At 28.9% G+C, this 115,343-nt stretch carries 103 protein-coding genes and 1 tRNA gene (2 of these 104 cut by a window edge); 47 read left to right on the top strand and 57 right to left on the bottom strand.

All coding sequences use genetic code 11. The features are described 5' to 3' along the window. Positions 1–106 carry the 5' end (the start) of a peptide-methionine (R)-S-oxide reductase MsrB gene (gene msrB / locus BTO18_RS10465; RefSeq protein ID WP_105016166.1) on the bottom strand. The gene continues 341 nt to the left of window position 1, outside the view, so the window shows 106 of its 447 coding nt (coding positions 1–106); the start codon lies at positions 104–106; its stop codon lies beyond the left edge, outside the window. A 114-nt stretch (positions 107–220) separates the two neighbouring features. On the opposite strand from msrB, the gene BTO18_RS10460 reads away from it, so the two are divergent. Then, positions 221–1,423 (top strand): Pycsar system effector family protein, encoded by a 1,203-nt coding sequence (locus BTO18_RS10460; RefSeq protein ID WP_105016165.1) that lies wholly within the window; start codon positions 221–223, stop codon positions 1,421–1,423. Between the two features lie 9 nt (positions 1,424–1,432). Here the strand turns inward: BTO18_RS10460 and BTO18_RS10455 are convergent, their stop codons facing one another. Both BTO18_RS10455 and der read right to left on the bottom strand, forming a co-directional pair. Next, on the bottom strand, positions 1,433–3,820 hold the full coding sequence (locus BTO18_RS10455; RefSeq protein ID WP_105016164.1) for a GAF domain-containing protein: 2,388 nt from the start codon (positions 3,818–3,820) through the stop codon (positions 1,433–1,435). A gap of 78 nt (positions 3,821–3,898) precedes the next feature. Continuing rightward, positions 3,899–5,221, bottom strand: a complete 1,323-nt coding sequence (gene der / locus BTO18_RS10450) for a ribosome biogenesis GTPase Der (protein WP_105016163.1) — start codon at positions 5,219–5,221, stop codon at positions 3,899–3,901. A gap of 228 nt (positions 5,222–5,449) precedes the next feature. Here der and BTO18_RS10445 point away from each other — a divergent pair, with 228 nt between their 5' ends. From BTO18_RS10445 to BTO18_RS10425, 5 genes are all read left to right on the top strand, one after another. Next, positions 5,450–5,920 carry a T9SS type A sorting domain-containing protein gene (locus BTO18_RS10445; protein WP_105016162.1) on the top strand — a complete coding sequence of 157 codons (471 nt, stop codon included), beginning with the start codon at positions 5,450–5,452 and terminating at the stop codon, positions 5,918–5,920. 1 nt (position 5,921) lies between these two features. Continuing rightward, positions 5,922–6,890: an Lcl domain-containing protein gene (locus tag BTO18_RS10440; RefSeq protein ID WP_105016161.1), complete on the top strand. Its 969-nt coding sequence runs from the start codon at positions 5,922–5,924 to the stop codon at positions 6,888–6,890. Between the two features lie 351 nt (positions 6,891–7,241). Beyond that, the gene (locus BTO18_RS10435; RefSeq protein WP_105016160.1) at positions 7,242–9,305 is read left to right on the top strand and encodes a sensor histidine kinase; all 2,064 of its coding nucleotides are present in this window, start codon (positions 7,242–7,244) and stop codon (positions 9,303–9,305) included. A gap of 6 nt (positions 9,306–9,311) precedes the next feature. Beyond that, entirely contained in the window at positions 9,312–9,872 is a 561-nt protein-coding gene (locus BTO18_RS10430) for a response regulator transcription factor (RefSeq protein WP_105016159.1), read from the top strand. 199 nt (positions 9,873–10,071) lie between these two features. Continuing rightward, a complete protein-coding gene (locus tag BTO18_RS10425) occupies positions 10,072–14,523 on the top strand; it encodes an Ig-like domain-containing protein (protein ID WP_105016158.1) in 4,452 nt (1,483 codons plus the stop codon). Positions 14,524–14,571: 48 nt separating this feature from the next. On the opposite strand, the gene era is transcribed toward BTO18_RS10425, so the two are convergent. Next, a complete protein-coding gene (gene era / locus BTO18_RS10420; protein WP_105016157.1) occupies positions 14,572–15,453 on the bottom strand; it encodes a GTPase Era in 882 nt (293 codons plus the stop codon). Positions 15,454–15,564: 111 nt separating this feature from the next. Between era and BTO18_RS10415 the strand changes: the two genes are divergently transcribed. Beyond that, a tRNA-Met gene (locus tag BTO18_RS10415) sits at positions 15,565–15,637 on the top strand. A gap of 94 nt (positions 15,638–15,731) precedes the next feature. Here the strand turns inward: BTO18_RS10415 and BTO18_RS10410 are convergent. From BTO18_RS10410 to BTO18_RS10390, 6 genes are all read right to left on the bottom strand, one after another. After that, positions 15,732–16,748: an AlbA family DNA-binding domain-containing protein gene (locus BTO18_RS10410; RefSeq protein WP_226789118.1), complete on the bottom strand. Its 1,017-nt coding sequence runs from the start codon at positions 16,746–16,748 to the stop codon at positions 15,732–15,734. Between the two features lie 61 nt (positions 16,749–16,809). After that, positions 16,810–17,430, bottom strand: coding sequence for a hypothetical protein (locus BTO18_RS17860; RefSeq protein ID WP_211295596.1), 621 nt, complete (start codon positions 17,428–17,430; stop codon positions 16,810–16,812). A gap of 308 nt (positions 17,431–17,738) precedes the next feature. After that, positions 17,739–19,337, bottom strand: a complete 1,599-nt coding sequence (locus BTO18_RS17855; protein ID WP_211295595.1) for a sacsin N-terminal ATP-binding-like domain-containing protein — start codon at positions 19,335–19,337, stop codon at positions 17,739–17,741. 11 nt (positions 19,338–19,348) lie between these two features. Further along, positions 19,349–20,659 carry a protein NO VEIN domain-containing protein gene (locus tag BTO18_RS10400; protein ID WP_105016156.1) on the bottom strand — a complete coding sequence of 437 codons (1,311 nt, stop codon included), beginning with the start codon at positions 20,657–20,659 and terminating at the stop codon, positions 19,349–19,351. Positions 20,660–20,670: 11 nt separating this feature from the next. Then, positions 20,671–23,931, bottom strand: coding sequence for a hypothetical protein (locus BTO18_RS10395; RefSeq protein WP_105016155.1), 3,261 nt, complete (start codon positions 23,929–23,931; stop codon positions 20,671–20,673). After that, entirely contained in the window at positions 23,931–25,886 is a 1,956-nt protein-coding gene (locus tag BTO18_RS10390; RefSeq protein ID WP_105016154.1) for a DUF4365 domain-containing protein, read from the bottom strand. Before BTO18_RS10390 ends, BTO18_RS10395 begins: the two co-directional genes overlap by 1 nt. 372 nt (positions 25,887–26,258) lie before the next feature. Here BTO18_RS10390 and BTO18_RS10385 point away from each other — a divergent pair, with 372 nt between their 5' ends. Together BTO18_RS10385 and BTO18_RS10380 are read left to right on the top strand one after the other, a co-directional pair. Beyond that, on the top strand, positions 26,259–27,044 hold the full coding sequence (locus BTO18_RS10385; RefSeq protein ID WP_105016153.1) for a hypothetical protein: 786 nt from the start codon (positions 26,259–26,261) through the stop codon (positions 27,042–27,044). Further along, the gene (locus BTO18_RS10380; RefSeq protein ID WP_105016152.1) at positions 27,016–27,474 is read left to right on the top strand and encodes a hypothetical protein; all 459 of its coding nucleotides are present in this window, start codon (positions 27,016–27,018) and stop codon (positions 27,472–27,474) included. The genes BTO18_RS10385 and BTO18_RS10380 overlap by 29 nt, the downstream gene beginning before the upstream one ends. A 419-nt stretch (positions 27,475–27,893) precedes the next feature. On the opposite strand, the gene BTO18_RS10375 is transcribed toward BTO18_RS10380, so the two are convergent. From BTO18_RS10375 to BTO18_RS10360, 4 genes are all read right to left on the bottom strand, one after another. Beyond that, complete coding sequence (locus BTO18_RS10375) at positions 27,894–28,250, bottom strand: hypothetical protein (RefSeq protein ID WP_105016151.1); 357 nt, start codon at positions 28,248–28,250, stop codon at positions 27,894–27,896. Positions 28,251–28,407: 157 nt separating this feature from the next. Continuing rightward, entirely contained in the window at positions 28,408–28,836 is a 429-nt protein-coding gene (locus BTO18_RS10370) for a hypothetical protein (protein ID WP_146106913.1), read from the bottom strand. Then, the gene (locus BTO18_RS10365) at positions 28,817–29,182 is read right to left on the bottom strand and encodes a helix-turn-helix transcriptional regulator (protein WP_105016149.1); all 366 of its coding nucleotides are present in this window, start codon (positions 29,180–29,182) and stop codon (positions 28,817–28,819) included. The genes BTO18_RS10370 and BTO18_RS10365 overlap by 20 nt, the downstream gene beginning before the upstream one ends. A 124-nt stretch (positions 29,183–29,306) precedes the next feature. After that, positions 29,307–30,608: a tyrosine-type recombinase/integrase gene (locus tag BTO18_RS10360; protein ID WP_146106912.1), complete on the bottom strand. Its 1,302-nt coding sequence runs from the start codon at positions 30,606–30,608 to the stop codon at positions 29,307–29,309. Positions 30,609–30,954: 346 nt separating this feature from the next. Here BTO18_RS10360 and BTO18_RS10355 point away from each other — a divergent pair, with 346 nt between their 5' ends. Beyond that, on the top strand, positions 30,955–31,938 hold the full coding sequence (locus BTO18_RS10355; RefSeq protein WP_105016147.1) for a PorP/SprF family type IX secretion system membrane protein: 984 nt from the start codon (positions 30,955–30,957) through the stop codon (positions 31,936–31,938). Here the strand turns inward: BTO18_RS10355 and murI are convergent. The 8 genes from murI to BTO18_RS10315 form a co-directional block, all read right to left on the bottom strand. Then, the gene (murI, locus tag BTO18_RS10350; RefSeq protein WP_105016146.1) at positions 31,935–32,732 is read right to left on the bottom strand and encodes a glutamate racemase; all 798 of its coding nucleotides are present in this window, start codon (positions 32,730–32,732) and stop codon (positions 31,935–31,937) included. The two genes, BTO18_RS10355 and murI, sit on opposite strands and share 4 nt — an antisense overlap. 67 nt (positions 32,733–32,799) lie before the next feature. Further along, entirely contained in the window at positions 32,800–33,306 is a 507-nt protein-coding gene (locus tag BTO18_RS10345; RefSeq protein WP_105016145.1) for an OmpH/Skp family outer membrane protein, read from the bottom strand. Positions 33,307–33,342: 36 nt separating this feature from the next. Next, positions 33,343–34,167 carry an OmpH/Skp family outer membrane protein gene (locus BTO18_RS10340; RefSeq protein ID WP_105016144.1) on the bottom strand — a complete coding sequence of 275 codons (825 nt, stop codon included), beginning with the start codon at positions 34,165–34,167 and terminating at the stop codon, positions 33,343–33,345. 64 nt (positions 34,168–34,231) lie between these two features. Further along, positions 34,232–36,736: an outer membrane protein assembly factor BamA gene (gene bamA, locus BTO18_RS10335; protein WP_105016143.1), complete on the bottom strand. Its 2,505-nt coding sequence runs from the start codon at positions 36,734–36,736 to the stop codon at positions 34,232–34,234. A 7-nt stretch (positions 36,737–36,743) separates the two neighbouring features. After that, positions 36,744–37,487, bottom strand: a complete 744-nt coding sequence (uppS, locus tag BTO18_RS10330) for an undecaprenyl pyrophosphate synthase (protein ID WP_105016142.1) — start codon at positions 37,485–37,487, stop codon at positions 36,744–36,746. Positions 37,488–37,490: 3 nt separating this feature from the next. After that, positions 37,491–38,168: a type IX secretion system protein PorG gene (porG, locus tag BTO18_RS10325; protein WP_105016141.1), complete on the bottom strand. Its 678-nt coding sequence runs from the start codon at positions 38,166–38,168 to the stop codon at positions 37,491–37,493. A gap of 106 nt (positions 38,169–38,274) precedes the next feature. Beyond that, positions 38,275–39,174, bottom strand: a complete 900-nt coding sequence (locus BTO18_RS10320; RefSeq protein WP_105016140.1) for an NAD kinase — start codon at positions 39,172–39,174, stop codon at positions 38,275–38,277. Between the two features lie 22 nt (positions 39,175–39,196). Further along, positions 39,197–39,856, bottom strand: a complete 660-nt coding sequence (locus BTO18_RS10315; RefSeq protein WP_105016139.1) for a CBS domain-containing protein — start codon at positions 39,854–39,856, stop codon at positions 39,197–39,199. 60 nt (positions 39,857–39,916) lie between these two features. Here BTO18_RS10315 and BTO18_RS10310 point away from each other — a divergent pair, with 60 nt between their 5' ends. The 3 genes from BTO18_RS10310 (at position 39,917) to BTO18_RS10300 (ending at position 42,048) form a co-directional block, all read left to right on the top strand. After that, entirely contained in the window at positions 39,917–40,630 is a 714-nt protein-coding gene (locus BTO18_RS10310; protein ID WP_105016138.1) for a pyridoxine 5'-phosphate synthase, read from the top strand. Between the two features lies 1 nt (position 40,631). Then, positions 40,632–41,396 (top strand): alpha/beta fold hydrolase, encoded by a 765-nt coding sequence (locus tag BTO18_RS10305; protein ID WP_105016137.1) that lies wholly within the window; start codon positions 40,632–40,634, stop codon positions 41,394–41,396. 325 nt (positions 41,397–41,721) lie between these two features. Then, complete coding sequence (locus BTO18_RS10300) at positions 41,722–42,048, top strand: nucleotide pyrophosphohydrolase (RefSeq protein WP_105016136.1); 327 nt, start codon at positions 41,722–41,724, stop codon at positions 42,046–42,048. On the opposite strand, the gene BTO18_RS10295 is transcribed toward BTO18_RS10300, so the two are convergent. Together BTO18_RS10295 and BTO18_RS10285 are read right to left on the bottom strand one after the other, a co-directional pair. Further along, positions 42,040–42,654, bottom strand: coding sequence for a type IV pili methyl-accepting chemotaxis transducer N-terminal domain-containing protein (locus BTO18_RS10295; protein ID WP_105016135.1), 615 nt, complete (start codon positions 42,652–42,654; stop codon positions 42,040–42,042). The two genes, BTO18_RS10300 and BTO18_RS10295, sit on opposite strands and share 9 nt — an antisense overlap. 380 nt (positions 42,655–43,034) lie before the next feature. Next, positions 43,035–46,142 (bottom strand): VPS10 domain-containing protein, encoded by a 3,108-nt coding sequence (locus tag BTO18_RS10285; RefSeq protein WP_105016133.1) that lies wholly within the window; start codon positions 46,140–46,142, stop codon positions 43,035–43,037. 55 nt (positions 46,143–46,197) lie between these two features. Between BTO18_RS10285 and BTO18_RS10280 the strand changes: the two genes are divergently transcribed. From BTO18_RS10280 to BTO18_RS10255, 6 genes are all read left to right on the top strand, one after another. Further along, positions 46,198–47,427: a 3-phosphoshikimate 1-carboxyvinyltransferase gene (locus BTO18_RS10280; RefSeq protein ID WP_105016132.1), complete on the top strand. Its 1,230-nt coding sequence runs from the start codon at positions 46,198–46,200 to the stop codon at positions 47,425–47,427. Positions 47,428–47,501: 74 nt separating this feature from the next. Beyond that, on the top strand, positions 47,502–48,551 hold the full coding sequence (gene queA, locus BTO18_RS10275; RefSeq protein WP_105016131.1) for a tRNA preQ1(34) S-adenosylmethionine ribosyltransferase-isomerase QueA: 1,050 nt from the start codon (positions 47,502–47,504) through the stop codon (positions 48,549–48,551). A gap of 105 nt (positions 48,552–48,656) precedes the next feature. Further along, positions 48,657–49,697, top strand: a complete 1,041-nt coding sequence (gene rlmN / locus BTO18_RS10270; RefSeq protein ID WP_105016130.1) for a dual-specificity RNA methyltransferase RlmN — start codon at positions 48,657–48,659, stop codon at positions 49,695–49,697. A gap of 2 nt (positions 49,698–49,699) precedes the next feature. After that, positions 49,700–50,188, top strand: coding sequence for a hypothetical protein (locus BTO18_RS10265; protein WP_105016129.1), 489 nt, complete (start codon positions 49,700–49,702; stop codon positions 50,186–50,188). A 2-nt stretch (positions 50,189–50,190) separates the two neighbouring features. Continuing rightward, positions 50,191–51,168: a polyprenyl synthetase family protein gene (locus BTO18_RS10260; RefSeq protein WP_105016128.1), complete on the top strand. Its 978-nt coding sequence runs from the start codon at positions 50,191–50,193 to the stop codon at positions 51,166–51,168. A gap of 70 nt (positions 51,169–51,238) precedes the next feature. Next, positions 51,239–53,116 (top strand): hypothetical protein, encoded by a 1,878-nt coding sequence (locus BTO18_RS10255; protein WP_105017552.1) that lies wholly within the window; start codon positions 51,239–51,241, stop codon positions 53,114–53,116. A gap of 1 nt (position 53,117) precedes the next feature. Here BTO18_RS10255 and BTO18_RS10250 read toward each other — a convergent pair whose 3' ends face one another. Further along, the gene (locus BTO18_RS10250) at positions 53,118–54,626 is read right to left on the bottom strand and encodes a GH3 auxin-responsive promoter family protein (RefSeq protein ID WP_105016127.1); all 1,509 of its coding nucleotides are present in this window, start codon (positions 54,624–54,626) and stop codon (positions 53,118–53,120) included. Between the two features lie 59 nt (positions 54,627–54,685). On the opposite strand from BTO18_RS10250, the gene BTO18_RS10245 reads away from it, so the two are divergent. From BTO18_RS10245 to BTO18_RS10225, 5 genes are all read left to right on the top strand, one after another. Next, entirely contained in the window at positions 54,686–55,477 is a 792-nt protein-coding gene (locus tag BTO18_RS10245; protein ID WP_105016126.1) for a DUF2797 domain-containing protein, read from the top strand. 231 nt (positions 55,478–55,708) lie between these two features. Continuing rightward, on the top strand, positions 55,709–55,945 hold the full coding sequence (locus BTO18_RS10240; RefSeq protein WP_105016125.1) for a hypothetical protein: 237 nt from the start codon (positions 55,709–55,711) through the stop codon (positions 55,943–55,945). Beyond that, positions 55,927–56,229, top strand: a complete 303-nt coding sequence (locus BTO18_RS10235) for a type II toxin-antitoxin system RelE/ParE family toxin (RefSeq protein ID WP_105016124.1) — start codon at positions 55,927–55,929, stop codon at positions 56,227–56,229. Before BTO18_RS10240 ends, BTO18_RS10235 begins: the two co-directional genes overlap by 19 nt. Continuing rightward, positions 56,226–57,176: a carbon-nitrogen hydrolase family protein gene (locus BTO18_RS10230; protein WP_105016123.1), complete on the top strand. Its 951-nt coding sequence runs from the start codon at positions 56,226–56,228 to the stop codon at positions 57,174–57,176. Before BTO18_RS10235 ends, BTO18_RS10230 begins: the two co-directional genes overlap by 4 nt. A 3-nt stretch (positions 57,177–57,179) precedes the next feature. Then, on the top strand, positions 57,180–57,602 hold the full coding sequence (locus tag BTO18_RS10225; RefSeq protein ID WP_105016122.1) for a secondary thiamine-phosphate synthase enzyme YjbQ: 423 nt from the start codon (positions 57,180–57,182) through the stop codon (positions 57,600–57,602). A 40-nt stretch (positions 57,603–57,642) separates the two neighbouring features. Here the strand turns inward: BTO18_RS10225 and BTO18_RS10220 are convergent, their stop codons facing one another. Genes BTO18_RS10220 through BTO18_RS10185 form a run of 8 tightly spaced genes read right to left on the bottom strand, consistent with a single transcriptional unit; the run spans position 57,643 to position 66,963 of the window. Further along, entirely contained in the window at positions 57,643–58,455 is an 813-nt protein-coding gene (locus tag BTO18_RS10220) for an HAD family hydrolase (RefSeq protein ID WP_105016121.1), read from the bottom strand. Continuing rightward, positions 58,456–59,469: a LacI family DNA-binding transcriptional regulator gene (locus BTO18_RS10215; RefSeq protein ID WP_105016120.1), complete on the bottom strand. Its 1,014-nt coding sequence runs from the start codon at positions 59,467–59,469 to the stop codon at positions 58,456–58,458. Positions 59,470–59,526: 57 nt separating this feature from the next. Then, complete coding sequence (locus BTO18_RS10210; RefSeq protein ID WP_105016119.1) at positions 59,527–60,894, bottom strand: MptA/MptB family glycosyltransferase; 1,368 nt, start codon at positions 60,892–60,894, stop codon at positions 59,527–59,529. Further along, complete coding sequence (locus tag BTO18_RS10205; protein ID WP_105016118.1) at positions 60,894–62,384, bottom strand: cellulose synthase family protein; 1,491 nt, start codon at positions 62,382–62,384, stop codon at positions 60,894–60,896. The genes BTO18_RS10210 and BTO18_RS10205 overlap by 1 nt, the downstream gene beginning before the upstream one ends. Then, positions 62,384–63,076 carry a glycosyltransferase family 2 protein gene (locus BTO18_RS10200; protein ID WP_105016117.1) on the bottom strand — a complete coding sequence of 231 codons (693 nt, stop codon included), beginning with the start codon at positions 63,074–63,076 and terminating at the stop codon, positions 62,384–62,386. The genes BTO18_RS10205 and BTO18_RS10200 overlap by 1 nt, the downstream gene beginning before the upstream one ends. Then, the gene (locus tag BTO18_RS10195; protein ID WP_105016116.1) at positions 63,077–63,985 is read right to left on the bottom strand and encodes a toxin-antitoxin system YwqK family antitoxin; all 909 of its coding nucleotides are present in this window, start codon (positions 63,983–63,985) and stop codon (positions 63,077–63,079) included. Between the two features lie 2 nt (positions 63,986–63,987). Then, the gene (locus BTO18_RS10190; RefSeq protein ID WP_105016115.1) at positions 63,988–65,610 is read right to left on the bottom strand and encodes a 4Fe-4S binding protein; all 1,623 of its coding nucleotides are present in this window, start codon (positions 65,608–65,610) and stop codon (positions 63,988–63,990) included. Positions 65,611–65,613: 3 nt separating this feature from the next. Further along, a complete protein-coding gene (locus BTO18_RS10185) occupies positions 65,614–66,963 on the bottom strand; it encodes an NAD(P)/FAD-dependent oxidoreductase (protein WP_105016114.1) in 1,350 nt (449 codons plus the stop codon). A 172-nt stretch (positions 66,964–67,135) separates the two neighbouring features. Here BTO18_RS10185 and BTO18_RS10180 point away from each other — a divergent pair, with 172 nt between their 5' ends. The 5 genes from BTO18_RS10180 (at position 67,136) to BTO18_RS10160 (ending at position 72,658) form a co-directional block, all read left to right on the top strand. Next, positions 67,136–68,050: a transporter gene (locus BTO18_RS10180; protein ID WP_105016113.1), complete on the top strand. Its 915-nt coding sequence runs from the start codon at positions 67,136–67,138 to the stop codon at positions 68,048–68,050. A gap of 26 nt (positions 68,051–68,076) precedes the next feature. Beyond that, the gene (locus BTO18_RS10175) at positions 68,077–69,078 is read left to right on the top strand and encodes a glycoside hydrolase family 113 (protein ID WP_146106911.1); all 1,002 of its coding nucleotides are present in this window, start codon (positions 68,077–68,079) and stop codon (positions 69,076–69,078) included. Next, positions 69,068–70,483, top strand: coding sequence for a hypothetical protein (locus BTO18_RS10170; protein ID WP_105016112.1), 1,416 nt, complete (start codon positions 69,068–69,070; stop codon positions 70,481–70,483). Before BTO18_RS10175 ends, BTO18_RS10170 begins: the two co-directional genes overlap by 11 nt. Further along, a complete protein-coding gene (locus BTO18_RS10165) occupies positions 70,483–71,760 on the top strand; it encodes a BamA/TamA family outer membrane protein (RefSeq protein WP_105016111.1) in 1,278 nt (425 codons plus the stop codon). The genes BTO18_RS10170 and BTO18_RS10165 overlap by 1 nt, the downstream gene beginning before the upstream one ends. A gap of 166 nt (positions 71,761–71,926) precedes the next feature. Next, complete coding sequence (locus BTO18_RS10160; RefSeq protein WP_105016110.1) at positions 71,927–72,658, top strand: metallophosphoesterase family protein; 732 nt, start codon at positions 71,927–71,929, stop codon at positions 72,656–72,658. 154 nt (positions 72,659–72,812) lie between these two features. Here the strand turns inward: BTO18_RS10160 and BTO18_RS10155 are convergent, their stop codons facing one another. The 13 genes from BTO18_RS10155 to BTO18_RS10095 form a co-directional block, all read right to left on the bottom strand. Further along, positions 72,813–73,694 carry a sterol desaturase family protein gene (locus BTO18_RS10155; protein ID WP_105016109.1) on the bottom strand — a complete coding sequence of 294 codons (882 nt, stop codon included), beginning with the start codon at positions 73,692–73,694 and terminating at the stop codon, positions 72,813–72,815. A gap of 236 nt (positions 73,695–73,930) precedes the next feature. Continuing rightward, entirely contained in the window at positions 73,931–74,761 is an 831-nt protein-coding gene (locus BTO18_RS10150) for a 3'(2'),5'-bisphosphate nucleotidase CysQ family protein (protein WP_105016108.1), read from the bottom strand. Beyond that, positions 74,752–75,705, bottom strand: coding sequence for an oxidoreductase family protein (locus tag BTO18_RS10145; RefSeq protein WP_105016107.1), 954 nt, complete (start codon positions 75,703–75,705; stop codon positions 74,752–74,754). The genes BTO18_RS10150 and BTO18_RS10145 overlap by 10 nt, the downstream gene beginning before the upstream one ends. Positions 75,706–75,725: 20 nt before the next feature. Beyond that, positions 75,726–77,123: a DUF4365 domain-containing protein gene (locus BTO18_RS10140; protein ID WP_105016106.1), complete on the bottom strand. Its 1,398-nt coding sequence runs from the start codon at positions 77,121–77,123 to the stop codon at positions 75,726–75,728. A gap of 10 nt (positions 77,124–77,133) precedes the next feature. Then, positions 77,134–77,952, bottom strand: coding sequence for a purine-nucleoside phosphorylase (locus tag BTO18_RS10135; protein WP_105016105.1), 819 nt, complete (start codon positions 77,950–77,952; stop codon positions 77,134–77,136). 81 nt (positions 77,953–78,033) lie between these two features. Continuing rightward, a complete protein-coding gene (locus BTO18_RS10130; RefSeq protein WP_105016104.1) occupies positions 78,034–78,735 on the bottom strand; it encodes a T9SS type A sorting domain-containing protein in 702 nt (233 codons plus the stop codon). A 6-nt stretch (positions 78,736–78,741) separates the two neighbouring features. Continuing rightward, entirely contained in the window at positions 78,742–79,353 is a 612-nt protein-coding gene (locus BTO18_RS10125; protein ID WP_105016103.1) for a TIGR04282 family arsenosugar biosynthesis glycosyltransferase, read from the bottom strand. An 83-nt stretch (positions 79,354–79,436) separates the two neighbouring features. Further along, on the bottom strand, positions 79,437–79,931 hold the full coding sequence (locus tag BTO18_RS10120; RefSeq protein ID WP_105017551.1) for a rhodanese-like domain-containing protein: 495 nt from the start codon (positions 79,929–79,931) through the stop codon (positions 79,437–79,439). A gap of 32 nt (positions 79,932–79,963) precedes the next feature. Further along, positions 79,964–80,932: an arsenosugar biosynthesis arsenite methyltransferase ArsM gene (gene arsM / locus BTO18_RS10115; protein WP_105016102.1), complete on the bottom strand. Its 969-nt coding sequence runs from the start codon at positions 80,930–80,932 to the stop codon at positions 79,964–79,966. A gap of 111 nt (positions 80,933–81,043) precedes the next feature. Continuing rightward, a complete protein-coding gene (gene arsS / locus BTO18_RS10110) occupies positions 81,044–82,099 on the bottom strand; it encodes an arsenosugar biosynthesis radical SAM (seleno)protein ArsS (protein WP_105017550.1) in 1,056 nt (351 codons plus the stop codon). Positions 82,100–82,174: 75 nt separating this feature from the next. Further along, complete coding sequence (locus tag BTO18_RS10105) at positions 82,175–82,510, bottom strand: arsenosugar biosynthesis-associated peroxidase-like protein (protein ID WP_105016101.1); 336 nt, start codon at positions 82,508–82,510, stop codon at positions 82,175–82,177. A gap of 38 nt (positions 82,511–82,548) precedes the next feature. Then, the gene (locus BTO18_RS10100) at positions 82,549–83,259 is read right to left on the bottom strand and encodes a DUF547 domain-containing protein (RefSeq protein WP_105016100.1); all 711 of its coding nucleotides are present in this window, start codon (positions 83,257–83,259) and stop codon (positions 82,549–82,551) included. Between the two features lie 52 nt (positions 83,260–83,311). Then, on the bottom strand, positions 83,312–84,013 hold the full coding sequence (locus BTO18_RS10095; RefSeq protein WP_105016099.1) for a queuosine precursor transporter: 702 nt from the start codon (positions 84,011–84,013) through the stop codon (positions 83,312–83,314). A 76-nt stretch (positions 84,014–84,089) separates the two neighbouring features. On the opposite strand from BTO18_RS10095, the gene fabD reads away from it, so the two are divergent. The 17 genes from fabD (at position 84,090) to tsaB (ending at position 98,416) form a co-directional block, all read left to right on the top strand. Next, entirely contained in the window at positions 84,090–84,974 is an 885-nt protein-coding gene (gene fabD, locus BTO18_RS10090) for an ACP S-malonyltransferase (protein WP_105016098.1), read from the top strand. 192 nt (positions 84,975–85,166) lie between these two features. Next, positions 85,167–85,586, top strand: a complete 420-nt coding sequence (locus BTO18_RS10085) for a hypothetical protein (protein WP_146106910.1) — start codon at positions 85,167–85,169, stop codon at positions 85,584–85,586. Positions 85,587–85,707: 121 nt separating this feature from the next. Then, the gene (locus BTO18_RS10080) at positions 85,708–88,746 is read left to right on the top strand and encodes a leucine--tRNA ligase (RefSeq protein ID WP_105016096.1); all 3,039 of its coding nucleotides are present in this window, start codon (positions 85,708–85,710) and stop codon (positions 88,744–88,746) included. A 7-nt stretch (positions 88,747–88,753) separates the two neighbouring features. After that, on the top strand, positions 88,754–89,008 hold the full coding sequence (locus BTO18_RS10075; protein ID WP_105016095.1) for a SemiSWEET family sugar transporter: 255 nt from the start codon (positions 88,754–88,756) through the stop codon (positions 89,006–89,008). Between the two features lie 78 nt (positions 89,009–89,086). After that, the gene (locus BTO18_RS10070) at positions 89,087–89,857 is read left to right on the top strand and encodes an enoyl-CoA hydratase/isomerase family protein (protein WP_105016094.1); all 771 of its coding nucleotides are present in this window, start codon (positions 89,087–89,089) and stop codon (positions 89,855–89,857) included. A 5-nt stretch (positions 89,858–89,862) separates the two neighbouring features. Beyond that, a complete protein-coding gene (locus tag BTO18_RS10065; RefSeq protein WP_105016093.1) occupies positions 89,863–90,420 on the top strand; it encodes an MOSC domain-containing protein in 558 nt (185 codons plus the stop codon). Further along, a complete protein-coding gene (locus BTO18_RS10060; RefSeq protein ID WP_105016092.1) occupies positions 90,420–90,974 on the top strand; it encodes a hypothetical protein in 555 nt (184 codons plus the stop codon). The genes BTO18_RS10065 and BTO18_RS10060 overlap by 1 nt, the downstream gene beginning before the upstream one ends. Positions 90,975–91,171: 197 nt before the next feature. Next, the gene (cyoE, locus tag BTO18_RS10055; protein ID WP_105016091.1) at positions 91,172–92,074 is read left to right on the top strand and encodes a heme o synthase; all 903 of its coding nucleotides are present in this window, start codon (positions 91,172–91,174) and stop codon (positions 92,072–92,074) included. Position 92,075: 1 nt separating this feature from the next. Further along, positions 92,076–92,663, top strand: a complete 588-nt coding sequence (locus BTO18_RS10050; RefSeq protein ID WP_226789091.1) for a cytochrome c oxidase subunit 3 — start codon at positions 92,076–92,078, stop codon at positions 92,661–92,663. A gap of 50 nt (positions 92,664–92,713) precedes the next feature. Next, a complete protein-coding gene (locus BTO18_RS10045; RefSeq protein ID WP_105016090.1) occupies positions 92,714–93,694 on the top strand; it encodes a cytochrome c oxidase subunit 3 in 981 nt (326 codons plus the stop codon). Positions 93,695–93,712: 18 nt separating this feature from the next. Next, positions 93,713–94,054, top strand: a complete 342-nt coding sequence (locus tag BTO18_RS10040) for a cytochrome C oxidase subunit IV family protein (RefSeq protein WP_105016089.1) — start codon at positions 93,713–93,715, stop codon at positions 94,052–94,054. A 187-nt stretch (positions 94,055–94,241) separates the two neighbouring features. After that, positions 94,242–94,802, top strand: a complete 561-nt coding sequence (locus BTO18_RS10035; protein WP_226789092.1) for a hypothetical protein — start codon at positions 94,242–94,244, stop codon at positions 94,800–94,802. Next, positions 94,799–95,443, top strand: a complete 645-nt coding sequence (locus tag BTO18_RS10030) for an SCO family protein (RefSeq protein WP_105016087.1) — start codon at positions 94,799–94,801, stop codon at positions 95,441–95,443. Before BTO18_RS10035 ends, BTO18_RS10030 begins: the two co-directional genes overlap by 4 nt. Beyond that, positions 95,436–95,975: a DUF420 domain-containing protein gene (locus BTO18_RS10025; RefSeq protein WP_105016086.1), complete on the top strand. Its 540-nt coding sequence runs from the start codon at positions 95,436–95,438 to the stop codon at positions 95,973–95,975. The genes BTO18_RS10030 and BTO18_RS10025 overlap by 8 nt, the downstream gene beginning before the upstream one ends. 25 nt (positions 95,976–96,000) lie before the next feature. After that, positions 96,001–96,189, top strand: coding sequence for a hypothetical protein (locus BTO18_RS10020; RefSeq protein WP_226789093.1), 189 nt, complete (start codon positions 96,001–96,003; stop codon positions 96,187–96,189). Between the two features lie 122 nt (positions 96,190–96,311). Further along, positions 96,312–97,655: a TolC family protein gene (locus BTO18_RS10015; RefSeq protein WP_105016084.1), complete on the top strand. Its 1,344-nt coding sequence runs from the start codon at positions 96,312–96,314 to the stop codon at positions 97,653–97,655. Between the two features lie 83 nt (positions 97,656–97,738). Further along, positions 97,739–98,416 (top strand): tRNA (adenosine(37)-N6)-threonylcarbamoyltransferase complex dimerization subunit type 1 TsaB, encoded by a 678-nt coding sequence (gene tsaB / locus BTO18_RS10010; protein ID WP_105016083.1) that lies wholly within the window; start codon positions 97,739–97,741, stop codon positions 98,414–98,416. A 17-nt stretch (positions 98,417–98,433) separates the two neighbouring features. On the opposite strand, the gene BTO18_RS10005 is transcribed toward tsaB, so the two are convergent. From BTO18_RS10005 to BTO18_RS09995, 3 genes are all read right to left on the bottom strand, one after another. Next, on the bottom strand, positions 98,434–99,240 hold the full coding sequence (locus BTO18_RS10005; protein ID WP_105016082.1) for a mechanosensitive ion channel family protein: 807 nt from the start codon (positions 99,238–99,240) through the stop codon (positions 98,434–98,436). Positions 99,241–99,296: 56 nt separating this feature from the next. Further along, positions 99,297–99,650 (bottom strand): DUF1304 domain-containing protein, encoded by a 354-nt coding sequence (locus BTO18_RS10000; RefSeq protein WP_211295594.1) that lies wholly within the window; start codon positions 99,648–99,650, stop codon positions 99,297–99,299. A gap of 69 nt (positions 99,651–99,719) precedes the next feature. Further along, complete coding sequence (locus tag BTO18_RS09995; RefSeq protein ID WP_105016081.1) at positions 99,720–99,920, bottom strand: dodecin family protein; 201 nt, start codon at positions 99,918–99,920, stop codon at positions 99,720–99,722. A gap of 152 nt (positions 99,921–100,072) precedes the next feature. Between BTO18_RS09995 and BTO18_RS09990 the strand changes: the two genes are divergently transcribed. Continuing rightward, on the top strand, positions 100,073–100,429 hold the full coding sequence (locus BTO18_RS09990; RefSeq protein WP_105016080.1) for a toxin-antitoxin system YwqK family antitoxin: 357 nt from the start codon (positions 100,073–100,075) through the stop codon (positions 100,427–100,429). Positions 100,430–100,659: 230 nt separating this feature from the next. Here the strand turns inward: BTO18_RS09990 and BTO18_RS09985 are convergent, their stop codons facing one another. From BTO18_RS09985 to BTO18_RS09950, 8 genes are all read right to left on the bottom strand, one after another. Further along, positions 100,660–101,379, bottom strand: a complete 720-nt coding sequence (locus BTO18_RS09985) for an energy transducer TonB (RefSeq protein ID WP_105016079.1) — start codon at positions 101,377–101,379, stop codon at positions 100,660–100,662. A gap of 61 nt (positions 101,380–101,440) precedes the next feature. Beyond that, positions 101,441–101,818, bottom strand: a complete 378-nt coding sequence (locus tag BTO18_RS09980) for a VanZ family protein (RefSeq protein WP_211295593.1) — start codon at positions 101,816–101,818, stop codon at positions 101,441–101,443. Continuing rightward, complete coding sequence (gene gcvH, locus BTO18_RS09975) at positions 101,784–102,164, bottom strand: glycine cleavage system protein GcvH (protein WP_105016078.1); 381 nt, start codon at positions 102,162–102,164, stop codon at positions 101,784–101,786. Before gcvH ends, BTO18_RS09980 begins: the two co-directional genes overlap by 35 nt. A gap of 28 nt (positions 102,165–102,192) precedes the next feature. Continuing rightward, a complete protein-coding gene (gene sov / locus BTO18_RS09970) occupies positions 102,193–109,323 on the bottom strand; it encodes a T9SS outer membrane translocon Sov/SprA (protein ID WP_105016077.1) in 7,131 nt (2,376 codons plus the stop codon). A gap of 4 nt (positions 109,324–109,327) precedes the next feature. Continuing rightward, the gene (gene ruvA, locus BTO18_RS09965) at positions 109,328–109,909 is read right to left on the bottom strand and encodes a Holliday junction branch migration protein RuvA (protein ID WP_105016076.1); all 582 of its coding nucleotides are present in this window, start codon (positions 109,907–109,909) and stop codon (positions 109,328–109,330) included. A 31-nt stretch (positions 109,910–109,940) separates the two neighbouring features. Beyond that, positions 109,941–112,217, bottom strand: a complete 2,277-nt coding sequence (locus BTO18_RS09960; RefSeq protein ID WP_105016075.1) for an NADP-dependent malic enzyme — start codon at positions 112,215–112,217, stop codon at positions 109,941–109,943. A gap of 64 nt (positions 112,218–112,281) precedes the next feature. Next, the gene (gene queG / locus BTO18_RS09955) at positions 112,282–113,205 is read right to left on the bottom strand and encodes a tRNA epoxyqueuosine(34) reductase QueG (protein WP_105016074.1); all 924 of its coding nucleotides are present in this window, start codon (positions 113,203–113,205) and stop codon (positions 112,282–112,284) included. A 30-nt stretch (positions 113,206–113,235) separates the two neighbouring features. Then, positions 113,236–115,343, bottom strand: partial view of a carboxypeptidase-like regulatory domain-containing protein gene (locus BTO18_RS09950; protein ID WP_105016073.1) — the 3' portion only. Its footprint extends 568 nt past the window's final position; 2,108 of the gene's 2,676 nt are visible here — the last part of the coding sequence; its start codon lies beyond the right edge, outside the window — the gene reads right to left on this strand; the stop codon is at positions 113,236–113,238.

Here is a 115,343-nt window from a genome sequence, read left to right as displayed (position 1 = left end):
CTGTAGTTAATTGAGTCTTCCATTCTATGTCGGTTTTCTCAACTCTTTTGTCTGGAGTTGGGTTACCTTTTGAAGCAAATTTGATGACTTCTTTCCAAGTTAGCATATCTATATTATTAATGTTTTGTTAGTCTAAAAAAGAAGTGTAAAATTACAACTTATTATAAAGAATTTAAAGTTGATTTTTATTCCTTATTTTTGATTTTACAAAACTAGTATTATGAGTAAATTAATTGCAGAAGCAGAAGTATATATTTTAAATTTTCTTAATGAAAATCTGAATAGAAATTATGTATATCATAATATTTCTCATACACAGAGAGTAGTTGAAAATGCAAAAGAAATTTGTGATAATATAGAAGTTTCTGAAAATGATATCGAAAATGTATTGATTGCAGCTTGGTTTCATGATTCTGGTTTTATACATGGTGCTGAAAACCATGAAAGAGAAAGTGTTAATATTGCTTCAGATTGGCTAAAGAGCAAAAAAGTTAATGAAGATAGAATAGCTATAATTTCTGATATAATATTAGCTACTAAAATGGGTACTACCCCAAACACTTTACTAGAAAGAGTTATTAGCGATGCTGATTGTGCACATTTAGCATCAAAAAGATTTTCTAACTATTCATCGTTATTAAGGAAAGAATGGGAGCTTACAGGCTTTAAAAAGTTAACAGATAGAGAATGGATTAAAGAAAATATTAATTTTTTTACAGTAACACAAAAGTTTCATACTGATTATGCATTAAAAAACTGGAGTAAAGCTAAAGCTAAAAATTTAGCGAAGTTGATAAAAAGTCAAAAAAATTTAAATCAAGATTTAAAAAAGTTCAATCAAAAACAAGAGGCTTTAGAGCTTAAAAAAGGTAAAATTGAATCTCCAGAAAGAGGTATCGAAACGATGTTTAGAGTGGCATTAAGAAACCATATTACATTAAGTGATATTGCTGATACTAAAGCTAATATTTTATTGTCTGTAAATGCAATTATCATTTCAATGTCTTTTTCTACTTTAATTCCAAAATTAGACAATCCTTCTAATGATTATTTATTGGTGCCTTCTATAATTTTTATTTTATTTACTGTTGCAAGTATGATTTTATCTATCCTAGCAACAAGACCAAATGTTACTCAAGGTAAATTTACCAAAGAAGATGTTGCCAATAAAAAAGTTAATCTTTTATTTTTTGGTAATTTTCATCAAATGAAATTAGATGATTTCGAATGGGGAATTCAAGAAATGATGCAAGACAGAGACTATCTTTATGGATCTTTAACCAAAGATTTATACTTTTTAGGCTTGGTTTTAAATAGAAAATATAGTTTATTAAGGCTTACTTACACCGTATTTATGATTGGTATAATAGTAAGTGTTATTGCTTTTTCTGTGGCCTTTGCAATGCAAGGATATACAGCTTAATTAAAAAAATTAAGCTTCTATTTCCTTTATTAAATCACTAAAAGTTATGGTGTTTTTAGCATTAAAATCTTCTTGATAAATTACTTCTACACGTAAAGCTTTTAGACCAGAAACACCTTGTAAATCTTCTAATTCGAGATGCTCAATTTTACCTAATAAATTTTTAGATTGCAGGTAGTTGATATATTTTACATACTCAATAGCATCTTTTTCTTGAGAATAGACAATAGCAATTTTACCTGGTACAGTTAAACGCTCTTCAGTACCATTTATATGAGCTTTGTCAATACGTTTTTTAATTATTTCGTAGCGAATATTATAAGCACCATCAACATCAAATTGTTTTTCATCCATTCTAAATTTAATAGCCATAGCATTGCTATGCACCAAGATTAGAGAGGCTACTCTTAAATCGTGTTGCATATTTTTTCTTTCAAAATATGCTAGGTTTTCCATTTCGCAAGTCACTTTTAGTTGCCATAATCTTAAGTTATAAAGATATAAACTATCAAAAGTTTTTTCTTTTGTGATAGATTCCCCTATATACATATTGTACTCAACACCATCAGTTTTATAACGCTCAAAATAATGAGGAAACATAGCTTGGGCTTCTTTTTGTTTTTTGTCTAAAAAACTAGCCAGCTTGTCATTAATATGCATTACACTATCTTCATAGTTTTTCCTTTTTTCATAAACAACGTTTAATTTTTTATCTAAACGATTCATATAAATGTTTACTTTTTCAGAAAGCTCATTATTAATGTCTCTAATATGTCTAAAAACTGGGTATATTTCCCTTTTTAAGAATTCTAGAATAGATACTTCATCACCAGCATTTAATCCTTCTTTTACTTCTGTTAAGTAAGAAGAAACTCTAAACATTAATTCATTGTAAATTGGTAGTTTTTCCGTTTTACAAGCATCTTCTAAAACAGTAATAGCAAGAGATAATTGAGTTACTAAATCTTCTTTAATAGCAGTACTTCTTGCTAAAGAAGAGCCTTTAATATCACTTTGACCATATAAAGGATAAACGTCTTTAAATACTATTTCATCTAGTTTTGCCTCTTCATTGGTTCTGTTTTCGATATGATATTTTTCGGCAGCTTCATAAAAACGCCATTTTACAGAATTATGAATAGAGGTATAATTTTCTTGAATGGTTGCTTCTAGTATATTTTGACGCTCTTCTGATGTTCTTTTTACAGCCGCTTCAAAAACAGGTATAATATCCTTGAGCTTATTTACATTTACAGAATTTAAATCGTAAGCTCTTGGAGATGCTATTTCTAATAAAGCTAAATCATTATTTTTAGTAGCCTTGATAGGGATAAGTATAATGCTTAATATGCCAGAATCGTATAAGTTTTTATAAAAAGGATTTTTATTTGTACGCTTACCATATTCTTCTACATCAGAAATAATAAAAGTTTCATGGTTTTTGAAGACCTTTTGCATAATACCTTCACAGAAATAACCAGTTTGACAACTTATTTCATCCTTTTTGTTTAATATGATGCTACTTGATGTTTTAATATCTGTACTACAAACTTTTGAGTTAGTATTGTCAAAAATAGAATAGCCAAGTTTTAAATCTTTTAAACTATAAAAATCTCTTAAATTATCTTGAAGTTTAAAGATTAAATTATCACCACCTTCTAATAAATTGGCTTTTATAGAGGAAACCATCTCTTCTGCTGTGACATCAAATAGGTTGATGACTCCAAAACCTTTGAAAATATAACTATTTGGAGGAAACTTTTCTCTCCATAAATCTATATTATCAAAATTATTAAGTAGTTCTTTAAAATCTTCTGGGTTTAGTACAGGAGCGTCTTTAGATACTTCAATGTCAGAAAAATCTGCATTAAAAGCAGCTCTGTAGTATTTCATTGTACCTGTTGTTTTATCAGGAATATCAAAATAAAAAGGTCTTTTTACATCAATACTAAAGTTATATACAAAGCCTAGAATAAAAGTACAAGCCATTATGTACATACTATCTTCTTCAAAATTTCTAACTTTTAGCTCATAATCATCACCAGCATTATTTAATATATTTTCAAAACGAGTAGAAAATTTAAATGATGTAAAAGAAAAAGGTACACTGGCTGCTTTAATTTCATTATTTGCCAATGCTTCTGGAAATAAAGGATCTAATAAAACATCTATTTGATCGTGGAATTTTTCTATTAAAGAGATGTCTGAAAAACCATCTACTAATTCTGGATGTTTACTTATCTGATTTACAAAAATTTTTGCAGATTCATGAAAAGGATGATGTTTATTATCTGCATGTGCATATTTTTCAAAAATATCAAAGACTTTTTTGAAAGAAATATTTAGCTGTAAAGGCAATTCTACATCAGAAAGAATACTAGATTTCCTAATTTTCATTTTTTGGTATTTATTACAAATTTACGAAAATGTACTTAAGTATTACTTTAGACGAAAATAAAAGGTTTGCATTACAATTTATTTCTGTCTAAAATAGATAGTGATTGGTACACCAGAAAAGTTATAAATTTCTCTTAGTTTATTTTCTACAAAACGCTTGTAAGGATCTTTTACATATTGGGGTAAGTTACAAAAAAACACGAACTGTGGAGTAGGAGTAGGTAGTTGCATACAATATTTAATTTTTACAAACTTACCTTTAATTGCAGGTGGTGGATTATGTTTTACAATCTCTAACATAGTATCATTAAACTTACTAGTAGATATTCTATTTTTTCTATTTTTAAAAACATCAACAGCAGTTTCTATTGCTTTAAATAATCTTTGTTTTGTTAGTGCAGAAATAAATACAATTGGTACATCTGTAAAAGGCTCAATTTCTTTTGTTACTCTAGCCTTAAAGTCGCGCATGGTATTGGTTTCTTTTTCTATTAAATCCCACTTGTTAACTAAAATAACTACACCTTTTCTGTTTTTTTCTGCAAGCCAAAAAATGTTTTGATCTTGTCCTTCAAACCCACGAGTGGCATCAACTACAAGAATAATTACATCAGAATACTCAATAGAACGTACAGCACGCATTACAGAATAAAACTCTAAATCTTCTTTTACTTTTGATTTTTTCCTAATTCCAGCTGTATCAACTAAATTAAAATCGAAACCAAATCTATTGTATTTGGTATCTATTGCGTCTCTTGTAGTACCTGCAATATTGGTTACGATATTTCTATCTTCGCCAATTAATGCGTTAATAAATGAAGATTTACCAGCATTTGGCCTACCAACCACAGCAAATCTTGGCAATTGTTCTTCTTTACTTTCTTCTGATGATTCTTCGATTTCTATATCAGGTATTTTTTTTGTGATTGCATCTAGTAAATCTCCTGTTCCACTACCATTTATTGATGAAATTGTATGATAATCTCCTAAACCTAAATTGTAAAATTCAACAGCGTTAGCTGCTCTCATAGCATTATCAACTTTATTAACAGCAATAAAAATTGGCTTTTTTACTTTTCTTAAAATTTTGGCAACTTCAGCATCCATAGGTGTAATGCCATCTTCAACATCAACCACAAAAACAATAATATCAGCTTCATCTATAGCAAGTGCTACTTGTTTTCTAATTTCTTCTTCAAAAATATCATCAGAACCTATAGTATAACCTCCTGTATCTATTATCGAAAACTCTTTTCCATTCCAATCAGATTTTCCATAGTGTCTATCTCTTGTAACACCACTAACAGCATCTACAATAGCTTCTCTTTTTTGAACTAATCTGTTAAAAAAAGTAGATTTACCTACATTAGGTCTTCCAACAATGGCAATAATACTGTTCATTATACTGTGAAATTTAGTGCAAATGTAAGAATTGCATCTAGAAAAATGCGTAAAAGTGAGTATGGTTTCTTTATTAAAGTGATTTAAAATATTTTTTCACATCTTATTTAACAGTACTAGAAGTATTATTAATGAGTGTAAACAGGTTGTATTTTTATTTTAATTTTGCCCTTTTAAAATAAATGATGATATTGAAGTTTTAAAAGCAACTAAAAGCATAATGCAAATATGAAAAAACAACTAGTTTTCATTTTCTTTCTTATTTCTGCTTTGGGTACTTTTAGCCAAAAAGCTACACTATCTTCAGGTGAAGAGGCAACAGGTAATGGGAGTGTTAGTTATTCTGTGGGGCAAGTTTTTTATACTACAAACTCAAGTTCTAATGGTTCTTCTTTAGAAGGTATTCAGCAAAGTGTGGAACTTTTTGTTTTGAGCAATTCAGATTTTAAAGATTTGGTATTGAAGGCAGTAGTTTATCCTAATCCTATACAAAATAGTATAAATTTGATTTTAGAAAATACAAGTCTAAAGCAATTGAAATATCATTTGTATGATATTAAAGGAATAGCTATTAAAAAAGGAAGCATTAATCTTAAAAAAACAACAATAGATATTTCAAAATATTCTACAGGAATCTATCTTTTAAAAGTAATTGGTAAGGATAAACCATTAAAAACATTTAAAATTTTAAAAAAATAAAATGAAAAAAATTACACTTTTGTTATTTTTAGGAATTGGGCTTGTAATGTATGGTCAAACCCCAGAAAAAATAAGTTTTCAAGCTGTTGTTAGAAATGCAGATCAAAATATAGTTGGTAATAAGGCAGTTGGGTTTAAACTTAGTATCTTAAGCACATCTGTTTCAGGTACAGTTATTTATTCAGAAACTCATACTCCAACAACAAATATTAATGGGTTGGTTTCGTTAGAAATTGGTACTGGTTCTGTTGTAATGGGTAATTTTTCTACAATAGATTGGGGAGCAAATACATATTATGTAAAAACAGAAATAGATCTTGATGGTGGTACTAACTATACCATTTCTGGTACTAGTCAATTATTGAGTGTACCTTATGCATTACATGCAAAAAAAGCAGAAAATGTTTTTAGTGGAAATTATGATGATTTAACGAATAAACCAAAATCAAATGCTATAAAAACATATAAAGTAGGTGATTTTGCACATGGTGGAGTTGTTTTTTGGGTTGATGAAACTGAACAACATGGTTTGGTTTGCTCAAAAATAAATCAAAGTAATGCTACAAAATGGTTTGCGGGTACTTTTGGTAATACACATGCAAAGGGTAATGGTTTGTTTTCTGGTAAAGCCAATAATTCGATTATAATTGCTACTCATGCATCAATTGGCGATGATGATAATTTGTATGCTGCTAGATTATGTAACGAATTAGAAATAACAGAAAATAGTATAATGTATGGTGATTGGTATTTACCCAGTAAATATGAGCTTAATTTAATATTTCAAAACTTATCTGCTATAAATGCTACTGCAATAACTAATGGTGGTGAAGCATTTACAAATGATGTGTATTGGAGTTCTACTGAAGAAACTAGTAGTAGAGTTTGGGTTTTAAACTTCGCTAATGGGCAAGAATCTACTGTATTAAAAAATATTTCTAATCGTGTTAGAGCTATTCGTTCTTTTTAAATCTTAATCTTAAAAATGATATTTAAAACAATTAAATATCAGAATGAATTAACTATACCCTTAAATCTACTGCAACTTTAAATTGTATTATCTTGTATTAAATTTAAAAGGACTCATTTATAATATTTTTATTGATAAAAAACTACATAAAACTAAAAATGAGGGTTTATAAATATTACAAATAGTAATAAATACTCTCATTAATGAGGTGTACGATTTTTATATTTTTATATAGTTTAGTTGAAGTTCTTTTCAGTAAACAATACCTTTTATTACTAAAAATTAACAAATGATATAATTTTTTTATGATAAATAGAAATGAGTATAACAATATTGTAAATCTTTAGATTTTTGGAGCTAATTAATAGAATTAAGTTTTTTCTACTAAACCCTTATATAATTTCTATAATTATAGCATTTTTTGTTATTACATTAACGCCAGATTTACTTAAGGAATATGAAATAAACTTTATATCTAAAGAAAAACTAGCGAGCAGTAAGAAAGTAATTTTTGAGGATATTGATAATGATAAAAAGAGTGAAAAAATCACTTTTTTAAGTAAACAAGCATCTAGAGCTTCTTATATTCTTCAAGATAAAAATGGTGCTATAATAGATCAATATAACCTTTCTTCAGAATTTGCTAAACACAGTAATTATTGGTTTCAAGACATTAATAAAAATGGCTTTAAAGAATTATATTTAATAACCAAATCAAACGATTCTATTTTTTTAAATATCCATGAACATTTTGTTGATAAAGGAATTTGGAAAGAGAAAATTTTTGTTGATAAAATTGGAGTGTATAAAGGTTTTTATAAATTTTCAGCTAGTCAAGGAGAGAATAAGTTAAAAAAAATACTAAAAATAAATGAGATTGTTTTTAGTATAAGTGCTGGTTTTGGTTTAAAGCCAAGAAATATTTATAAATACAATTACACAACAGGTAAAGTAGAAAAATCAAATCATCTTATTAATACAATTTATTTTAATGATGTTATAGATTTAAAAAACGGTAATTATAAACTATTATCAAAAAGCGTTGCTACCGCTAATGAACTAGATAAAATTCAAATAAAAAAATCTGATAAAACGTCATGGTTATTCATTTTAGATTCTAATTTAAAATTTACATTTAGTCCAATAGATTTAAAATCAAAAGGAAGGTTAAAGCCAATTTATCTAGAAGATAAGTCAGGAATTTATCCAATTTTTTTGTTTCAGTCTCTAGATAAAAAGATGTCATCAAAGTTAATTAAAATTGATTTTAAAGGCAATATTTTAAAAGAGTATAGTTTTTTAGACGATAAGAATAGTACAATAATCAAACTAAATAAAAATAGCTTTGCTATTTATAACAATGTGTCTGGTATTGTAAATTTTTTTGATATTAATTTTAAAATTATCAAATCAAAAAAAATAGAACAAGATTTAGGATATATTCACTACATAGACATTAACAATGATGGAACTAAAGAATGGGTTTCATTTAAAAATATAAATAAAGACATCGTTTTTTATAGCTCAAATTTTAAAACCAAAACTAAAAAGAGAATTTATGGAAACTATTTAAGAGACTATGGAGTTAAATATTCAAATTCTGGGAAAAAGTATTTCTTTATTGTACATGATAGTGATTTGAGCTATTTTGAGTATAATAAAAATAAATTCTATAATTTAAGATACATTATTTACTTAACTATATATTTAATTATTTTATTAGTAGTATTTATTATAATTAAAGGACAGCAATACAGAGATAAAAAGAAAAAAGAACTTGAAAAAAATATTTTAGATCTTCAACTAAAAAATATAAAAAATCAGGTAGATTCTCATTTTGTATTCAATGCCATTAATACGATTAGCGAAATGTCATTATCTGATAATAAATTAGAATTAGATAAGTTCATTGGCAGTTATTCTAAATTTATGAGAAGTACTCTCGAAAATTCAGATAAAATAGCTACAACAATAAAAGAAGAATTAGATTATGTAGAAAACTTTTTACAGTTACAACAGATTAAATTAAATCATAAGTTTGATTATTATATTTACATAGATAATGATGTAAATCAACAAATCAAGTTTCCAAAACATTCTTTATTTACTTGTGTAGAAAATGCTATTAAATATGGTTTACCAAAAGGTAAAAAAGGTTTAATAAATATTACCTTTAAAAAGGAAAAAGGAAAACTTTTTATCAATGTTTATGATAATGGTGAAGGTTTAAAAAGTAAGATAGATTATAACAAGGGTACAGGTAATGGTTTAGAAATTATGAAAAAAATTTTTAAATTATTTAAAGAAAGATTCAAAACAGATATTGATCATTCTCTACAAAATATTATAGAAAATAAAAAAGTAGTAGGCACCAATGCTAAAATAGAAATTAAACTTTCTAAAAAATATACTTAAAAAATTATGGACAAAATTAAAACTGTAATAATAGATGATGAACCCCGTTCTTTAAATCGATTAAAAATATTATTCGAAAACTTTAAAGAAGTTGAAGTTTTAGAAGTTTTTGAAGATTCAGAAGAGGGGCTAAAATACATTTTAGAGAAAGAACCAGATTTAGTGATGTTAGATGTAGAAATGCCAAAATTATCTGGATTAGAAATAGCTGATGAAGTTGGTAAACGAATAGCAAATACTAAAATTATTTTCTTCTCTGCTTACTCTCATTATGCAATAAAAGCAATAAAAGCATCCGTATTCGATTACCTTTTAAAACCTGTTTCAATAGATGAACTTAAAGAATCTTTACAACGTTTTAAAACCAAATACAAGATTAACCTCAATGAAAGAGAAATAGAAATAATTAGAGAAATGTCTAATGGGTTAAGTAGTAAAAGTATTGGTGATAAGTTATTTATAAGTAAACATACTGTTGATACATACAGAAGAGCAATTTTAGAAAAAACAGAATGCCAAAATACAGCAGAACTAATAAAGTATGCTGTTAAAAACGGACTTATTTAACACTAATTTAAGATTTTACAGATTTTTACTCATACATGAGACTAAATTACCTCTTTAATGATGAGGTTCAAAATTTAATAATTATTGTATCTTTGTATCATCTTAATAACCCCTCCTCTTACTTCGATAAAAACATATTTACTACCCCTAGGTAAATAATTAATTTTTGATTTTAAAACCCTAAAAAGTAAATAATAATATGATTAGTAAAATTACAACTAGTAAAAAAAATATTCTTCTTATTCTGTTATCCATATTAAGTTTTGGTAATACTTTAGAAGCTAGAAGTTTATCAATTTCAAACCCAGATCAAGTTACTGTATACAGCAATAGTAATAATAATGTTATTGATGTTCTAGCTAATGATAATGGTACATCGAATAGTTATTTCTTAATTATTAGTCAATTTCACTTAACAGCACCCACAAATCAAGGAGGAGTTATAAATCTTATTGACAATGGTACAGAAACAAGAACAGATGATAAAATAGCATACACACCTCCAACAGGCTTTATAGGTATTGATACTTTCCAATATCTTTTTAAAGAAGGTGCTACAGAAACCTATGTTACTGTAACTATTAATATAATAAACGACACACCAACAGCAGTAGATGATGTATCTACAGTAGATTTTGGCAGTACAGACAATGTAATAGACGTTTTGGCAAACGATAGTTTTGGAAGTGATGGAGCAATCAATGGAGGATTAACGATGACCAATGGAACATTGAATAGTGCCAGTACCAATGGAGGATTAATCAGTATAGACAATAAAGGAACATTAGATACTACAGACGATGAGTTTAACTATTCAGCACCAGTAGGCTTTAATGGAACAGATACATTTAATTACACAATTACAGACGCAAGTGGAGATGCATCAACAGCAACTGTAACAGTTACTGTAAACCCAGAATCTAACGATCCAGCAGTAGTAGATGATTATTACACTATAGAAAAAAACAGTTCAAATTTTGTATTCAACCCAACATCAAATGACAATAAAGGGAATAATAGTGTTGGACAAATGTTTGTGCAAATACCAAATATTTATGACCAGCCATTTGTTAATCAAATGGGTACATTAACCCTGTTAGATAATAATACACCAAATGACACTTCAGATGATAGTTTATCATTTACACCAGCACCAGATTTTACAGGAGTTTATGAGTTTCATTACTTATGTTCAGTAGGAGAGTCTGGAAATAATTTTACCCAAGTAGGGTATGGTTATGTATATATAACAGTATCAGAAGTTATTGTTAATCAAGAAATTACAGCAATAAATGATGTTATTACAGTAGATTTTGAAAGTACAGATAAAGCAATATCAATCCTAGATAACGATACCTATGGTACAGAAGGTCCAACAACAGCACATGAACCATTATCATTAGTAAATGGTAAGCAGAATACAGCAACATTAAATGGAGGTTTAATAAGCGTTTCAGATAATGGAACAATAAATGATAAAACAGATGATGTTGTATTATATACTGCACCATCAGGTTTTAGTGGTACAGACAGTTTTACCTACTCAATTACTGATGCAGGAGGAAATGCAGCCACTGCAACAGTTACAATCACAGTAAATCCTGAATCAACAGATACACCAACAGCAGTAGATGATGCTGTAAGTGTAGATGTAAATAGCACAGACAATGTAATAGATGTATTAGCAAATGATAGTTTTGGTTCTGATGGTACTTACGTTGAAAATGGTATTACAGACTTATTTTTAAACTTGTCAGCAGGCTTAATTACACAAGGTTTTTTCATAACAACAGATAACACTGATAATGGAGGAACAGCAGTAATTATACCAGGACAAGAAATTCGTTATACACCAGCAGCTAACTTTCAAGGAGTAGATACATTTGATTATTGGATTTATGATGGAAGTGGAGATAGAAGTAGAGGAATAGTAACAGTAACAGTAGGAGCAGTTACACCACCATCAAACGACACACCAACAGCAGTAGATGATACAGCAACAGTAGATTTTGGTAGCACCAATAATGTAATAGATGTATTAGCCAACGATAGTTTTGGAAGTGATGGAGCCATTAATGGAGGATTAACGATGACCAATGGAACATTGAATAGTGCCAGTACTAATGGAGGATTAATCAGTATAGACAATAAAGGAACGTTAGATACTTCAGACGATGAGTTTAACTATTCAGCACCAGTAGGCTTTAGTGGAACAGATACATTTAATTACACTATTACAGATGCAAGTGGAGACGCATCAACAGCAACTGTAACAGTTACTGTAAATCCAGATGCACCATTAGCAGGTCCAGTTGATGATTTTGTAACGGTTGCAGAGAATAGTACAGACAACGTTATAGATGTAATGGCTAATGATAATTTAGGAGTAAATGGTTATGGAAGAATGTTAATTTTTAGTGTAGATCATTTATCCGCAGCTACTACTGAAGGAGGATTAATTACCTTGATAGATGGTGGCACACCAGGAGATAGAACAGATGATAAAATAGCTTATACCCCACCAGCAAACTTTACAGGGATAGACACTTTTTACTATTATTTACAAGTAGATGGAATAGAATATCAAACTATTGGAGTAGATGCAGGTATGGTTACAGTAACCATTGGTAACGTAACACCACCAGCAACCACACCAACAGCAGTAGCTGATGCAATAACAGTAGATTTTGAAAGTACAGCTAATGTAATATCAGTATTAGCAAACGATAGTTATGGTTCAGATGGACCAACAAGTGCACATGCACCATTAACATTAGTAAATGGTAAAACAAGTACAGCTACTTTAAACGGAGGTTTAATAAGTGTAAGTGATAATGGTACAACAGGAGATAATACAGATGATGTAGTATTGTATTCTGCACCCACAGGTTTTAGTGGAACAGATAGTTTTACCTATAGCATAACAGATGCAACAGGAGATGCAGCAACTGCTACAGTAACTATTACTGTAAATGCGGAAGTAACTTCTCCAGCAGTAGATGATGCTGTAAGTGTTGATGAGAATAGTTCAAATAATGTAATTGATGTAATGGCTAATGATATCCAAAGTACATCAAATTCTCATGGAGCTATCAATTTAAAAGATTTACAAGATCTAGCAACAACAACTACATCACAAGGAGGTACAATAGCGATATTAGATAATGGTACAACAACTAAAACTGATGACAAGATAGCTTATACACCACCAGCTAATTTTACAGGTGTAGATACTTTTGATTATTCGATACTCGTTTATAGCACCACTCTTGGAGCGGGTCAAGGAACAATTTATACAGCTACAGTGACTGTAACAGTAGGAGCAGTTACACCACCATCAAATGACACACCAACAGCAGTAGATGATACAGCAACAGTAGATTTTGGTAGCACCAATAATGTAATAGATGTATTAGCCAACGATAGTTTTGGAAGTGATGGAGCAATAGATGGCGGTTTAACGATGACCAATGGAACATTGAATAGTGCCAGTACTAATGGAGGATTAATCAGTATAGACAATAAAGGGACATTAGATGCTACAGACGATGAGTTTAACTATTCAGCACCAGTTGGCTTTAGTGGAACAGATACATTTAATTATACTATTACAGACGCAAGTGGAGATGCATCAACTGCAACTGTAACAGTAACTGTAAACCCAGTAGCACCATTAGAGGGTGCAGTAGATGATACAGTAAGTGTAGACGAGAATAGCACAGATAATGTAATAGATGTATTAGCTAATGATAATTTTGGAACAGTAGGTGTAGGAAGAATGTTAATAAACAGTGCAAATCACCTAACAGGCACAACTTCTCAAGGAGGAACATTAACATTAGATGATGGTGGAACAAGTGGAATAAATCAATCAGATGATAAGATTTTATACACACCACCAGCAAACTTTACAGGAGTAGATACATTCGATTATACTTTAACAGTAGGTTCAAATCAATATCAAGGAACAGTAATAATAACAGTTGGCATAGTAACACCACCAACAAGTGATACACCAACTGCAGTTGATGATACAGTTAATATATCAAGAACAGGTACTGGTTCTGATCAAGATCCTATTTTTATTGATGTACTTTTAAATGATAGCTTTGGTTCAGATGGTGCAATGACAGCACATAATGCGTTATCATTAAGAAATGGAAAATTGAGTGAAGCAAGTAATGGAGGAAGATTAATTAGAGTGAACGATAATGGTACACCAACTGATTATTCAGATGATAGAATACAATATTTTCCTTCAGGAAATTCTAGTTTTACTTCAGACTCATTCGTATATACAATAACAGATAATACTGGTGATGCTACAACAGCAACTGTAAACATAACTTATACTAACGTTTCTTCATCCAAAGTAAATGAAAATAGTTTTGGTTTAAATAATAACACATTTACCACATATCCTAATCCTTCAAGGGGTAATGTAAAAACGGCTCTATTAAGTAGTGTTGACACGAAAGCTACTATGTATTTGTTCGACGTAACTGGTAAGCTTTTGCAGAACAAAAAACTAAATCTAAATAAAGGGATTAATAATTTAGATTTTAATTTTAGTATAAAGTCAGGAATTGTATTTATGAAAATTATTAGTTCAGAAGTAGATTTTGGAACATCAAAGATTATTATAAGATAAACTCATTGTTAGTTATATAAAAAAAAGAGGCTTTTTAAGCCTCTTTTTTTATTGCTGATAACCAAAACGTTTCAACTGATTTTTATCGCTTCTCCAGTTTTTATTTACTTTTACATAAAGTTCTATAAAAACTTTTTTTTGAAAAAAGCGTTCTAAATCTTTTCTTGCTTCTGCTCCCACTCTTTTAATAGCAGATCCTTTGTGTCCTATAATAATTCCTTTTTGAGTATCTCTTTCTACCATTATAATTGAGCGAATTCTAACTATATTATCTTCTTCAATAAAACTTTCAGTTTCTACTTCTACAGAATAAGGGATTTCTTTCTTATAGTGCATTAAAATCTTTTCACGAATTTTTTCATTTACAAAAAAACGTTCAGGTTTATCTGTTAATTGATCTTTAGGATAAAAAGGAGGCCCTTCTGGAAGTAGTTCAATAATCTTATAAAAAACAGACTCTACGTTAAACTTCTCTAATGCAGAAATTACATATACAAATGAATTAGGTACTTTATGACGCCAATATGCAATTTTTTCGTCAACTTCCTCTTTGTTAGACTTATCAATTTTATTCAATAATAAAATAACAGGTATTTTACTATTTATAATTTTATTAAAAAATGCCTCGTTCTTTAATGCTGTTTCGCCTACTTCTACCATATAAATTAAAATATCAGCATCTTCAAGTGCAGATTTAACAAAATCCATCATAGAAGCCTGAAGTTCATAAGCAGGTTTTATAATTCCTGGAGTATCAGAGAATACTATTTGATATTCATCATGGTTTACAATACCTAAAATACGGTGTCTAGTAGTTTGAGCCTTGGGTGTTATTATAGATAATTTTTCACCTACTAATGCATTCATTAAAGTAGATTTACCTACATTAGGATTACCAATAATATTTACAAAGCCAGCTTTATGTATCATAAAACAAAGATACTTTCTTTTATAGATTATGCTATAAATTAACTTTGAAAAAAATAGTTCAATTAAAATTTGGAAAATACTTATATTGTGTAGTATCTTTGTAGCCCAAATCGCGAGGTAGAGCAGTAGGTAGCTCGTCGGGCTCATAACCCGAAGGTCACTGGTTCGAGTCCAGTCCTCGCTACTATATAAATCCATAAATAATTGATGTTCAATTTTTTATGGATTTTTTAATTATAAAATTCCCGATATATTTCCGATTTATAATAGATTGGTATCTATTTTTCTATTGCTAAATTATATTTCTTAATTGCTGAGTTATCAATATCGTAAACAATTTTTGAGAGATAGACTAATTTATCACAAACCTCATCAATCGATACCTGATATTCATCATTTAACTTTAGTCTCCCTTTGTAGTGTTTTAAAAATTTCTCATCAACTATTCCATTTCTATGAGTATATAAATGTCTAATTTGTAAAAGTAACTCTATCTCTTTTTCTGTAGATTCATTAATTACATCTAAATCCCTTATTTGTTTATTGTCTTTAATAAAGTTCTTAACACTTCCTTTTTGAAGTTTTCCAATTTTTTGGTTTGCCCAGTATTTAACAAAGTCTTGTAAATCAGAACAGTTTAGTACTTCTTCTATGGTTACTTCTTGTTTAGATTTAAGAGTTGATGGGTTCGCTAAAAATATTTCATAAAGAAGTTCGGATAGGTATGTTTCAAAATTATCAGTAAAGGAAGAGTAGAGTATTCTGGTTAAAACTTTTCCTTCTTGACTAATTGTTGGTTTTTGAGGTGTTTCAGGGTAAAGAATATGCTGTAAGTCATCTATTATTTTTAAAATACTTTGATAGTGTTCTACTAACCGTAATCTTGAATTAGTTGCATTTTCTTTATAATAATTTAATTGTTGATTAATAATTTTAATTTTTTGATAATCATTATTGCTAAAATCGACCTTTAAAGGGTTGGTTAATATGGAGGCATTATTAATTCTTTTATAAATTTTACCTTCTAAACTAATTTCAGTATTAGATTTTTCTATTTTAATGACGTATAGCTTTTTATTGCCATAATTTATATATTGATATTCAACTTTTGGAGTAGGTGTGAGTAGGTCTAATGCTTTATGTGTGATGTTGTTGGCGTGGAAATCTTGGCTTAATCCATTTACCTCCATTCTATCCGAAATACCTAGAATAATATACCCTCCACTAGCATTAGCAAAGGAGCTAATTAATCTTGCAATGCTTCTTGCAGGTGGCAATACTGCTTTAAATTCAATTTTGTCGCTCTCGAGCTTTTTTTGTTAAGAATCTTTATAATTTCATCTTCAATACTCATTTCTAAACTGGTATTTTATTTATTCCTGTATTCTTTAATATCTTTCCTAGTGTTATTCTTTTTGGGATGTCAATTCCGTTATCCACCCATAGTTCGGAATTTTCGTAATCCAAGATGTCCTTTTCAGAACCATAATAAACTATTATAAAATCATTATCCGAAGGACGAGTAACAATATAAATAGGCTGTCCATTTTTTTTAATGCCTCCTATTGCTGATTTAGATATATCTTCATCTAATTCATTACAATCATATTTATCTGATAAAGTTCTTAAATGCTCAATAACTCTTCTCTTTGCTCTGGAAATCAATTTTTCTGCATAAAGAAAAGCACTAACATTAGGATTGGAACTATGGAACATATTGGAAAGGTCTTTATCTTTTAGAGCTTCTGCTAGTTCTTCAATTGATGCGACACCTAAACTTACCAAATCCTCTTGAGTTAAATCAGACTTTTTAATAAATAAGCCACTTTGAGACGTTTCCAAAATGACTCTTAGTTTAGAAATATCATTTAGGTTAAATTCTGTTAAAAGAGATGAGAGTTCTTCGTTATTATCTAAAATGTTAGAATTGTTATCAATGGCATCAGCTACTTTAGATAAATCGGTATTACTTTTCATAATACGGTAAAGGCTTTCCTTATCAGAAATAGTATTCATAAATAACTCCGCTTTTTTTCTGTGTAATTCAGAAAATAAGTTTTTAATGTCATCAGGGTTATTACATTCAAACCATTCTGAAAGGAGAATTACAGCTCTATTATAGTTTTCGTCTTTATCAGTAGTGTAATTGATTTTCTCTGTTATTTCACTTGCAATGTGCTTTTTTTCTTTAACATGATAACTTCCAAAACGAACACCTTTATTAATTAGAATATCATTCCAATCATCATTTAATAACTTTAGAATTTCTATAAGTTGTTCATCTTTTACTTTGTCAATAAACAGCTCACTTTTTTTATGGAATATTCCATTTCGATTAGGTACAATTGCATATTTTTTATTAGTAGTTTATTAGATTCTACTTCTAACAAAAACATGCCAACAGAATTTAACCAGTCATAGGAATCTTTATTGATTAACGATTCTTCAATCTTTTCTATACTCCCAATTTTTTCTATTTCTTTTACTAATTCTTCATAATTTAGAAAATTCCAATCAGACCAAGAATAGGATGTCCATTTTTCAAAATGCTCTTTTTTGGGTATAGAATTGGGAGATAAATCATAATTGAACTGCCATAAATTATTTTTCCTCTCTATATTATATTCTTTCGAAGGAAACCAAATATCCTTTATTGTTTTTTTATCGTCATTTTCTAATTCAACAATATTTAACTCTATTATAAAATTCCTCAAAGGAGTCTGAATTTCATCCGAAAACCAATCTTTATTGATATAATCTACATTAGGAATTTTAGTCTGAATAATATTAAAGAAATTAAAATAATTACTCTCCAATAATTTAGGTAGAAGTTCTTTATATAATTCGATTGATTCAATAAGTATACTGCGGTTTTCAAGAACTTCATCATCATTTTCCTTTTTTAACCACACTCCATTTCTCTCCGTTAAAGGGTTGAAATAAAAGCTATTAGCAATCACTGGGAAATGAAAATTTTCAGTTCCTATTAGAGGGAAATCACAAAAAAGTTTAGGTAAATTATCTAGATTTTTGAAGAAGTATTTATCATTTTCTTTTTCTAACTCACAAGCAATAGAAGATTTATTCCCAGAATAATTTAAAATATAAATATTTGATTTTATGCCGTTTTTAATCCTTTCAATTAGAGTAATGAACTCATTTAATCTATTGTTCTTGTCTAAAAAAGTAACATCAGTACCTCGAGTGTTATCAATAATTTGAATACTCTTAATTTTGGGAATAAAGGCTAAAACGTAAGGCAGTAGTTTAGTGAATTCCTCTATTCCAGTTCTTGCAACTTCTTGTTGTTCCGAAGTAATCAACGAATAACAAAAAGATGTATTAAATTCGTTAATGTTATAATCGTTATGATTAACTTCTAAAACAGAATTGTGAAATTCGCTCCAAGCTTTTTCAATCATAGGAGCAAGTTCTAGCATTGTTTTCCCTGTCCTATCCAATGGAAACTTAAAACGATAAAATTGTTCATTCTCACTTTTAAGAATTCCTCTAATTTGAATAATTCGAGACAACAAATGTGTAGTTAAAAAACCTGTTCCAAAACGTCCAGTTTTTCTAGTTTGTTCATTTTCTTCAACTTCTTTGGAGGAAATTTGATTTATTAAACCTCTAATATCTTTTTCGGTAAAATGTATTCCATTATGTTTAAATTCTACTTGATTATTGTCTAATATTATTTGAACTGAAATTTTATGATTTTCATCATTAACCGAACTGTCTTTAGCATTTTGAAGTAATTCCCAAGCCCACCTTCCTTGATTGTGTTCTATAGTCTTATCTAAATCATGTAATCGTTTTATTATTTTATCAGCAATGGAACGATTTCCATCTTCTTTTCTTCCTTCTTCCAGCGATTGTATCATTTTATATTTTTTTAAGAAAAATCTCCTTTAGAGATTTCAAAGTTAGTTGGGTTAAAATTAAAGTCATCTAATTCAGAACCCTCTATTTTATATAATTTAGATGTTTTTGAGAGGTTATTAAATTCATATAATCTATAAATAATGTATTGACTTTTATGTTTTTCATAAAAAGCTTTTTCATTAATAGATAAATAAAATGGCTCATTAATTTTTCCTTTTGTAGTTTTCACTTCTATAAACAGTTTATTTCCATTTTTGTCATAACTTAAAATGTCATAGCCTTCACCATCCCGTTTTTTTTCTACAATTATATTGTCATTTAAAATATTCTCTTTTTTCAGTTTTTTTATTTTCGATTTTTCATATTCAATTATCAGTTCTTCACCTAATAAACCTAACCTGCTAGATACTAATTGCTTTTTACTCCAGTCTATCTTTTTACCTTTAAAATTTCTTTCTTTATTCACATAAGATTTAGTTGATTCAGGTATATCACTAACCGTCAGTATAGAATCATTATCTTGATTTAATTCGATAAATTTCTCTTTTGAAATTATTTCTAATTCATCGTAAATTGTAGAATTACTATGAAGAAAATCTTTTGTTAATGAAATTAAAGAGTGCCAGTTGTAATTTTTAAGATGTTCTTTCTTTATGATTTTTTTTATGTATGTAGAACTATTTAAATACTTATCGAATTCATTTATTCTTTCCTTTGTTAAAGGTTGTGTTTTTCCACCTGTATGATTTGACCTTTGACAATTTAGTTCTAAATATAAGTTTCCTTTATCATCAACCCCTAAAACAAAGTATACCTTCTTAGAATCATTTTTTCTAAATATTCTTATCCATAAATAACTTTTAAAACTGCCTGACCATTGCCAACTTTTATCTGATTTTATTACAAAATTCTCTATTGTAGAATTTTCAGCCCAATAATTAATCTTATATGCAGTAGGAGCTATTAACATTCCATATCTGACATTTTCAGGATTTGCTTTTCTGTATTTACTTCCTGCAACGTCTGAGAATTTTTCAACTTCATAATCTTTCAAAAAATTAATATGCTCAGTATAGTATTTTATCTCAAATCCTAAATCTTCTATAGTTTTTCTAGTTTCTTTATTTGAACTAAAATCATAATATTCATCTGTATTTGTAGTCAATTTATAAGCTTCTCTAACAGTAAGTTTGAAAGGGTATTCTTTACCATTATCTAATTTTATCCAATAATAATTATAAATGTTATCCTTTGGAATTCCAATATAATCTATGTATTTAGTTGCATCTATTATGTGTTTCTTTTTAATTTTCTTTATCATAATTATTTTGTTTATAAATTCTTTAACGGGTTATTCACGTGGTAGTCATCTTTATTAAGATTAAACTTGATATTTAAAAACTCTCTTATTGCCTTAAAGGCTGGCGTTTGTAACTTGCATTCTAATTGAAACCTATTCAATATAGCAACTATACTAATGTTAAATTGAAATTCAAATTCTTTTGATTCAAAAGCTTCAACAGGAAAGTATATATAACAGTCTTTTTCATCAAGTTTTACATACTTATAAAAGAGTTCATGATACTTTTCTCGAAAGCTTTTTTCATCTAATCCCTTTAAATTTTCAGCTTCAAAAACCCTTACTTTATAATCAACTATAAAATTGAATATATTAGAAATAATTTGCCAATCCTTCCATCCATCTTTCCTGAGTTTGTTAATTAATAAGATGAATTTTTTATCTTTTTTTAATTTTAGAATTGTTAGATATGTTCCTTTATAAGTATTCTCAAATCTAGTTTTAATAGCAAAAATAGAGTCTTCATAATTATATTTATGACTTAGAGAATGGTTCCATTTCATAAATTCATTATCTTTTATAAAATCCAAATCAATTTTAAAATTATTTAATTTTTGATTTTTAAATTCTTTAAATGACTTTTTGGAATAAACATCTCTGTGAATTTTTTGATAAATATTTACTGAAATTTGTTTATTATCAAGCTCTCTTTCTTTTATGAAATCCATAAAATTAGACTGAAACTCTTCATATTTTAACAAACTCATAGAGTTTAGAATATAACTTACTGAAATTGTACTGTGAACAGTGTGAAAATTTAATTTTTTTTCATTTTTACTATTACACTTAACAATAAATACTTTTCTTTTTATTACCTCATTGGAAGGTAGTTCTTCTGGTTCTTTGTATTCTTTAGATAGTTCTAGCTCTATTTCAATTTCTGTTTTCAGCAAATGAAAATCAACTTCAAATAAAGAGATTTCAGCTAGTAGAATTTGAAGGTTAGAAATAAATTCTTCTGAAATACCAATTAATTCATATTTATTAGGAAATTTAATTCTCCACAAACTTCCTAAAGCTTTAAATGAAATAACTCTTTCTGTACCTATATCATTTAGGGGATAATCATTTACTTCTTTAATTAAAAATTGATTAAAATGATTCTCAGTTGGTAAAAATTCATCATATTTTTTTAAAATGGGGTTAATAATGTCATTTCCTATATAGCCAAAAGAATTAATATATTCAGTTACGAAATCATTGAAATGATTCGATTTCTTTAGCATTACATAAAGTAAAAATGTTAATTTACGAGTTATTTTACTTTCATGTTCAAAATCAGATTTCTCATAGTTAGATTGTTCTCTTGTAAAAATATATTTACTGTATATGTCAATAGCATTAAGCCAAGACCCAGATTTATAATCTGAATAAAAGAGTAATTCAAAACTGTTTTCAACACGATTTATAAGTTCTTTGTTAATACTAATTCTAAAAGAAGCAAGAGCATAGTATTTGGCTGCTAAATGTAATCCTAATTTATTATAGAGTTGAGAGATGTTTATCAACCCTAAAGTGTAACCCTCTATTGTGTCTTCTTGCAGGTAATTAATTTTTGCTTTATGAAAATAATCTAGAGCTTTGAGGAGTAAATGTTTTTTATTTGTTTTTATATATTGTACTCCTCTTTGTACTTGTTGCTTTGCTAAGCTTATTTTACCCTCTCTCTTTTCAATGTAGGGGAATAGCCTTGTAGAGAACTCTTCTAGAGCATTAATTAGTCCCCAAGTGTCATCTGGTTCGGAATTAATAAACATTTTGATATACTTATTTAATCTATCTCCCAATTGAGAAACTTCATACAATGGGGATTTATCTAAGTTTTCTATTAATTCATCATAATATTTAATGAATTCTAATGGATTTTTACCTCTGGATATATTAGATACCATTAAGAAGGTAGCTTTTAGTTCTAAATACTTACATCTTTCAGTTGAGTTTGAAGAATTGGTTAATCTTTTACTTATTTCTTTGAATAGAGTTATAACCCATTTACTATGTTCTTTTTTATCAATATTTATTTTATTATCAATAACAACTGGGAATAGAATATTTATAATATTTTTAGCATCCTCTAGGTCTTCCGGTGTAATGAAATTTTTAAAGTCTTCGAGATAATATCTTATATGATTTTCAAATCCAAAAAGATTCCCATCTGGTCTTATTCTAGCACTTAAATTTTCATAATCAACTTCGTGAAATTCGTTATTTAGAAATATTAGCTCGTATATAATTTTTCTCCTATAATAAGGAGATATAGAATCTGTATTTAGATAGAAATTAGTTAAAGCATTCCATTTCTCTTTATGATGGTGGAGGTATTTTTTTCTTCTACAATAATTTATCAAATCTAAAATTTCATAAAATTCTCCAAATCTAAAGGAATCTATAGATTCTATATTTAAGTAGTAATTGAACTTTCTTGAGTACCAACCATCTTCTTTTTCGCCAAGGCTTAGAATTGTATTTTCAAACTTTCTGAAAGTCAAAGTTCTTTCATTGTAGTCACTATTCGTGACTTTTACAAAAACTGTCTCCAGTAAAGAACTAAAAATATTTTTATCGTCACTAACTGAGCTTATTGGTATTTTAGTTATTAAGGATTTAATTTTTTTGATAGTATTAGAAAATTCATCATCTGGATTTGTATTCTTAAAATCCCATTTTATTAATCTTGTAAAATCATTCCAAAACTCGTCATTTAGTTTATTGAAAATCTCGGATGCTTCTTTGATTAATTTTATTTCATAGTTTTTTTCTTGTTTTTTTATGTATTCACTAACTATCTCTTTTACTTTGTTGGAGTATTTTTTTAAGTCAACTTCTGATAATGAGAATTGATTATTGAACCATTCTTTTAATAGGCTTGCATCATTTCCGTCATAATCTCTAACTATATTAGAGTTAGTTTCAAATATGAACTCTTTCTTAAAGTCAGAATAATCTGATTTTATGTGTAATAGAAAAAAATTAACAATACTTTTTTTTATTTCATTGCTTTTAAAAGAAAAGTTATTTGAATAAAGTTTTATTTGTTTAAACTTGGCTTCTTTACTAATAAAGTCCTTGTGAAAAATATCTTCTTCAAACTCACAGTAAATTATTTCTTGTTTTTTATCAATAAAATTTTGCACCCAAGATTCTAATGTTTTTAAAGTCTGATAATTATAACCTCTTTGTGAAGCAAAAGCATCAGTATTTTTTGAAAATATATGTAGCTTATGAATATCCATTAAAATATTTTTGTTCTGTAAAATTTATTCTCAAAAAAAGCTTTTCTTATTTTATACATATTCCTATAACTTTCAATACCCTTATATTCCAAATTACCTTTTAAGTATCCTTCTGTATTAATTTTTAAAGAATAAGTATTGAATACAGGGATTATCATTTTTAAGAGTTTTTTTATGTGTATTTTTAATTTTTCATCAGAAATATTTACAATTTCAAAGAAAATTTTAATTTTGTTTTTTGGAACTTGAAAATGACCTATTGGGAATAGTTCAACAATATGATAATTTGAATGAGATAGATTTTTTTCTTTTTCAATGGAGTCTAATTTAATCAATTCTTCTCTTTTTGATTTTATCTCTTCATCGATTTTTTTAATATTTTCTTTCTGATTAATTAAATGATTGATTAAAGTTCCTCCTTCTTTAGTGAATTCAATTTTCTTCTTTAATTCTGGATTAGGAAATTTTAAAATATAATCCTCCATCAAAGAAATAACTTCATTAACTCTTTCTTCATTTTCCATATTTTGATGAAGCTCTAGGATTACAGTTAGCGCATAAAGTTGATTTTCTATATGTCCTATTTCACAGAAGTATTTATATGTTAATTTTGTTTGTTTGAGTATCTTTTCAAGAGTTTCATAATTCAAATCTTCATTTATTGTAAAACGAATAATAGACTCTACCTGAATTACAAATTTATTTTGTCTAAGTGAACAGAGATGAGAGATAAATAAAGAATTACACTTTTCACAATCTAATAGAATGGAATTGTAATCATCAAGAATACTAGTGTATTCAGAGCCAATGTATTCATTAGCTCCAACTAATAAAGAAGGCATTATTTGGCAAATTAACCTTTCTGAACGATAACTTGCATGTTCAATTTTAGCAGGTAAAAAAACTTTTGGGTTATCTGAATTCTCTAAAATAAGAGCTTGAATTTGCTCTTCATAATCTGGGGAAGTAAAAGAGTCAGAGGTGTATAGTTTTTGAGCTAATTTTTGAATTTTCTGAAGTGTAAGTTGTTTTTTTATATCACTATTATCTGGAATATTATTTAATTGAGAATTATAATCCTCTCTATTTATTAAACCATAAACTATTTGAAGTTCTGAATAGAAATAAATCAAATAACCTTTTAAATTATCTGAAATTAAATTGATTTCATCATATGCTTTTTTAAGATACTCTAAAGCTTTAAAATATTCTCCAGTATGGAAATAAGAAAACCCTATAATCAAATTATAAAGTTGAGATTTTTTTGAACTCCTTGATGATTGATTATGAATTCTTATAATCTCATTCCATCTATATTCAGTATCCAGAAATAGACCATATTTTTCAATAAACTGCTCTATTTCGTCATCTGTTTTAGTGTTGCCTTCATAATCTATTATTATTTTCTTATCACTCTTAATATTATTACTATTTTCAGCTAACTTAGAATTAAGAGTTCTTAACATTAATCCTTTTTTCAGCGCTAAATCATATATGATATTTAATGAATTTTGGTCTAGTTTTTTTGTAAACCTCAAAGTGTGATATTGTTGTTTCTGCCATTCAGGGTTTTTAGAATTTAATGATTGTATGAATGTTTCTAAATTCTCATAGTACATTGCTTTTTCTTCTTCAATGTAAAATCCATAAAATGCAGGTTGACCATTGTTTAATAAATATTCAATGTTAGATGTTTCTAAAGATTTACTATAAGAATTGTCTTTATTTTTGGTAACACTTTCGGTACTTTTTAATTGAAAATTTAAACCAAACCCAAGCTTCTTCCCATTTTTTTTAATTTCAATTCTGTAGTCAATACCGTTGTCTATTATTTCTTCTTTTAAAATGAATTTTTTTACATTAAAAAGAGGTTGAAAATAGTTTTTAGAAATTGTCTCCAATTGTTCTCCTCTAGAATCTTTCGGCAGTTCTATATCATCAAGATTGTGATTCATTTATAATATGTGTTAATGCACTCAAAAAAAAGAGTGATAATTGTTTAGGTAATCAATTAAATTTGAGTGAAATAATTTTCATAGACTTTATTTCACTCAAATTTAATAATAATTTATCTAAATTTGTGATTAGAAAATACTGCTCTTTCAATAAAGAGTAAACATATTGTACTGAAAGTCTTGTAAACGAGAATCGCCAATTTTTAAATACAGAACGAGACGAGTAATAGTATGCCAATTCTGGCGTGCCTATTCCTTGTGTTCTGTGGGTTTTGGCGAACCTTCGTTTACTATGTGAATTTGGTGCGCTTTTTTACGCTCCTTTTTTTGACTTTCTAGGAATTTAATTTTAATCAAATTTAATTTATAGCTATGGAAAAGTGCTTTGCGTGTAAAAAAGATTTAAAAGGTATAAATACTCCTCTGTTTAATATTAGTAAAACAAGTGATGGTAAAAAAGCTTGTACCATTTGTCACAGAAAAATATCTGTTAGTCTTTCAAAAACTAATTTTAATAAACATGCTTCTCAGGAACTGTTAAATGCGAGTGAAATTAAATTAGAAAAGAAAAAAAGAATACCTATAGAGAAACCTAATAAGAAGAAAGAAGAAAAAGTGTATAAATGGTATTTGAGAAAAAGAGTTCTTTTGCTTCTATTATTCCTTTTCCCTCCTTTAGGAATTGTAGGGATTTTTAAGAGGGATGTTAAGTTATGGAAGAGAGTAATTTACATTTTAGTTTCAATTTTTTTTACACCAATTATCTTCGGTTTAATTATTACTTTGTTGAATCCAATAGACTTCTATTCAGAAGGTAATAATTTCTATCATAATAAGGATTATACAAAAGCAATAGAAAAATTCAGCTTAGTTGAGGAAGGAGATGAAAATTATTTAGAGTCTCAAAGTAAAATTAAACTTTCAAATTATAAATTAGATAGTTTAAGAAAAAAGGAAGAAGAATTTTTGGATAGTTTTAAAAAAGTGAATCTAAAAAATCAGCAAAAAAAAGTTGAAAAACTCAAAAAGCAATTAAAGTATTTAAAAGCGTTTCAAAAAAGATGGTCAGATAGTATTGTAAAGGATTTTAAAGGTAGTTACATCAAGAAATCTAAAGTTTCTATAGGGATTGGATACAATATATTTTCAACTGTCTAAAAATGCTTCAAAAAATAATTGGAGAAATAATTCAAATATTCATAAAAGTATTTTTACTAAAAATTATAAAAAGGAAATTGTTAAACAAAAGAATGTTGCTACGAATGTTAAAACTGTGATTGTATTTATTCCAGACCCAGTACAATTTAAAATAAACGAAAAGAAAAGGAGAAGGACGAATAAAATTCTAAAACTTTTTCAAGGATGGGATGGGAGTAATAGAAAACTTAAAAGATATGTTAAGGAAAGATTGAATGACCCTAAAAGTTTTGAGCATATAGAAACCCAGTACGAAGATAAAGGATATTACATAATTCTATATATGACTTACAGAGGGAAAAATACTTTTGGTGCTTTAGTGGTTAATGAAGCTGTAGCGAAAATTACTTTAGAGGGAAAATTATTGGACGTTAAAAATAGAATTCTTTAATTCTGGATTTCGTCAAACTTGTCATTTTATTATTTCTATATGATTTGTAATATATAATATAATAATATATATAATAAAAATGAGCAAACCATAGTGGGTTAAAAAGTTTTGTAAAAATATTAGTTTTTTAAAGTTCTGAAAAATCATCCTGAGGACTAGTTGTTACCTAATTGTAACAGACACAAGAGTGTCGTTTTAAGGCGTGGGTTCGAACCTATACCTACCTTTATTTCGCTGTTCTCCTTGTTTTTGTTGACTTCCTTAAAAACAGAATAATCGCTAAAAAGTGCAATACAAAAAAATACATTTTTGACCTCCACCCACCTTAACTTCAACTTAAGTTACTTATAGTCAATTAATTGTGTTTTTTTGGTTGATTTTGATGAAAATCGGAAAAATGTGCAAAAAAAGGTGTTTTTTTACTCAATCTTATCAATTGCCTTTTCAATTTGTTCTGGACTCAACATCATTAATATTTTTCTTAATTCATTTGCTCTTTTTTCTTTTGGTAGATGATTTATGTAAAATTTTAGTTTCTTAAACTCGGATTGTAAGCTCTCAAATATGATTTTTCTAGTGGAATAACTAATCTCATCATTGCCAACACATAGTAGCTTTGCATAGGGAATTAGTTTAGTAAACCTCTCGTAAATTGGTAGCGTTGTTATTAGTTTATTTAGCCTTTTTAATTCATTACTAACTACTTTAAATAAACCTTCTTTAGAAGTATTTGTTAGTTTGTTTTTTGAACCGATTTTTCTGCCTTTGTTATTCATTTTTTTTTAGTTTTAAAGTTAATTTTAGTTTGTATAGAAGTTAAATTTGATTGAAATTAAATTCAACTTCTATACATTTAATTTGATTAAAATAATTAAGTTAGATGTTGGTATTTTGTTTTGCTCCATAGATTAAATTTGAATAAAATTAAACTACTTAATTTTTTATATTCAAAGTCTCTATACATTTAATTTGATTGAAATAAATGATTAATTGTTCTGCAAACTTTGACTTGTTTCTAGGACACTTGTTTTTAATCAAAAAAAATGTCACCTCATCTAAATTGGAATCGTGGTATAAAAGGATAAAATCTTTTTTACCTTTTTTGTTGAGGTTGTTTCCATAGTAGAATCCTTCACAACTAATGGACTGAAAAGGAATCATTCCAGAATGAAGTATTTTCTCTCTACTTTTATTCCAACTTTGAACAACAAAGCTAACACCTCCGTTAATTAGGTATTGTGATTTAGGTTCTGAAATTTTTAGAAATCTAAAAGGAGAGCGACATCGTTTGCTTTTACAGTCGAATGTGTTTCCGTTTAGACCTCTCTTATATGTCCAATAATCAAATTCTATCTTCATCATCATTTATGGCTTTAGAAGGTTTAACTTGATTTAGGATTTTTTCAACGTCTGATTTTAAGTATCTAATCCTTGTGCCAATTTTTATTGGTTTCAGGATGCCTTTTTTGTCCCAAGCATGAATCGTTGGGATTGATACTTTCAGGTATTGACTTAACTCTTTTCTAGAGATAAGTGTCTCTTGATTTTCTTCGGGAAATACATTTATTTCCTTTTGTAGTACGTTTGTGTGTGGTCTATTGACCTCTTTAGTAGATGATAGTGTTTCGTTAATGCATTTCCTTACTATTCTTTCTAGTAGAGCTTCAAAATCCTTGATTTCAAGCCCTTGAATAATTAAGGAATTCATAATAAAAACGTTCAGATTTATAAAAATGGCTGAACTATTGCAAATTTAATAAGTAAAAATGTATTAAGCAAGGTAAATCTATGGAAATACTATTTTATTTAACTGAAATTAAATGAGTTACGTTTTAGTAAGAGATGTTTAGTTTTGGTAGAGAATTGTTTATTTCATTTTGTTCAGCCCAATATTTTTCCACTTTTTTAACATGCTGTTTTTGAGTAGTTTTTACATATTTTATGAATTGTGAATGGCTACGATGTGAAGTAATTGCCATTAATGCTTTATCGTCAATTTTCCCATAATGGTTTGTTGTAAAACTTCTTCTACAAATATGAGAGCTTACCAATTCATATTTTGGGAAATAACCTTTTTCTTTTCTATTTGTTTCAGAGTTTTTTTTGTACCCTAAGACTCTTTCAGTAAAACCTGCAATTTTACAAATCTCTTTGATATATAGATTAAACTTTTGGTCAGAAATGATTCGAGGAAGTTTTTTATTCCTTCTAGTTAAGATGTTTTTTACTTGTGGATGTATAGGTATTTTAACTGATGAATTTGTTTTTTCTGTAGATGATATTATTATCCTATCTTTTGAGAAGTGAAATTGATTAATTCTTTTTAAATCACTAACTCTTAATCCAGTCCATAAGCCTATTATGAATAAGTCTCTTACATTGTTTAATCTAGTGTTGTTAGAGAAATCTAGATTGTAAATTATTTCTATTTCTTTTTCGTCTAAAAATATATCTATTGTTTCATCTCTTCTAAATGTAAAATTTCTACTTTCTACTTCTGGACTTGTTTCATAGCCCTTTTCTTTAGCGTTTCTAATAAAACTTTTTAACTGACTGATGATTTTTTCAATCATAGTATTAGAATAATTTTTATCTAATTTTAAATGAGTTGTAAATCTTTTATGAAAATCTAAATCAATATTTTTTATGTGATATTTATCCTTTTCTTTTTCTTCAAAATCTTTAATTTGATTTAAAGTTGTTTTATATTTTTGGATAGTCCTGAAAGATATTTTTTTTCCTGTTTTAAGGTTTATTCTGTTTTCAGATTCATCAATGTATTTTGTAATAAACGGTATTAGGAATATCTTATAGTCATTTTCATCTGTAGGTCTTTTATAAAAATCTTCTATTAATATATTTAACCATTTAGAATTAATAAGTTTCCCGTTAGAATAATCTTCAGTAAATTTTTTTATTATTTCAAGTTTGAGCGCATTAATCTTTGTTCTATAGAATTTTTTAGATTCGTTATCAGTCAAAGACTTTAAGTTTTGCATCTTATTACTCCAAATTTTGGGGTCAATAAGAATGTTTGACTTTGCATTGCAGTCAATATTTTTTCCGTGATAAAATCGAATATTTAGGTTTGACGGATTTTTTCTTGAAATGATGTTAAATTTAATACTAGCCATTTATTAATATATATATGATAAATTTAATAAATTCCCGATATAATCCCAACTTTTTTCTTTATTTCTTTTTATGAAGTTTTAATTATTTTTATATAATGTCTCTGAATGTACTTTTAAATAAGGAGTTATTGTGAATTTTTTATAAAGACAATTTAAGCTGGTTTAATATTTGTAGTCCAGTCCTTGCTACAAATTTAAGCAGTCTTAACAGACTGCTTTTTTATTATCTGAAGACTTACAATAATTTATACAAAAGTTAGTTAAATATTTATGTTAAATCTTTATTTTTAAAAGAATTTATTTTAGTAAAATCAATATCTTTGAGAATTAAATAACTAAATTTTTAATGAAATTTTTAAATCGATTTTTCTTATTTTCTTTATTATCCTTTATTTCATTAAAAAGTAATTCTCAAGAAACATTACCTATTTACCAAGATTATTTGTCTGATAACGTATATTTAGTCCACCCTTCAGCAGCTGGTATTGGTAATTCAAGTAAATTAAGATTTACAGCTAGGCAACAATGGGCTGGTATTCCAAATGCTCCAGCTTTACAAACATTGAGCTTTCATACTAGATTTGGTGAGTATTCTAATGCAGGTTATGGACTAGTTTTGTTTAATGATAAAAACGGATTTCACTCTCAAAAAGGTTTACAAGGTACTTACGCATATCATTTACCTATGGGAAATGGTAGATTCTTTAATCAATTATCTTTTGGTTTGTCATTTACGTTTGTACAAAATCAATCAGATCAAAGAACATTTACTGGAGACAGAGCTGTAGCTGCAATAGTAGAAAGTACTAGTTATTATAATGCTGATTTTGGAATGGCATATCATTATGGAGGATTTTCATCATATTTTACAGTTAAAAATCTTTTATTAACTGCAAAAAACAATTTAAATGTTCAGGAGCCTTTAGACTTAAGAAATTACATTTTTTCTGCTGGATATTATTTTGGACAAGATTTAGCTATTCAATTTGAGCCTTCAGTAATGTTTCAATTTAGGGAAGGAACAGGAGAGCGAATTGCTGATTTTAATATAAAAGCATATAAAACAATCTCTCAAACTCAATTATGGGGAGCCTTATCTTATAGGAGTAATTTTGATGCAAATGCGATTGAAAATGCACAATTTATATCACCAATTATAGGGATAAACTATAAAAATTATATGTTTTCTTATACTTACACCAATCAAATGAACGATACAGTGTTAACTAATTCTGGTTTTCATCAAGTATCTGTGGGTATCAATTTATGGACTAAAGAGCCAAGGGCTGCAGCTTGTCCAAATATAAATGCTGCATTTGGGAGTTTTTAAAACTCTTTTTCGTTTATTTCTATTGATTTATTTTTTAAATAAGAGAGTATTGCTTTTAAAACCTTTTTTTCTTTGTTAATGTAAAATTGATGAAAAGCTTGGCTTGATTCAATATTTAAAAGCAGATTTTTTTCTAGTACAGCTTTAGTTTGTCTAGCAACAGCTAAACCAGAATCGATTATTTGAACTTTTTCTTTAACAATATCTTGGATAATAGGAATTAAATAAGGATAATGAGTACAGCCTAAAACCAAACAGTCTATATTCTTTTTAAGCATTGGATCAATGTATGATTTCAATAGAGTTTTCATTTTAGTAGAATGTATTTTTCCATCTTCAATCAATTCAACCAAACCTTTCCCAATAGTTTCATATATTTTGATATGAGTCTCTATTTTACCCGAAGTTTTTTCAAATAGTTGACTATTTAGAGTGCCTTTTGTAGCTAAAATACCAACTGCTTTAGATTTGGTTTTTAAGGCTGCTGGTTTTATTGCTGGTTCAATACCAATAAAAGGTATTGAATATTTTTCTCTTAATATTTTTATAGCATTAGTAGTTGCTGTATTGCATGCAACTACAATAAGCTTACAATTTTTATTAAGCAAAAATTCTGTATTTTTAATAGATAAATCTATAATCTCTTGTTGGCTCTTTTCTCCATAAGGAGCATTTTTACTATCAGATAAATAAATTGTATTTTCAAAAGGCAAGAGTTCAGTTACTTCTTTCCATATTGATGTACCACCAATACCAGAATCAAAAAAACCGATAGGAGAATTGTTAGCTTTCATATCTGCAATAAAAATAAAAAAACCTACTTAAAAAGTAGGTTTTATATTAATATATAATTTTATTTTTTTAAAATCCTAGTTTAGCTTTAACAGCAGCAAACAAGTCTTCACCTTTTTTAACAAGTAATCCTTTACCTAAAGATGCATCTAAAACATACACTATTGCTTTAGAAGCAGCAACTTCTTCAATAGCTTTTTGAGCTTTCTCTATAATAGGCTTTAATCCATCAGCTTGTTTTTTTTGCATATCTTGATAAGCAGTTTGCCTTAATTGCTCATACCTAGCATTTTCTTGTTGTATTTCTTTTGTTCTGATATCATTAATTTCTTTTGTTTGTGATGTTGACTCTTGTCTGTATTTACTCATTTTTGCATCCAGCTTTTTAGCCATACTCTCAACTTCATCTTGGTAAGTTTTACCCAATTTCTCAATATCTGCTTTTAATTTTTTAGTTTGTGGCATTTCTGCTACTAATTTTTCAAAGTCTATATGACCTATTTTTTGTGCATTTGCAACACCACCTACACCTAAAGTAAATACAGCAATTAATAGTAACGTTTTAAAATTTCTCATTTCTTGTTTAATTTAATTATTATTCTTGTTTTTTGTTTAATTATTTTCCTTTTCTTCTTCTTTCTTTTTCTCTTCTTCTTTCTTTTTTCTTAAGGCTTCTTTTTTTGCTCTTAATAATTTTCTTTTTTCTTCACGTTTCTTTAATAAAGCCTTTCTTTTATCAGCGATATTTTTTTTCTTCGCTTCTTTATCAGCTATCTTTTTTGCAGCTGCATCTTTCTTTTTAGTATCAGCTTCCTCTTTTTTTGCTACAATATCTTTTTGTCTTTGCGTAAGCTCTTTATTTGGAGCTGATTTCTTTTCTCGTCTTTTCTTCTTTTCAGCTTCTTTTTGATTTGATAATCTGGTTCTATCTATAGTAGATAAAACAAGGTCGCTAATATCGTATTTTTTATTTGAATAAAGCATAATCAAATCGCTAGATTTTTCAAATACAAAATCATATTTTTTTCTTTTAGCAATGCTTTGTATTGCATTATATACTTGATCTTGGATTGGTTTTACTAACTGCTTTCTTACTAAAAACAAATCTCCTTTTGGGCCAAAATATAAAGATTCTAATCTTCTTAACTCTTCTTGTTTTATGGTTATTTCCTCTTCTTTTTCTTCAATTAAGTCTTTTGTTAAAATTGCTTTTTCGTTTGCTAAATCAGATTTTAAAACCTCAATATGTCTCGCTTGCTTATCTAATTTATTTCTCCATTTTGAAACTTTAGAATCTAACGTGTTTTGAGCTTGTAAATATTCTGGAACATTTTCTAGAATATACTCCATATCGATGTAAGCAATAATCTGATTTCTTTGAGACCAAAAAGTAGTAACACTAAATAAAAGAACTACTAATAAAAATATTTTTTTCATTTGTATAATGTGTTTAGAAAAAACCGTGCCAAAAAAACTTCGACATTACAAATGTACAGTTTTCCTAGAATTGTCTTCCAATAATAAAATGTGTTTGCCAGCCAGATTTTTGGGTAAAACCAGGTAAAGGATCAAACCCATGAGCAAAGTCTATACCTAGTAAACCAAAAGCAGGCATAAATATTCTAATACCTAAACCAGCTGAACGTTTTAATTCAAACGGATTATATGTCTCAAAATTGTCATAAGAGTTACCAGCTTCTGCAAAACCTAATGTATAAATAGAAGCAGAAGGAGAATCTGTAATTGAATATCTTAATTCTAATTGAAATTTGTTATAGATAGTACCTCCTAAAGTAGAAGATAATCTGTTATTTTCATATCCTCTTAAACCTACAACCTCTCTACCATCTAACTGAAAGATGGCAATTCCATCACCACCAACAAAATAACGCTCAAAAGGAGAAGGACCAATGTCATTATTGTAAAAACCTAAATATCCCATTTCTGCATTCGTCATTAAAACTAATTTATCTGTAAATGAAGTGTACCACTTACCTTTGGCAGTCAATTTATAATATTCTAACCATTTAAATCTTTCTGCAGTATCTAAACTCGTGTAGTCTTTATTATTTACTAAAGAGTATGGAAATGTAGCTTTTACACCTAAAGTGAATTCAGAACCGTAAGTAGGGAAAATTAAACTTGGGCCTGCAGAATTTCTAGATAATATTGCACTATAAGATAAATTATTTAATGTACCATTATCTATTAATTCACCACCTACACCAAATCTATAATTATTTAAATTAAAACTTTGGTAGCTTATGGTTTGAGATAATTGAAAGTAATCATCTGGCCATTTTAATCTCCTACCTAGTCCAACTGAAGCTCCTATAATACCTAAACTTTGACTTCTATCAACATCTCCTGTTTGAAAATTAAATTGATATTGATTTGAAGAGTAAATAGAAAAAGATAAAGATTGTGGTTTTTTTCCTCCAAGCCAAGGCTCTGTAAATGAAAAACTATAAGTATTAAATGTTCTACTAGACTGTAATCTTAAAGACAAGCTCTGACCATCTCCCATAGGTAGTGGTTTATAGGCTTTACGATTAAAAATATTTCTAATAGAAAAGTTATTAAAAGATAAACCGAGTGTACCTATAAAAGAGCCACCTCCATAACCACCTTGTAGTTCTATTTGGCTACCACCTCTTTCTGCAACATTAAAATTAATATCAGCAGTTTTATTATTGTAGTCTGGAACAACATCAGGAGTTACATTTTGATCAAAGAAACCTAATTGACCAATCTCCCTGATTGATCTAATAATATTAGATCTACTAAATAAATCACCAGGTTTAACCCTTAATTCTCTAAAAATTACATGGTCGTTAGTTTTATCATTACCAGTAACTGTAACTTTTCTAATTCTCGCTTTTTCATCTTCGCGAATTCTAATTTCAACAGTTATAGAATCGTTTTCTACTTTAGTTTCAACAGCGTTTACCTGTGAAAATAAGAAACCACTATCTTGATATAAGGTTGATAAATCTTCAGAAGTTGGTGTATTATCACCTTTAACTCTTTCTTTTAATACAGCACCATTATAAACATCTCCTTTTTCAATTTTAAGAATTTGGTGTAATTGTTCATCTGTATATTCTTTATTACCGACAAAAATGATGTCTGCAAATCTGTACTGTTTTCCTTCTTCTATATCAATTTCTATATTAATGGTGTTATCATTATTCCAAGTAATACCTTCACTTAAAATACGAGCATCTCTATACCCAAGTCTACTATATTTGTCTAAAATAGTTTCTAAATCTTCTTGATAATCTTCTTCTATATATTTTGATGCTTTCCAAAAACGACCAATAAATTTTCTTTTGGTATTAGACATTGCTTTTCGTAATTTTTTATCGGAAAGCTTTTTGTTACCTGTAAAATTTATGTTTTTTATCTTTATTTTTCTTCCTTTATCAATGTAAATATTCATGTTTACAGTGTTGATATCAGAAGTATCTTTTTTAACAAATAAATTTACTTTAGTTTTTAGAAATCCTTTATCAGTATATTTTTTTGTGATGTAGTTTTTTGTAGTTACTACTAAATTATCAGTAACCATTGCACCTAGTTTTAACTCGGCTTCCTCTCTAAGTTCTTTAGCTTTAGATTTTCTGATACCACTAATTTTAACTTCATTTAGTTGAGGAAGTTCTTGCACATCAAACTGAAGGTATACAGTATTACCATCTATTTTTGCTAGATAAACATCAACATTGCTAAACTGTTTACTTTCGTATAGTTTTTTTATGGCACTTGTAAGTTTATCACCTGGTAATTTTATTACCTGTCCGTTTCTTAAACCTGTAAAAACTTTTACTGTTTCTGAACTAAATTTTCTTAAACCTGTAACAGTTATACCTCCTAAAATGTACTCCTTTCCTTTTTCAAAAGAAACATTTTTGTTATTGGGTACAGTATCTTTTTTTACCTGTGCATTTGCACCTAAACTAAAAAGTAGTGCAATAAGCACCAACAGTGTAGAAGATAGTTTCATAAAAATTTTATTCTGTAATTTGCGCGCTAGTTTTTCCAAATCTTCTCTCTCTATTCTGATAATCTATGATGGCATCATAGAAATGTTCTTGTCTAAAATCTGGCCAAAGAATATCTGTAAAATATAATTCAGCATAAGCCATTTGCCATAATAAAAAATTACTAATGCGTTGTTCTCCACTAGTTCTTATCATTAAATCGACGTCGGGCAAATTAAATGTATATAAATGGTTATTTATAGTTTTTTCATCAATATTTTCTAAACATAGTTCTTTATTAACAACTTTTTTAGATATGTTTTTGATTGCATTAACAATTTCTTCTCTTGCACCATAGCTTAAGGCGAAGGTTAATACAATATCTGTGTTATTTCTAGTTTCAAAAATAACTTCATTAAGTACTTTTTGTGCTTTTTTTGGTAATTTTTCTATGGAGCCAACAGAGTTTACCTTAACTCCATTTTTCATAAAGTCTGGTAATTCTTTTTTTAATGAGTTGATTAGCAAACTCATTAAAGCTTCTACTTCAAGTTTGGGTCTGTTCCAGTTTTCTGTTGAAAAAGCATATAGTGTAATTGCTTCTACATTTATTTGAGATGCTGCTTTTACAGATTCTCTTACTGCAGTAAGGGCATTTCTATGGCCAAAAATTCTACTCATTCCTTTACCCTTTGCCCAACGTCCATTACCATCCATAATGATGGCAACGTGTTTTGGTACTCTTTGTAAATCAATGCGTAGTTTTTTATCCATAAGCTAGAAACCGGTTGTATAACATGGTGGTCTTCCAAAAGTGTAAATTAAAGAAATACCTGTGAACATATACCAATCATTTCCTGTACCACCAAAATCTAAATTTGTAAAATTAGATGTAGTATAATCTAAATCATCTTCAAAAGTATAGCGAAATTTAGTTTCTATAGAAAAGGCTAATGGACCTATTAGTTTTGATTTAAAACCAACTCCAAAAGGTATTGAAAATGAGTTTTTTGTATCAAAAGTATATTGTCTTGGTTGTGGTTCTCCAACAACATATTTATAATTAAAAGCTCCTAATTCTAAAAGGATATAAGGTGTCCAAGTTTTACCCTGTTCAGATATGTTATATTCGTAAAAATTATATTCTAAACCTATTGCCAATTCGTGAATTGTATTTGTAAAATTTAATCCTCTTGCTCTTCTTAAATCTGTATCAGCATCTAAATCATTACCTCCAATAGGTAAATAACTATAGGTTGCTCTAAATACTATTCTTGGATTCCAATTGTATTTAAAAAAAGCTGCACCAGCAATTTTATTTGGGTAAATGTAGTTAGTTCTACCAATATCGCCCACGTAATTTGAGCCTCCAATGGTTATACCTGCCTCATAAACTTGAGCAAATAAAATATTTGATAGTGTTAAGCAAATAATTAATAATATACTTTTTTTCATCCTAAAAAATAGCGAGCAAATATAGGGATTTCAATTTGCTTTATAAAGTTAATATTCAGTCTTTTTTGAATAACTAATATTTATGTAATTTATTGTGATAAACTTGCTAAAGATTGGTTTCGTTCCTTGTATCTTCTCCCCAAAGAAGTTTACTACGTAAAGTTTGCAAAAAAGATTGATTGTTGGGGATAATACTTTTTATCTTAAAAGAGGCTTTATTGATATAGACAATAGTTTTTTCTGGTACAGAAGTAATTCTTGAATCTAATGAAATTAAAAATTCTTTTTCTCTAGAATCTATGGTTAATTCAATAGTGGTATTATCAGAAATTACCATAGGTCTTGCATTTAAATTATGAGGTGCAATAGGTGTTATTACTAAACTCTTTGAATCTGGAGATATTACAGGTCCATTACAGCTTAAAGAGTAGCCTGTAGAGCCTGTTGGGGTAGCAATTATTAAACCATCTGCCCAATAATTGGTTAAGTATTCATTATTTAGACAAGTTCTTACTCCAATCATAGAAGTAGTGTTTTTTCTGGCAATAGTTACTTCATTTAGAGCAAAATTTAGTGAGGTAAAAACTTCTGTTTTTGGATATGTTTTTACTGATAATAATGTTCTTTCTTGTATTGTAAATTCTTTATTTAAAATTAAATCTACACTTTCTCTAATATTTTTTTTGTTGATTGTAGCTAAAAAACCAAGTCTGCCTGTATTAATACCTAGAATAGGAATGCCTAAATCTCTAATATAAGTAACAGCTCTTAAAATGGTTCCATCTCCACCTAAAGTAAACATTAAATCAAAAGAAGCATTGAGATCAGTAAAGCTAGAAAAAGTTGGGTATTTCTTTTCTAAAATATTTCCATCTACTAATAAATTATAGAATTTTTTTTCAATAAAACTTTCGATGTAATTATCCTCTAAAACTTCAAGAAGAATTTTTATTTCTTTTTCTGCTGAAATAGAGTAAGATTGCCCGTAAATTGCTACTTTTTTCATTGATTTTTGAGTTTACAAAAAATTACATTTCTAAATATTTCTGTAAATATTCAGATCTGTTTTTTAAATCCTCTAAATAAATATCATTCTCATGTGTAGAGATTACTTTATAATCATATCTTCTAAAAGTCTGCATGATTTCGTTAATATCTTCTGTAATTATTTTTAAAGTAATTTGTACAAAACCATTATTTTTTTCAGAAATATATAAACCTAATAAGCGTCCTCCAAGGGTTTCTACAATTTGAGTTACCTCACTCATAGAATAATCGTCTTCTAATTTTTCTACAATTAGAGTCTCACTTTCTTCTATCATAAACGGGTTTGTAGAAAAAACATCCAAAACATCACGCAAATCATAATAGCCAATGTATTCTTTTTTATCATCTAAAACAGGAATAATATTGGTGTCGTTATCGGCAAAAATTTTTAAGAGTTCTAAAACTGTTGCTTTTTCATCAGCAAAAAATGAATTTAATAAATGTACATTTTCTACTAATTCTTGCTCATTATTTTCTGTAGTATGTATATCATCTTCAGCAAAAGATCCTAGTAATTTTCTGTTTTCGATAACTGGAAAGTGTGTAATTGGGAAATTGTCAAACAAATCTTTTGCAGTATTTACAGTACTTTTTAAGCTTAAAGGCTTAATTTCATTCAATATGTAATCGTTAATGTTCATTCTTTACGAATATAGGATAAAATGTTTTAATGAATTACCTTTGCAATCTAATTTTACATGATGACAAAGTTAAGCGTAAATATTAATAAAATAGCAACTTTACGTAATTCTAGAGGAGGCAATGTGCCAAATTTATTAAAAGTTGCAACAGATATTCAAGAGTTTGGAGCAGAGGGAATTACCATTCACCCAAGACCAGATGAGAGGCACATTCGTTATCAAGATGCTAGAGATTTAAAGGATATTGTAACTACAGAATATAATATTGAGGGCAATCCTATCAAATCTTTTATGGATTTAGTTTTAGCAGTTAAGCCTACTCAAGTAACTTTAGTGCCTGATGCTGTTGATGCAATTACCTCTAATGCTGGTTGGAATACCATTGAACATCAATCTTTTTTACAAGAAGTAATTCAAGAATTTCAACAGAATAATATCAGAACTTCTATTTTTATTGATACTGATAAAAAGTTGATAGAGGGTGCTGCAAAAACAGGTACAGATAGAATTGAATTGTACACAGAGCATTTTGCAAGCGAATTTGAAAAAGGGAACAAAAATGCTGTAAAACCATACACAGAAGCTGCAATTTTAGCAAATAAATTAGGTTTAGGAATCAATGCTGGGCATGATTTAAGTTTAGATAATATTCAGTTTTTTAAAGAAAACATTCCGAATTTAGCAGAAGTTTCTATTGGGCATGCTTTAATTTCTGAAAGTTTATATTTAGGATTACAAAATGTAGTAAATATGTATTTACATAGATTGCAATAAAATGGATATTTTACATTCAAAAATTTTAGGAGAAGGAAAACCCTTATTGATTTTGCACGGTTATTTTGGGTCGAGTGATAATTGGAAAACTCTTGGTAACAAGTTTGCAGAAAATTATCAAGTACATTTGATTGATCAGAGAAATCATGGACGTAGTTTTCATGCTGATATATTTAATTATGAGATTTTAGCTGATGATTTGTACAACTATATACAACATCATCAATTAGAAAATTTGCATTTGGTTGGACATTCTATGGGTGGAAAAACAGCGATGTTATTTGCGGCTACTTATCCAGATTTGGTAGATAAATTGATTATAGTAGATATTTCTCCTAAAGCTTATGAACCACACCACAATGCAATTTTAGCTGGTTTGAACTCTGTTGATTTTTCAATTCAAAATTCTAGAAGTTTGGTTGATAAACAGATTTCGAGTTACGTTCCAGAAATCGGCGTACGCCAGTTTTTGCTAAAAAATGTGTATTGGCGAGAAAAAGGAGTTTTAGATTATCGATTCAACTTAAAATCCTTAACGGAAAATAATTCTGAAGTTGGGAAATCTATACCAAAAAACACCTCATTCGCCAAAGAAACTTTATTCTTAAAAGGAGAAAACTCTGGTTATATCACAAAAAATGAATCTTTATTAATTAACCCTCATTTTCCAAATCATAAAATTGTGGAAATAAAAAATGCAGGTCATTGGTTGCATGCAGAAAATCCTAGCGATTTTTATGAGGAGGTTGTTGGGTTTTTAGGTTAATTTTTCAGCTATTTTTGGACTTAAGTTATTTAAACTTCTTATTAATACGCGTAATTAAATTTTTTGATTCTTTCTTATATTATTTTAGATAATCTAAATTATCTTGTAGTAAAAGTATATGAAAAGAATTTATTCTGTTCTTGTAATCACTTAATGAGATAGTATACCCAATAAATTCATCATTTATTTCTCCATTTAAATCAAAATAATATTCGTGTTAAATAATAAAAATTGTAACTTACTAATAAACAATGGATATTAAGCCAAACCCATGTTAAATTATATTTTCAACTTTGTAACTTTACAAGTTAATAAATAAAAAACTATGAACATACAAAACGTACAAAAACAAGTAGATGATTGGATAAAAACACATGGAGTTCGTTATTTTAATGAGCTTACAAATATGGCACAACTTACTGAAGAGGTTGGTGAAGTTGCCAGAATTATTGCAAGACGTTATGGAGAACAGAGTGAGAAAGAATCTGATAAAAACAAAGATTTAGGAGAGGAATTAGCAGATGTTCTATTTGTTGTTTTATGTTTAGCAAATCAAACAGGAGTTAATTTACAAGAGGCGTTCGAAAAGAAATTAGATATTAAAACAAAACGTGATCATAATAGACATCATAACAATCAAAAATTAAAATAAAGAAAAACCATCCGATTTGTAATAAGCATTTGTAATAGGAAAAATCATAAAAAATACTGCGTAAATAGATAATGTAATCATAATTATATTAAAAGTAAGTTCGCGTTGCAAAATAATTTCTCCTCTTTTTTTTCCAATTATTTCATATTGACCTACAATGTTATCCATTATCGGTAAAAATAAATTGCTTGCTGTTATAATTTCATCAACTAATATTGAAACTTGAATTGTATCTGTTTCAATATTAGTTAAAGAACTAGAACTTTTAATTATTTTTGAGTAGTGAGGTTCTAAACTAGTAAATAATTCGTTTAAGTAAGTATCTTTATATTTGTTTAAGTAGTTGTTTTTTAAATTATTATGAGCAGTTGAAAATTTTGAGATAGCATTTTTTAATTTTGAGATATTTTGAGCTTTTTTATTCTTATTATCAATAAAATAAAGTGCCAATTTAGATATCTTCTGACTTAACATTCGCTGTTTTCCAGAAATATTTACTATAGAAATGTTATCATTTTGTCTTTTAATATCTTTGTGAAGACTAATTTTGTTTATAGCAAATAACAAGATAAATGTTATAAGTATGAAAATGGTTCTACTTTTCATTTAGAGGAATAATAATTGCTGGTTATTTTGTTAAAGATAAAAGATTTTATTAAATATCTCAAACGCAAATAAAAATTAAATATGTCATTTTCAGATAATCTTAAACAACTAAAATTTTGGAAATTGTTTATAAACTTTGTAATCCCCTTTTTTTTATTCGTAACTGTTTTTTCACTATTAATAAATAGTTTTAGTGATGTCTTTTCAGGAAATTTCTCTGAAGTAAATACTACAAATTTTACAGATGGTAAGTGGAAGATTTTCTTTACACCAAAAGTTATTTTGAGTTTAGTGTACGGGTTTTATATGGCAAATAAAAATATGAAATTAAAAAAGCGATTATAAAAATCGCTCTTTCAACAAAAAAATATTGGTAAGACTTAATCCAACTGAATCAAATCGATATTACTGTCTTTTACTTTTTGATTTAAATCTTTCACTCCATTAGTAAACAAAACATTTAATTTTGCCAACTCAATATCAATTTCTTTAGTAATTTCATTTTTAAATTCAATGGCTTGATTTGTTGGAGCATAATTTCCTATTCTAGTCAATGAATTCAAATGTCCTAATTTGTTATTCAATCTGATTGGAAAATTCAACGGATCTTGTCCACTTTTAGACTTTGTTTGATATAAAGTTTCTTCAATTTTCGTCATATCTTTTACCAATTTATCAGCAAAATCAATCAAATCTTTATGTTTCTTTTTATCGGAAATAGATTTTTTTAACAAACCAACTTGCGTTCTTACTTTTTGCACATTTTTTAATGCCTTGTGAATTTCCGTCATTTTAGTATTGATATCATTAATAAAATCAAACTGTGCTTTCATATCACTTTCAGTAGCTTCAGACATTGGGTTTCTTAAAATAGTAAAATTCTGATGCATTTTTTTGCCATTCACAGCTAATTCTACCTTATAATTTCCTGGCAAAGCCATTGGTCCAGACAAAGATGCCCACCATAAAATCATCCCTTTTACACGTTCAGCTCCATCATACATCATATTCCAATTAAAAATGTTATTGCCATCTTTAACTTTTAATTTTGCTTCTTTTTTATCCTTATTAGGTTTTGTGCTAAATGTTTTAATAGGATTATCATTCGCATCAAAAAAGGAAAGTGAAATGGTGTCTTTTGCTGTGGTTTTTTTGATGAAATAATTTACTGCAACACCTCCAGAATGATTGGTTCCAGCAGTTCTAGAAGTGCGTCCATTACCACCAGATAAATTATAAGTATCTTTTGGTTTGTATAAAACTACATCTTCTTTTAAAATTGATGAATTTAGTTGATGTAAAGGTGTTAAATCGTCAATAATCCAAAGAGATCTACCTTGGGTTGCAGCAATTAAATTATCATCTTTAATCGCCAAATCTGTGATAGGAACTACAGGTAAATTCTGCTGAAAAGTTTGCCAGTTTTTACCATCATCAAAAGAAATATACATACCTCTTTCTGTACCTGCATATAATAAACCTTTACGTTTTGGGTCTGCTCTTAAAGCACGTGTAAAATCTTCAGTAGCAATTCCATTTGTGATTAATTTCCAAGATTTACCATAGTTTTCTGTCTTGTAGATGTAAGGTTGGTAATCTCCTGTCTTATATTTTGTGCCTACTATATAGGCTCCACCTTTCGTAAAAGGATCAATTTCTATACAATTAATCATCATCCATTCAGGCATTTTTTTAGGTGTAATATTATTCCAAGTTGCACCATTATTTTTGCTGATGTGTACTAAACCATCATCAGAACCTGTGTAAATTAAACCAGCTTCAAAAGGAGATTCTGTGGCTGCGAAAATAGTTCCATAATATTCTACACCAGTATTATCTTGTGTAATTGGTCCTCCAGAAGATTTTAATGTTTTTGGGTCGTTTCTTGTTAAATCTGGGCTAATTACTTTCCAAGATTGCCCTTCATCTTCAGTAACATGTAAGTGATTGGAAGCTGCATATAGTCGTTTTTTATTGTTTGGCGAAAAGAAAATCGGAAAATTCCATTGAAAACGATATTTAAAATCTTCTGCTCCATGACCCATAGGATCATCTGGCCACACGTTTATGGCACGAGTTTCATTGGTTTTGTGGTTTCTTCTTGTTAATAGACCTCCATAACTTCCTCCATAAACAATATCATTATTTAAAGGATCTACTGCAATATGTGCACTTTCTCCACCTGCTGTACTTTCCCAATCAGATTCTGTAATAAATCGTCTTGAATTTCTATGTGCAATTCTAACTGTAGAATTGTCTTGCTGTGCTGCTAAAATTCTGTAAGGAAAATGATTATCTGTTGTTACTCTGTAAAATTGAGAAGTAGGTTGATTCATATATGTACTCCAATTTTCGCCAGCATCAAAAGAAATTTGTGCTCCTCCATCATCACCAATAATCATTCTTTGGTTGTCATTTGGAGCAATCCATAAATCATGATGATCTCCATGAGGTGCATTATACGTTTTGTACGTTTTTCCACCATCTGTAGACTTGTGATAACGAACATTCAACACATACAAAATATCTTCATCTTGTGTGTCTGCATACAAACGTGTATAATACCAAGCTCTTTGACGTAATTTTCTTTCAGAATTTATGAGTTTCCAAGTTTTCCCAGCATCTAAAGATTTATAAACACCACCTTTTTTATTTTCAATTAAAGCATACACAATATCAGAATTTACAGGCGAAACTGTAACTCCAGCAATTCCCCAAACTCCATCAGGCAAACCTTTATTGATAGAAATATTTGTCCAAGTTTCTCCTTCATCTGTACTTTTCCACAAAGCAGAACCATCACCTCCAGAAGACAAACTATAAGGTGTTCTTCTCACATTCCAAGTTGTTGCATACAAAATTCTTGGATTGTTTGGGTCGATTATTAAATCTACAACTCCAGCATTTTCATTAGAAAATAACACTTTTCGCCAAGTTTGGCCTCCATCAGTAGTTTTGTAAACACCTCTTTCTTGTGTGGGTTTGTATAAATCTCCTAGCACTCCTGCAAAAGCAATATCAGCATTTTTTGGATGAATGCGCATTTTTGGAATATGTCTTGAATTTTTTAAACCAATGTGTTTCCAAGTTTTTCCTGCGTTTTCAGATTTCCAAATTCCATCTCCAGAAGAAACATTTCCACGAACAGTTTTTTCGCCCATTCCAACATATATAACATTATTATCAGATTCAGAAACTGCAACAGCACCTACAGAACCCCCAAAAAATCCATCAGAAATATTTTGCCAAGTGTTACCAGCATCTGTAGTTTTCCAAACTCCACCACCAGTTGAACCCATGTAAAAAAGATTTGTTTTATCTGCAACACCAGTTACAGTAGCACTTCTTCCTCCTCTAAAAGGACCAATATTTCTCCATTTTACTGCACTAAAATATTCGTCAGAAACTTTGGTAGCTTTTTTTTGTGCATTAACTTTGGCATTCGCTGATAAAAACAAGCAAATTACTAGAAAATAGATTTTTTTCATGATTGGTGTTTGTAAGTTTGGATGTTAAAAATAAGAATTAAAATCATTTCGTAGAATGGACATATTGTTAAATGTTTTAGCTGATAAAAAAATACATCAAGAAATAATTATTTCTGGGTCTAAAAGTGAGTCGAACAGATTATTGATTTTACAAAAGCTATTTCCAGAAATTTCTATTGATAATTTATCAGATTCTGATGATTCTGTGCATATGCAACATGCACTTTCTACAACTGATGAATTGGTAAATATTGGTCATGCAGGTACAGCTATGCGTTTTTTAACATCCTATTTTGCAGTAAATGAAGGTAGAGAAACTGTCCTTACAGGTTCTGAACGTATGCAAAATAGACCTATAGAAATTTTGATAAATGCCTTGAAAGATTTGGGTTCAGAAATTACTTATGAAGCTAAAGAAGGCTATCCACCAATCAGAATTCAAGGAACAAAATTGACTAAAGACAAAGTTCAAATTAATGGAAATGTAAGTAGCCAATACATTTCTTCTTTATTGTTAATTGCATCAAAGTTAGAAAATGGATTAGAAATTGAATTGGTGGGTAAAATCACTTCAATTCCATACATAAAAATGACGTTGAGTTTGTTAACTCAATTGGGTATAGAAAATAAGTTTGAAGGGAATATTATCAAAGTTTATTCAAAGAAAGAAATACAAAAACAAACTATTGTTGTAGAATCAGATTGGTCTTCTGCAAGTTATTTTTATTCGATAGTTGCTTTATCAGAAATTGGTTCAGAAATTCAATTATCAGCATATAAAAAAGAAAGCTTACAAGGCGATTCTTGTTTGGCAGAAATTTATCAACATTTTGGTGTTACAACCACTTTTGGAGATAATTTTATCACTCTTAAAAAAGTTTCGAAAACAAATAAAGCGATTTTAGAAATCAATCTAAAAAATGCACCAGATATTGCACAAACCATCGCTGTAACTTCTTTTGCTGAAGGTATAGCTTGTAATTTATCAGGTTTACATACTTTAAAAATTAAGGAGACAGATAGATTGGTTGCATTGCATGATGAATTATCAAAATTAGGAGCAACAATTTTAGTTACTGATGAAAGTTTACATTTAGAAAAATCGTCAGTAATCAACAAAAACATCTCTATAAAAACCTATAATGATCATAGAATGGCAATGGCTTTTGCACCTCTATCACTAAAAGTACCGATTCGAATTAATAATGCAGAGGTTGTAACAAAATCATACCAAAAATTTTGGGATGATATGCAACAAATTGGCATCAAAATAGACGAACTCTAAAGATAAATAGGTAAACACTTGACAACGCCTATCTTCATATCGTATATTTGCCGTTTTTATAGCAAAATATACTTATGAAATTATCAAATTTTGACTTTGAATTACCAGAAGAACTGTTAGCAGAATACCCTGCAGAGCATAGAGATGAATCTCGTTTAATGGTATTGAATAGAGAAAAGCAAACTATTGAACATAAACTTTTTAAAGATGTTATTGATTACTTTGAAGAAGGTGATGTAATGATGTTGAATAATACCAAAGTTTTTCCTGCAAGGATGTTTGGTAACAAAGAAAAAACTGGTGCTAGAATTGAAGTTTTCTTGTTAAGAGAGTTGAATGCTGAAAACAGATTATGGGATGTTTTGGTAGATCCTGCAAGAAAAATTAGAATAGGAAATAAATTATTTTTTGGAGAAGATGATAGTCTAGTAGCAGAAGTTATTGACAATACAACTTCTAGAGGAAGAACTCTACGTTTTTTGTATGATGGCAGCTATGAGGCTTTTAGAGAAAAGTTACTAGAATTAGGGCAAACTCCACTGCCAAAATACATAAATAGAGAGGTTGAAGCTTCAGATGAAGAGCGTTACCAAACTATTTATGCAAAACATGAAGGTGCAGTTGCAGCACCAACAGCGGGTTTACACTTTTCAAAACACTTGTTAAAGCGTTTAGAAATTAAAGGTGTTGACTTTGCAGAAATGACGTTGCATGTTGGTTTAGGAACATTTAGTGCTGTTGAAGTAGAAGATTTATCAAAACACAAGATGGATTCTGAACAAATTATTATCCCTGCAAATGCTGCTGATAAAATAAATCAGGCTAAAAAAGAAAAAAGAAGAGTTTGTGCTGTTGGTACAACAGTAATGAGAACTGTTGAGTCTTCTGTTTCTTCGAATGCAGAGTTAAATCCCTTTGAAGGTTGGACAAATAAATTTATTTTTCCTCCTTTTGATTTTAGTATTGCTAATGCAATGATTACTAATTTCCATACACCAAAATCTACATTAATGATGATGACTGCTGCTTTTGCAGGGTATGATTTTTTAATGGAAGCTTACAAAGAAGCTGTTAAAGAAAAATATAGATTTTACTCTTATGGAGATGCAATGTTGATTATTTAAAATTTATAATTTAATATATCAAGATATAAAACTGGTTCTTAATTTTAAGTACCAGTTTTTTTATCCATATTTTTGTATAAATATACTGATATAAGTTCAGCGTAAATGAAACTGAAGAAAAAAGATATTAGGGCTTTAACTAAAGAACAATTACGTGATTTTTTTGTCGAAAATGGTGATAAAGCTTTTCGTGGAAATCAAGTATATGAGTGGTTATGGAATAAATCTCTTCATACATTTGAAGAGATGACTAACATTTCTAAACAAACTAGAGAAATGTTGCAAGAGAACTTCGTTATCAATCATATTAAGGTAGATTCTATGCAAAAAAGTAATGATGGTACCATTAAAAATGGTATTAAATTACATGATGGTTTAGTGGTTGAATCTGTCTTAATTCCTACAGAAAAAAGAACAACAGCCTGTGTATCTAGTCAAGTTGGGTGTAGTTTAGATTGTAAGTTTTGTGCCACTGCTCGTTTAAAAAGAATGCGAAATTTAAACCCAGATGAAATTTATGATCAAGTTGTGGTAATTGATAAACAAAGTAGGTTGTATCATAATAAAAAATTGACAAATATTGTTTTTATGGGAATGGGCGAGCCATTGATGAACTATAAAAATGTATTAAAATCTATAGAGATGATAACTTCACCAGAAGGTTTAGGAATGTCATCAAAAAGAATTACAGTATCAACATCTGGTGTACCAAAAATGATAAGAAAAATGGCAGATGAAGAAGTAAAATTTAATTTAGCAGTTTCTTTACATTCAGCAATAGATGAGGTAAGAACATCAATTATGCCTTTTAATACTACTTTCCCATTGAAAGATTTGAGAGAATCTTTAGGATATTGGTATAAAAAAACAAAACGAGCAATTACATATGAATATGTAGTTTGGGATGGAATTAATGATAGGAAAGAAGACATAAAAGCACTGGTTGAATTTTGTAAATATGTGCCTTGTAAAGTTAATTTAATCGAATACAACCCAATTGATGATGGCGAGTTTCAACAGGCAAGTAATTCTGCAATTAACAATTATATATCTAATTTAGAAATGCACGATATTACAGTAAATGTTAGAAGAAGTAGGGGTAAAGATATTGACGCAGCTTGTGGACAATTGGCAAATAAATCCTAAATATGAAAAAATACATTATTCTTATAATATTCATAAACGTATTTGTTATACATGCACAAGAAAATGAGCAATCATTTTGGAATATTCTAAAAGGTAAAGAATTAGAAACATCTATATCTTTTCTTCCTGCAGGCACACATTACACTTCATTAGAGTTTAATGAAGTTTGGTATACGAGTTTTAATTACAAAAGTTACGAAATTGCTGCTTTCAAAAACTCTTTTAATGAACTTACTCTTGCTGCCTTATATAAAAGGCAAATTGGTATTTCTGAAAAATTATCTTTAATATATGGTATAGGTATTATGTATGGTTATCATGGTAAATTAGTTGATGTACCCACAATTCCTTTTAGAAAAAGTTTTTTATTTACAGGAGAAATTAATCCATTAATAGGGTTAACATTAGATTATAGATTTGCTAAAAATTTTAGTTTTCAAGTAGCTATAAGTCCAGCTGTAGCAATCTATGGTATTCGATATATATTTTAAAGATGAAACCAGTTGAATTAATAAAACTTCCTATTAAAAAAGAGATGGAACTTTTTGAGAAAAAGTTCAAAGACGCTATGTTGTCTAAAGTTCCACTTTTAAACAGAATTACTTATTATATAGTTCGTAGAAAAGGAAAACAAATGCGACCTATGTTTGTTTTTTTAGTAGCAAAAATGGTTTCTGATGGTGGTTTTGATGAACGAACGTATAGAGGTGCATCTGTTGTAGAATTGATTCATACAGCAACTTTAGTACATGATGATGTTGTAGATGATAGCAATAGAAGACGTGGTTTTTTCTCTATAAATGCACTCTGGAAAAATAAAATTGCAGTTTTAGTTGGGGATTTTTTACTGTCAAAAGGATTGTTGTTATCTATTGATAATGAGGATTTTGACCTGCTAAAATTGATTTCTATTGCAGTTCGTGAAATGAGCGAAGGCGAATTACTCCAGATTGAAAAAGCAAGAAAACTAGATATTACAGAGGCTATTTATTTTGATATCATTAGACAAAAAACAGCTACTTTAATTGCTGCTTGTTGTGGAATTGGAGCAGCTTCAGTAGGTGCAAAAAATGACACAATTCAACAAATGCGAAAATTTGGAGAATACATTGGCATCGCTTTTCAGATTAAAGATGATTTGTTTGATTATTCTGATGAGAAAATTGGTAAACCTACAGGAATTGATATCAAAGAACAAAAAATGACGTTGCCTTTAATTTATACTTTAAATAATTGTTCAAAAAAAGAGAAATCTTGGATTATCAATTCTATCAAAAAATATAATAAAGATAAAAAACGAGTAAAAGAAGTGATTGCTTTTGTAAAAGATAATGGTGGAATTGAATATACCATTTCTCAAATGAATGATTATAAAAATAAAGCACTTGCTATTTTAGATAATTATCCAGATTCGCCTTATAAGAAATCATTACTTCAAATGATTGATTATGTTGTAGAGCGTAAGGTTTAAATTTTTTTTTCTCAACCTTTTTAGTATTTTTGGAATGGTGATTGCTCATAAATCATCAAAAAAATATACTATGAAAAAAACGTTGCTCTTATTTGGAATTTGTATCTTATCTTCAATGTCAATGAATGCACAAGGTGATTATGGTTTTATATATTCTCAAAACCCTAACAAAGACAACAGATGTTCCTATTTTAATAACTATTTTAAACAAAAACCAAAAGAGGTATATTTTTCTATTGTTGAAGAAAATAGTAACTTATATTTTGAAGTAACAGATAAAAACTGGGCATTAAAATTATTTAAAAAATCTGGAGATGGAATAGCTGTAGATATTGTATCAAAATCTAGATATACTTGTGATAAAGACGTTGACGCATCACAAATTCGAGGAACTATTTTAAAACCAGTTTTTGCAAAACAATTGATTAGGGGTTTTAAGCCAACATTAGGAAATCGATTTAGAACTTTTTTAGGCATAGTGCCTGAAAAATTAAGAAATGATGAGCTAGAATTTAATATTTTATTTCTAAATAATAAAGTTCTGTGCAGGTATCAAAGTACTTATAATCTAGAATCTTATCCTTGGGATTTATTAGATATGGGAGTTTACTTGGACTCTTTAATTTATAAAGATAAAAAAATTACAACTTCAGATAAGTTTACTACCAAGTACAAGAAATTAAAATTTGTAATTCCTTTTGAGAAAAATAAATCGGAATATTTACCAAAAGATATTAAACCTTTGTATGATTCTTTAAAACTTACAAATTTCAATATTAAAAAAATAAGTATAAACGCATATTCGTCTATTGAAGGGAGTTTAAAACGTAATTTAGAATTGCAAAAGCAAAGAGCAAATAGTATTGCAGAGTCATTACAATCTTTTCAAAAACCAGACATTGTAACTAAAATTTCTTCATCAGAAAATTGGGTAGAGTTTTTAAATGATATTTCTAAAAGTAACTATAAAGATTTAAAGAAATTATCAAAAAGAGATATTAAACAAAAAGTAGTTGGTAAAGTATCTAATGATTTAGAACAATTTTTAAAAAATCACAGAAAAGCTGTCATTACTTTAGAATTAGAAAAAATAGATAAATATAAAGACATGTCTATTGGGCAATTAGTAACTAATTTTAATGATTTACTCTCAAAAGATAATTTGAATGAGGCTTTAATAGTGCAAAATTCTTTAATAGAAAAATTAAAGAAAGAAGAATCACCTAATGCTATTAGAGGCTTAAATATACCAAAACAGAAGAAATATATAAACTTATTAAATAAATCTTCTATCTTTAAATATGTCTTTAAATTGGCGTATGCGAAAATTGCCTTTGATGAATTAAAAATGCTAGAAAAGTTAGCTCCAAAAAACAAAAAAATCAAGTATAATTTAATTGTAACAAAATTTGTTATTTGGAATAATAATTGGGAAAAGATAAATATTACTGAATTTAAAAAAGAGATTATCAATTTAAAAAAATATGGAATTAAACAGCATTTAATAGATAGAATGTTGGTCAATTATCATATTGTAAAAGCTAAAAAAAATATAAGAGCTAAACAATATAAAGCCAAAGATACGTCTGTTGAGTTTATATTAGATACCTATGAAAACTTTAATTTATCTAATTACGATTATTTAAGTTTAGCTCAATTTTTAATCTATTATTCTCATATAGATGATGCCACAGACCTATTAGATGATAAAGTAAGAGAAATTACTATTGATGAAGATTTGTTATATTATTATCTCAATTTAACCATTACTAATGACTATAATGTAGCATCAGATAATTACAGAACAATTATGTTAAACGCAATTAATTTAAATAAAAAACGTTTTTGCAAATTGTTTGACCCTTCTTCAGAAGATGGTGTTACTTTTCAGTTGTTAGAGAATAGTTATTTAAAAAAAACCTACTGTGAGAGTTGTGTTAAAGAGTAGTTTATAGATCTAACAATTCCTCAATAAAGTCCCTTGAATTTGATAGTCTAGGCACTTTATGTTGTCCTCCTAACTTTCCTTTTTTCTTTAGCCAATCGTAAAACAAACCTTCTTTTGCTACGTGAATTTTAGGCATAGCTAATGTCATAGAATTATAACGTTTGGCTTCATAATCAGAATTAATAGACTTTAAAGAATTGTCTAACATTTCAGTAAAATAGTCCATATTTTCTGGTAGTTTACTAAATTCAATAATCCATTCATGACCACCACTTTTTTTGTCTTCCATAAAAATAGGACCAACAGTATATTCACTAATTAACGCATCTGTTTTTTCGCAAGTTAACTTTAAAGCATCTTCTACATTCTCAATATTCAATTCTTCACCAAATACATTTATATAATGTTTTGTACGTCCTGTAATCTGAATTCTATAAGGGTCTAATGAAGTAAAACGTATTGTATCTCCAATTAAATATCGCCATAAACCACTATTTGTAGTGATAATTAAGGCATAATCAATTCCAGTTTTTACTTCCGATAATGAAATGGTATCAGAAGCTTCTCCTTTATAATTTGACATTGGTATGAATTCATAGAAAATTCCATAATCTAACATCAATAATAACTCTTTAGAACCATTTCTATCTTGAATTGCAAAAAAACCTTCAGAAGCATTATACGTTTCAAAGTATTGAAAATCGTCTTTAGGAATCAATTTTTTGTACTGTTCTCTGTAAGGGTTAAAGTTGACACCTCCATGAAAATAGACTTCTAAATTTGGCCAAACTTCTAAAATATTGTTTTTTCCTGTTCGTTCTAAAACTCGATTCAACAGAACCAACATCCAACTAGGAACACCAACTAAACTGGTAATATCTTCTTGAATAGTTTCATCAATAATCGCTTCCATTTTCGTTTCCCATTCAGCCATCAATGCTACTTCTTGGCTAGGAGCAGAGCTATAATCTGCCCAAAAAGGTAGGTTTTCTGTTATGATTGCAGACAAATCTCCAAAATAAGAACTGTTGTCTTTGTATATTTCAGAACTTCCTCCTAATCGTAAACCTTTACCCGTAAATAATTGTGTTTCTTCGTTATTGTTAATGTATAAGCACAGCATATCCTTGCCAGCTTTCATGTGGCAATACTCTAAAGCTTCATCGCTTACAGGAATAAATTTACTCTTTGCATTGGTAGTTCCACTAGATTTTGCAAACCATTTTATATAAGAAGGCCAAAATAAATTCTGTTCCCCTTTTCTACAACGTTCAATCAAGGGTTCAATACTTTCATATTTTTGAATAGGCACTAAATTTGCAAAATCTTTGTAATTTTTAATGGATGAAAAGTGATGCTTTTTACCAAACTCAGTTTTTTTGGCAGTATTTATTAACCTTAATAAAAGTTCATCTTGTACATCATTAGGATATTTTAAAAATAGCTCTATTTGATGAATTCTTTTTTTTAAAAACCAAGAAATTATAGAATTTACAATAGGGAAAGCCATAAATTAAGTTCGATTTTTTATGTAAGTTTGTTGAGAAGCTAAAAATACTAAAATTTGTTATGCAATATCAAGGTGTCTTAAAAAAAATGATGACTGAAAATTCTGATGAAATTCAGTACTATTTAGATATGAAAACTGATTTTTTAAATATGAATCAGTTAATCAATAAAAAAATTACGTTTTCTTTTGTGACTTATGAGTGTTTAAACTGCCATTTAGAAAAGAAAATTTACAGACAAGGTTTTTGTAAATCTTGTTTTTTTGATATTCCACAAGCTGCAGATTGGATTATGAGACCAGAATTGAGCAAGGCACATTTGGATGAAGAAGATAGAGATTTGGCTTACGAAAAACGTGTACAATTACAACCTCATATTGTGTATTTGGCAAACTCTAGTAATGTAAAAGTAGGAGTTACTAGAAAACAGCAAGTGCCAACAAGATGGATAGATCAAGGAGCTCACGAAGCTATAGAAATTATAGAAGTACCTAATAGATATTTGGCAGGAATTACAGAAGTCGCTTTAAAAGAGCATGTTGCTGACAAAACGAATTGGCGTAAAATGCTAAAGAATGATATTGAAGATGCTAATTTAGTGGAATGGAGAGATAAATTAAAACAATACATTCCAGATGAAGCCAAGGAATATCTTATAGAAAACAATTCAGAAACGAATATCAATTTTCCTGTTACAAAATATCCAGAAAAACCAAAAAGTTTAAATTTGATAAAAACACCAAAATATACTGGAACATTAGTAGGAATTAAAGGACAGTATTTAATTTTTGAGGATGAAACTGTTTTTAATGTAAGAGCAAATGAAGGTTTGGTTATTAGTATTGAGGTTTAATTTTAAAGAATTATTGCACTGATTTTTACTAATAAATAAATGAATATGAGTGTTTTATTGTAGGTTATTACTTTGTGCATCTTTGTGAAAAAACCTTTGAGATATTCTGCGTAATTTTTAAATATATATTCTGAAAAAGAATCTATTAAAAGTAGCACTAGTAGAAATTTCTCTTGTTTGCTTAAATAAGTAAAAAATCAGTATTTTTGATTAGACAAAAATTAATTGAATATGGATGCAACAACTCAAATAAAAAATAACTTAATTTCTAGAATTAGAGATTCAAAAGATTTGAGTTTTTTAAAAGCATTACAAACTATTTTTGATTCTTCAGAAAAAGGTTTATATCAGTTATCTTCAGAACAAGAAAGTTCAATTTCTATTGGTAGAAATCAAATAGAAAATGGTCAATTCTCAACAAATGAATCAGTAATTTCTGAAATGAAAGAATGGCTCAAGGAGAAATAATTTGGTCTGAAGATGCCAAGAAAGAGCTTCATAAAATTCTTAAATTCTATACAGAAAGAAATGGTTCTTCAACTTACAGTTTAAAATTGTTAGGTGAAATTGAAGATGTATTAAAAACTTTATCAAAAAGTAATTTTATTGGCAGACTTACGTCAAATAAAATAACAAGAGTTGTTCCAATGAAAGTCTATTTGATTTTTTATGAAATCAATAATAATAGAATAGAAATTTTATGTTTTTGGGACAACAGACAAGATGAAATAAAACGAAAGTTTGATTTATGAAAAACCTACTAAAAGTAGCACTAGCGCAAATTTCTCCAGTTTGGTTAAATAAAGAAAAAACCATTGAAAAGATTGAAAAATCAATTGTAGATGCAGCAAAAGGAAATTGTGAACTCATTGTTTTTGGAGAAGCATTATTACCTGGTTATCCTTTTTGGTTGGCATTAACTGGTGGTGCAGAATGGAATACAAAAACCAATAAAGAGATTCATGCGCATTATGTGCGTAATTCTGTAACCATAGAAAAAGGTGAATTAGATTCCATATGTAAATTGGCAAAAGAACACAACATTGCTATTTATTTAGGAATTATGGAACGTGCAAAAAATAGAGGAGGACATAGTATTTATGCAAGTTTGGTCTACATAAACCAAAATGGAGAAATAAAATCTGTCCACAGAAAACTACAACCTACTTATGACGAACGTTTAACTTGGGCTCCTGGAGATGGAAATGGTTTGCAAGTACATCCATTGAAAGAATTTACAATTGGCGGACTAAATTGTTGGGAAAATTGGATGCCTTTGCCAAGAACTGCTTTGTATGGTTTAGGAGAAAATTTACATATTGCTGTTTGGCCAGGTTCTGATCATAATACAAAAGATATAACACGTTTTATTGCTAGAGAATCACGTTCTTTTGTAATTTCGGTTTCAAGTTTGATGCAGAAATCAGATTTTCCAGAAGATATTCCTCATTATTATAAAATTGTAAAAGATGCACCAGACATTTTGGCAAATGGAGGTTCTTGTATTGCTGGTCCTGATGGAGAATGGATTGTAGCACCTGTTTTACACAAAGAAGGTTTGATTATAGAAACAATTGATTTTAATAGAGTTCTAGAAGAACGCCAGAATTTTGATGTTGTAGGCCATTATTCCAGACCAGATGTAACTAAATTACATGTAAATAGAGAAAGACAAAGTACTGTTTCTTTTGATGATTAATTTATGATTTTCGAACAAAAAGAAATAAAGTTACAACCTTATCAAAGAGGATTTCATTTAATTACAAATACAGTATTAAATGAATTCCCTGAAATAAAATCCATCAAAAAAGGGTTTTTTAAAGTATTCATCAAACATACATCTGCAAGTTTAACCATTAATGAAAATGCAGACCCAACTGTAAGAGTCGATTTTGAAAGTCATTTTAACAAAATGGTTGCAGAAAATGAACCCTATTATATTCACACTTATGAAGGTAGTGATGATATGCCTGCGCATTTAAAAGCTTCTTTATTGGGTAGTTCTGTTGAAATTCCGATTACCAATGGAAAATTGAATTTAGGTATTTGGCAAGGCATATACTTATGTGAACATAGAAATTATGGAGGTTCTCGAAAGTTAGTTCTTTCCGCTTTTGGGGTTTAAAAATAAAAATCTTTTGACTTTGCTCAAGGTGATAACTGAATTAGCCTTTTGAAGCAATCAATTTCTCTAAAACCTTTTCTACTCCAAAATTATCATTAGTATCTGTTGAGAATGTTGCCAGCTTTTTGATGTCTTTATGTGCATTTTCCATCGCAAAACTAAAGTCAGCTTCTTGCATCATTTCTATATCATTATGATAATCTCCAAAAACCATCGTTTCTGCTTTGCTGATGTTTAAAAGTTGTTGTAAATGTCTTAAAGCAATGCCTTTGTTAGCTTTTTCATCAGAAATATCTAACCAGTTTTGTCCAGAAATTTTTAATAAAACCTCATTTTTTAAATGCTGAATTTTAGGGTAAAGAAATTGTTCAGAAGACTCAAAATGATAGATTGCAATTTTAAAAACGGGTACAGTTTTAGCAATTTCTTCTAAATCATTAACTTGTTGAAAACTCGCATAATATTCTTGAAATAGACCTAAAAACCTTTCGTCTTTACTTTCTACAAATGCTGAATTATCGCAACAAAGTACCATATTAGCACTAGCAATATTTCTTACAATCGGAATTATTTTTAATATTTTTTCTGCAGTTAAGAAATGCGAAAGTAGCACTTTTTCTCCTTTTTTAGCAACACCACCATTTTCTGCAATTACATAAATATCATCTTTTATTTTATGTAATCTTTCAACAATACTATTATGTTGTCTGCCACTTGCTGCACAAAATGTGATGTTTTGTTTTTGTAGTTGTTTAAAGAGTTTATAAAATCTATTGCTTACTTCGTGGTTAGAATTTAATAAAGTTCCATCCATATCAGAAACTACAAGTTTCACTTTAGAAAAATCAATCATTTATCTTGTTGAATCTCTTATTACCAAATCAGTTTTAATGATTTTAGTAGTGATTTCGGTATGTTTTTTTTCTAATTTATTGATTAAAATTTGAGCTGCGGTTTCTCCCATTATTTCTCCATGTTGACTAATAGTTGTCATTTTTGGGCTAGAATGACGAGCTAAAATACCATTTGAAAAGGCAATTACAGCTACGTCTTTTGGAATCTTTTTGCCACTCTTTTTAAGAGCTTTCATTGTAGAAACAGCAACAGATTCACCTGTGGTAATTACAGCATCTATATCATTAGATTTTATAAATGGTCTTACTTTGTTTTTGTATTTTTTATAATCTTTTTCAATGATATTAAGCACCAGATTTTCATCAAAAGAAAGCCCAACTTTTTCTAAACCTTGTTTATAACCTTGTAGGCGTTGTTTGCCAATTTGTAGATCGCTAATAGTAGAAATAAAAGCTATTTTTTTATGACCTTTTTTGTACAAAAACTCAACAGTATTGGCTGCACCTTCAAAATCATCAGTAATTACTTTATCACAAATAATCGATTGAGCAACTCTATCAAACATAACAATTGGAGTTCCATTATCGATAGAATCTTTGAAATGATCGTACTTATTATTTAACTCGGTTTCTTTAGCTGTAGAAAGTAAAAAACCATCAATACTTCCATTAGAAAGCATTTCTATTATTTCTTGCTCCTTATCATAAGATTGGTTAGATATGCAAGTAATTACTTTATAGCCTTCTTTTAATGCTGTTTTTTCAATGCCTTTAAAAACTTGAGCAAAGAAGTAGTTTAGCATAGTTGGTAAAATTACACCAATGGTTTTTGTGCTTCTGTTTTTAAGACTTAGTGCGTTAAAGTTTGGTTTATAGTTCTTTTCTTTAGCATATTTCTGAATTTTTTCTTTCGTACTTTCACTAATTTCATAACTATCATTCAAAGCTTTAGAAACTGTTGAAATAGAAACATTAAATTCTTTAGCAATATCTTTTATAGTTAGTTTTTTCATTCAAAAAAATTAACCACTAATATATGAAATAATCAAGACAAGCTTTTTAATTAATTATTAAATATTAACTTTATTAAAGCTTATATTTCTAACTTCATAAAAAAGAATTGAATAAACTATAAAATATTCTATTGCTACAAACCATAAGTTTTCTTGCCAAGGCGTATTTGCATAGGCTTGATAACTTAAAATAATTACTAAACTCCAAACTACTGGAAATTTATATTTTGTAAAAACACATAAAATCAAAGGAGTAGCTACGTACCAAGGATGGATAGTTGTAGCTGTAAAATAGTAGAAACACAAACCAAAAAGCATTGCAGTAATAAGTTGAATTATTAAAATATTCCTTCTAAAAAATGTTAAGATGATTAGGAATAGAATTGTTAATAAAGGTGTAATTTTTCCAATAATAGCAATTTCATTATAGCCCCTAAATAGATAACCTATTTCTCTAAAAATGTAGTAGAAACTTGCATTAAACTCAAAACTTCTAAACCATAAACCTACAGAGTTCGAGTAATTATCTATTAAGGTTGATGAATAAAAAGGAAGAAATAATATAATGATTATACTTAAAACAATAGTATAAAATACTACTAGTTGTATCATTCTTGTAAAAACAGTAGTTTTTGAGAGCTTTTTAGGTTTTACAAACCACTGAAAAAACAATGGTAAAAACAATAAAGGAATCAATTTTACTGAAATTGAACAAGCAATTAAAATAGCGGCCAAAATCCATTTTTGTTGGTGTAATTTGTACAATCCCAAAATTAAGAAAAACAGCATTACAGTTTCAAAATGTAAATTACCTGTCATTTCTATAATAATAAAAGGATTTAAAATGTACCAGAAAATATTTTTGATAGGTAACTTTAAACTTGATAATAATTTTTTACCAAAATATAGAATTCCAATATCTGCTAAAATGATTTGTAATCGTAAAACAATGATGCTTCCAAAAATACTTTTACTAGAAAAAAGTGCAGCAATTAAAAATGATAGCTGATTTAATGGTGGATAATTGGTATAATGACTTCCATTGAGTTCTCCCATTCCTGCATACAATTCTTGTGCATCTGCAATAGGAAAATTATTTTGTTGAATAAAAGTTTGTGGTAATGATAAATAAGGGTTTAAGCCTTTAAAAATCATGCGTCCATCCCATATAAACCTATAAAAGTCTTGTGATAAATTTGGAATAGCAAAGAGGAATATTAATCGAAATAAAATAGAAATTCCTACTAAATTTCTAAATGAAATTGCATTGCTTTTTATCAAAAAATAAAAACAACCAAACAGTAAAAACCATAAAAATATGAGCTTGGTAAAATTGGTTCTTTCTAAATGATAGGCAAATAAAAAATAAAGAATAATGCTGATTAATACTAGAGTAGCCTCTTTATATTTATACAAAAAAGCCATTATGCTTTTGAGAATACAGATTTAAAAAAAACATAACCAAAACCTATAAAAAGCATAAAATGAAAAGGGAATAAACCGTAATCTCCTCCTTGATTACCAACTATTGAGGCACTGTACATACCAAACGCAAAATAAATAGCCAGTAAACCCTCTAAAATTACATGAACTGAAGGTTTCTTTTTAATGTATTTGTTGTTTTTCCAACCATCTTTTATGGTTTTTATATTGAATTTAGGAGTTCTTACAAATTCACTTTTTTTACCAAAATGCCCCTCTAAAACTGCAATAGTATTGTGTAAAGAAAAGCCCATAGCCACAGAAAAAAAAGTAAAAAAAGCACCAATATATTTAAAGAATTTTACAAAACCACTTCCATAAATATTCTTATACATATGCCAATAACAGATAAAAAATATAATAGAGCTTATCACAAAAAAGCTCATTACATAAAAATAATTTTTTAAGTGTGCATATTCATTTTTAATATACAACATAGGTATACTTAAAACAGCTACTAAAAAAATACAGGTAAACATAGAACTATTGAGCAGATGCAATAAACCATGAATTTTAGTTTTAAAAGAGATGTTTTTATTGCTGATAATTTTATTTATCATTTTTTGAAAATTCTCTGCACCTCCTTTATTCCATCTAAATTGTTGACTTCTTGCTGCACTAATAATTACTGGTAATTCAGCTGGAGTTTCTACTTTTTCTAAATACTTAAATTTCCAATTCTTTAGTTGAGCTCTATAGCTTAAATCGATATCTTCTGTAAGTGTATCTCCTTGCCAATTGCCAGCATCATAAATGCATTCTTTTCGCCAAATTCCAGCTGTACCATTAAAATTGATGAAATGGCCTTTGCTATTTCTACCCACTTGTTCAAGCGTAAAATGTGCATCTAACATAAATGCTTGAATTCTAGTTAATGTAGAGTAATTTCTATTGATATGACTCCATCTCGTTTGTACAACACCAATTTCTGAATTTTTAAAATAAGGAACGGTTTGATATAGCCAATCTTTTTTAGGTAGAAAATCGGCATCAAAAATGGCTATAAATTCTCCTTTTGCTGTTTTTAAACCTTCTTTTAATGCACCAGCTTTAAAGCCTTGTCTGTTTTTTCTTCTGATGTGTTGAATATCAATTTCTCTTTCCTGTAATTTTTTGATGTGCTTGGCAGTCATTTCTACAGATTCATCAGTAGAATCATCTAATACTTGAATTTCTAATTTATCTTTTGGGTAGTCGAGTTTAGCAATGTTTTTTAGCAAACGCTTCATTACATACAATTCATTATAAACGGGTAATTGTATGGTTATAAATGGGATTTCATCGGGGTTAGAAAAATTGAATTTTTCTGAATTATCTTCTTTATTTCTATAGCGTAAGTAGTTGAATAAAAGATTCAATTGTGCCAATGCATATATAAAAATAAGTAGCAAGCAAAAACTATAGATAACAATGATGATGTAGGCTAAAACCATTATTTAAAACTGTATTTAAAAATCCAAGTTAAGATTTTTACTCCTGCAAATATAGTACCTTTTACAGTACCTGAAACTTTAGATACCCCAATTCTATTTCTATATTTTACAGGAATTTCTTGGTAACTCATTTTTTGTTTCAAAACTTTAAGTTGCATTTCTACTGTCCAACCATAAGTTTTATCTTCCATTTTTAAAGCTAAAAGTTTATCATATTTAATAGCTCTAAAAGGCCCTAAATCAGAGAATTTTGCATTAAAAAAGAGTTTCATTAAAAAAGTTGCGAGCCAATTTCCAAAAACTTGTTGTGGTGTCATTGAACCATCTTCTCTTAACTTTTTAACTCTAGCCCCTAATACAAAATCAATATTTTTATTGATAATTGGTGCTATAATTTCTGTAAGTTGTTCTGGATAATCAGAATAATCGCCATCTAAAAAAACAATGATTTCTGGTTTTTGTTTTAATTTAGAAATGTAATCCATCCCTTTTAAACAAGCATAACCATAACCTCTCCTATTTTCTTGTAGTACAGTTGCACCCGCATTTTTTGCGTTGAGTTCTGTATTATCAGTAGAATTGTTACTGATTACAATTATTTCATCAACGATATTAGGAATATCGTTAATTACATTTGCTATAGAATCTTGCTCATTATAAGCAGGAATAATTACTTTTATAATAGAGCTCATTTATCTTAAATCGTTTAGACTGTTCTCTTTTTTAAAAGATGAAAAATCTGTCCATTCTTTTATTTTTTTACCAGCTTTAAACTTGGAGGCTTTTATTAGTTTTTTTTGATTATAAATCAAACAATATCCATTTTTCTGATTATTATGCAATTGACATTTATGATTGATATTTCCGTCTTTATCATAAAATAACCACCAGTCATTTTTTCTTCCTTCTTTATAATGGCCTTCTTTTTCTAAAATTGAATTTTCGGCGTAAAAATACCAATATTTAGTTTCTAAATTGTTTACAAATCTTCCTTCTTTTTTCAAGTTTCCACTTTTATGGAAAAACTTCCAATAGCCAGATTTGATACCTTTTTTATAGTTGCCTTCACTTTCTTTTCGACCATTTTCATAAAAAGTAACCCAAAAACCTGAAGGTGTATTGTTTTCAAAAAGAGCTTTGTATTTTAATTGCTCATTAGGATGAAAAGCTTCCCATATTTTAGTTTTTAATCCATTTTTGAACCAGCCCTTTTCTGATACATTTTTATTTGGATGATAATAATACCAAAATCCATCTTCTAAATTATTGATATAATTACCTTCAGTTATTTTTATATTCTGGTTATTATAACTTTTCCAAAAACCAGATTTTAAACCTTTTTTAAAAGCTCCTTTCTCTTTTAATACTCCATTTGAATGATAAAAATACCAATATCCAGTTTTTAGATTTTCAGAATAATTTCCTTTTGAAGTAATTATATTACCTCTATTATAAGTTAACCAGTAGCCTTCTTTTTTACTATTGATGAGCCAACCTTCTTCTTTTAAATTTCCATTTTTATAATATTCTTTCTGATATTTCTTTTGCGAGAAAGCTGAAATAAAAAGTAAGCAAAAAATTAAAAGAAGTGTATTTTTCAAAATTAATTTTTGTTAACTAATTTCATCAAATCAACATCGTTTCCTAATAAAATTTCTGTTGGATTAATTCTACCTTCTTCTGGACCGTTTTCTAATTTTAAAACACCTCTTGGGCAAACTGCAGAACAAATTCCACAACCCACACAACTAGAACGTACAATGTTTTCTCCTTTTTGTGCATAAGCTCTTACATCAATTCCTTGTTCACAATAGGTAGAACAGTTTCCACAAGAAATACATTGTCCGCCATTTGTGGTAATTCTAAATCTTGATTTAAAACGTTGTACTAAACCTAGGTATGCAGCTAAAGGACAACCAAAACGACACCAAACTCTATTTCCAAAAATAGGGTAGAAACCTGTACCAATTACACCAGCAAACCATGCTCCAATTAAGAAACTATAGGTGTCTTTTATCCATTGAGATTTGATTCCTAAAAAGGATTGTGTACCAGAAAAATAACAATATAAAGTAACGATTGTCATCACTAAAGAAAATACTAAAACAGAATGGATTAACCATCTTTCTAACTTCCAGGCATTCAGGCTTTTGTTAGAATGTTGTCTATAAGGATCTCCTAAAGTTTCGGCCAAGCCTCCACAACCACAAACCCAAGAACAGTACCATCTTTTTCCAAAAAAATAGACCATTACAGGAACTATAATGAGTGTTAAAACAATTCCCCAAACTAATATGAATAATCCTATTCCTCCACTATTGGTTAAATTATCTAAATTCCAATCAAAGAAAAAATCATAATCTAGAGGAAACGCATTTTTAAAATCATATTCAGGTAATTGTAAGCTTGCCATAATTTCTGGAATTAAAAAAGCAAACACGATTTGAAAAAATAAAACAGATATTGTTCGTACAATTTGGTATTTGTTATGTCTATATTTTATAAACATTCTCACACCCATTGTTAGCATAATTGTACAGTATAAAAAGCCATATACAAACCATTGTGATGCATCTCTATTTCCTAAAAAATTACTTATTGGGTCTAGAATAAATGTCCAGTTTACAGCATAATCTGCCATAAAGTACAACACCAAATAAAACGTAACCAAATACACCAAAACCAACCAAGCAATCCATCCTCTATTTGTTGCAGATTCTAGGTAAATACCATCATTTTTAATCCCTGGTTTTCCTAATAAAACTAGGTTAGGAATAATAAATAATAATGCTCCAATAATTCCTAAACCAAAAGTTAAAAACCACATCAATCCAGCATTTTCTTTTACAAAACCAGAACCTGCTTTTTTGGCAATTTCATAACTTAACGTATGAGGTTTTCCGTAGATTTTATATTGATATTGTTCGCCTTTTTTATCCCAATTTTTTTCTGCATCATATTTTGCTATTAATTCATCATAATGATTATTTGATGTTTCAAATGCTGCTCTTACTCTGCTAGAAAATTGAAAAATGTTTAAAGACTTATCAGTTACAACTGCTGCTGATAATTCTTTTTTTATAATCTCGCTTTTATATCCTTTTTCAGAAATATAAGTATTCAATTCTTCTTGAGTTAAAGAAAAATTACCAGTAAAAATAGACCCTGTAAATATTGCTAATCCTATTAAAAAGATTACTAAACCTAAATTTTTTATTGCTTTCATCTTTTATGCTTTACTAAAAATTCGTTTCCAACTTTTTTTCTTTACTTGAATATCTGTTTTATTCTCTTGATTAAATTTTGCTACAATTTCTGCTTCATGAAGTTTATAAAATTCAGGATCAAAATTAGCATCAGTTAAATATTCTAAAACGTGTTCTATAGATTGGTTTTCTGTTAGCCACTTGTCAAAAATTTCGTGACGCATTCTAATTCCGAATGTATTTATACCTAGAAATTTGCTGGTATTTTTATCATAAGAAATTGTTATACATTTATTTTCTGATGGATGTTGCCACTGAAAATAAGCTTCATTTTCTTTTTTGTTTCTTTCGCTAAAAACCCAACCATAAGTTTGATATTCAATATCTAAAAATTTAGCAGAATTGAACCAATGTCCAGGTTTATATTCGGTTTTGTTACCACAAATGGTTTGTGCTAAAGTTTCACCCATCATTCTTCCTGTGTACCAAACTGCCTCAATATTTCTGCGTTGTCCAATAGCTTCGTGTTGTTCTGCACAATCACCAATTGCATAAATATCCTTAACGTTTGTTTCTAAAAAACGGTTGACTTTTATACCACGTCCAGTTTCTATACCAGAATCTTTTAAGAAGTCGATATTTGGAGTTACACCAGCAGTTAAACCAACAACATTACAAGGAATTTCTTCTCCAGTTTCTTGAATCACAATCGATTTTACTTTTCCATTTTCATCTGCCTTAATTTCTTTTAAATTAGTTGCCAAACGTAAATCAATATGATGTTCTTTAATGTGTTTATTAATGAGTTCAGATTCTTGAGCAGGCAAAACTCCATTCCAAAAACTGGTTTCTCTCACAAGAAAAGTAACAGGAATCTTTCTACTTCGTAGCATTTCTGCCAGTTCAATGCCTATTAAACCACCACCAACAATTACAGCTCTTTTACAAACATCATTATTAGGTGCGTGTTTTTCTAAATTTTCTAAATCTTGTTTGTGGTACATGCCCATAACACCATCTAAATCTTGACCTGGCCAGCCAAATTTATTTGGTTTTGAACCCACAGCTAAAATTAACTTATCATAAGAAAGCGAAGAATTATCAGAAAACTCAAGCGATTTTTTATCAGTATCAATTTTAGATACAAAACCTTCTTTTAAATCGATTCGGTTTTTATCCCAAAACCAATTTTCATAAGGTTGTGTGTGTTCAAATTTCATGTGCCCCATATAAATATACATAAGAGCAGTTCTAGAAAAGAAATATTTTGTTTCAGCAGATACTATCGTGATTTGTTTATCAGAATTTTTTCTGATATGCCTAGCAACTGATACACCAGAAATTCCGTTTCCAATAATAACAATGTGTTCCATAATTAGTTGATTGATTTCTTGAGGTTATGTCGAAGCTAAAGTTAATAACTTAACTGAGAACTATAATTTAAATTTATTCTAAATAAAAGATCTACAACTTTTTTGTAAGTTATTAAATTTGTGAAAGACTTAACTTGGGAATTAAATAATTTGAAAATTAAAATCAACTATAATGAAAAATAGATTAATAAGAGTAGCAATTGCGTTTCTTTTGCTGATTAGTTTACAAGCAAATGCTCAAGATGATAATGATGATACTAGAAGTAATATACAAACCTATACACCATCAGTTTTATTAAAAAAAGGACAGTGGGATATTAAGTTTTTTAATAATTTATATACAGAAACTGAAGCTACTTTTAATGGTGTAAAAGCAGATAAAGCAAGAGAAAATTATTTAACATCTACAATAGAAATTTTTACAGGTACTTCTGATAGTAGAAGGTTTAATTTAGGGTTTATTGTAGAAATCCGTTCTAATACTATTGGAGGTAGAGACGCTCTTTCCGTCTTTAGTTTAGGTTCTGATGAATTCTCTAGAAAAGGAATTACATCTATAGCACCTTCAATAAAGTGGCAACCTATAGAAAGTGTAGGGAAATTTTCTGTACAGTCTTCATTAAATATTCCATTAGTAAAAAGAGAAACTGTAGATGGTATATTTTTAGACGAAGCTGCATGGAATTTTCAAAATAGATTCTTTTACGATTATACTTTCCCAAGTGGAAATTGGCAATTGTTTTCTGAAATTAATACACAATACTTTTTTGGAGATAAAGAAGTAGCAACTTTTGATAGTTTAGGCAGAAAAACAACTTCAGAAGGAAGTTTTGCAACCAATACTTTTATTTTGAATCCAGGTTTATTCTTAAGCTATTTTCCATCAGATAAATCTACAGTGTTAGGTTTTGTACAACATACGAATAGATTTGGAGATTTTACACAAGATTTTACTGCATTAGGTTTTGGAGGTAAATATCAACTGACAGATGAATTGAATTTAGAAGTATTGTATAGTAAATTTGTAAGAGGAGAAAATACAGGTTTAGGACAAAGTTTTAACATTGGTTTAAGAGCTTTGTTTTAAGAAAAATAAGTATTTTTAAGAGATTTATGAAAGTAAAAAATCTCTTATTATTTGGCTTACTTTTTATACAGTTTTCCTGTAAAAGTCAAACCAAAAAATTTAATGGTGTCAGTTTTGTAGCATCAGGTATTAGAATTAATGAAACTCATACAAAACCAGTACTAAAGGCACAAAGCAATTCTGTTGCGTTGATGCCTTTTGGTTTTATTAAAAAATTATCATCACCAACAATTAATCATAATACCAAAAGACAATGGTTTGGAGAAACCAAAGCTGGTTTAGTTCAGTATGCAAATCAGTTTAGAAAACATGACATAAAAATCATGGTAAAACCACAAATTTGGGTGTGGAATGGAGAATTTACTGGATATATAGAAATGGATTCTGAAGAAAGCTGGAAACAGTTAGAAGATTCCTATTCATCATTTATTTTAACCTATGCAGAAGCTGCAGCAGAAATTAAAGCAGAAGTATTGTGTATTGGCACAGAGTTAGAAAAATTTGTGATGAATAGACCAGAATATTGGCAAAAATTGATCAAAAAAATAAGAACGGTTTATACAGGAAAATTAACCTATGCAGCAAATTGGGACGAATTTAAACGGATTCCCTTTTGGAAAGATTTAGATTTCATAGGTGTAGATGCATATTTTCCTTTATCAGATGAAAAAACACCATCTGTAGAAGATTTTGAAAAAGGTTGGCTACCTCACAAAAAAGAAATTATGAGAATTCAAAATCAATATCAAAAACCAGTTTTGTTTACAGAATATGGTTATAGAAGTGTAGATTTTACAGGCAAAAAACCTTGGGAATCTAATAGAGTAGAAGGTAGCGTTAATTTACAAGCACAAGTAAATGGTTTACAAGCTATCTACAATCAGTTTTGGAAAGAAGAATGGTTTGCTGGTGGTTTTATCTGGAAATGGTTCCACAAGCATAATGAAGTTGGTGGAGAAAAAAACAATAGATTTACACCACAAAATAAACCTGCAGAAAAATTATTAAGTAAATTGTATGCATATTAGAAAGATTTTATACCTATTGTTATTAAGTATTATTTTCTCTTGTTCAGAAGATAATGATGTATTTACACCTAGAAATTTAGCAGAGTACATTACAACAATTTCTAATAAAGAAAGAGGAAATGTAATTGCTTGTGCAGCTTCAGCAAATGGCAATACAAGTGTAAGCTATATTTTCTATTATCCTGAAGAAGGTGCTACAGATATTAGATATTATGAAGCAGAAAGTGTAAGTGTAGATGAAAATGATTTTTCAAAATACAGGAGAGTAGAGTTAACGATAGAAGATGTTTTTGGTGGTAAATTACAACGTTTTTCAAGAAACAATGCTGAAGAAAATTGGTGCTTGGTTACCTATATGTTAAATGGTAAATTGCATATGTCAAACCCTATAAGATTAAAAAATGTAAATGATCCAACAGGTTATACAGATCAAGTTACCATAGAATATCCATCAACTTTAATTCCAAAATTTACTTGGTCAGATTTCGGAATTGCAAACAACGAAGTTTATTTTCAGGTAGTTTCTGAAAATGATAGTAATGCATTTTTATCTGGTACTTATACTGCTGCTAGTGATAATGAAGTTTTTCAATATCAAGAATATAGTAATGTAAATCAAGAATTATTTAGCTTAATCAATACAACAACTCCACCAGATTTAGTAATAGACACAGAATACTTATTTACATTAATGGCAGTTACAGAAGATAATTGGGTAAATTTTGTGATTGAAGAGACTTTTGTATTACAAAATTTACAAGAATTTTTAGATGCAAAAAATACAAATACAACTGAAACCATAACTTCTTTTGCAGCTAGTGAAGATGGTAACAATAGCTTGTCTTACATCTACTATTACCCAAAAACCAATGCAAGAGATTTTAGATATTATGAAACTGAAAATATATCTGTTGATGAAACTGATTTCACCAATTATAGAAGAAAAATGTTGACAGATGAAGCCACTTTAGCTGCACAATTTAGAAGATTTTCTAGAACTGATGATGAAGAAAGTTGGTATATTGTTACTTATGAAATTGACGAAGTTGTTTACAAAACAGAACCAATTCAATTAAGAAATAGCTCACAACCAACAGTTTGGCAAACTACTATTGAAACTCAATTTCCTGAAACCTTAAAACCCAATTTTACATGGAGTAACTTTGGTACAACTAATAATTTGTATTTTCATTTACTTACTGATAGTAGTTCAACTTTTGTTTCTGGTATTTATACCCAAAATACTTCATTTAATTTTTATGATACTTCTAATACAATATCACAAATAAATACTACAACTCCAGATGATTTAATTCTAGAAGACCAATATAGATGCACTGTTTTAGGAATAAGTGCATATAATTGGGTAAATTTGGTTATTGAAGATAGTTTTGTAGTTGAATAATGAAAATCAAATTTATTTCCTTTTTACTATTTTTTTTCTTGTTGATTTTTCAATCATATTCACAAGAAAAAGTTATTTATGATATTAAAATAAAAGGAGCAGAAAAAACTAAAACTACTTTTATTAAAAAATTATTGATGTCTAAAAAGAGTGGAGCTTTAGATTCTATTACTTTAAACAAAGATATTATTCAATTAAAAAGGTTGCCAGCTATAGCACATGCCTATTATCAAGTATTTTATTCTCATGATAATTTTTACAATGTATTTATAAATGTAGAAGAGAACTTTACAATTATCCCAGATGTTAATATTTGGACAACAACTAACAATGTTTTTTCTTACAAATTAGGTGTGTATGATTATAATTTTTTAGGCAGAAATATCACTTTTGGTGGCTTTTATCAATTTAATGGTTTCGATACCTATGCTGTAAATTTTAGAGCACCAAATTTATTTTCAAGCAAATGGGGTTTGGCTGTCAATCATCAAAATTGGAAAAGCGAAGAACCATTATATTTTGGGACTCAAACAGCCAATTATTTATATAATAATATCTCATTTGAAGTATTAGGCTTACATCAAATCAACTTTAAAAATCAACTTAATTTTGGTGTAAATTTATTTAAAGAAAAATATCAATATTTATCAGGAGCAACAGATCCGTCAATTCCTCAAAATTTAGATTTAAATAAAGCGTTATTAAAACTTGTTTACACTTATGATAATTTAGATTATTACTACCAATATGTAAACGGATTTAAAAGTATTTTATATGTACAATATGTATTAACAGAAAATGATTTTCAAAACGATTTCTTTATTTTTTGGAATGATTTTTTATATTATAAAAGAATAGGAGCTAATGGTAATTGGGCAAATAGATTGCGTTTTGGATTAGCTTCTAACGAAGAAACACCATTTGCACCATTTGCATTAGACAATAATTTGAACTTACGTGGAGTTGGTATTTTAGTAGATAGAGGTACAGGAAGTATTGTTTTAAATTCGGAATATAGACACACTATTTACGATAAAAAATGGCTCTCCATACAAACCAACGTCTTTACTGATTTTGGTTCTTGGAGAAACCCTGGAGGAAATCTTGACGACTTTTTTCAAAATGAAAATTTAAAAATGTATTCAGGTTTTGGGTTGCGTTTTATTAGTAAAAAAATATACAATGCCACCTTTAGAATAGATTATGGTTTTAGTATGTTAAACCGTAAAAATGGCTCTAAATGCGGAATTGTTTTTGGAATTGGACAGTATTTTTAATCAAAAATCAGATTACTTTTTAGGGTAAATTCGTCTGCAATTGCATTATCTTTCATTTTTTAAAAGACATACAAGGTGTAGAATTCAGTAAATTTTAAACTTAACTTAATAGTTATTTCTTTATAAAGTGCAGAAAACAACTAGATTTGTTAAAAAAAGAATTTTAATGAGAACTTTTGCTATCGGCGATATTCATGGAGGTTTAAAAGCGTTACTCCAAGTTTTAAATAAATTAGAATTACAAGAAGAAGATAGGCTCATTTTTATGGGCGATTATGTAGATGGTTGGAGTGAATCTGCACAAGTAATTGAGTTTTTAATGAATGTATCAAAAAAAATTACTTGTACCTTCATTAAAGGAAACCATGATGTTTGGTGCCAAAATTGGTTAAAAGATAAAAGCGATGTAAATACATCTTGGTATTTGCATGGAGGTAAAGAAACCATAGAAAGTTATGAAGGCTTTACAGATGATGAAAAAAAGCAACATTTAATTTTCTTTGAAAATATGAACATGTATTTTATTGATGAAAAGAACAGATTATTTTTGCATGCAGGTTTCACTTCTATGCATGGTGTAGAAAAAGAAACATACACACATAATTTTTGCACAGACAGAACTTTATGGGAAATGGCTTTGGTAATGGATAAAAAGATAGATCTTAATAACAATTTATATCCTAAAAGATTAAGACATTATAATGAAATCTACATTGGGCATACACCAACAATAAATTATGGAGAAACTGAACCAATGAATGCAATAAATGTATGGAATGTTGATACTGGAGCTGCTTTTACAGGAAAATTAACTGCTATGAATATAGATACTAAAGCATTTTTTCAAAGTGATGATTTACCCTCTTTATATCCTAATGAAAAAGGAAGAAACAAATGATTTTAATTTTAAAAATTAAAAAAATCTAAAAAGAAATTAAAAAAAGTCTGAATAAAGAGCAAAAAAGTAATAAGTTTCTAATATATTTGCAAAATAAGTATTGGGGGATACTTATCAAGTCTAAATAGCTGCCTAATTTTTTTAGGCAGTTTTTTTATTTTACAAAAGGATAGGTTATTTGCTTTGTAAATTTTTTAGGAAACTTTTCATCACCTTCAAAACCAATTTCTATATCTCTACCAGAATGTGGAATGTAGTTGGTTTTAAAAATATAATCCCAAATACTTAAGGTAATTCCAAAGTTAACACCATTTTTTCTGTCTTTTGGCAACTCTTTTGCATGATGCCAAATATGCATTTTAGGATTATTAAAGATGTATTTTAAAAAACCATAATCCCAGTTAATATTTGCATGATTTAAATGCCCAATTGTAATATTAAAAAAATGAATAACAGCAACATCTTGTGCAGTAAAACCACCCATAATTGCAAGTGGAATATATTTCATAGAATTATAGATAACAGGTTCCATCCAATGATAACGTAAATGTGCAGCAAAACCCATTTCTTTTACAGAGTGATGCACTTTGTGAAAGTTCCATAAAAACTCATACTTATGCAATAAAGTATGTGTAAACCATTGTATAAAATCGATAATTACAAAAAAAGTAAACAAACGTAACCAGTAAGGAAATGTATTGATATCAATAATTTGAAAACTGGAAACAGACAAACCTACCACGTTTAAAATATCATTAAAAACTTGTTCAGCAGTGTTAGATAAAGCAATCAACACAATTAAATTCAATAAAAAGAAATTAAAAAACATGTAAAAGGTGTCTAACCAAAAATCTTTTCTAAAAAGTGATTGGTTTTTACGCCAAGGAAAAACAGCTTCTAAACCCCAAACTACTAAAGAAATTACGATTAATCCATAGAAATAGTTCTCCCAATTCAAATCCATTAAAACAGAATTTTTAAGATAATTCCAATAATCGGAATAGGAAGATTTTATGATTTCTAAATATTTATTCATTTGGACTACAAATTTACGAAGAGTTCTATCGTCATCAAAATATACGTTTTTATGTTTCTTTTTTAACTATCTTGTAACAAGAAACTAGATTTAATTAAAATTACAAGATAAATGTTGTGGTATAAGTTACTATATAAATTAAATGCTCTGGGTTTTTATGGTCTGTACTTTGATATCAAACTTGGAAAAGGAAAGTTTATTCGAGTTCGAATTTGGTAATATCTTAAGTTTTTTTATTATATTAAAAAACTTAAGTAGAATACACCTTGATGATTCATAAAAGTACTTTCTTTTCTATTCAATTCTAATGGATTACCACTAAAATCATCAGCCTGTAAACCCAATTCTTTAAAAATACAAGCAGTAGCTGCAAAATCCCAAATAGAACCACCACCTTTTTCTTTTTTAGGCAGTTTAAGAAGCATTGCTGGTGTGTTTTCGGCAACAAATATTGCATTTAAAACAGCACCTGCTCCAGAAATTTCTTTATATTCTGATACTCCTAAAGCAATTGTTTTATCATTCAAAATTTCCTTAATTTTCGATTTATTCAGTGTATTTGATAGCTTTTTATCAGTTATATAAGTAAGATGTTGATTAGGTGTTTTTAGTTTCCAAGGTTTTCTATTCTTAAAAGCACCTTTGTCTTTTATGGCATAATACAAATTCTTTCTACTTGGATCGTAAACTACTCCAATTTGTGGAGTTCCATCTTTAGCCACTAATGCAATAGAAATAGAAAAACCAGCGTGTTTGTTTATAAAAGCCAAAGTACCATCCATAGGATCTATGCACCAGAAAAAATCTTTTTCAAATCTACTTTTGTCATCTTCAGTTTCTTCTGATAATAATGCAATATCAAATGTTTTACAAGTAGGTAAAAGATGAGATAAAATCACTTTTTCGCAAGCTTTATCAACAGTTGTAATTATTTGTGATGCATACGTATTTCCTCCTTCTTTTTTTTCAACAATAACTTCTTTATTTATGGACTGTTGAATGATTTTACCTGCTTCTAAAGCTGCTCTTATAGCAATATCTGTAAGTATTTGAAAATCTAGTTGCATAAATTACTAATAACTTGTTTTGTGATTCGTTCACTATAAGAATTAATTTTCCAGTGCTCTGGACTCCATCCTTTTAAAAAACGATGAAAATCTGCCCAAGCTACGTGATATAAATCACGCCATTCTTTTTCTAATTCTTGATTTTTTTCTCCTAAAGAGTTGTGTAAATGGCTAAAGTATGTATCTAAAATTTTACTTTCCAAGCGTTCACAATCTTCTTCATACAAACAACTTCCAATAAAATAGGCCACATCTTTCATTCCACAACCACCACCAACATATTGAAAATCTACTCCAGCAACTTTTCCATCTTTAGAAAAACAAAAATTTGCCAATTTTGCATCTCCGTGAACAAAAGTTTTGTATTTGCAATTACTTAATTTCTTATCAATTGCAGTAGCCGTTTTTTTCAATACAACATCATCTAATACTTCTAGCTCCTGTGGTCTGGTTTCTAGATGCCAATAAGTCCCAACTTTCCATAAGCCAATTGGTTCTTTACCCAAAAAATTAGCGTGAAATTTCGCCACCCATTCTAAACAACTTTCAATTTCTGACCAACTTACGTTTTGTTTTCTTATAGGAAAACCAGCAGCATCCAAATCTTCTAACACCATTAAAACTTCATCATCTTTTTGTTCGATTGCAAAACATTTTGGCAAACGAGCGATACTTTGTTTACTATAATTTTTATAAAAATTACTTTCTACTTGGTAAGATTTTAGTTTTCTTTGGTGACTAATATCAGAATTCCAACCTCTTGGATGATTACTCTTTTTGGGGAGTTGTACATTTTTAACAACGACGCTTTTTAAATCACTTCCTTCCAATAGGAAACGTTTAATTTTACCATAACCACTCCATAAGCTTTGAATTACTTCTTTTTCTTGAAGTGATGAAGCTTTTGTTTTTTCTAGAATGAAGAATTTGAAGTATGGTTTCATAGAAAATAATTGAGCTGAAACTACGTGTTTTGTTGACGTATAAAGAATGAGGGTTCATATTCCCAATTTTCTGTTTGGGAAATATCTACTTCAACCCAGTCTTCTTCTGATAATTCTATCCCACTATATAAAGAAAGTATTTCTTCGCCAAATACCTGATACATAACAATAATTGATGCAGGGTAAAAAAAGTCAAAACTAAAGTCAAATGATAACTCTATTATGTTTTCTGACTTGTTGTATAATTTTTTAAATTCTTTATATTTTTTACGATAGCTATTTTTAAGTTCATCAATATTATTTGTAGGAGTATTAAGTTTTTTTGACATTTCATATTCATTATTCCAGTAATAATCCCATATATTTAAAAATAGTGGTATAAAATTATGCTTATGAATACCTCCATAATCCATGTATATTTCTGACCAAGCAGAAAAACTAGTAAAAACCTTTATAAACTCAAAATCTGACATTAAAATGAAATTTTGAATTTGTTTTTGCCTACTTTCTAAAGTATGTATTTCAAATGTTTTATCATCTTCTGAATAAATATAAATAAAACCATCACTTATATTCGTTTGGTACTCTGACTTTTTTAACCCTGAATAACGTTCAAAAGCCAGCATGAAATCTTCATAAGAAGGAATATTATTTGAATAATTTTCCCTATTCCAGATATTACTTCTTAAAAACTCAATATTACCTCCTATGATTTTAAGAAGAGATAATTCTAGATTTTTTTCTTTCGAATAGATTTTTTTGTTTATAATTTTTTCAAAATTTTTGAGAGTGGAATAAAAGGGATCATCATTATTAAGTTTTTTTAATTTATAATTCCCATTATTTCTTGGATTATAATTGAAGTCAAAACTCATTTGATATTTTTCCTTATTTATTGATAAACACAAACTATTTTTATCTCCTAAAAAGTAAATAAAGTCTCTATTTTTTTTTGTCGTTTTTACTTTTCTTAGATTCTTTTTCCTCTTGATTGCTTTTTTTTCAGATATCTTATCTATTTGTAGTTTTGAGTCTTTTAATAGATTCGTTTTAGGAATAATTAATTTCCACCTAGTTCTTGTTTTCTTTATATTCTTTTTTGAGAATAATTGCCAATAAATAGTATTATTTGAATCATGTAATATTAAAAATACTGGTAGACTGTAATTTTTCCAGTACAAATAATGCGAATGAGAAAAATAAAAAATTAATGAAGATTTAGTCTGATAAAAATTACTATTACCTCCTTTTATTTGAAGAGCTATTAATTTTCCAGATGGACTACAATTTGATTGTGTTTCAACAATGGCATCTATTCCAAAATCTCCTATTGATTGTTCCCTGAAAATCCAGCCAAAATCAGAAAAAATTGAGGCACAATTATGAACTGCAATTCTTTCTGTTTTTAGATTTATCATTATTTTTTTATTAAATAATGTTTATAACCTCCTTAAACAAAGCAATCATTTTAGGTTCTGCTTTACCAGCAATTGCAATAATTTCTGCAATATCTACTGGTTGTAAATTTTTAGGATCGCATTCATCTGTTAATACAGAAATAGCAGCACAAGGCAAGTTGAGTTGTTTAGCTACAATAACTTCTGGCACTGTACTCATACCTACAGCATCTGTTTCTAAAATTTGCAGCATTCTGTATTCTGCTCTGGTTTCTAATTGTGGGCCTAAAACACTTGCATAGATACCTTCATGCAATTGTATATTATGAGTTTTAGCAATTTCTGCAATTTTACTGTTGATAGTTTTTGAATACGGTTCTAGCATATCAGCAAAAATATTCCCAAAAGTATTTGCTCCTTGAAATGCTAAAGGAGAACTTCCTTGAAGATTAATATGATCTTCAATCAACATTAAATCACCTTTTTTATAATTTAGGTTGATGGCTCCAGCAGCGTTTGAAATCAATAAATTTTGAATTCCTAAACCGTGCATTGTTCTAATTCCGTAAGTAACTTCCCAAGGATTGTAACCTTCATACAAATGAAAACGACCAGACATTACCAATACTTTTTTTTGGGATAATTCTCCGTAAATTAATTTACCTGAATGAAACTCAACAGTGGCTTGAGGAAAATGAGGAATATCTGCATACGCAATTTCTTTTTCTATGGATATTTCATCCACTAATTTCCCTAATCCTGTACCTAATACAATTCCGATTTCTGGATTTGTAATTCCTGCTTCTTTTAAAAAATCAATTGTTTCTTGTAGTTGGTTTTGTCTGTTCATAATAACCTTAATTAGTCATTGCGAACGGAGTGAAGCAATCTGTTTATAAAGAGATTGCTTCGTAAACTCGCAATGACAGTTTTACTGAATAACTAATTTTTGCATTTTTGATTTTCCATCAACATCAATTTTAACCAAATAAATCCCTTTATTAAAAGAAGAAATATCAATTGTTTTTTCTGAAATTTTTGATTGATGAAAAACCTGTTTTCCTAAAAGGTTAAAAATACGGATTTCAGCAGAAACACCATCTATATTTGAAAGTTGTATTTGATTTTTTGCAGGATTTGGATAAAAAGAAATTTCATCAACTGTAAAAGTATCTACATCTAAAACCGAACAACTATTAGCACTAAATGGTGTAAAAGTACCCAAATCCCAAAAAGCTGTAAACTGCAAACAATAGAAAAAGACAGTGTCGTATTCTGATATGTCAACATCATTAGGAATGGTTTCTGTATAATTTTGAGTTCCAGAAAAACCAATCAACCCAAAAGAAATATTGTCTAAAGTTGTAGGGTTTATACTTTTTAAATCAGCAATAGATTTACCTTCAGATTTTATCAAATATAATCTTACATCTGGCCCAGAAGCTGTACTAAAATTGCTTCCAAAATTAATGGTAACTGAATTATTTGTATTTAAAACAACTTCAATATCTCCTGCAATATTATATGAAGGAGTTGAGGTGTTGTTGCCAAAATTTGTTGCATTTTCAGAACATTGTCCATTAATGTGTAAAAAAGTAAAGCTTAAAAAAGCGGTAAGTAGAAGTGTTTTCATTGTAAACTATTTAGAGTTGATGAACGTTTCCATAATTTCTGGAATATGGATGATGTCTTCATATACATCTATGTCGTTCTTAACTTCTAATAATTTCACTTTTTTATCAATTAAATCTTGTAACGTATCTTTTCTAACGGTTTCTGTTCCCCATTCTTTATTTTCAAAGACATTTTTATAGAGCTTTTTCATCCCTAAAAGGTAATAACCTCCATCTTCTGCAGGACCAATTACCACATCATTATCATCCAATTCAATAAATGCTTTTTCTATGTTTTCTGATGATAAATCGTATAAATCACTACCAATAATTAGTATTTTTTGATAACCAGCATCAAATCCGTTTTTAAAAGCATTTTGCATTCGTATGCCTAAATCTTCGCCAACTTGTTGGTGTTTTTGATAAATAGATTCATCCCAAATATCATTTTCTCTAATTTTTACAGAATAATAAACAGCTTTATCTGCATTTACTTTTGATGCTATTTCTTGTGTTTTATCAAGTAAAAATTTATAGATTTCTAAAGCAGTTTCATCCCCAACTGTTTTTGCTAAACGTGTTTTTGCTTTACCTAATTCTGGGTTTCTTGTGAAGATTAGTAGAAGATTTTTATTCATATTTTTTTCTCGCAAAGTATAGAAGTCGTAAAGTTTTATTTTATACCAATAAGTACTGAAAACTGCAACTGCTTACTTAAAACTTATTCATACACTTTCACACCTTTTTTTAACCATTTGCTCCAGTCCTTATTAAAAGTGTGTACTTTTTCTGTAGGTTTTCCAATAGTGTCAATTACTTGAAAGTTGGCATTTTTCCATTCAAAAATTCCTCCATACAAATTATAAACATTAGTATAGCCAGCTTTTATAAGTTTGTCTGCAACTACTTCAGAACGAATCCCTAAAGAGCAATACACCACAATTTTAGCATTTTTGTCTTTTGGGAGTTTCGTTAAAGTTTTCTTCAAATTAAATTTATCATATCCTACACAAATTGCATTTTCAATATGACTAACCTCATACTCTTTTTGTTCTCTTGCATCCAATAATATAGCATTGGTTTTTGGTAATGCTAAAGTTTCTACAGACATATAAGGAACTCCTTTTAAGTTCCATTTTTTTAGTAGTTTATCTAGTTTTTTTTGCCCAAATGCAGTTGAACTGATTATTAAAAAAAGTATAAATAATCTTTTCATAATTTTTGTTTTATAAAATCCATCTGCGATGGTTAACAACATCCACCACCATCATAATGAAAAGTAGAAGGAGAGAAGAAAATATCATCTCTACCTAAACTTTCTAGAGCAGCAGCAGTTTTATCGCAAATTGCCAAAGGTTGATTTTTTAATAAAGTATGTCCTAAACCGTCATCAAAATAATCTTCATCACCATAATAAATAGCGGCTTTTCCTGTAAAAATACAAGGACCATCTGCAGGCATTGGGTCTTTTATTGCAGCAACTTCAATTGATTCTATATAAATCAATTCATCAGTTGGATAATTTTTTGGATCTAATATTCTGTAAGGTTTTCTGGCTCTAATTTCTATCGTACCAAAACCAGCATCTGTTAATGCTTTTACATAATCTGCAATCGATAAACTTCCACTTAAACATAAAGCACGTAAACGTTCGTCGTTTCTTAATTCGTCATTCATGGGTTGCTCACAAGTAGGATCACTCATTACCAAACGTCCATGAGGTTTTAAAACACGGTACATTTCTGCAATCGCTTTTTTTAAATCATCTGACTTAAAAATATTGAATAAACAATTTTGTGCAGCAACATCAATTGAATTATCTTCAACAGGTAAATCCATGGCATCACCTTTACGTAAATCTACAAAATCAGATTTAAACCAATCGTTTTGTTCTTCTGCAACTTTAAAGTTTTTTGCAGATGCTTCTAACATTTCATCCACAACATCTAAACCAATTACTCCACCTTTAGTTCTATTGAAATATGCAAACTGTAATAATTCCATTCCTCCACCAACTCCAACATACAACATTTTTGGATTGTTGGTTAAATCGCGAGCGTGTACAGTAGATCCACAACCGTAATTCATCTCTTGCATTATTCTAGGAATTTTAAGACCTGGTAACTCCCATATAGGATTTGTGGTGCAGCATAAGCCAACATCTGGTGTTAGGGCTGCTTCTTTATAAACGTTATGTGTAGTTTCTAAATAACTCATTAGTAATACTTTATTTTCCTACAAGGTTTCAAAAACCTTATAGGTATTCATTAAAACTTATTTTACACCTACAAGGAATCTTCATTCTTCGAAAATACCTTGCAGGAGATTTTATGCAACAACACCTTGACAGCTACTTCCTGCACCAGCAGTGCATCCATAACAATGTTGATTGATAATTATATTCCTATTTTGTAATATTTCTTCATTATATTCAGAAATGTGTTTTACTTTGCTTGCTACTTTTAAATTTAGCATTTGGTTAAAATCACAATCATATAAATTTCCATCCCAACTTACAGATAATGTATTGGTACACATCACATTTTTTACGGCAGCAGGATTATATGCTTCCACTAAAGAATACATATAATCTTCATAATTTTCTGATGCAATTAAGTAATCTAAAAAACGGCTAATTGGTAAATTTGTAATGGCAAAAAGACTATGAAAATCGATATCGAAATCTGCTTTTAAAGCTTTTTTGAAATCATTTTCTAACGCCATTTGATCTCCAGGTAAAAATGCTCCTGAAGGATTGTATACCAAGTCTAATTTTAATTCAGAATTTGGCATACCATAACCTACAGCATTTAATTCTTGTAAAGCTTTAATCGATTTATCAAAAACGCCATCTCCTCTTTGTTTGTCAGTTTTTCCACGTGTCCAATGAGGCATAGAAGAAACAACATGCACGTTGTGTTTTTTGAAGAATTCTGGTAAATCGTAATATTTTTTGTTGGCTCTTATAATTGTTAAATTAGAACGTACAATAAAATCTTTAATTCCTGCTTTGGATGCTTCTTCTACAAACCATCTAAAATTAGGATTCATTTCTGGTGCACCACCTGTTAAATCTAATGTATGTGCTCCTGTGTTTTTGATGACTTCTAAACATTGATTCATAGTATCAATAGTCATAATTTCTTTTCTATCTGGCCCAGCATCTACGTGACAATGTTCACAGACTTGATTACACATATACCCTAAATTGATTTGTAAAATTTCTAGTTTTTTAGGACGAAGTGGGAACTGATTGGTCTCTTTTATTTTTGCTGCAAATGTTGGTAATTCTCCGTCTGCGAAAATTCCATTAGAAAGAATTTCTAGTTGACGAGACGTATTTGCAATATCGTTATTTCTAGCTTTTAAAGATTTTGTTGCCATTGTTTTAGTATTCAGTAGGCAGTAGCAGTATTCAGTAGCCCAAACTGCCAACTGTATCTGGTTACTGCAAACTCATTATCCATCAAGCTTATTCACTTTATTCATCATTTGCACTCCATGCACCAAAGTTGCACCACTTTTAATTGCAGCACCAACGTGAATAGCTTCCATCATTTGTTCTTTGGTAACTCCTCTTTGCAAAGTATCTTTTGTGTATGCATCTATACAATAAGGACATTGTTCTGTATGCGCAACTGCTAATGCTATCAGAGATTTTTCGCGAGCTGTAAGCGCTCCTTCTTCAAAAACTTTCCCATAATAATCAAAGAACTTGTTTCCAAGTTCTTCATTCCATTCTGTGATTTTTCCGAATTTTCTTAAATCGGAAGCATCATAATATGATTTTGACATAAATTAATTTTGATTTTAAAAATCGAAAGATAAAGAAATTATTTACCATTCAAAGACCAGTCATATTTTAAATGATTGATTTTTGCATTCGATTTTATTTCTGTGTTTGAATACTTGTTTAAATAATCGATTACTGAACCATTTTTAGTAAAATCGCCTTTAAACCAATTAAAAATTTCTGATATCTGAACTTTCTTTTTTCCTATTTTATTTCTGGTTGGGTCATTTACAAAAGCTTTCATCAATTTTGTTAATTCAGCATCTACATTTTCTTCTGTAAAAGCGATATTTCCTAATTTAGGACAAGAACCTGAAGCACAATTTACACCTACATGAATTTTTGGATCAAACAATTTCTTTCTTAAAATTTCATGTTCAATATGATCTAAAGTATAGGTTTTACCACCAACTTTTGCAAAAGGAATTTTCCAAGCAGTTTTTCCATCTTTTTTAATATCCATAATGCTTTTTAAAGGATAATTTTCTAAAATCAACTTAATAGTATATGCATTATAAGCATTAATCCAAAAAGCCTTTTGTTTGTTTTCTGACCAAGTAGACTCTGGAGATGTTTTTTCTAAATAAGATATAAAACTATCCAATTTTGCTTCATCAGCTTTGAAAGATTTATAATCAACAATACCATTATTAGAAACGTGAGTTTGTAATAAATTATTAAATATTGAGGTTTGTGCATTGATTTGTGATACTATAAAAGTAAACACAAAAACTATAAGTATTTTTTTCATCTTTTTAATTTCTGATGTTTTAGACGAAGCATTTTTTAATTAATTACAAAAATTAATCCAAAATTTCTTCACCAGCTTTTAAGTTGAATCTTTTTCTGAATGCAAACACAACTATATATAGAATGGGAGTATCTAAAGCAGCAATCATCATTTTAAAAAGTACACCACTAATTAGTAGTCCTAAAAAGTTTTTCCAATCTATAATTCCGAAAGAACATAGTAACAATAAAACCGTTAGTGTGTCTATGATTTGAGACGAAAATGTAGAGAAATTATTTCGTAGCCAAAGATGTTTCCCTTTCGTAAAGTTTTTCCAAAAATGATATACTCTAATATCAATGAATTGTGCAAATAAGTATGCCATCATTGAAGCTAAAACCGCTAAAGGAGCTGCTCCAAAAACATTTACAAATAATCCATCATTTACAGGGGACCAAGTTGTTGCTGGTACTTCTTTTGATACATAAATAATCAATAAAGAGAAAAAAGACGCAAAAATACCAGCTATAACAACCTCATTTGCTTTGCGTTTTCCATAGATTTCCGATAAAACATCTGTAATTAGAAATGTAATAGGATAAGGTAATAATCCCACAGAAACTTCAAATAATTTTGTATCAAAAATTTCAATATCAAAGGGATACCAATAAAAAAACTTTTGAAATATTAAGTTAGAAGTTACTAAAGAAGCTATGAATAAAGCAGCAAGAATTAAATAAATTCTATTTGCTAAAATTTTATCTTTTTGATTCATATTACGAAGTTAGTAAATATTTAGCTTCGAATAAAAATGATTATTTTTGCTGCCACAAACAACAATTAAATTATTTATGAAAGCATACATATTTCCTGGTCAAGGAGCACAGTTTACAGAAATGGGATTAGATTTATACGAAAAATCACCTTTGGCACAAGAATATTTTGAAAAAGCGAATAAAATTTTAGGGTTTTCTATAACTGACATTATGTTCGAAGGGACTGCAGAACAACTGAAAGAAACTAAAGTTACCCAACCAGCAATATTTTTACACTCTGTTATTTTAGCAAAAGTATTAGGAGACTCTTTTCAACCAGAAATGGTTGCTGGGCATTCTTTAGGAGAACTTTCTGCATTAGTTGCAAATGGAGTTTTATCTTTTGAAGATGGATTAAAATTAGTTTCTAAACGTGCTTTGGCAATGCAAAAAGCTTGTGAAATTGCACCTTCTACAATGGCAGCAGTTTTGGGCTTGGATGACAATATTGTAGAAGAAACATGTGCAGCAATTGATGGAGTTGTTGTTGCAGCAAATTACAATTGTCCTGGGCAATTGGTAATTTCTGGAGAAATTGAAGCTGTAGAAAAAGCTTGCGAAATTTTAACAAAAAAAGGAGCAAGAAGAGCTTTATTATTGCCTGTTGGAGGTGCATTTCACTCGCCAATGATGGAACCTGCAAGAGAAGAATTAGCAGCAGCAATTGAAGACACTGAGTTTAGTAACCCAACTTGTGCAGTGTATCAAAACGTAGTGGCAAAAGCAGTTACAAATCCAGAAGAAATTAAAGAAAACTTAATTGCACAACTAACAGCACCTGTAAAATGGACACAATGTGTACAAGCAATGGTTGCTGATGGTGGAACTGAATTTATAGAAGTTGGTCCTGGTAAAGTTTTACAAGGATTAATGCGTAAAATTGATAGAAGCGTCACTGCAAGTGGAGCAAGTTTTGAATAAAAAATGAAGTTGACTAAAACCACTCTTAAAGAGTGGTTTTTTTATAAGTTTGTTTTTATAATTTCAGAATATTTTATTCCTTTTCAAGCCCATTTTTTCCCTTTCAACGAGTTTTTTATCAATGAATTCAAGGAAGTAATGTTTCTTTGTGGCGTAATTAACAAAACAATCAAAACTTTAAAATCAGAAATTATGAAAATAGTATCAAAGAGTATTTTTACATTATTAACAGCAGCAACTTTACTATTATTTATAAGTTGTGAATCGAACGAAGAAGCGATACCAGAGACCATTGAAACTAAAACAGAGTTATTAGAAAGTGGTGAATGGCTTTTAAAAGGTTTTGAAGATAGAGTAATGTACACTTTTGTTAATGGAGAAAGAGCAACATATTATGGAGAAAATGATATATTCCCAAATGAGCCAATTCCAGGAAAACATGCATATTCTTTTCAAGATGATAAAATAACGATAGATTTAAATTTTGGAAATATTTATACTTATGAAATAAAATTTTCTTGTGATAATAATATTATTCAATTTTATAATGATAAAGGAGAATTGAATAGTGCATTGTATAGAAAAGGATCTAATTACCAACAATGTTTGTAAAATATTCTTATACCCCTAAAAAGCTTTCAAATTTATTTTGAAAGCTTTTTTTATTTACAATATTTACACTTTTTGCTTACAAAGAATAAGCGTAAATTTGCACTCTCTAAATTGAAAGAAGATGCAATACAATCATCAAGAAATAGAAAAGAAATGGCAAGAGTATTGGGCGAATAACCAAACTTTTAAGGCTTCTAATACTTCAGATAAACCTAAATATTATGTGTTAGATATGTTTCCTTATCCAAGTGGAGCAGGCTTACATGTTGGGCATCCTTTAGGATATATTGCATCAGATATTTATGCACGCTACAAACGCCACAAAGGATTTAATGTTTTGCATCCACAAGGTTATGATTCTTTTGGATTGCCAGCAGAACAATATGCCATTCAAACTGGTCAACATCCAGCAAAAACTACCGAAGAAAATATTAAAACCTATAGAAGACAACTAGATCAAATTGGTTTTTCTTTTGATTGGTCTCGTGAAGTTAGAACTTCAAATCCAGAATATTATAAATGGACACAATGGATTTTCATTCAGCTGTTTAATTCTTGGTACAATAAAGATTCAGATAAAGCAGAAGATATTTCATCATTAATTTCAATTTTAGAAAACGAAGGGAACATAAATGTAAATGCAGTTTGTGATGAAGATATCATTTCTTTTTCAAGTGATGATTGGAACAGCTTTTCATCAACAAAACAACAAGAAATTTTATTACAATATCGTTTAACATTTTTGTCAGATACAGAAGTAAACTGGTGTCCTGCTTTAGGAACAGTGTTAGCAAATGATGAAATTGTAAATGGAGTTTCAGAAAGAGGTGGTCATCCTGTTGTTAGAAAAAAGATGACCCAATGGTCTATGCGAATTTCTGCCTATGCACAACGTTTGTTAGATGGATTAAATACTATTGATTGGCCACAACCACTAAAAGACTCACAAACCAATTGGATTGGTAGAAGTCAAGGTGCTTCAATCAAGTTCAAAGTTCAAAGTTCAGAGTTGGAAAGTAATGTCATTGCGAGTGAAACGAAGCAATCTCTTTCAAAAGAAGAGATTACTTCGTCGCAAACTCCTCGTAATGACGAGTATGAAATTGAAGTATTTACTACAAGACCTGATACAATTTTCGGAGTGTCCTTTATGACGCTTGCACCAGAACACGAATTAGTCTCAAAAATTACAACTGATGCTCAAAAAGCAGAAGTTGAAACTTATATACAAGCTACAGCAAAACGTTCTGAACGTGATAGAATGGCTGATGTAAAAACCATTTCTGGTGCATTTACTGGTGCTTATGCAATTCATCCTTTTTCAGGTGAAAAAGTGCAAATTTGGATTGGTGATTATGTGTTAGCATCTTATGGAACAGGTGCTGTAATGGCTGTTCCTTGTGGAGATCAACGTGATTATGATTTTGCAAAACATTTTGATATTCCTATTCCAAATATTTTCGATAATGTTGATATTTCTGAAGCTGCTCACGCAGATAAAGAGGGAACTGTAATTGCAAATTCAGATTTTTTATCAGGGTTAAAATATAAAAAAGCGTTAAAATTAGCCATTTACGAAATCGAAAAAAGAGGTTTTGGTTATGGTAAAACCAATTATAGATTACGAGATGCAGTCTTTAGCAGACAGCGATATTGGGGAGAGCCATTTCCTGTGTATTACAAAGACGGAATGCCACAAATGATTGGTGCAAAACACTTGCCAATTGTATTGCCAGAAGTGGAAAAGTATTTACCAACAGAAGATGGAAAGCCGCCTTTAGGAAATGCAGAAGTTTGGGCTTGGGATAGTAAGCAGTCAACAGTTGTCAGTAATCAGTTAATTGATAACAAGACTGTATTTCCACTAGAATTAAATACGATGCCTGGTTGGGCTGGAAGTTCTTGGTATTTTAACAGATATATGGATGCCAATAATGCCAACGAGTTCGCTAGTCAAGAAGCACTAGACTATTGGAAAGAAGTTGATTTATATATTGGAGGTTCAGAACACGCAACAGGACATTTATTGTATGCACGTTTTTGGCAAAAATTCTTGTTTGATAAAGATGTTGTTCCTGTGGATGAGTTTGCTAAAAAACTAATTAACCAAGGAATGATTTTGGGAACTAGTGCGTTAGCTTATAAAGCAAATATATATATGAAAACAGGTTGTTCTTTAGGGAATCATACAGACGATATTTTATCTAAAATACCTCCAGTTTTTGTTTCAAAAGGGATGTTTAATTCAGATAATGATTTTGAAACCTTGGTTAAGAATTACTTATTTGATAACAAAATTTTATGCATTGGCGATGTAGAATCTTTAGTTGTTGGAAAAATGCCACTTCATGCGGATGTTTCATTCGTAAATTCTTCAGATGAACTAGATATTGAAGCCTTTAAAAATTGGAGAGCTGAATTTAAAGATGCCCAATTTATTCTTGAAGATGATAAATATATAGTAGGTAGAGAAGTTGAAAAAATGTCTAAACGTTGGTTCAATGTTGTAAATCCAGATGATATTTGTGAAGAATATGGTGCAGATGCTTTGCGTTTGTTTGAGATGTTTTTAGGGCCATTAGAACAATCTAAACCTTGGAAAACTTCTGGGATTTCTGGTGTTTATTCTTTTCTAAAGAAATTATGGAAACTTTTTTATAATGGAGAAGAAATCTCAATTTCAGATGTAGAACCAACAAAAGAGGAATACAAGGTTTTACACAAAACCATCAAAAAAGTAGAAGAAGATATAGAGAATTTTTCTTTTAATACTTCTGTTTCTACGTTTATGATTGCTGTAAACGAGTTAACAGCTCAAAAGTGTAACAAACGTGAAATTTTAGAACCTTTATTAATTTTATTATCACCTTATGCACCACATATTACAGAAGAATTGTGGAACAAATTAGGAAACAAAGAATCAATCTCAACTGCTCCTTTCCCAATTTTTGAAGCTAAACATTTGGTAGAAAGTGTCAAAAACTACCCGATTTCATTTAATGGAAAAATGCGTTTTACTATAGAGTTGCCTTTAGATTTATCGAAAGAAGAAATTGAGAAAATAGTTTTAGAGCATGAGAAAACCCAAGCACAATTGCAAGGCAGAACTCCTAAAAAAGTAATTGTGGTTCCTGGGAAAATTGTAAATATTGTTGGTTAGCTTTTAGATGAATATATTTGAAGTTTTAGGTTATTTGGCTGCTATTTTAACTACCATTTCGTTTTTACCACAGGTTTTTAAAATCTATAAGACTAAAGAAACAAAATCTATCTCATTATCTATGTATATTGTATTAACAATTGGCATTTTGCTTTGGCTTATATATGGTATTCATTTAAAAAGTTTGCCTATGATTCTTGCAAATTCAATTACACTAATTTCATTAATCTATATTTTGTTAATGAAAGTTAAATACAAATAGCTAATTTTATATCTTATACACAATACATTGATTATCTATCAATAAAAACCTACATTTGATAAAACTTATAAATCTCCTATGACTACAAATAGACAAAATGGAAGTCTTTATGTAAACATCCAAAATAAAATTGCTACTGTAGAATTTGGTCATCCTGCAAGTAATTCTTTTCCAAGTGAATTATTAGATAGATTAACTAATGAATTGAATTCAATTTCAAAAAACGATTCTGTTTCAATTATCATCTTAAAATCTGAAGGAGATAGAGCTTTTTGTGCAGGTGCTTCTTTTGATGAATTAGTTGCAATCTCTAATTTAGAGGAAGGAGAAAAATTCTTTTCTGGTTTTGCCAACGTTATTAATGCCATGCGAACTTGTGGAAAAATTATTATTGGGCGAGTACAAGGCAAAACTGTTGGAGGAGGAGTTGGTTTAGCATCTGCTTGCGATTATGTGCTAGCCACAGAAGCTGCTGCTATTAAATTATCGGAATTAACAATAGGTATTGGTCCTTTTGTAATTGAGCCAGCTGTAAGTAGAAAAATAGGATTAGCTGCAACATCAGAATTAACGTTAGATGCCACAAGTTGGAAAAGTGCCTATTGGGCAAAAGAAAAAGGTTTGTATGCTAAAGTTTTTGAAACAATAAAAGAGTTAGATGAAGAGGTTGATTTGTTAGCAAATAAACTGGCTTCTTATAATATACAAGCATTATCAGAAATGAAAAAAGTACTATGGAATAATACCAGTCACTGGAATTCACTTTTGATTGAAAGAGCTAAAATTTCAGGAGAATTGGTATTGTCTGATTTTACAAAAAGTGCTTTGGCAAAATTTTCAAAGAAATAAGTTTTATGAAAATTGTTTCCACAAATATTGGTGATAAAAAAGAAATCTTTTGGAAAAAGAAAAAGGTAATTACAGGTATTTATAAATACCCTGTAAATAAACCTATTTTTTTAGATGTTGAAGAAGTAGAAGGCGATGAAATTTCAGATAGAAAACACCATGGAGGAATTAACCAAGCTGTATATGCTTATTCTTTAAAACATTATGATTATTGGAAACCTTTGTACCCAGATTTAGATTGGAATTTTGGTATGTTTGGTGAAAATTTAACCATTGATAATATTGATGAAACAAAAATACACCTAGGTAATACTTATAAAGTTGGTAATGCCATTTTAGAAGCTACTTTGCAAAGAAGCCCTTGTTTTAAATTAGGTATTCGTTTTAATAATATGAAAATTGTAAAACAATTTTGGAACTCTACAATGTGTGGGGTATATTTTAAAGTAATACAAACAGGAACTGTACAAATAAATGATGAATTTTATCAGATAAAAAGTTGCCCAGAAAATTTAACTATAGCAGATTTATTAATTAGAAGAAAAAAAGAAAAAGGTCTGTAATGAAAATAAGAAAGAGATATATTTTACTCATTTTACTTGCTTTATTACCACTCTTAAAACTCATTCACCCAAATGATTATTGTTTTGGATACGAAGATTTAATTATTATTGGTGGTTTTGCTATTCTTTTTTTCATCCCATTTTTAGTCATAGTTTTCTACAATCTTTATAAAATCAGTTTAAAAAAAGAATTATTTAATTTTAGACCTATTATAATTGCAGTAGTTTATACTGTATGTTTATTGTTTTTATTAAAAAATCATGATAAAAACATTTTTAAAGAAGAGCTTTATTTTTTTAAAGTTGATGGGAGAAGCAACCCTTCCTATACTATTCGTCTATTTAATGATAAATCTTTTGAATTTAAAATTTCAGAATTTAAAAAAGCATGTTATTACAAAGGAGAATACTATTTAAAAAAAGATTCTTTATTTCTAAACAAAAATGGAACAATAAACAATATTAATAAATTAGATACAATTTATTTTTTCAATAAAGAAACATTAAAATTAATTCCAAGAACAAAAAACTTTCTAAAATTCATAAAAAAATAATTTTTTGCTATTTGATAAAAAATAATTTTCTATATTTGTGTGTGATTTTTAATTAAGTCACACTTTTTCTTTTTCATAGCAATTTTCCCACTCAAATTTTGAGTGGGTTTTTTTATGAATTTCATTAACACAAAATACTTTAAAATGTATGGTAATTTGATAATTATCAAATATCTTTGCAGTCCATTTGTAATATAATGAATTCAACAGTAGTTTCAGAAACAAAGGTGCCTGTAAATACAATTTTATCAGACTTAAAACAGCTTACAAAAGTTGGTTTATCTTTAAGTGTGGTATTCTCTTCTGTGGCAGGTTATTTATTAGCTGTTGATGTTATTAATTATACAATACTTTTTTTATTGGCAATAGGTGGTTTTTTTATGGTTGGTGCTTCAAATGCATTTAATCAAATTATAGAAAGAGATACAGATGCAATTATGAAACGCACAATGAATAGACCTTTACCAACAGGTAGAATGTCTGTAAACTTTGCCATGTTTATTGCGGTTTTATTTACTGTTCTAGGTTTATCGATATTGTATAGTATCAATCCAAAAACGGCATTATTTGGAGCTGTTTCAATATTTTTATACACTTGTGCTTATACACCATTAAAATCAGTAACACCATTAACTGTTTTTGTAGGTGCTATTCCAGGAGCAATCCCTTTTATGTTAGGTTGGGTAGCTGCAACAGGTAAATTTGGAATCGAAGCAGGTTTTTTATTTATGATTCAGTTTTTCTGGCAATTCCCACACTTTTGGGCAATTGGTTGGTTGCAATTTGAAGAATATAAAAAAGCAGGTTTTAGCATGCTACCCATGAATACAAAAGATAAAAAGGCTGTTAAGCAAATTATTTTATACACTGTAATTATGATAGCAGTATCAATTGCCCCAGTATTAAAAGTAACTGGCGATTTTTATATTTATCCACTAACAGCAGTTTTAGTTGGTTTTTTAGGATTAATAATGTTATATTATGCAATACAATTGCATAAAACAGAACATAACATAGAGGCAAGAAAATTGATGTTAGCAAGTGTGTTGTACATAACAGTTGTACAAGTTGTTTATGTAGTTGATAAATTTTTACATTAATATGATAAAGGAACAAACTTTAGAACAAGAGTATGTAGCTGCAAAAAAGAAATCAGCAAAACCAATGTTATGGATTTCTATGATAAGTATGGTAATGTTTTTTGCAGGTTTAACAAGTGCCTATGTTATAAGTATGAAAAGAGATGATTGGGTTTCTTTTGAATTGCCACAATCATTTTATATTAGTACTTTTTTAATTGTAGCTAGTAGTGTTACTCTTTTTTTATCACAGAGATTTTTAAAACAAGATAAAAGACAATTATCGCTAATAACAGTAATTATTACTTTGTTATTGGGTGTTGGTTTTATATGGCAACAATATGTTGGGTTTAATCAGTTAAGAAGTATTGGTTTGTTTTTCACAGGGCCAGAAAGCACGGTATCAACATCGTTTATCATAGGCATTACTTTTATGCATGTATTGCACTTAATAGCTGGTATTATTGTACTTTTTGTTGTAATTTATAATCATTTTAAATACAAGTACAAATCAGATGATATGCTAGGCTTTGAACTAGGTGCAATCTTCTGGCATTTTGTAGATATATTATGGATTTATCTATTTTTCTTTTTCTATTTTATTAGGTGATGAAAAATGATTAATTTTGATAAAATTTTAAGAATTAACTAAATTTATTTATGGAAGCAAATATTGCTATACCTTCTGACGGAAAAAACACTTGGGATGGTGGTGGTGTAAGACCATTTGGAGCAAGTTATGGTAAAATGATGATGTGGTTTTTTATCGTTTCTGATGCATTAACATTCTCTGGTTTTTTAGCTGCTTATGGTTTAACACGTTTTAAGTTTATAGATTCATGGCCAATTGCAGATGAAGTGTTTACGCACATTCCTTTTATACATGGTGAGTTTCCTATGTATTATGTGGCTTTTATGACTTTTGTTCTTATTTTTTCTTCGGTAACTATGGTTTTAGCTGTAGATGCTGGGCATAAAATGCAAAAAAACAAAGTTGCTTGGTATATGTTTGCAACCATAATTGGAGGTTTAATCTTTGTTGGTTCGCAAGCTTGGGAGTGGAATACTTTTATTAAAGGTTCTTATGGAGCTGTTAAAACTACGGATGGTAAAATATTGCAGTTTGCTAGAGATGGTAAGCAAATAGCATTATCAGATTTTGTAGTTGGTAATAGAATGGATAGTAGAGTTGAGCACACTAGGAAAAATGGTTTGTGGTGGAATAGTGGAGAAACGCTTCCACAGTATTCAGTGGCTCAAGTTACAGCATCTTACAAAGCAGACCCAACCATACAAATTAGAAGTGAACAGATCAATTTAGATAAAAAGAAGAAAATTATTTTATCCAGAGAAAAAGGATTAGCTGAATTAACTAAAGGTAAAATGGTTGTTGAAGGAGCTAACTTAAAAGTAAACGAATATGGTAATACTATCTTTGCAGATTTCTTCTTCTTTATTACTGGTTTTCATGGTTTTCACGTATTTTCTGGAATCTTAATTAATATTATCATTTTCTTTAATGTTATACTTGGTACTTACGAAAAAAGAGGACATTATGAAATGGTAGAAAAAGTTGGTTTATATTGGCACTTTGTAGATTTAGTTTGGGTATTTGTATTTACTTTTTTCTACCTAGTATAATAAATAATAGTATTAAAAATGGCACACGCACACGAATCACATACAAAAAGAATTTGGAATGTTTTTTGGATTTTATCCTTAATAACAATAGTAGAAGTAGCTTTAGGTATTCTTAAACCAGACATCTTACACTTAACAAATTTTTTGGGAACTAGTCCTCTAAACTGGATATTTATAATATTAACATTAGCTAAAGCTTATGGTATTACATGGGCATTTATGCACATGGAAGGTGAAAAAAAATGGTTTAGAAGATCTGTAGTTTGGACAGCAGTTTTCCTAATCTGTTATCTTGTAACTTTACTCTTAATAGAAGGTGGTTATCTATTTGAAACACTTGCACCACTTGTAAGATGGTAATTTAAAATATAGGTGGTCTTAACCACCTTTTTTTATATACTAAATTTATTAAAAATGTGTAATATTTATTTTTAGCATGGCATTTTTCACAAAAAAAAGAATAGTTTTATTCTTACTGTTTATTTTTCCTTTAATATGCTTTTTATTACTTTCTACAGGTAAAAATAACTTTACAAAGTTACCAATTTTGACCCAACAAGTTTTAGATATTTCTGAAATAAAACCTACTAGTAGCACTACTTTTAAAGAGCATGTTTCAGTAGTTTGTTTTTTAGGAAATGATATAGAAGCAAGTAAAACTAGGTTATTTAATTTGAATGAAAAAATCTATAAAAAGTTTTTTGACTATAAAAATTTCCAGATTGTAGCTTTTTATCCTGAAGATAAATATAATGCAGTTATAAATTTAAAGAAAGAAATTGGTACTTATACAGACATGCAAAAATGGATTTTTACTAGTGCTTCTAAAGAAGAAATAGAAGGTTTATATGATAGCTTTTCTTACAAAAGTCCACTTGAAAATTTAGGGTCTACAAAAGCCTTTTTAATTGATAAGAATGCAAGTTTAAGAGGAAGAACAAATGATGAAGATACCAAAGAAGGTAAATTATATGGTTATAATTTAAATTCTATATCAGAGTTAAATGATAAATTAAAAGACGATTTAAAAGTGCTTTATTATGAGTATTATGCTGCTTTTAAAGAACGAAACAAAAACAAAGCTGATAGAAAAGAAGTAGGATTATGAATAAAAAATTTTCGTACATAGGCATTGCTTTTATTATTCTTTTATTTGGAATTTACACTGTGCCAAAAGTGGTAAATCGTTTTGATGATTCTGATTTGGTAAAATTTTCGAAAGTCCCAGATTTTGAGTTTATCAATCAAGAAGGAAAAACGATTACAAATAAAAGTTATGAAGGTAAAGTATATGTTGTTGAATTTTTCTTTACAACTTGCCCTACAATATGCCCAAAAATGAATAAAAAAATGCGAACTCTTCAAGATGCGTTTTTTGGAAATCCAGAATTTGGTATTGCATCAATTTCTATCACTCCAGATACAGATACCCCAAAAGTTCTTAAAGAATATGCGAAAAATAAAAGAATTACACACAAAAATTGGCATTTACTAACAGGTAAATCTGAAGATATTGTTTATGCCCTATCAAACAAAGGCTTTAAATTACCAGCAGGTGTTGGAGGCACAGATCATGGTGGGTTATATCATTCTGGTAATTTTGCGTTGGTTGATAAAAATGGCTTTATTCGTTCTAGAAAAGATGAGCTTGGTAATCCAATATTTGTATACAGAGCTTTAGATGAATATGAGTTGAATCATCAAATTAATGAATTAAAAGAAGACATAAAATTGTTGTTAAATGAGTAATCTAGCACAAGAAAGAAAGTATAAAAAAATAATTACTGCATTATCAATTATAATACCATTAGCAGTAGCTGCTTTATTTGGTGTAAATTTAAAAAAGTTAGGCTTTAATGTAGAGCCATTAACTTTTTTACCTCCAATTTATGCAAGTGTAAATGGTTTAACTGCTCTTGTTTTGGTTGCAGCCGTTATTGCAATAAAAAAAGGAAATCGTAAACTGCATGAGCAATTAAATACGTTTGCAATTTTTTGCTCACTAGCTTTTCTATTAATGTATATAGCTTATCACATGACATCAGACTCTACAAAGTTTGGTGGAGAAGGAGTAATAAGATATGTATACTATTTTATTTTAATTACGCACATTATCTTATCAGTAGTTGTGATTCCTTTTGTACTGACTACTTACATGAGAGCTAAATTAGGTGATTTTCCTAATCATAAAAAAATTGCTAAAAAAACGTTTCCTCTTTGGTTATATGTAGCTGTAACAGGGGTTGTAGTTTATATAATGATATCACCTTATTATGTTTAAAAAAATAATATTTACTTTTTGTTTTATGTTTATAATATTCATTAAACCTGCTTACAGTCAATGTGCTATGTGTAAGGCTGTTGTAGAAAATGGAGATGTTTCTATGGCAGAAGGTGTTAATAATGGTATTACATACTTAATGGTTTTTCCCTACATTTTAATTGGCATATTGTTCTTTGCCATTTATAGATATAAGAAACAACTTAAAAATTAACATTTCAATAAGAGGATTTTCTTGTAACATATTTTACTTTTAGTCGTCTTATAAGCATTGTTAGATATTTTATCTATCATTTTAGATATATTACCGTAAACCAACCAAAAAACAAATACGTTTTGAAAACTAAACTTTCTGTACTTGTAGCTTTTTGTATCTCTATTGCTACATTTTCTCAAAAAAAATGGACGCTTAAAGAATGTGTAGATGAAGCTTTAAAAAAGAATATTTCTATACAACAAAATAAATTATCTGTTGAACTTGCTAAAAAGGATGTAGAAATTGCAAAAGGTAATTTTTTACCTAATTTAAATGCTAATACAAGAGGAAATTTGAATTTTGGATCTGGTTTTGATCCAGTTTCTCAAAATAGGGTAAATACTAGTTTTTTTGGTGGTTCAGTTGGTGTAAATTCCAATGTGACTATTTTTAATGGATTTAGAAATACAAATACATATAAACAAGCTGAATTAGGTGTAGAAAGTAGTTTGCTTGATTTACAGTTTATTGAGAATGATATCTCTTTACGGGTAGTAAATGGATACTTGAATGTATTATTTGCCAAAGAAAATTTATTAGCCGCAAAAGTTCAATATAAAATAAGTAAATCTCAAATTGACGCAGCTGAAGCACGTTTTAAATCTGGAGTTATACCTAAAGGAGATTTATTAAACACTCAATCTACTGCTGCATCAGACCAACAAAACGTAGTTACTCAAGAAAATGCTTTGGATATTGCTCTTTTAAATTTATCTCAATTACTTCAAGTACCCACAGAAGGTTTCGATGTTACAGGAATAAATGTTGGTAACCCATCAGCAAATTTATTTTATAAAAACTCATCATCTGTATACGATAAATCTTTAGGAACAATGCCAGAAATAGCAAGAGCAAAATTAGCTATTGAAAATGCCAACTTTGATATTGAAATTGCTAAAGGGTCTTTTATGCCTACAATAAGTGGTTCTTTATTTTTAGCAAGTGATTATGCTTATGATTTAAAAGATGGTACAGTAAGATTTGGTAGTACTTTAAATCAAGATTTATTTACACAAATAAATGAAAATTTTGGTTACGGTGCTGGCTTTAGAATAGATATTCCGATATTTAATAGGTTTCAAACAAAAAACAGAGTTGCTCAATCAATTATTAATAAAGATATTTCAGAATTCAGGTTATTAGATGAAAAATTACGATTAAAACAAACAATTGAGCAGGCTTTTTTAGACGTAAAAACAGCTTTAAAAACTTTTGAAGCTGCTAAAATTTCTTTAGAAGCACAAGAAGAAGCTTTTAAGAACGCACAAGAACGTTATAATTTTGGAGCAATGACTCAATTTGACTTTGATCAGGTTAGAACTCGTTTAGTTAATGCCCAATCTGCTTTAATTCGTTCTAAATACGACTATGTATTCAAAACAAAAGTACTACAATTTTATTCTGGCGAGTTAATTTTGGAATAAGATTCCTGTAGAATATATTTTATGCCTTACTAAAATTTAGTAAGGTTTTCTTTTTAGATATATTTGCAAAAATTATTATTGATTTGAGCTTAATACTAAATATAGAAACATCTACTAAAAATTGTTCAGTTAGTATTGCTAATGAAGGAGAAGTTTTAGTAATTAAAGAACTGAATAATGGTAACTATTCTCATGCAGAAATGTTACATCCTTTTATAGATGATATTATCAATAAATCAAATATTTCTCTATCTGATATAGATGCAATTGCAGTTAGTAAAGGCCCAGGTTCTTACACAGGTTTAAGAATAGGAGTTTCAGCAGCAAAAGGGCTTTGTTTTGCTTTTGATAAGCCATTAATTTCTATTGATACTTTAACATCATTATCTTATTCAATTACCATTAATCAAGGAATAATAGTTCCTATGATAGATGCAAGAAGAATGGAAGTATATTCTGCTATTTTCGATGCTAATCATCAATTAGTAAGAGAAATTAAAGCTGATATAGTGGATGAAGAAACTTATTTAGAATATTTAGAAAAGTCTAGAGTTTATTTTTTAGGTGATGGAGCTACAAAATGTAAAGAAATAATTAAACACAAAAATGCTATTTTTATTGAAAGTAAATATCCTTCAGCAAGAGAAATGGCAAAATTATCCTTTGATAAATACAAAATAAGCGACACAGAAAATGTCGCTTATTTTGAACCTTTTTATTTAAAAGATTTTATTGTTATCCCTGAAAAGAAGAAAAACTGATGGTTTAATATTTTTATCTATTCAATTTTATTAATATTAACTCTATGAGGGTAAGGAATTTCTATGCCAGCTTTATCAAGTTCTAGTTTAGCACTCTCTGTAACTTCAAAATAAACGTCCCAATAGTGTTCTGTTTTACACCAAGGTCTTACAGCAAAGTTAACAGAACTATCAGCTAATTCTAAAACTGTAACTGCAGGTTCTGGATTTTTTAAAACTTTAGCATGATCTTTTAAAATATTCATAAGTACTTCTTTGGTTTTTTTTATGTCAGCATCATAAGAAACACCAATTACCAAATCAACTCTTCTAGTACCTTCAGTTGAATAATTGATAATATTACCATTAGATAAAACACCATTTGGTATAATGATTTCTTTGTTAGATAAGCCTGTAAATTTAGTGGTAAAAATTTCTATTTCTTTTACTACTCCAATTTCACCTTGAGCTTCAACTAAATCACCTATTTTAAATGGTTTGAAAATCATTATTAACACACCACCTGCAAAATTACCTAATGAGCCTTGTAGAGCCAAACCAACAGCTAAACCTGCAGCTGCAATGATTGCAGCAAAAGAAGTTGTAGCTACACCAAGCTGAGATATTACAGTAATAAATAATAGTATTTTTAAAATCCAGCCTACTAAATTTCCTAAAAACTTTTGAAGCGTAATATCTACACCTCTTTTATTCATCAATTTTTTAGATGAGTTTATGATGATCTTGATTAAGAACAGCCCTACTATTAATATTAATAAAGCAGTAACTATTTTTGGTATGTAAGTAAATAATAAATCTTTTGATGTTTCAATGTATTCTTTCATAATTAATCTAATTTACACAAAAGTAACTTTAACTAGGTTAAATTTAAAGTTAAATTTTATAAAAATATTGATAATATTGCAATTGATGCTGGGATAGTTTGAATATAAAGAATTCTGATTTTTTTGGTTGAATAAGCTCCATAAATTCCTGCAACACATACACAAATTAAAAAAAATATTGCAATATTTGTGTCTTTAAGAACCATAGACCAAATAAGACCAGCCGCCAAAAATCCATTATAAAGCCCCTGATTAGCTGCAAGGACTTTTGTTTCATCAGCAAATTTTTTATCCTTTAAGCCAAAAGCTTTTATTCCTTTTTTTGTATTCCATAATATCATTTCTAAATAAACAATATATATATGGATAATTACAACAATAAAAATTAGTAAATAGTGATACAGTTCCATAAGTATAATAAAAAGCGATTTAAATATTAATTGCATTAAACCGCTTGTAGTAGTTTGTAATTATTGTTTTTAGTTTACCTCAAAAGTGATTTTTAAGTTTACTCTAAATTCTGTTACATCATTTCCGTTTACAACAGCACTTTGCGATTGTACAAAAACAGATTTGATATTGTTTACAGATTTTGCAGCCTGTTTTACTGCTTTTTTTGTTGCATCTTCCCAACTTTTTTCAGAATTAGCAAGAACTTCAATAACTTTCATTACAGCCATAATTGTTTATTAATTAAAGGTTTATTAATTGTTAAATATAATAAATAAAAAGGATTAATCCCTAATGTTAACTTAATGTTAATTAAATGTTTTTTTATTGTTATAAAATTATTATATTTGTAAATATAAAGTTAACCTTATAATAAGCGATCATGAAAAAAATAATAACAATCTGTGCTTTGAGTATAGCCACTATTGGATTTGCTCAAAAACAACAACCAACTTTTAAGGCTGAAGGTAATTTAGTAAAAGCAACTTATTATTATGAAGATGGTAAAATTAAAACTCAAGGTTTTTTTAAGGATAAAAAACTAACTGGAGAGTGGGTTCGTTTTGATAAAGTTGGAAATAAAATTCAACTAGCATATTATAATGCTGGTAAAAAGGTAGGAAAATGGTTTGTTTGGAGTAAAGCTTCTTTAAAAGAGATTAACTACGAAGACAATGCGATTGCTTCCGTTAATGTTTGGAAACCAGAATCTAAAGTTGCAATAAACGAAGATAAATAAATAAAATTTAATTCAAATTTAATATTTAATCCATTGGATAATACTTATCTAATGGATTTTTTCTTTTTTAAAAGATAAACTAATAATATTCTAAAAGAATGTTTATCGGTTTTAATAATAGTGTATAATATATTTTACCAACTAAAAAAGAAAACATGAGTAGATAGTTAATATAAAAAAACCTAGAAACTTAATTTCTAGGTTTTTATGATAATAATACTTTTATATATTTATTCAACTACTAAAGTAAAAGGAATACTGTATTTAACACCAACTGGTTTTCCTCTTTGTCTTCCTGGTTTCATTTTTGGTAACTGCTTCATTACTTTAACAACCTCACTTTTAATTTTTGGGTGTGGAGCTCTTGCTTGAACATTTACTATGTTACCATTTCTGTCAATTTTAAAACCAATGTAAACTCTTTTTTTACCAGGAGATAAACCTAACTCGTTAGGTAATTCAGCATCAAATTTTCTAGAAAAGTGTTTTTGCACTTTTTGACTAAAACACTTTTTTAATTGTGCTTTAGTTCCTTTGCAACCTGGAAAAACAGGAACATCTTCAATAATCATGAAACTAACGTCTTCTATAACCTCTTCTACCTCTTCTACTTCTTCTATTTCTTCAACTTCTACAGCTTCTGTTTCATCAGTTTCAGTAGATTCTATAACTGTTTCCTCAATTTCTTTTTCATCCTCAACAACTTCAATTTTTTCTGGAGTTGGTGGTGGTGGAGTTTTAGGTTTCACAGGTTCAACTCTTTCAGTAATCGGAATATCTTCTTCCAAATCTTGATTCATATTAGCTAAACCAAGTTCATTATATGTTTTGTCATAAGTCTTTTGTTCGATAGCAGCATAAGTGATAAACAAAGCTAGTACAAGACCAATTAGCATAAAATTTTTGCTAAAGTTTTCTAAATTTGATTTCGGATTTTTCTTAACTTCCATGGTAAAGAGTTTTAATTGGTTGCTAATTTAATTAAATTATTGTGTTAAATACAAATTTGCATTAATTAATTCTATTTTTTTGAAAAATATTAAAAAATACTAAAGCAAATAATGCGCCTAATGAATTTGCAAAAATATCAAGATAATCTGCTGTTCTATAATTCGTTAAGATATTTTGTAAAGCTTCAATAATTATGCCAAAAATTATACAACTAATTACAATTGCATATTTTTTATTAGGCTTTTTATAAAAAGAAAATAACCAAGAAATAGTAAGTGTAAAATAAGCTAAAGCATGAAAAACTTTATCTACATTTTTTACATCTATTTTTACAGTACTTGGTGTTTTTATTAAGCTTAAACAAAGAATAACTATTGTAAGAATAATTGCTATAAAGATAAAATTATCCTTCAACAATACTTTGATATGCTTCAGCATCTAATAAGTTTTCTATTTGGTTAGCATCTGAAATATCAATTTTAATCATCCAACCTTTACCATAAGGATCTGTGTTTACCAATTCTGGTTCATCTTCTAACTCTTCATTAAATTCAATTACCTCACCAGTTAAAGGCATAAATAAATCTGATACTGTTTTTACAGCTTCTACAGAGCCGAAAACTTCACCTTCTTCTACTGTATCGTCTAGAGTATCAACATCTACATAGACAATATCACCCAGTTCTCCTTGAGCAAAGTCTGTAATACCAACAGTAGCAGTATTACCATCAATTTTAATCCATTCGTGATCTTTAGTGTATTTTAATTCTTCTGGAAAATTCATTGTTAATTTGATTTTTATTATTCTGATACTAATTTCCTCCTAAATTATATACAATATTCAAACCACCATTAATAGCCTGTCTTGGAAAGGTTGTTGATATTGCATATCTTGATGTTTGATGATTATAATAAAAAGAGGCTGTTAAATTACTGCTTAGTCTATAATCTGCTGTAAATCTAATAGAAAATAATCGTTCTCCACCACTAATTTGATTATTATCATCCTCTATATATCGAATTTGAGTAATATTATCTCTTAAAGAAATATCAGCTCTTAAGTTTATATCTCCTTTTAATGTTGTTTTCTTACCTGTAAAACGTGTATTCATTTTTACGTTTTTAAATACATAGCCTAAACCAAAAATATATTCTGTACCAGCAATATCTGTTAATGTACTGTTGTTAAAGTTCATGGTTAACGTTCTATCTCTTTTTATTTCACCCCTAAAGGAAAATGAGTTTTTCATTTTCATATCCACTTTTATTAATGGAGAAAATTCATCAACTAAAGTTGCGCTAGCTAATAAAAGTTCAGGTTCAAAACTTTGAGAATTTTGATTGATGTCAAAAGGATTATTAGCATCATATTGCAAATTATTGGTAAAACTAGAAATGGTATATGATGATCTGTAACCATGTGAAAGAACAAAAGCAGAAAAGTTTTTCTTAAACCATTTAAATTTCATTAAACCATTGTAACGTATTGTCCAATTAGGGATTGGTATATTTCTAAATAAACCCGTATTTACTTTATTAGGGTCTTTACCAGAATAAGCTGCTAAAAATGCTGGTAATAATACTTGTTGACTGTTTTCACCAAAACCATTAGTTGGTGCTGTAGATTCAGTAAAAAGTCTTTGAGAAACAATTTGTCTGTAATCTTTCATAGTTTGAAATAAAGCATCTCCATTTTTAAACGCAGTAGACAACATTGAATAACTAGTACTAAAATTACCAGTTTCAAATGCTTCAATACCAAAATCTATTTGCCCATTTGGATTATTAGGATCTTCAATAATATCCAATTGTTGAGCTAAATCTCTGGTTTTTATTTTATTACCAATAATATCAATATTAAAATCTTTAAAAGGTTTAACTGTAAAACTATAGTCTAATTTATTATAGTGGGTTCTATTGTAGGTTTTATTATAAAAAGCACTTTCATCTACATCAGTTGTTAAAGGGTCATCTACAGTTGCTCTTGGATTTATTAACCAACCATTCAACAAGGCTTTATTTCTAATATCTACTTGGCTACCAAAGGCAAAACCAGTTGGTGGTCCTCCTAAAAAGCCAACACCTCCATCATAACCTTGTAAATATTGCCCATTATTTTCTGAATAACTTATTTTTCCTTGTTTTATAGAAGTTATAATATCCCAAGCTCCTTTTAGTATTTTTTTACCTATAGGTAGCTTTTTTTTAGGTCTTATATTACGTAAGTTTTGCCCTTTAGCTTGTTTTCTTTGACTTTTAGTTAAGAGTAATCTTTCAAAACCAATACTTTTATAAATTTTATCAAAAGAAAAAGTTGTATTTAGGTTATGCGTATTTGCATTCTGAATTACATTACCTATTTGCTCTACAATAGTTTCATCTTGTGATGATACTTGCCAATCATAATCAGCTGTGTAGGCATAATCTCCTTTTATAAACTTTAAAAAAGGAAACTTATCAAAAGGTAATTGATAGGTAGCATTTAGCTTTTGATGATATTGATTTGGTCTCCCTATATTAAAAAAGTTATCAAAAACTTGTAAATCTTCTCCACTATTAAAAGTATCGTAGATATAATTGTTAGTAGCATTAAAATTAAGCTGTATAGATTTTGTTAAATCGAAAGCAATAGTATAATCCCAATCAAATAAAAATCGTCTTTGTTTTAATGTAGGTTGATCTGGTAAACCAGCAATTAAATTTCTAGATTGTTGCTCATTATAACTTCTATTAACTCTAGAGTTTATTGCTAAAGTAGTAGGTATAGGATTAAAGTTTAGGTCTTTTAAAAACTTCCAATACTTGCTTCTAAATATTGAATCATTTTTCTTAAAAGGTTCAATAGGTTTCGAATTAAAATTAAAGTTATAGGCAGCAGAAGCCATCACATTTTCGTTGATATATCTTTGAATATTATAATCTCTATGAAATTCTCTATTATGAGAATATGAGACTGCTAAATTCTCAACATCATAAAAACGCGGTTTTTTAGTAGTATTTGGGTTTCTATTCTTTTTTACATTAATAAAACTAATACTTGTTCTTTTGGTATAATCTCTAGAAAACTCACTGTTGGGGTTTTGATCAATAGCATCTTCTAATTTTACATCTTGATATTGTGGGTCAAATTTCGGGTCTATAAATTTTTCGCCAATACTATAACTCATTGGTATCTGAATTCCCCATTTTTGTGGTGTAAGTACTTTGCCTAAATTTACTGATGTAGAAACATCATATTGTTTGGTTTCATCTAATGTTCTTTGGTTTACTCTATCTTCTACATTACCAAAACCAATGGTTTGAATGCTACCAGATAAAGAAACGTTGGCAACATCAGCAAAATTAGCATCTGCATTAACAACTGCAGCCCAACCTGCATCATTATCAAAACCAGAAGAGCGTAATTCGTTAAACCATACTTCACCAGATTTATTTGCAGTACTAATATTTTTTAACCCTAAAACAATTGTTCTTAACTGTGCTAAAGTAGGATTCCCTTTTACACGAATTGTATAATTAGCATTCGGGTTTTGTTGAGTAGATGTATAAGGTTGATTAATAGGTGCATTAATTGCATCTCTTTCTAGTTTTACTTTTCCAAAATCTTCTAAAAAACCATCTAAATTATTTTCCTCTGGCCAAACATCAAATTGTCCATTTCCTGCTGGGCTTACTTTTAAAGGTAATTCTAGTTCATAGTAATTCTCATCTAAATCTGTACCTAATCTTATAACACCAGCAAAATCTCCATCTTGAACTGGTCCACCACCTAAATTTTCTTGCAGGTGCATAAACATTTTAAGGTTTTTAAAACGTCTTAAATCAACACTTATATTTTTAAATATGGCTCTAGTTTTATTAGGTTCTAAATTGTTTACTTTTAAAGTTACAGATTGTTCATTTTGTAATTGTACAGTAGTACTACCCTGTAAACGTTCTCTTTGAATACCTGGAGGTTCTACATAAGTACCATCATTTTGCTCAATACTTACTACACCAACTTCAAAATCTTCTAGTTCTTGTTGAGTTAAATCTCTACTAGGATCGATTGCAGGATCAATAGTTTGTGTATAACGCCTCCAATCTCCACGTACTAAATCTAATTCTCCAAAACGGATTACAACTGGAATTTTAAAATTCGTCAAATACATTCTTACAAAACGAATACTATTAAAATTCGAAATTCCGTTTACGGCAGTTCCTGCTCTAATTGGTACTCTAAATTGATACCATTTAGTTTGCTGTGTATTTCCATTCTCTAGAGTTACAGAAGTAGTTTTTTCGTCAACAATAAAATTTCTACCAGTAGCTAAATCATTCTTATTCATAGAAATTCTGTACTCATAATAGCTCTCAACAGTATTCATAGTTTGATCTCTGTTGATGTCTTCTACATCTGGATACGTTGTAGATGATGTTGGGTAAGGTTCTGTAGATTGATTTAAAGTAGGTGAGTTACCTTGTGTATTATTAAAGTCTTTATACCTTCTTAAAATTGATGCATTAATAGCGTCTAAATTACTTCCTCTAAAAAACTGATAATCGTCTGCTGCAGGGTCAATTAATGTAGTGAATTTAGCATCAATATTGGCTAAACCTTGCTCTTCTACATTAGTTAAACCATCAAAACCTAAATCTTGGTTTACTCTTGCAGCATCATCTTCACTAAAGGCATAGATAATAGAAGGATTTCTTGGTACATCTCCCCAAACTGTTCTATTAACATTTACTGTATTAACTTTAGCACCATCTTCAGGCAATCCATTTTCAAACATTTTTCGATTATCTTTTACAATATCTTCAGAAATGTTACCAAGGTTTATATATAAATCACCAATTTGATTAGAAAGGTCATTAGGATTAACACCTTGAGGCAAACCTTCTTCATTTGTAATCGAATAATTATCATAAGGATCCATTACCCAAAACTGAATGTACTCAACATTGGCTTGGTCAAAGTTATTGGTATTTAAAGGTCTCATTATTCCACCCCAGTTTGTTTCAGGGGCAGGTAAAATACCCTTTCCATCAGAAGTATCTGCTGCTGGATTAAAGTTATAAGATCCTCTTTCTTGTGGAAAATAAGCTAAATCTAATGTTCTAATTTGAGTATTTTGAGTGATGTCAAATTGCTGATTAGGAAACAACTCATTAAAGTTAATTTGTCTTGTTTCTGCTCTAGATAATTCATCTGCATCTATACTTGGTGGTGTATCACCAAAACCATAAAATATTTGATCAATACTATACCAAGCTAATTTTGCTCTTTTATCATTATAAGATAAATCGCTTGCATTACCAAAAAAGCGTTGATTTTGGTCATTATTTGGTGTACTTGCTTCATACCAATCTAAAGGAGATAGTAAGCTGATAGGTATTTGCGAAGCTTCAAAATCATCAATATAAGATGTAGCAGCACCAGCTACATCAATTCCACTTGGTGTACCAGGTAACAAATATGCCATATCTGCTCTAACTGATAAATTAGAAGGGGCATCTGTATCTACAAAAGGTAATTTATTTGCTAGTTTTGTAAAGTAAGGTACTTCTGTTGAATAATCTACATTTATTCCAAACATAGTATTATTTATTGGGTCTGAACCAAAATTAACTTTAGGTGTTAATGGTCTTTCTAAAACGTTTAATACAGTTGCTCCTAAAATAAAATCATCAGAAAATTTATGTTCAACATCTATACCCATAAAGGTTTTTCTTTGTTGATTAAAAACTGCATTATTTTCTGTAGATACATTAATTGGTGTGCCAGATGCTTTTAAGCCTGGGTCAATAATTTGAACACGTCCTAATTGATAATCAACCACATAATCTACACCTTCCACTAAAGGTCTACCACCAGCAGTAACAGTTACAGAACCTCTTGGTACATTAAAAGCACCTATTGGAATTCCTCCTGCATCATCAGATTTAAAATACCCTGTTAAGAAATATTTATCTTTATTCTGAAAGTTATTTTTGATGTTAATTTTAGTATCTAAATACAATTCTTTGAATAGAAACTCCTCATCAGCAGTAGCTGTTAAATCATCTTCTAAACCAGTACCAAAAGGTTCAGGATCTGGAAAAATAACATAACCGTTTTGAGAATTTACTGTAATTCCTTCAACATAATCGAAGAAACCATCTGGATTTCTAAATTGACTTTGGTCTAATTGATCTAGTTTTAATACTTGAATTAAAGGTTTGTTTGGTATACCAGCTGTTTGAGCGTTTTGTAATACGTTAGAAGGTATTCCTGTATCATCATCTCTATATTGTAATTCGAATCTAAAACCGTCTTGTGATAAAGGAAATGCCCCTAAAGCATAAATATTTTTCATCATTAATCTCCAAGTAGGGAAAGATTCTTCTCCTCCAGCACCATCATCTCTTTTGGTTTGTAAAATTTCACTACGTAATAGTTTTACAGCTAAATTTTCTGGAGCTTGAACACCGTCATTAGAAAACTCACCAACTTTAAATGATTTTTCTGTGCTACCATTTACGGAACCTGCAACAGTATATTCGTAAGCAACAGCTAAAACCTCACCATCGTTTAGTCTTCTATTTAAAGAAATATAACCTAATTGCGGATTTAAAGTATATTCATTAGTACCTAATCTTCTTGCATTTTCTAGTATAGAATAATCTGTACCTTGTTGCATGGTAAAACGAGTTTGCAAGGTATTATCTACATCAGCAATATCTCTTATGCCGTTTAAAACAGCAGGCTCATAAATATTGTTGGCATTGTTTTGAGGTAAATTATAAATGTTGCCATTAGCAGTAATAGTAACTGGGCTTACAGGTAATACTGTACCATTGTCGTCTACTAAATTTTGATATGTTGATCCAGGATTATTCAGTTCGCCTATATCTGCAAAAGCCACTATACTTCTAAAATCTTCTGTAGAAGCGTTTCTATTAGTTATCCAAACCTCTATTCTTGTAATATTTACTTGGCTATTAATTAAAGGATATTGCTTTAACGCATTTGCATAATTGTCAATAAAAAACTGTGATAAGAAAAAGTGACGATCTGTATCATAATCTGTAGTTCTTAACTCAAAAGGTTGAATTGATGCACCTGCTTCTGCAACTACTGTATTACTTTCAGAATTTTGTTGAGAAAAAACTGCTGTAACAGTGGTTCTACCAAATTGTAATTTTGTTTTAACACCGAAAAGACTTTGAGCCCCATTAATTAATGAGTTTTTAATCGGCATTGTAACATTACCAGCTTCTATACCTTGTAGAATATCATCTTCTGTTGGTGTATAATCAATTTTTACTAAATTTTGAAAATCAAATGTAGATTGTGTATCATAATTTGCAGTAAACTCTAGACGTTCGCCAACTTTTGCTCGTAAACTCGCATTAATTTGCTGATCGAAATCAAAAACAAAACTACTTCTATTTTCTTCAGATATCTGTGGGTTTTCTGTATTTTGATAAATAAAACCAAGCTTTAAGTTTAGATTACCTGTAGGAGTAACTTTTACTGTATTGCCACCAAAAATATCTTCAAAAAATTTAGAATTTACATAATAAGTTGGTAGTAGGTCTTTTTGAGCATCTTTCGAGCCTTTTCTCTTGCCATTAGCAGCACTTACTTTTTGTTTAAAATACTGCAACATATCTCTTTTTAAACGATATCTTTCATATTCTTTTCTTGTTAAAAATATAGGCGTTTTTGTGTAATAATCACCAATTTTCTCGATGATTACATATTTGTTCAAAGCTTTATCGAAAATGATTTCTTTTTTAGCCAAATCATCTAAAAAAAGTCCTCCTTTTTGAGTGTGTTTAAAATCATATTTTAGCTGTACAGTATCTTTTTTTACTTTAGTGGTATCTTTAATTTGCTTTGTTTGACCTTTTGTAGATAAAGTTATAGCAAAAGTAAAAGAAGCTAATAAAAATATGTTTTTTAGTACTTTAGTCAATTGATTATAAATTTTTTAAAGCTAGTTTTATGATTTTTTCTACAGTAGCATCTGGGTGTTCTTTTAAAACATTATTCACTACTTTATCAGATTGTTTCTTATGAAAACCTAAAACTTCTAAAGCAGATAACGCTTCATCTTTATTCGTATTGCTTGTAGTTGTAGAAACTTCATCAATATCGAAGGTTTTTAAAATTTTATCTTTTAAATCTACAATAACCCTTTGTGCAGTTTTTGCCCCAATACCTTTTACTGATTGAATTAATGCTACATTTTCTGATGCAATAGCTTGCTGTATTTCTTCTGATGTCATTGAAGAACACATTGTTCTTGCAATACTTGGCCCAACACCAGAGACAGAAATTAATAGTTTAAAAACTTCACGTTCTGTCTTATTAATAAAACCAAAAAGGGTGTGAGCATCTTCTCTAATTGATAAATGTGTGTATAAAACTACATTTTCATCATTAGGTAAATTTGTGAATGTATTTAAAGAAATATGTAATAAATACCCAACACCATTGCAATCTACTACAACTTCTGTTGGATTTTTTTCAACGAGTCTTCCCCTAACTTGTGTTATCATAAATCCTTTTTCTTTTGGCTAATGTAATAATTTATTTATTCTTTTCTCGTTGTTGTGCATCAACAGCAGCTAAAGCAGCCATATTTACCATTTCGTCTACACTTGCACCTAGTTGTAAAACATGTACAGGCTTGCTTAATCCTAAAATTACAGGACCAATTGATTCAGCACTTTCAACTTGTTTTAATAACTTATAAGTAATGTTAGCTGATTCTAAATTGGGGAAAATTAAAACATTCACCTTTTTTCCATTTAGTTTAGAAAAAGGAAATTCTTTTGCCAACATTTCTGGATTTAATGCAAAATCTGCTTGAATTTCTCCATCAACTGTAGCATTAGGGAAATGTCTGTGAATATAAGAAACAGCTTCTCTAATTTTTCTTGATGTTTCAGTATTCGAAGAACCAAAATTTGAGAAAGACAGCATAGCTACATTTGGTTTCATACCAAACATTTTTGCCAAATTAGAAGTCATTTGCGTAATCTTTACTAAATCTTTTGCAGATGGGTTAATGTTGATAGTTGTATCTGCTAAAAAAATAGGGCCTTGTTTTGTCAACATTAAGTTACAAGCCGCAATTCTAGAAATACCTTTGTCTTTTTCAATCAACTCTAACATTGGCTTTACTACTGTTGGATAAGGTCTAGAATAACCAGTAATTAATGCATCAGCTTCATTTTCATTTACCATCATTGCAGCAAAATAATTACGTTCTCGCATTAATTTTTTTGCTTCAGATAAAGTTCTTCCTTTACGTTGTCTGTTTTTCCAATAAGCTTCTCCAAAACGTTCTCTTCTTTCTTTTTCTTCATCAGTTTTTGGATCAAAAATTGGTACATCACCTGTAAAACCAATTTCTGCTTTTAAAGCTAAAATCAAATCTTTTCTTCCTAATAAAATAGGATTTCCTAAACGTTCTTCGTGAACTCTTTGTGCAGCTTTTAATACATCTAGATGATCTGCTTCTGCAAATACAATACGTTTTTTATTGCTTTTTGCTCTGTTATGTAATAATCTGATTTCCTTACTTCCAGAACCAGAACGTTCCATCAATTCTTCTCTATATCTTTCCCAATCTTCAATTGGTTCTAAAGCAACACCAGAATCAATAGCTGCTTTCGCAATTGCTGGTGGAATTTCGTATATTAACCTTGGGTCAAAAGGTTTTGGAATGATGTATTCTTTACCAAAAGTGAGACTAACTTCATCATACACAATATTTACTTGTTCAGGTACAGATTTTTTAGCTAAATCTGCTAATGCATGTACAGCAGCCAATTTCATGGCTTCATTAATTTTAGTAGCTCTTACATCTAAAGCTCCTCTAAATATAAAAGGGAAGCCAAGTACATTATTCACTTGGTTTGGATGATCAGACCTACCAGTAGCCATAATAATATCACTTCTTGTAGCTATTGCTAAATCGTAATCTATTTCTGGTACAGGATTAGCCATTGCAAACACAATAGGATTTTTTGCCATAGATAACAGCATTTCTGGTGTTACAACATTACCCATAGATAATCCAATAAAAACATCTGCATTCTGCATAGCTTCATCTAGAGTATGTAAATCTTTAGAAGTTGCAAATTCTGCTTTTTGTGATGTTAAATTATCTCTATCTTTTCTGATAACACCTTTGCTATCACACATTACAATATTTTCTCTTTTTGCTCCTAATTCTAAATATAAACGTGTGCAAGAAATGGCTGCAGCACCAGCACCATTTACTACAAAATTTAGTTTAGTAATATCTTTTTCGGTGATTTCAATAGCGTTTTTTAGAGCTGCTGCAGAAATGATTGCAGTTCCATGTTGATCATCGTGCATTACAGGAATATTCAATTCCTCTTTTAGTCTTCTTTCAATTTCAAAAGCTTCTGGAGCCTTTATATCTTCAAGGTTAATTCCTCCAAAAGTAGGAGCAATTGCTTTTACGGTTTCAATAAATTTATCAACATCTGTTGCATCAACCTCAATATCAAAAACATCAATATCAGCAAATATTTTAAAGAGTAACCCTTTACCTTCCATTACTGGTTTTGAGGCATCAGGACCAATATCACCTAGACCTAAAACAGCGGTTCCATTAGAAATTACGGCTACTAAATTACCTTTAGAAGTGTATTTGTAAACATTATTTTTATCTTTTGCAATTTCTAAACAAGGTTCTGCAACTCCAGGTGAATAAGCTAATGTTAAATCGTGTTGGGTAGCATATTTTTTTGTAGGTACAACTTCTATTTTTCCTGGTTTTGGTTTTGCATGATATAATAAAGCTTCATGTCTTTTTCTAGAATCGCTCATAAATAGTTATTTGCTAATTTAAGCTTACAAATATATGGTTTTCAATGAAAGAGCAATGAGATTTTTAATCTTTTAAAAATCGAATATTTCTTTGCAAACCTGCAAATTTTGTTCTCTTTACAGCAGATTTTTTAAAGACTTTTTTAAAAATATCTTCTGTAATTTCTTCCCAATCTTTTTTATTCATTTTTAAGAGTTCTTCTTTTGGGGCAAATAAAGGTTCATTGTGTGGTTTTGAAAACCGATTCCAAGGACAAACATCTTGACAAATGTCGCAACCAAAGATCCAGTTTTCCATTTTGTCTTTAAATTGATTAGGAATATTCTCTTTTAATTCTATCGTTAGATAAGAAATACATTTACTACCATCAACTGTGTTATTTGGTAAAATGGCTTCTGTTGGGCAAGCATCTATACATTTGGTGCAAGTACCACAATGATTTGTAGTTGTTTGGTGGTCATATTCTAATTCTAAATCGATAATTAATTCTGCTAAAAAAAAGAAAGAACCTTTTTGTTTTTGAATGAGTAAGGAGTGTTTTCCATTCCAGCCCAAACCAGCTTTTTCTGCCCAAGCACGTTCTAAAACTGGTGCAGAATCAACAAAACAACGTCCAGAAATCTCACCAATTTTATCATTAATAGCCTGTAATAATTCTCTTAATTTTTGTTTGATTACATGATGATAATCTTCTCCATAAGCATATTTAGAAATATGATAAGAATTTTTATTTTGCTCTTTTTCAGGGTAATAGTTGTAAGAAAGCGAAATTACAGATTTGGCATCATCAACTAATAAACGAGGGTCTAAACGTTTGTCAAAGTGATTTTCTAAATATTGCATTTTACCTTGAAAACCATTTTTAAGCCATTTTTCTAGTTTTGGAGCTTCATCTTCTAAAAAATCGGCTTTAGCAATACCACAATCTAAAAACCCTAAACGTTTTGCTTCTTGTTTTATGAATTGAGAGTATTTTGCTTTTGGCATGGAGCAAAAGTAACTGATTTTTGTAATCAGTTAAAACCTATAATCTAATTTAAGCAAAACGAATCTGGGTAATAAGCGATATTCAACATTAGAGCTACCAATATCACTAATAGAAAAATTTCTAAATTTTTCTGTATTGGTTAAGTTTTTACCTACAATACCCAAAGTCATTTTATTTTTAAACAGCTTGTATCTTATGTCTAAATCAACAAAATAGTAAGTATTATCATTCTGCAAGTTTCCAAAATAATAACGTTCAGATTTTAGTTCTATATCAAAGTTATCATTGAAAATAAAAGATAAATCTAAAAAACTATTATTATCTGTAAATGAATTATTAAACGTTGTTTTAATTTCTGAAGTAATCCATTTTGTTCCAAAATGATAATTAAAAACCCCACTAAAACCAGAACGTAATTCGAAACCATAGTTATAATTTAAAGAAGTAATGTTTCTTAAATTAGAACTGTTTATAATATTTTTGAATTGACTTTTAGAATACCCTAAATTGAGTTTTAAGTTAGATGATATAAACTTAAAATAATTATCAATATTTGTATTTACACTTACAAATTCTCTGTCTTTAATCAATATTTTTTCTGATTGGGAATAATTTTGGTTTATTATTGAATTTGTAGAAAAGAAATCATGATTTTTATTATAGATGAAAAATGTATTTGCAAAAAAACGGTCGCTCCAGTTACCTAATTGATAATTTACTGTAAAACTTGAAGCATCTAATTGATTAAATGTGCCTGTACCTTTTGAAAAATTTCTAAAACCTGTTAATGTAAAATTCTGATAAACATCTAAAATACCAGCATTTGAAGTATTGTGAGAATACGAAGCTGTTAATTTATTAATGTAGTTAATTTTCCAGTCAAAACCTAAACTTGGATTAAAGAATAATGGATTCTGATTTTCAGCAATTTCATTAGTTTTTAGATGATTAAATAATTGATGAACCTCTAAATTTCCTACTAATTTAAACTTGTTTAAAGCTAATAAATACTTGGTTTTTATGTACAAATCGTTAACACTGTAAGTTGTGTTATTTTGATAATCAACGGGATTATCCAAAACAGATTCATCATCTAATAAGGAAAATTCTGAAATCAATTTATCTCGCCTAAACTCATTGCCAATTTGCAGTTCAAACAAATTATCATTCTCTTTTCTATCAAACAAATGGGCGTTTACGCCTACAAAAAGTAATTGGTCTTCACTTTGTTGTTGTACATTATCAACATTGGTTAGATTTGGAAATAAATCAGCATAAAAAAACTGATTGATGCGATAGCTTTGTGGTGCTTTTTCATCAATAAATCTTCCTGTAAGTAAAAATACTTTCTTGTTTGTAAACTTATTGGTGTAGTTAATTTTCTGGTCAAAAAGCGTGTTTTGATGTTTCAAACTTTCAATAGTTGAGTTTCCATTAAATAACAAATTAGTACTATCAAAAAAATCACCATTATTGTACTTAGTTGTAGCTTCTAACATTTGAGTTGACGAAAAATTACAAGTAACATCTAGCTTTCCGAAAGCGATTCGTTTTGTATTTCTAATAGTATAATCTTCTGAGTTGGTAAAATTGGTATTTTTGGCAGTAAAATTTTGGGTACTGTTTTTAAAAAAATCATTTTCGTCCCAATTAAAAAAACCGAGTGTTTTTATTTTTAGCTTTTTAGTAGGGTTAAAAATTGCATTTAAAGAAACCAACTCTGTATTGTTAAAATTGGTTCTACTTTTTTTAAAATTACCTTGCCCAAAACGTAAATTTAACATACTATTTACTTGTTGATTGTCACCAATACTAGCAGGTTCTCCAAAACGAAATGGTCGAATTAGGTGATTAATATCTCCAGTAGCATCATATCCTAAATTATTAAAGTTTGATAAGAGAATGTATTTATTTTTTTTACCAAAATTCATAGCATAGGTTTTAAGCTCATACCTGTTTTCTGAGATTATACCATAATTGACAGAAAAATTACCAAACCATTGTCTTTTTGCATCCTCTTTTAATACTAAATTTAAAGCTACTTTATCACTTTCTTCTATGTCTTTTAATAAACGGTTATTAGAATACTTTTGCAGTATCTGTATTTTCTCTAGTTGATCTGGAGGCATGTTTTTAG

The sequence above is a fragment of the Polaribacter porphyrae genome (assembly GCF_002954685.1).
In the GTDB taxonomy this organism is placed as follows: domain Bacteria; phylum Bacteroidota; class Bacteroidia; order Flavobacteriales; family Flavobacteriaceae; genus Polaribacter; species Polaribacter porphyrae.
Note: the sequence above shows the minus strand (reverse complement) of the source record. Positions and strands in the feature narration are given on the sequence as shown.

Coding starts and splice junctions, on each gene's coding strand:
- BTO18_RS10460 (WP_105016165.1), top strand. CDS start 221: ATGAGTAAATTAATTGCAGAAGCAGAAGTATATATTTTAAATTTTCTT.
- BTO18_RS10455 (WP_105016164.1), bottom strand. CDS start 3,820: ATGAAAATTAGGAAATCTAGTATTCTTTCTGATGTAGAATTGCCTTTA.
- der (WP_105016163.1), bottom strand. CDS start 5,221: ATGAACAGTATTATTGCCATTGTTGGAAGACCTAATGTAGGTAAATCT.
- BTO18_RS10445 (WP_105016162.1), top strand. CDS start 5,450: ATGAAAAAACAACTAGTTTTCATTTTCTTTCTTATTTCTGCTTTGGGT.
- BTO18_RS10440 (WP_105016161.1), top strand. CDS start 5,922: ATGAAAAAAATTACACTTTTGTTATTTTTAGGAATTGGGCTTGTAATG.
- BTO18_RS10430 (WP_105016159.1), top strand. CDS start 9,312: ATGGACAAAATTAAAACTGTAATAATAGATGATGAACCCCGTTCTTTA.
- BTO18_RS10425 (WP_105016158.1), top strand. CDS start 10,072: ATGATTAGTAAAATTACAACTAGTAAAAAAAATATTCTTCTTATTCTG.
- era (WP_105016157.1), bottom strand. CDS start 15,453: ATGATACATAAAGCTGGCTTTGTAAATATTATTGGTAATCCTAATGTA.
- BTO18_RS17860 (WP_211295596.1), bottom strand. CDS start 17,430: ATGAAAAGTAATACCGATTTATCTAAAGTAGCTGATGCCATTGATAAC.
- BTO18_RS17855 (WP_211295595.1), bottom strand. CDS start 19,337: ATGATACAATCGCTGGAAGAAGGAAGAAAAGAAGATGGAAATCGTTCC.
- BTO18_RS10400 (WP_105016156.1), bottom strand. CDS start 20,659: ATGATAAAGAAAATTAAAAAGAAACACATAATAGATGCAACTAAATAC.
- BTO18_RS10395 (WP_105016155.1), bottom strand. CDS start 23,931: ATGGATATTCATAAGCTACATATATTTTCAAAAAATACTGATGCTTTT.
- BTO18_RS10390 (WP_105016154.1), bottom strand. CDS start 25,886: ATGAATCACAATCTTGATGATATAGAACTGCCGAAAGATTCTAGAGGA.
- BTO18_RS10385 (WP_105016153.1), top strand. CDS start 26,259: ATGGAAAAGTGCTTTGCGTGTAAAAAAGATTTAAAAGGTATAAATACT.
- BTO18_RS10375 (WP_105016151.1), bottom strand. CDS start 28,250: ATGAATAACAAAGGCAGAAAAATCGGTTCAAAAAACAAACTAACAAAT.
- BTO18_RS10370 (WP_146106913.1), bottom strand. CDS start 28,836: ATGATGAAGATAGAATTTGATTATTGGACATATAAGAGAGGTCTAAAC.
- BTO18_RS10365 (WP_105016149.1), bottom strand. CDS start 29,182: ATGAATTCCTTAATTATTCAAGGGCTTGAAATCAAGGATTTTGAAGCT.
- BTO18_RS10360 (WP_146106912.1), bottom strand. CDS start 30,608: ATGGCTAGTATTAAATTTAACATCATTTCAAGAAAAAATCCGTCAAAC.
- BTO18_RS10355 (WP_105016147.1), top strand. CDS start 30,955: ATGAAATTTTTAAATCGATTTTTCTTATTTTCTTTATTATCCTTTATT.
- murI (WP_105016146.1), bottom strand. CDS start 32,732: ATGAAAGCTAACAATTCTCCTATCGGTTTTTTTGATTCTGGTATTGGT.
- BTO18_RS10345 (WP_105016145.1), bottom strand. CDS start 33,306: ATGAGAAATTTTAAAACGTTACTATTAATTGCTGTATTTACTTTAGGT.
- BTO18_RS10340 (WP_105016144.1), bottom strand. CDS start 34,167: ATGAAAAAAATATTTTTATTAGTAGTTCTTTTATTTAGTGTTACTACT.
- bamA (WP_105016143.1), bottom strand. CDS start 36,736: ATGAAACTATCTTCTACACTGTTGGTGCTTATTGCACTACTTTTTAGT.
- uppS (WP_105016142.1), bottom strand. CDS start 37,487: ATGGATAAAAAACTACGCATTGATTTACAAAGAGTACCAAAACACGTT.
- porG (WP_105016141.1), bottom strand. CDS start 38,168: ATGAAAAAAAGTATATTATTAATTATTTGCTTAACACTATCAAATATT.
- BTO18_RS10320 (WP_105016140.1), bottom strand. CDS start 39,174: ATGAAAAAAGTAGCAATTTACGGGCAATCTTACTCTATTTCAGCAGAA.
- BTO18_RS10315 (WP_105016139.1), bottom strand. CDS start 39,856: ATGAACATTAACGATTACATATTGAATGAAATTAAGCCTTTAAGCTTA.
- BTO18_RS10310 (WP_105016138.1), top strand. CDS start 39,917: ATGACAAAGTTAAGCGTAAATATTAATAAAATAGCAACTTTACGTAAT.
- BTO18_RS10305 (WP_105016137.1), top strand. CDS start 40,632: ATGGATATTTTACATTCAAAAATTTTAGGAGAAGGAAAACCCTTATTG.
- BTO18_RS10300 (WP_105016136.1), top strand. CDS start 41,722: ATGAACATACAAAACGTACAAAAACAAGTAGATGATTGGATAAAAACA.
- BTO18_RS10295 (WP_105016135.1), bottom strand. CDS start 42,654: ATGAAAAGTAGAACCATTTTCATACTTATAACATTTATCTTGTTATTT.
- BTO18_RS10285 (WP_105016133.1), bottom strand. CDS start 46,142: ATGAAAAAAATCTATTTTCTAGTAATTTGCTTGTTTTTATCAGCGAAT.
- BTO18_RS10280 (WP_105016132.1), top strand. CDS start 46,198: ATGGACATATTGTTAAATGTTTTAGCTGATAAAAAAATACATCAAGAA.
- queA (WP_105016131.1), top strand. CDS start 47,502: ATGAAATTATCAAATTTTGACTTTGAATTACCAGAAGAACTGTTAGCA.
- rlmN (WP_105016130.1), top strand. CDS start 48,657: ATGAAACTGAAGAAAAAAGATATTAGGGCTTTAACTAAAGAACAATTA.
- BTO18_RS10265 (WP_105016129.1), top strand. CDS start 49,700: ATGAAAAAATACATTATTCTTATAATATTCATAAACGTATTTGTTATA.
- BTO18_RS10260 (WP_105016128.1), top strand. CDS start 50,191: ATGAAACCAGTTGAATTAATAAAACTTCCTATTAAAAAAGAGATGGAA.
- BTO18_RS10255 (WP_105017552.1), top strand. CDS start 51,239: ATGAAAAAAACGTTGCTCTTATTTGGAATTTGTATCTTATCTTCAATG.
- BTO18_RS10250 (WP_105016127.1), bottom strand. CDS start 54,626: ATGGCTTTCCCTATTGTAAATTCTATAATTTCTTGGTTTTTAAAAAAA.
- BTO18_RS10245 (WP_105016126.1), top strand. CDS start 54,686: ATGCAATATCAAGGTGTCTTAAAAAAAATGATGACTGAAAATTCTGAT.
- BTO18_RS10240 (WP_105016125.1), top strand. CDS start 55,709: ATGGATGCAACAACTCAAATAAAAAATAACTTAATTTCTAGAATTAGA.
- BTO18_RS10235 (WP_105016124.1), top strand. CDS start 55,927: ATGGCTCAAGGAGAAATAATTTGGTCTGAAGATGCCAAGAAAGAGCTT.
- BTO18_RS10230 (WP_105016123.1), top strand. CDS start 56,226: ATGAAAAACCTACTAAAAGTAGCACTAGCGCAAATTTCTCCAGTTTGG.
- BTO18_RS10225 (WP_105016122.1), top strand. CDS start 57,180: ATGATTTTCGAACAAAAAGAAATAAAGTTACAACCTTATCAAAGAGGA.
- BTO18_RS10220 (WP_105016121.1), bottom strand. CDS start 58,455: ATGATTGATTTTTCTAAAGTGAAACTTGTAGTTTCTGATATGGATGGA.
- BTO18_RS10215 (WP_105016120.1), bottom strand. CDS start 59,469: ATGAAAAAACTAACTATAAAAGATATTGCTAAAGAATTTAATGTTTCT.
- BTO18_RS10210 (WP_105016119.1), bottom strand. CDS start 60,894: ATGGCTTTTTTGTATAAATATAAAGAGGCTACTCTAGTATTAATCAGC.
- BTO18_RS10205 (WP_105016118.1), bottom strand. CDS start 62,384: ATGGTTTTAGCCTACATCATCATTGTTATCTATAGTTTTTGCTTGCTA.
- BTO18_RS10200 (WP_105016117.1), bottom strand. CDS start 63,076: ATGAGCTCTATTATAAAAGTAATTATTCCTGCTTATAATGAGCAAGAT.
- BTO18_RS10190 (WP_105016115.1), bottom strand. CDS start 65,610: ATGAAAGCAATAAAAAATTTAGGTTTAGTAATCTTTTTAATAGGATTA.
- BTO18_RS10185 (WP_105016114.1), bottom strand. CDS start 66,963: ATGGAACACATTGTTATTATTGGAAACGGAATTTCTGGTGTATCAGTT.
- BTO18_RS10180 (WP_105016113.1), top strand. CDS start 67,136: ATGAAAAATAGATTAATAAGAGTAGCAATTGCGTTTCTTTTGCTGATT.
- BTO18_RS10175 (WP_146106911.1), top strand. CDS start 68,077: ATGAAAGTAAAAAATCTCTTATTATTTGGCTTACTTTTTATACAGTTT.
- BTO18_RS10170 (WP_105016112.1), top strand. CDS start 69,068: ATGCATATTAGAAAGATTTTATACCTATTGTTATTAAGTATTATTTTC.
- BTO18_RS10165 (WP_105016111.1), top strand. CDS start 70,483: ATGAAAATCAAATTTATTTCCTTTTTACTATTTTTTTTCTTGTTGATT.
- BTO18_RS10160 (WP_105016110.1), top strand. CDS start 71,927: ATGAGAACTTTTGCTATCGGCGATATTCATGGAGGTTTAAAAGCGTTA.
- BTO18_RS10155 (WP_105016109.1), bottom strand. CDS start 73,694: ATGAATAAATATTTAGAAATCATAAAATCTTCCTATTCCGATTATTGG.
- BTO18_RS10150 (WP_105016108.1), bottom strand. CDS start 74,761: ATGCAACTAGATTTTCAAATACTTACAGATATTGCTATAAGAGCAGCT.
- BTO18_RS10145 (WP_105016107.1), bottom strand. CDS start 75,705: ATGAAACCATACTTCAAATTCTTCATTCTAGAAAAAACAAAAGCTTCA.
- BTO18_RS10140 (WP_105016106.1), bottom strand. CDS start 77,123: ATGATAAATCTAAAAACAGAAAGAATTGCAGTTCATAATTGTGCCTCA.
- BTO18_RS10135 (WP_105016105.1), bottom strand. CDS start 77,952: ATGAACAGACAAAACCAACTACAAGAAACAATTGATTTTTTAAAAGAA.
- BTO18_RS10130 (WP_105016104.1), bottom strand. CDS start 78,735: ATGAAAACACTTCTACTTACCGCTTTTTTAAGCTTTACTTTTTTACAC.
- BTO18_RS10125 (WP_105016103.1), bottom strand. CDS start 79,353: ATGAATAAAAATCTTCTACTAATCTTCACAAGAAACCCAGAATTAGGT.
- BTO18_RS10120 (WP_105017551.1), bottom strand. CDS start 79,931: ATGAAAAGATTATTTATACTTTTTTTAATAATCAGTTCAACTGCATTT.
- arsM (WP_105016102.1), bottom strand. CDS start 80,932: ATGAGTTATTTAGAAACTACACATAACGTTTATAAAGAAGCAGCCCTA.
- arsS (WP_105017550.1), bottom strand. CDS start 82,099: ATGGCAACAAAATCTTTAAAAGCTAGAAATAACGATATTGCAAATACG.
- BTO18_RS10105 (WP_105016101.1), bottom strand. CDS start 82,510: ATGTCAAAATCATATTATGATGCTTCCGATTTAAGAAAATTCGGAAAA.
- BTO18_RS10100 (WP_105016100.1), bottom strand. CDS start 83,259: ATGAAAAAAATACTTATAGTTTTTGTGTTTACTTTTATAGTATCACAA.
- BTO18_RS10095 (WP_105016099.1), bottom strand. CDS start 84,013: ATGAATCAAAAAGATAAAATTTTAGCAAATAGAATTTATTTAATTCTT.
- fabD (WP_105016098.1), top strand. CDS start 84,090: ATGAAAGCATACATATTTCCTGGTCAAGGAGCACAGTTTACAGAAATG.
- BTO18_RS10085 (WP_146106910.1), top strand. CDS start 85,167: ATGAAAATAGTATCAAAGAGTATTTTTACATTATTAACAGCAGCAACT.
- BTO18_RS10080 (WP_105016096.1), top strand. CDS start 85,708: ATGCAATACAATCATCAAGAAATAGAAAAGAAATGGCAAGAGTATTGG.
- BTO18_RS10075 (WP_105016095.1), top strand. CDS start 88,754: ATGAATATATTTGAAGTTTTAGGTTATTTGGCTGCTATTTTAACTACC.
- BTO18_RS10070 (WP_105016094.1), top strand. CDS start 89,087: ATGACTACAAATAGACAAAATGGAAGTCTTTATGTAAACATCCAAAAT.
- BTO18_RS10065 (WP_105016093.1), top strand. CDS start 89,863: ATGAAAATTGTTTCCACAAATATTGGTGATAAAAAAGAAATCTTTTGG.
- BTO18_RS10060 (WP_105016092.1), top strand. CDS start 90,420: ATGAAAATAAGAAAGAGATATATTTTACTCATTTTACTTGCTTTATTA.
- cyoE (WP_105016091.1), top strand. CDS start 91,172: ATGAATTCAACAGTAGTTTCAGAAACAAAGGTGCCTGTAAATACAATT.
- BTO18_RS10050 (WP_226789091.1), top strand. CDS start 92,076: ATGATAAAGGAACAAACTTTAGAACAAGAGTATGTAGCTGCAAAAAAG.
- BTO18_RS10045 (WP_105016090.1), top strand. CDS start 92,714: ATGGAAGCAAATATTGCTATACCTTCTGACGGAAAAAACACTTGGGAT.
- BTO18_RS10040 (WP_105016089.1), top strand. CDS start 93,713: ATGGCACACGCACACGAATCACATACAAAAAGAATTTGGAATGTTTTT.
- BTO18_RS10030 (WP_105016087.1), top strand. CDS start 94,799: ATGAATAAAAAATTTTCGTACATAGGCATTGCTTTTATTATTCTTTTA.
- BTO18_RS10025 (WP_105016086.1), top strand. CDS start 95,436: ATGAGTAATCTAGCACAAGAAAGAAAGTATAAAAAAATAATTACTGCA.
- BTO18_RS10020 (WP_226789093.1), top strand. CDS start 96,001: ATGTTTATAATATTCATTAAACCTGCTTACAGTCAATGTGCTATGTGT.
- BTO18_RS10005 (WP_105016082.1), bottom strand. CDS start 99,240: ATGAAAGAATACATTGAAACATCAAAAGATTTATTATTTACTTACATA.
- BTO18_RS10000 (WP_211295594.1), bottom strand. CDS start 99,650: ATGGAACTGTATCACTATTTACTAATTTTTATTGTTGTAATTATCCAT.
- BTO18_RS09995 (WP_105016081.1), bottom strand. CDS start 99,920: ATGGCTGTAATGAAAGTTATTGAAGTTCTTGCTAATTCTGAAAAAAGT.
- BTO18_RS09990 (WP_105016080.1), top strand. CDS start 100,073: ATGAAAAAAATAATAACAATCTGTGCTTTGAGTATAGCCACTATTGGA.
- BTO18_RS09985 (WP_105016079.1), bottom strand. CDS start 101,379: ATGGAAGTTAAGAAAAATCCGAAATCAAATTTAGAAAACTTTAGCAAA.
- BTO18_RS09980 (WP_211295593.1), bottom strand. CDS start 101,818: ATGCTGAAGCATATCAAAGTATTGTTGAAGGATAATTTTATCTTTATA.
- gcvH (WP_105016078.1), bottom strand. CDS start 102,164: ATGAATTTTCCAGAAGAATTAAAATACACTAAAGATCACGAATGGATT.
- ruvA (WP_105016076.1), bottom strand. CDS start 109,909: ATGATAACACAAGTTAGGGGAAGACTCGTTGAAAAAAATCCAACAGAA.
- BTO18_RS09960 (WP_105016075.1), bottom strand. CDS start 112,217: ATGAGCGATTCTAGAAAAAGACATGAAGCTTTATTATATCATGCAAAA.
- queG (WP_105016074.1), bottom strand. CDS start 113,205: ATGCCAAAAGCAAAATACTCTCAATTCATAAAACAAGAAGCAAAACGT.